The 102,459-nt window shown below is 68.0% G+C and carries 116 protein-coding genes and 2 pseudogenes (1 of these 118 only partly in view); 51 read left to right on the top strand and 67 right to left on the bottom strand.

The window, feature by feature from the left end; translation table 11 throughout:
* The 12 genes from ACQEV1_RS52385 to ACQEV1_RS52330 form a co-directional block, all read left to right on the top strand.
* Window positions 1-531, top strand: a 531-nt coding sequence (locus ACQEV1_RS52385) for a hypothetical protein (protein WP_433405819.1), incomplete at its 5' end; no start/stop codon positions are given.
* A 13-nt stretch (window positions 532-544) separates the two neighbouring features.
* Window positions 545-1,489 (top strand): hypothetical protein, encoded by a 945-nt coding sequence (locus tag ACQEV1_RS52380; protein WP_433405817.1) that lies wholly within the window; start codon window positions 545-547, stop codon window positions 1,487-1,489.
* 8 nt (window positions 1,490-1,497) lie between these two features.
* Window positions 1,498-2,418, top strand: a complete 921-nt coding sequence (locus ACQEV1_RS52375) for a hypothetical protein (RefSeq protein WP_433405815.1) — start codon at window positions 1,498-1,500, stop codon at window positions 2,416-2,418.
* Window positions 2,418-3,611 carry a hypothetical protein gene (locus tag ACQEV1_RS52370; RefSeq protein ID WP_433405813.1) on the top strand — a complete coding sequence of 398 codons (1,194 nt, stop codon included), beginning with the start codon at window positions 2,418-2,420 and terminating at the stop codon, window positions 3,609-3,611. The genes ACQEV1_RS52375 and ACQEV1_RS52370 overlap by 1 nt, the downstream gene beginning before the upstream one ends.
* Window positions 3,608-4,231, top strand: coding sequence for a hypothetical protein (locus tag ACQEV1_RS52365; RefSeq protein ID WP_433405811.1), 624 nt, complete (start codon window positions 3,608-3,610; stop codon window positions 4,229-4,231). Before ACQEV1_RS52370 ends, ACQEV1_RS52365 begins: the two co-directional genes overlap by 4 nt.
* Window positions 4,232-4,244: 13 nt before the next feature.
* Entirely contained in the window at window positions 4,245-6,572 is a 2,328-nt protein-coding gene (locus tag ACQEV1_RS52360) for a glycosyl hydrolase family 28-related protein (RefSeq protein ID WP_433405809.1), read from the top strand.
* Window positions 6,573-6,609: 37 nt separating this feature from the next.
* Window positions 6,610-6,915, top strand: coding sequence for a hypothetical protein (locus ACQEV1_RS52355; RefSeq protein ID WP_433405807.1), 306 nt, complete (start codon window positions 6,610-6,612; stop codon window positions 6,913-6,915).
* A complete protein-coding gene (locus ACQEV1_RS52350; RefSeq protein WP_433405805.1) occupies window positions 6,915-7,376 on the top strand; it encodes a hypothetical protein in 462 nt (153 codons plus the stop codon). The genes ACQEV1_RS52355 and ACQEV1_RS52350 overlap by 1 nt, the downstream gene beginning before the upstream one ends.
* Window positions 7,373-8,047, top strand: a complete 675-nt coding sequence (locus ACQEV1_RS52345) for a CHAP domain-containing protein (RefSeq protein WP_433405803.1) — start codon at window positions 7,373-7,375, stop codon at window positions 8,045-8,047. The genes ACQEV1_RS52350 and ACQEV1_RS52345 overlap by 4 nt, the downstream gene beginning before the upstream one ends.
* Window positions 8,037-9,092, top strand: coding sequence for a DUF1906 domain-containing protein (locus tag ACQEV1_RS52340; RefSeq protein ID WP_433405801.1), 1,056 nt, complete (start codon window positions 8,037-8,039; stop codon window positions 9,090-9,092). The genes ACQEV1_RS52345 and ACQEV1_RS52340 overlap by 11 nt, the downstream gene beginning before the upstream one ends.
* 107 nt (window positions 9,093-9,199) lie before the next feature.
* Window positions 9,200-9,979 (top strand): hypothetical protein, encoded by a 780-nt coding sequence (locus ACQEV1_RS52335; RefSeq protein ID WP_433405799.1) that lies wholly within the window; start codon window positions 9,200-9,202, stop codon window positions 9,977-9,979.
* 56 nt (window positions 9,980-10,035) lie between these two features.
* The gene (locus tag ACQEV1_RS52330) at window positions 10,036-10,347 is read left to right on the top strand and encodes a hypothetical protein (protein WP_433405797.1); all 312 of its coding nucleotides are present in this window, start codon (window positions 10,036-10,038) and stop codon (window positions 10,345-10,347) included.
* A 201-nt stretch (window positions 10,348-10,548) separates the two neighbouring features.
* Here the strand turns inward: ACQEV1_RS52330 and ACQEV1_RS52325 are convergent, their stop codons facing one another.
* From ACQEV1_RS52325 to ACQEV1_RS52315, 3 genes are all read right to left on the bottom strand, one after another.
* Entirely contained in the window at window positions 10,549-10,956 is a 408-nt protein-coding gene (locus ACQEV1_RS52325) for a hypothetical protein (protein ID WP_433405795.1), read from the bottom strand.
* 136 nt (window positions 10,957-11,092) lie between these two features.
* Window positions 11,093-11,443 carry a hypothetical protein gene (locus ACQEV1_RS52320; protein WP_433406171.1) on the bottom strand — a complete coding sequence of 117 codons (351 nt, stop codon included), beginning with the start codon at window positions 11,441-11,443 and terminating at the stop codon, window positions 11,093-11,095.
* 86 nt (window positions 11,444-11,529) lie between these two features.
* Window positions 11,530-12,198 carry a DUF433 domain-containing protein gene (locus ACQEV1_RS52315; protein WP_433405793.1) on the bottom strand — a complete coding sequence of 223 codons (669 nt, stop codon included), beginning with the start codon at window positions 12,196-12,198 and terminating at the stop codon, window positions 11,530-11,532.
* Window positions 12,199-12,412: 214 nt separating this feature from the next.
* On the opposite strand from ACQEV1_RS52315, the gene ACQEV1_RS52310 reads away from it, so the two are divergent.
* The 3 genes from ACQEV1_RS52310 (at window position 12,413) to ACQEV1_RS52300 (ending at window position 14,193) form a co-directional block, all read left to right on the top strand.
* Window positions 12,413-12,757: a hypothetical protein gene (locus ACQEV1_RS52310; RefSeq protein WP_433405791.1), complete on the top strand. Its 345-nt coding sequence runs from the start codon at window positions 12,413-12,415 to the stop codon at window positions 12,755-12,757.
* A 539-nt stretch (window positions 12,758-13,296) separates the two neighbouring features.
* Window positions 13,297-13,560, top strand: a complete 264-nt coding sequence (locus ACQEV1_RS52305; RefSeq protein WP_433405789.1) for a hypothetical protein — start codon at window positions 13,297-13,299, stop codon at window positions 13,558-13,560.
* A gap of 369 nt (window positions 13,561-13,929) precedes the next feature.
* The gene (locus ACQEV1_RS52300) at window positions 13,930-14,193 is read left to right on the top strand and encodes a hypothetical protein (protein ID WP_433405787.1); all 264 of its coding nucleotides are present in this window, start codon (window positions 13,930-13,932) and stop codon (window positions 14,191-14,193) included.
* Window positions 14,194-14,284: 91 nt separating this feature from the next.
* Here the strand turns inward: ACQEV1_RS52300 and ACQEV1_RS52295 are convergent, their stop codons facing one another.
* On the bottom strand, window positions 14,285-14,992 hold the full coding sequence (locus tag ACQEV1_RS52295) for a TauD/TfdA family dioxygenase (RefSeq protein WP_433405785.1): 708 nt from the start codon (window positions 14,990-14,992) through the stop codon (window positions 14,285-14,287).
* 77 nt (window positions 14,993-15,069) lie between these two features.
* Between ACQEV1_RS52295 and ACQEV1_RS52290 the strand changes: the two genes are divergently transcribed.
* Entirely contained in the window at window positions 15,070-15,510 is a 441-nt protein-coding gene (locus ACQEV1_RS52290) for an NUDIX hydrolase (RefSeq protein ID WP_433405783.1), read from the top strand.
* 14 nt (window positions 15,511-15,524) lie between these two features.
* Here the strand turns inward: ACQEV1_RS52290 and ACQEV1_RS52285 are convergent, their stop codons facing one another.
* The 7 genes from ACQEV1_RS52285 to ACQEV1_RS52255 all read right to left on the bottom strand — a co-directional run bounded on the left by ACQEV1_RS52285 (window position 15,525) and on the right by ACQEV1_RS52255 (window position 22,834).
* Complete coding sequence (locus ACQEV1_RS52285; protein ID WP_433405781.1) at window positions 15,525-17,414, bottom strand: AMP-binding protein; 1,890 nt, start codon at window positions 17,412-17,414, stop codon at window positions 15,525-15,527.
* 298 nt (window positions 17,415-17,712) lie between these two features.
* A complete protein-coding gene (locus ACQEV1_RS52280; protein ID WP_433405779.1) occupies window positions 17,713-18,399 on the bottom strand; it encodes an SDR family NAD(P)-dependent oxidoreductase in 687 nt (228 codons plus the stop codon).
* Window positions 18,392-20,245, bottom strand: coding sequence for a hypothetical protein (locus ACQEV1_RS52275; protein ID WP_433405777.1), 1,854 nt, complete (start codon window positions 20,243-20,245; stop codon window positions 18,392-18,394). Before ACQEV1_RS52275 ends, ACQEV1_RS52280 begins: the two co-directional genes overlap by 8 nt.
* Window positions 20,242-20,730 (bottom strand): helix-turn-helix domain-containing protein, encoded by a 489-nt coding sequence (locus ACQEV1_RS52270; protein WP_433405775.1) that lies wholly within the window; start codon window positions 20,728-20,730, stop codon window positions 20,242-20,244. The genes ACQEV1_RS52275 and ACQEV1_RS52270 overlap by 4 nt, the downstream gene beginning before the upstream one ends.
* A gap of 404 nt (window positions 20,731-21,134) precedes the next feature.
* The gene (locus ACQEV1_RS52265) at window positions 21,135-21,506 is read right to left on the bottom strand and encodes a helix-turn-helix domain-containing protein (protein WP_433405773.1); all 372 of its coding nucleotides are present in this window, start codon (window positions 21,504-21,506) and stop codon (window positions 21,135-21,137) included.
* Window positions 21,507-21,968: 462 nt separating this feature from the next.
* Complete coding sequence (locus ACQEV1_RS52260; protein ID WP_433405771.1) at window positions 21,969-22,394, bottom strand: ATP-binding protein; 426 nt, start codon at window positions 22,392-22,394, stop codon at window positions 21,969-21,971.
* A gap of 125 nt (window positions 22,395-22,519) precedes the next feature.
* A complete protein-coding gene (locus tag ACQEV1_RS52255) occupies window positions 22,520-22,834 on the bottom strand; it encodes a hypothetical protein (RefSeq protein ID WP_433405769.1) in 315 nt (104 codons plus the stop codon).
* A gap of 229 nt (window positions 22,835-23,063) precedes the next feature.
* Here ACQEV1_RS52255 and ACQEV1_RS52250 point away from each other — a divergent pair, with 229 nt between their 5' ends.
* Window positions 23,064-24,452, top strand: coding sequence for a hypothetical protein (locus ACQEV1_RS52250; protein ID WP_433405767.1), 1,389 nt, complete (start codon window positions 23,064-23,066; stop codon window positions 24,450-24,452).
* On the opposite strand, the gene ACQEV1_RS52245 is transcribed toward ACQEV1_RS52250, so the two are convergent.
* A complete protein-coding gene (locus ACQEV1_RS52245; RefSeq protein ID WP_433405765.1) occupies window positions 24,394-24,969 on the bottom strand; it encodes an NUDIX domain-containing protein in 576 nt (191 codons plus the stop codon). The genes ACQEV1_RS52250 and ACQEV1_RS52245 overlap by 59 nt on opposite strands.
* A gap of 108 nt (window positions 24,970-25,077) precedes the next feature.
* On the bottom strand, window positions 25,078-25,581 hold the full coding sequence (locus ACQEV1_RS52240; RefSeq protein WP_433405763.1) for an ATP-binding protein: 504 nt from the start codon (window positions 25,579-25,581) through the stop codon (window positions 25,078-25,080).
* Window positions 25,582-25,799: 218 nt separating this feature from the next.
* Here ACQEV1_RS52240 and ACQEV1_RS52235 point away from each other — a divergent pair, with 218 nt between their 5' ends.
* The 3 genes from ACQEV1_RS52235 to ACQEV1_RS52225 all read left to right on the top strand — a co-directional run bounded on the left by ACQEV1_RS52235 (window position 25,800) and on the right by ACQEV1_RS52225 (window position 27,347).
* A complete protein-coding gene (locus ACQEV1_RS52235) occupies window positions 25,800-26,078 on the top strand; it encodes a GntR family transcriptional regulator (protein WP_433405761.1) in 279 nt (92 codons plus the stop codon).
* A 269-nt stretch (window positions 26,079-26,347) separates the two neighbouring features.
* Window positions 26,348-27,217 carry a helix-turn-helix domain-containing protein gene (locus tag ACQEV1_RS52230; protein ID WP_433405759.1) on the top strand — a complete coding sequence of 290 codons (870 nt, stop codon included), beginning with the start codon at window positions 26,348-26,350 and terminating at the stop codon, window positions 27,215-27,217.
* 28 nt (window positions 27,218-27,245) lie between these two features.
* Window positions 27,246-27,347 (top strand): DUF397 domain-containing protein, encoded by a 102-nt coding sequence (locus ACQEV1_RS52225; protein WP_433405757.1) that lies wholly within the window; start codon window positions 27,246-27,248, stop codon window positions 27,345-27,347.
* A gap of 175 nt (window positions 27,348-27,522) precedes the next feature.
* Here ACQEV1_RS52225 and ACQEV1_RS52220 read toward each other — a convergent pair whose 3' ends face one another.
* The 16 genes from ACQEV1_RS52220 to ACQEV1_RS52145 form a co-directional block, all read right to left on the bottom strand.
* Window positions 27,523-27,744: a hypothetical protein gene (locus tag ACQEV1_RS52220; protein ID WP_433405755.1), complete on the bottom strand. Its 222-nt coding sequence runs from the start codon at window positions 27,742-27,744 to the stop codon at window positions 27,523-27,525.
* A 66-nt stretch (window positions 27,745-27,810) separates the two neighbouring features.
* On the bottom strand, window positions 27,811-28,179 hold the full coding sequence (locus ACQEV1_RS52215) for a hypothetical protein (protein WP_433405753.1): 369 nt from the start codon (window positions 28,177-28,179) through the stop codon (window positions 27,811-27,813).
* A gap of 11 nt (window positions 28,180-28,190) precedes the next feature.
* Window positions 28,191-30,587 (bottom strand): DNA translocase FtsK, encoded by a 2,397-nt coding sequence (locus tag ACQEV1_RS52210; protein ID WP_433405751.1) that lies wholly within the window; start codon window positions 30,585-30,587, stop codon window positions 28,191-28,193.
* A complete protein-coding gene (locus tag ACQEV1_RS52205) occupies window positions 30,574-30,837 on the bottom strand; it encodes a hypothetical protein (protein ID WP_433405749.1) in 264 nt (87 codons plus the stop codon). Before ACQEV1_RS52205 ends, ACQEV1_RS52210 begins: the two co-directional genes overlap by 14 nt.
* 124 nt (window positions 30,838-30,961) lie before the next feature.
* Window positions 30,962-31,339, bottom strand: a complete 378-nt coding sequence (locus ACQEV1_RS52200; protein ID WP_433405747.1) for a hypothetical protein — start codon at window positions 31,337-31,339, stop codon at window positions 30,962-30,964.
* A gap of 222 nt (window positions 31,340-31,561) precedes the next feature.
* Window positions 31,562-32,713: a DUF2637 domain-containing protein gene (locus tag ACQEV1_RS52195; RefSeq protein WP_433405745.1), complete on the bottom strand. Its 1,152-nt coding sequence runs from the start codon at window positions 32,711-32,713 to the stop codon at window positions 31,562-31,564.
* Window positions 32,714-32,783: 70 nt separating this feature from the next.
* Complete coding sequence (locus tag ACQEV1_RS52190; protein WP_433405743.1) at window positions 32,784-33,071, bottom strand: HU family DNA-binding protein; 288 nt, start codon at window positions 33,069-33,071, stop codon at window positions 32,784-32,786.
* A gap of 221 nt (window positions 33,072-33,292) precedes the next feature.
* Window positions 33,293-33,517, bottom strand: coding sequence for a hypothetical protein (locus ACQEV1_RS52185; RefSeq protein WP_433405741.1), 225 nt, complete (start codon window positions 33,515-33,517; stop codon window positions 33,293-33,295).
* Between the two features lie 370 nt (window positions 33,518-33,887).
* Window positions 33,888-35,132 carry a tyrosine-type recombinase/integrase gene (locus ACQEV1_RS52180; protein WP_433405739.1) on the bottom strand — a complete coding sequence of 415 codons (1,245 nt, stop codon included), beginning with the start codon at window positions 35,130-35,132 and terminating at the stop codon, window positions 33,888-33,890.
* A complete protein-coding gene (locus ACQEV1_RS52175) occupies window positions 35,132-35,311 on the bottom strand; it encodes a helix-turn-helix domain-containing protein (protein ID WP_433405738.1) in 180 nt (59 codons plus the stop codon). The genes ACQEV1_RS52180 and ACQEV1_RS52175 overlap by 1 nt, the downstream gene beginning before the upstream one ends.
* Window positions 35,308-36,696 carry a replication initiator gene (locus ACQEV1_RS52170; RefSeq protein WP_433405736.1) on the bottom strand — a complete coding sequence of 463 codons (1,389 nt, stop codon included), beginning with the start codon at window positions 36,694-36,696 and terminating at the stop codon, window positions 35,308-35,310. The genes ACQEV1_RS52175 and ACQEV1_RS52170 overlap by 4 nt, the downstream gene beginning before the upstream one ends.
* Before the next feature lie 196 nt (window positions 36,697-36,892).
* Window positions 36,893-37,225 (bottom strand): hypothetical protein, encoded by a 333-nt coding sequence (locus tag ACQEV1_RS52165; RefSeq protein WP_433405734.1) that lies wholly within the window; start codon window positions 37,223-37,225, stop codon window positions 36,893-36,895.
* A gap of 13 nt (window positions 37,226-37,238) precedes the next feature.
* Entirely contained in the window at window positions 37,239-37,931 is a 693-nt protein-coding gene (locus ACQEV1_RS52160; RefSeq protein ID WP_433405732.1) for a DUF2637 domain-containing protein, read from the bottom strand.
* A complete protein-coding gene (locus tag ACQEV1_RS52155; RefSeq protein ID WP_433405730.1) occupies window positions 37,928-38,173 on the bottom strand; it encodes a hypothetical protein in 246 nt (81 codons plus the stop codon). The genes ACQEV1_RS52160 and ACQEV1_RS52155 overlap by 4 nt, the downstream gene beginning before the upstream one ends.
* A 73-nt stretch (window positions 38,174-38,246) precedes the next feature.
* Entirely contained in the window at window positions 38,247-39,566 is a 1,320-nt protein-coding gene (locus ACQEV1_RS52150) for an FtsK/SpoIIIE domain-containing protein (RefSeq protein ID WP_433406170.1), read from the bottom strand.
* Window positions 39,567-39,590: 24 nt separating this feature from the next.
* Window positions 39,591-39,935 (bottom strand): hypothetical protein, encoded by a 345-nt coding sequence (locus tag ACQEV1_RS52145; protein WP_433405728.1) that lies wholly within the window; start codon window positions 39,933-39,935, stop codon window positions 39,591-39,593.
* Between the two features lie 127 nt (window positions 39,936-40,062).
* On the opposite strand from ACQEV1_RS52145, the gene ACQEV1_RS52140 reads away from it, so the two are divergent.
* The 3 genes from ACQEV1_RS52140 to ACQEV1_RS52130 all read left to right on the top strand — a co-directional run bounded on the left by ACQEV1_RS52140 (window position 40,063) and on the right by ACQEV1_RS52130 (window position 42,777).
* Window positions 40,063-40,443, top strand: a complete 381-nt coding sequence (locus tag ACQEV1_RS52140) for a GntR family transcriptional regulator (protein ID WP_433405726.1) — start codon at window positions 40,063-40,065, stop codon at window positions 40,441-40,443.
* Between the two features lie 110 nt (window positions 40,444-40,553).
* On the top strand, window positions 40,554-41,462 hold the full coding sequence (locus ACQEV1_RS52135; protein ID WP_433405724.1) for a phosphotransferase enzyme family protein: 909 nt from the start codon (window positions 40,554-40,556) through the stop codon (window positions 41,460-41,462).
* Window positions 41,437-42,777, top strand: coding sequence for a hypothetical protein (locus ACQEV1_RS52130; RefSeq protein ID WP_433405722.1), 1,341 nt, complete (start codon window positions 41,437-41,439; stop codon window positions 42,775-42,777). Before ACQEV1_RS52135 ends, ACQEV1_RS52130 begins: the two co-directional genes overlap by 26 nt.
* A 15-nt stretch (window positions 42,778-42,792) precedes the next feature.
* Here the strand turns inward: ACQEV1_RS52130 and ACQEV1_RS52125 are convergent, their stop codons facing one another.
* The 4 genes from ACQEV1_RS52125 to ACQEV1_RS52110 all read right to left on the bottom strand — a co-directional run bounded on the left by ACQEV1_RS52125 (window position 42,793) and on the right by ACQEV1_RS52110 (window position 44,220).
* The gene (locus ACQEV1_RS52125; protein WP_433405721.1) at window positions 42,793-43,170 is read right to left on the bottom strand and encodes a helix-turn-helix domain-containing protein; all 378 of its coding nucleotides are present in this window, start codon (window positions 43,168-43,170) and stop codon (window positions 42,793-42,795) included.
* Between the two features lie 107 nt (window positions 43,171-43,277).
* Window positions 43,278-43,658, bottom strand: coding sequence for an ATP-binding protein (locus tag ACQEV1_RS52120; protein WP_433405719.1), 381 nt, complete (start codon window positions 43,656-43,658; stop codon window positions 43,278-43,280).
* Between the two features lie 101 nt (window positions 43,659-43,759).
* Window positions 43,760-43,906, bottom strand: a complete 147-nt coding sequence (locus ACQEV1_RS52115; RefSeq protein ID WP_433405717.1) for a hypothetical protein — start codon at window positions 43,904-43,906, stop codon at window positions 43,760-43,762.
* A gap of 47 nt (window positions 43,907-43,953) precedes the next feature.
* Window positions 43,954-44,220 (bottom strand): hypothetical protein, encoded by a 267-nt coding sequence (locus ACQEV1_RS52110; RefSeq protein ID WP_433405715.1) that lies wholly within the window; start codon window positions 44,218-44,220, stop codon window positions 43,954-43,956.
* 243 nt (window positions 44,221-44,463) lie between these two features.
* On the opposite strand from ACQEV1_RS52110, the gene ACQEV1_RS52105 reads away from it, so the two are divergent.
* Genes ACQEV1_RS52105 through ACQEV1_RS52095 form a run of 3 tightly spaced genes read left to right on the top strand, consistent with a single transcriptional unit; the run spans window position 44,464 to window position 47,013 of the window.
* On the top strand, window positions 44,464-45,429 hold the full coding sequence (locus tag ACQEV1_RS52105) for a hypothetical protein (RefSeq protein WP_433405713.1): 966 nt from the start codon (window positions 44,464-44,466) through the stop codon (window positions 45,427-45,429).
* Window positions 45,426-46,157, top strand: a complete 732-nt coding sequence (locus ACQEV1_RS52100; RefSeq protein ID WP_433405711.1) for an HAD family hydrolase — start codon at window positions 45,426-45,428, stop codon at window positions 46,155-46,157. Before ACQEV1_RS52105 ends, ACQEV1_RS52100 begins: the two co-directional genes overlap by 4 nt.
* Window positions 46,158-46,194: 37 nt before the next feature.
* Window positions 46,195-47,013 carry a phosphotransferase gene (locus tag ACQEV1_RS52095; protein ID WP_433405709.1) on the top strand — a complete coding sequence of 273 codons (819 nt, stop codon included), beginning with the start codon at window positions 46,195-46,197 and terminating at the stop codon, window positions 47,011-47,013.
* A gap of 334 nt (window positions 47,014-47,347) precedes the next feature.
* Here the strand turns inward: ACQEV1_RS52095 and ACQEV1_RS52090 are convergent, their stop codons facing one another.
* Window positions 47,348-48,352, bottom strand: a complete 1,005-nt coding sequence (locus tag ACQEV1_RS52090) for an aldo/keto reductase (RefSeq protein ID WP_433405707.1) — start codon at window positions 48,350-48,352, stop codon at window positions 47,348-47,350.
* A 101-nt stretch (window positions 48,353-48,453) separates the two neighbouring features.
* Between ACQEV1_RS52090 and ACQEV1_RS52085 the strand changes: the two genes are divergently transcribed.
* The 3 genes and pseudogenes from ACQEV1_RS52085 to ACQEV1_RS52075 form a co-directional block, all read left to right on the top strand.
* Window positions 48,454-49,338, top strand: coding sequence for a helix-turn-helix transcriptional regulator (locus ACQEV1_RS52085; protein WP_433405705.1), 885 nt, complete (start codon window positions 48,454-48,456; stop codon window positions 49,336-49,338).
* 333 nt (window positions 49,339-49,671) lie between these two features.
* Window positions 49,672-50,097 carry a helix-turn-helix domain-containing protein gene (locus ACQEV1_RS52080; protein WP_433405703.1) on the top strand — a complete coding sequence of 142 codons (426 nt, stop codon included), beginning with the start codon at window positions 49,672-49,674 and terminating at the stop codon, window positions 50,095-50,097.
* A 15-nt stretch (window positions 50,098-50,112) separates the two neighbouring features.
* Window positions 50,113-51,111: pseudogene (locus tag ACQEV1_RS52075) on the top strand (integrase core domain-containing protein); the annotation flags it as partial.
* A 229-nt stretch (window positions 51,112-51,340) separates the two neighbouring features.
* Here ACQEV1_RS52075 and ACQEV1_RS52070 read toward each other — a convergent pair.
* From ACQEV1_RS52070 to ACQEV1_RS52055, 4 genes are all read right to left on the bottom strand, one after another.
* The gene (locus ACQEV1_RS52070; RefSeq protein WP_433405702.1) at window positions 51,341-52,387 is read right to left on the bottom strand and encodes a HEPN domain-containing protein; all 1,047 of its coding nucleotides are present in this window, start codon (window positions 52,385-52,387) and stop codon (window positions 51,341-51,343) included.
* Between the two features lie 15 nt (window positions 52,388-52,402).
* Window positions 52,403-53,692, bottom strand: a complete 1,290-nt coding sequence (locus ACQEV1_RS52065) for a DUF262 domain-containing protein (protein WP_433405700.1) — start codon at window positions 53,690-53,692, stop codon at window positions 52,403-52,405.
* Window positions 53,693-53,762: 70 nt separating this feature from the next.
* The gene (locus ACQEV1_RS52060) at window positions 53,763-54,884 is read right to left on the bottom strand and encodes a DNA methyltransferase (protein ID WP_433406167.1); all 1,122 of its coding nucleotides are present in this window, start codon (window positions 54,882-54,884) and stop codon (window positions 53,763-53,765) included.
* A 541-nt stretch (window positions 54,885-55,425) separates the two neighbouring features.
* On the bottom strand, window positions 55,426-55,587 hold the full coding sequence (locus ACQEV1_RS52055; RefSeq protein WP_433405698.1) for a hypothetical protein: 162 nt from the start codon (window positions 55,585-55,587) through the stop codon (window positions 55,426-55,428).
* Between the two features lie 184 nt (window positions 55,588-55,771).
* On the opposite strand from ACQEV1_RS52055, the gene ACQEV1_RS52050 reads away from it, so the two are divergent.
* Window positions 55,772-56,503, top strand: a complete 732-nt coding sequence (locus ACQEV1_RS52050; RefSeq protein ID WP_433405696.1) for an endonuclease VII domain-containing protein — start codon at window positions 55,772-55,774, stop codon at window positions 56,501-56,503.
* Window positions 56,504-57,617: 1,114 nt separating this feature from the next.
* Here the strand turns inward: ACQEV1_RS52050 and ACQEV1_RS52045 are convergent.
* Complete coding sequence (locus ACQEV1_RS52045; protein ID WP_433405694.1) at window positions 57,618-58,742, bottom strand: hypothetical protein; 1,125 nt, start codon at window positions 58,740-58,742, stop codon at window positions 57,618-57,620.
* Between the two features lie 387 nt (window positions 58,743-59,129).
* On the opposite strand from ACQEV1_RS52045, the gene ACQEV1_RS52040 reads away from it, so the two are divergent.
* From ACQEV1_RS52040 to ACQEV1_RS52030, 3 genes are all read left to right on the top strand, one after another.
* The gene (locus ACQEV1_RS52040; protein WP_433405692.1) at window positions 59,130-59,363 is read left to right on the top strand and encodes a hypothetical protein; all 234 of its coding nucleotides are present in this window, start codon (window positions 59,130-59,132) and stop codon (window positions 59,361-59,363) included.
* A gap of 2,681 nt (window positions 59,364-62,044) precedes the next feature.
* Complete coding sequence (locus tag ACQEV1_RS52035; RefSeq protein WP_285629375.1) at window positions 62,045-62,620, top strand: hypothetical protein; 576 nt, start codon at window positions 62,045-62,047, stop codon at window positions 62,618-62,620.
* 101 nt (window positions 62,621-62,721) lie between these two features.
* Window positions 62,722-62,931 (top strand): recombinase family protein, encoded by a 210-nt coding sequence (locus tag ACQEV1_RS52030; RefSeq protein ID WP_285629376.1) that lies wholly within the window; start codon window positions 62,722-62,724, stop codon window positions 62,929-62,931.
* A 314-nt stretch (window positions 62,932-63,245) separates the two neighbouring features.
* Here the strand turns inward: ACQEV1_RS52030 and ACQEV1_RS52025 are convergent, their stop codons facing one another.
* Window positions 63,246-63,695 (bottom strand): hypothetical protein, encoded by a 450-nt coding sequence (locus tag ACQEV1_RS52025; RefSeq protein ID WP_433405689.1) that lies wholly within the window; start codon window positions 63,693-63,695, stop codon window positions 63,246-63,248.
* 408 nt (window positions 63,696-64,103) lie between these two features.
* On the opposite strand from ACQEV1_RS52025, the pseudogene ACQEV1_RS52020 reads away from it, so the two are divergent.
* Window positions 64,104-64,363: pseudogene (locus ACQEV1_RS52020) on the top strand (transposase); the annotation flags it as partial.
* A gap of 204 nt (window positions 64,364-64,567) precedes the next feature.
* Here ACQEV1_RS52020 and ACQEV1_RS52015 read toward each other — a convergent pair.
* Window positions 64,568-64,831 (bottom strand): hypothetical protein, encoded by a 264-nt coding sequence (locus tag ACQEV1_RS52015; protein WP_285629378.1) that lies wholly within the window; start codon window positions 64,829-64,831, stop codon window positions 64,568-64,570.
* Between the two features lie 57 nt (window positions 64,832-64,888).
* Between ACQEV1_RS52015 and ACQEV1_RS52010 the strand changes: the two genes are divergently transcribed.
* Both ACQEV1_RS52010 and ACQEV1_RS52005 read left to right on the top strand, forming a co-directional pair.
* Window positions 64,889-65,716, top strand: coding sequence for an MFS transporter (locus ACQEV1_RS52010; RefSeq protein WP_433405687.1), 828 nt, complete (start codon window positions 64,889-64,891; stop codon window positions 65,714-65,716).
* Between the two features lie 185 nt (window positions 65,717-65,901).
* Window positions 65,902-66,675: a C39 family peptidase gene (locus tag ACQEV1_RS52005; RefSeq protein ID WP_433405685.1), complete on the top strand. Its 774-nt coding sequence runs from the start codon at window positions 65,902-65,904 to the stop codon at window positions 66,673-66,675.
* A gap of 96 nt (window positions 66,676-66,771) precedes the next feature.
* On the opposite strand, the gene ACQEV1_RS52000 is transcribed toward ACQEV1_RS52005, so the two are convergent.
* From ACQEV1_RS52000 to ACQEV1_RS51990, 3 genes are all read right to left on the bottom strand, one after another.
* A complete protein-coding gene (locus ACQEV1_RS52000; RefSeq protein ID WP_433405684.1) occupies window positions 66,772-67,011 on the bottom strand; it encodes a hypothetical protein in 240 nt (79 codons plus the stop codon).
* Window positions 67,012-67,418: 407 nt separating this feature from the next.
* On the bottom strand, window positions 67,419-67,829 hold the full coding sequence (locus ACQEV1_RS51995; protein ID WP_433405682.1) for a hypothetical protein: 411 nt from the start codon (window positions 67,827-67,829) through the stop codon (window positions 67,419-67,421).
* Between the two features lie 227 nt (window positions 67,830-68,056).
* Window positions 68,057-68,683 carry a TetR/AcrR family transcriptional regulator gene (locus ACQEV1_RS51990; protein ID WP_433405680.1) on the bottom strand — a complete coding sequence of 209 codons (627 nt, stop codon included), beginning with the start codon at window positions 68,681-68,683 and terminating at the stop codon, window positions 68,057-68,059.
* 76 nt (window positions 68,684-68,759) lie between these two features.
* Here ACQEV1_RS51990 and ACQEV1_RS51985 point away from each other — a divergent pair, with 76 nt between their 5' ends.
* From ACQEV1_RS51985 to ACQEV1_RS51960, 6 genes are all read left to right on the top strand, one after another.
* Complete coding sequence (locus tag ACQEV1_RS51985; RefSeq protein WP_433405678.1) at window positions 68,760-69,191, top strand: nuclear transport factor 2 family protein; 432 nt, start codon at window positions 68,760-68,762, stop codon at window positions 69,189-69,191.
* Between the two features lie 198 nt (window positions 69,192-69,389).
* The gene (locus ACQEV1_RS51980) at window positions 69,390-70,355 is read left to right on the top strand and encodes an MFS transporter (protein WP_433405676.1); all 966 of its coding nucleotides are present in this window, start codon (window positions 69,390-69,392) and stop codon (window positions 70,353-70,355) included.
* Complete coding sequence (locus tag ACQEV1_RS51975; RefSeq protein WP_433405674.1) at window positions 70,336-70,707, top strand: hypothetical protein; 372 nt, start codon at window positions 70,336-70,338, stop codon at window positions 70,705-70,707. The genes ACQEV1_RS51980 and ACQEV1_RS51975 overlap by 20 nt, the downstream gene beginning before the upstream one ends.
* 248 nt (window positions 70,708-70,955) lie before the next feature.
* Complete coding sequence (locus ACQEV1_RS51970; RefSeq protein WP_433405672.1) at window positions 70,956-71,219, top strand: hypothetical protein; 264 nt, start codon at window positions 70,956-70,958, stop codon at window positions 71,217-71,219.
* Window positions 71,216-71,974 (top strand): ABC transporter ATP-binding protein, encoded by a 759-nt coding sequence (locus ACQEV1_RS51965; protein ID WP_433405670.1) that lies wholly within the window; start codon window positions 71,216-71,218, stop codon window positions 71,972-71,974. The genes ACQEV1_RS51970 and ACQEV1_RS51965 overlap by 4 nt, the downstream gene beginning before the upstream one ends.
* Window positions 71,971-74,511, top strand: coding sequence for an FtsX-like permease family protein (locus ACQEV1_RS51960; protein WP_433405668.1), 2,541 nt, complete (start codon window positions 71,971-71,973; stop codon window positions 74,509-74,511). The genes ACQEV1_RS51965 and ACQEV1_RS51960 overlap by 4 nt, the downstream gene beginning before the upstream one ends.
* 235 nt (window positions 74,512-74,746) lie before the next feature.
* On the opposite strand, the gene ACQEV1_RS51955 is transcribed toward ACQEV1_RS51960, so the two are convergent.
* From ACQEV1_RS51955 to ACQEV1_RS51930, 6 genes are all read right to left on the bottom strand, one after another.
* Complete coding sequence (locus tag ACQEV1_RS51955; protein WP_433405666.1) at window positions 74,747-75,901, bottom strand: hypothetical protein; 1,155 nt, start codon at window positions 75,899-75,901, stop codon at window positions 74,747-74,749.
* A 122-nt stretch (window positions 75,902-76,023) separates the two neighbouring features.
* Window positions 76,024-77,109 carry a serine hydrolase domain-containing protein gene (locus ACQEV1_RS51950; protein WP_285629393.1) on the bottom strand — a complete coding sequence of 362 codons (1,086 nt, stop codon included), beginning with the start codon at window positions 77,107-77,109 and terminating at the stop codon, window positions 76,024-76,026.
* A 415-nt stretch (window positions 77,110-77,524) separates the two neighbouring features.
* On the bottom strand, window positions 77,525-78,766 hold the full coding sequence (locus tag ACQEV1_RS51945; protein WP_433405664.1) for a GNAT family N-acetyltransferase: 1,242 nt from the start codon (window positions 78,764-78,766) through the stop codon (window positions 77,525-77,527).
* A complete protein-coding gene (locus ACQEV1_RS51940; RefSeq protein ID WP_433405662.1) occupies window positions 78,763-79,113 on the bottom strand; it encodes an ArsR/SmtB family transcription factor in 351 nt (116 codons plus the stop codon). The genes ACQEV1_RS51945 and ACQEV1_RS51940 overlap by 4 nt, the downstream gene beginning before the upstream one ends.
* Before the next feature lie 20 nt (window positions 79,114-79,133).
* Window positions 79,134-79,556: an arsenate reductase ArsC gene (locus tag ACQEV1_RS51935; protein ID WP_433405660.1), complete on the bottom strand. Its 423-nt coding sequence runs from the start codon at window positions 79,554-79,556 to the stop codon at window positions 79,134-79,136.
* Between the two features lie 17 nt (window positions 79,557-79,573).
* A complete protein-coding gene (locus ACQEV1_RS51930) occupies window positions 79,574-79,951 on the bottom strand; it encodes an ArsR/SmtB family transcription factor (RefSeq protein ID WP_433405658.1) in 378 nt (125 codons plus the stop codon).
* Between the two features lie 158 nt (window positions 79,952-80,109).
* Here ACQEV1_RS51930 and ACQEV1_RS51925 point away from each other — a divergent pair, with 158 nt between their 5' ends.
* The 4 genes from ACQEV1_RS51925 (at window position 80,110) to ACQEV1_RS51910 (ending at window position 82,447) form a co-directional block, all read left to right on the top strand.
* On the top strand, window positions 80,110-80,532 hold the full coding sequence (locus ACQEV1_RS51925; RefSeq protein ID WP_285629398.1) for an ArsI/CadI family heavy metal resistance metalloenzyme: 423 nt from the start codon (window positions 80,110-80,112) through the stop codon (window positions 80,530-80,532).
* 95 nt (window positions 80,533-80,627) lie between these two features.
* Window positions 80,628-80,870 carry a hypothetical protein gene (locus ACQEV1_RS51920; RefSeq protein ID WP_285581995.1) on the top strand — a complete coding sequence of 81 codons (243 nt, stop codon included), beginning with the start codon at window positions 80,628-80,630 and terminating at the stop codon, window positions 80,868-80,870.
* Between the two features lie 120 nt (window positions 80,871-80,990).
* Window positions 80,991-82,139: a serine hydrolase domain-containing protein gene (locus tag ACQEV1_RS51915; protein WP_433405655.1), complete on the top strand. Its 1,149-nt coding sequence runs from the start codon at window positions 80,991-80,993 to the stop codon at window positions 82,137-82,139.
* 134 nt (window positions 82,140-82,273) lie between these two features.
* A complete protein-coding gene (locus ACQEV1_RS51910; protein ID WP_285581998.1) occupies window positions 82,274-82,447 on the top strand; it encodes a hypothetical protein in 174 nt (57 codons plus the stop codon).
* 28 nt (window positions 82,448-82,475) lie between these two features.
* Here the strand turns inward: ACQEV1_RS51910 and ACQEV1_RS51905 are convergent, their stop codons facing one another.
* Window positions 82,476-82,874 (bottom strand): hypothetical protein, encoded by a 399-nt coding sequence (locus ACQEV1_RS51905; protein ID WP_433405653.1) that lies wholly within the window; start codon window positions 82,872-82,874, stop codon window positions 82,476-82,478.
* 379 nt (window positions 82,875-83,253) lie between these two features.
* Here ACQEV1_RS51905 and ACQEV1_RS51900 point away from each other — a divergent pair, with 379 nt between their 5' ends.
* Both ACQEV1_RS51900 and ACQEV1_RS51895 read left to right on the top strand, forming a co-directional pair.
* On the top strand, window positions 83,254-83,523 hold the full coding sequence (locus ACQEV1_RS51900) for a hypothetical protein (RefSeq protein WP_433405651.1): 270 nt from the start codon (window positions 83,254-83,256) through the stop codon (window positions 83,521-83,523).
* Window positions 83,524-83,596: 73 nt separating this feature from the next.
* On the top strand, window positions 83,597-84,607 hold the full coding sequence (locus ACQEV1_RS51895) for an alcohol dehydrogenase catalytic domain-containing protein (protein WP_433405649.1): 1,011 nt from the start codon (window positions 83,597-83,599) through the stop codon (window positions 84,605-84,607).
* A gap of 14 nt (window positions 84,608-84,621) precedes the next feature.
* Here the strand turns inward: ACQEV1_RS51895 and ACQEV1_RS51890 are convergent, their stop codons facing one another.
* The gene (locus tag ACQEV1_RS51890; RefSeq protein WP_433405647.1) at window positions 84,622-85,110 is read right to left on the bottom strand and encodes an SUKH-4 family immunity protein; all 489 of its coding nucleotides are present in this window, start codon (window positions 85,108-85,110) and stop codon (window positions 84,622-84,624) included.
* 62 nt (window positions 85,111-85,172) lie between these two features.
* Here ACQEV1_RS51890 and ACQEV1_RS51885 point away from each other — a divergent pair, with 62 nt between their 5' ends.
* The gene (locus ACQEV1_RS51885) at window positions 85,173-86,789 is read left to right on the top strand and encodes a protein kinase domain-containing protein (RefSeq protein ID WP_433405645.1); all 1,617 of its coding nucleotides are present in this window, start codon (window positions 85,173-85,175) and stop codon (window positions 86,787-86,789) included.
* On the opposite strand, the gene ACQEV1_RS51880 is transcribed toward ACQEV1_RS51885, so the two are convergent.
* The 8 genes from ACQEV1_RS51880 to ACQEV1_RS51845 all read right to left on the bottom strand — a co-directional run bounded on the left by ACQEV1_RS51880 (window position 86,761) and on the right by ACQEV1_RS51845 (window position 94,737).
* The gene (locus ACQEV1_RS51880) at window positions 86,761-88,134 is read right to left on the bottom strand and encodes an FAD-dependent oxidoreductase (RefSeq protein WP_433405643.1); all 1,374 of its coding nucleotides are present in this window, start codon (window positions 88,132-88,134) and stop codon (window positions 86,761-86,763) included. The genes ACQEV1_RS51885 and ACQEV1_RS51880 overlap by 29 nt on opposite strands.
* Window positions 88,127-88,789 (bottom strand): VC0807 family protein, encoded by a 663-nt coding sequence (locus tag ACQEV1_RS51875; protein ID WP_433405641.1) that lies wholly within the window; start codon window positions 88,787-88,789, stop codon window positions 88,127-88,129. Before ACQEV1_RS51875 ends, ACQEV1_RS51880 begins: the two co-directional genes overlap by 8 nt.
* Entirely contained in the window at window positions 88,786-89,388 is a 603-nt protein-coding gene (locus ACQEV1_RS51870) for a TetR/AcrR family transcriptional regulator (RefSeq protein ID WP_285582011.1), read from the bottom strand. Before ACQEV1_RS51870 ends, ACQEV1_RS51875 begins: the two co-directional genes overlap by 4 nt.
* A 100-nt stretch (window positions 89,389-89,488) precedes the next feature.
* The gene (locus ACQEV1_RS51865) at window positions 89,489-90,373 is read right to left on the bottom strand and encodes a sulfotransferase family protein (RefSeq protein ID WP_433405639.1); all 885 of its coding nucleotides are present in this window, start codon (window positions 90,371-90,373) and stop codon (window positions 89,489-89,491) included.
* Window positions 90,370-90,786 carry a hypothetical protein gene (locus ACQEV1_RS51860; RefSeq protein ID WP_433405637.1) on the bottom strand — a complete coding sequence of 139 codons (417 nt, stop codon included), beginning with the start codon at window positions 90,784-90,786 and terminating at the stop codon, window positions 90,370-90,372. Before ACQEV1_RS51860 ends, ACQEV1_RS51865 begins: the two co-directional genes overlap by 4 nt.
* 33 nt (window positions 90,787-90,819) lie before the next feature.
* Entirely contained in the window at window positions 90,820-91,458 is a 639-nt protein-coding gene (locus ACQEV1_RS51855) for a response regulator (protein WP_433405635.1), read from the bottom strand.
* Window position 91,459: 1 nt separating this feature from the next.
* Window positions 91,460-92,599, bottom strand: coding sequence for a sensor histidine kinase (locus ACQEV1_RS51850; protein WP_433405634.1), 1,140 nt, complete (start codon window positions 92,597-92,599; stop codon window positions 91,460-91,462).
* Window positions 92,600-92,604: 5 nt separating this feature from the next.
* Window positions 92,605-94,737: an MMPL family transporter gene (locus tag ACQEV1_RS51845; RefSeq protein ID WP_433405632.1), complete on the bottom strand. Its 2,133-nt coding sequence runs from the start codon at window positions 94,735-94,737 to the stop codon at window positions 92,605-92,607.
* A 151-nt stretch (window positions 94,738-94,888) separates the two neighbouring features.
* Between ACQEV1_RS51845 and ACQEV1_RS51840 the strand changes: the two genes are divergently transcribed.
* Entirely contained in the window at window positions 94,889-96,022 is a 1,134-nt protein-coding gene (locus ACQEV1_RS51840) for a hypothetical protein (RefSeq protein WP_285629414.1), read from the top strand.
* A 12-nt stretch (window positions 96,023-96,034) separates the two neighbouring features.
* On the opposite strand, the gene ACQEV1_RS51835 is transcribed toward ACQEV1_RS51840, so the two are convergent.
* Together ACQEV1_RS51835 and ACQEV1_RS51830 are read right to left on the bottom strand one after the other, a co-directional pair.
* The gene (locus tag ACQEV1_RS51835) at window positions 96,035-96,790 is read right to left on the bottom strand and encodes a hypothetical protein (protein WP_433405630.1); all 756 of its coding nucleotides are present in this window, start codon (window positions 96,788-96,790) and stop codon (window positions 96,035-96,037) included.
* Window positions 96,791-96,909: 119 nt separating this feature from the next.
* A complete protein-coding gene (locus ACQEV1_RS51830) occupies window positions 96,910-97,614 on the bottom strand; it encodes a GAF and ANTAR domain-containing protein (protein ID WP_433405628.1) in 705 nt (234 codons plus the stop codon).
* Between the two features lie 125 nt (window positions 97,615-97,739).
* Between ACQEV1_RS51830 and ACQEV1_RS51825 the strand changes: the two genes are divergently transcribed.
* On the top strand, window positions 97,740-98,372 hold the full coding sequence (locus tag ACQEV1_RS51825; RefSeq protein WP_285629417.1) for a LysE family translocator: 633 nt from the start codon (window positions 97,740-97,742) through the stop codon (window positions 98,370-98,372).
* Here ACQEV1_RS51825 and ACQEV1_RS51820 read toward each other — a convergent pair.
* The 5 genes from ACQEV1_RS51820 to ACQEV1_RS51800 all read right to left on the bottom strand — a co-directional run.
* A complete protein-coding gene (locus ACQEV1_RS51820) occupies window positions 98,344-99,318 on the bottom strand; it encodes a zinc-binding dehydrogenase (RefSeq protein WP_285629418.1) in 975 nt (324 codons plus the stop codon). The genes ACQEV1_RS51825 and ACQEV1_RS51820 overlap by 29 nt on opposite strands.
* A 48-nt stretch (window positions 99,319-99,366) precedes the next feature.
* On the bottom strand, window positions 99,367-100,242 hold the full coding sequence (locus tag ACQEV1_RS51815) for a MerR family transcriptional regulator (protein ID WP_433405626.1): 876 nt from the start codon (window positions 100,240-100,242) through the stop codon (window positions 99,367-99,369).
* 581 nt (window positions 100,243-100,823) lie between these two features.
* Window positions 100,824-101,168 carry an STAS domain-containing protein gene (locus ACQEV1_RS51810; protein WP_285582029.1) on the bottom strand — a complete coding sequence of 115 codons (345 nt, stop codon included), beginning with the start codon at window positions 101,166-101,168 and terminating at the stop codon, window positions 100,824-100,826.
* A gap of 38 nt (window positions 101,169-101,206) precedes the next feature.
* Window positions 101,207-101,668 (bottom strand): ATP-binding protein, encoded by a 462-nt coding sequence (locus tag ACQEV1_RS51805; RefSeq protein ID WP_433405623.1) that lies wholly within the window; start codon window positions 101,666-101,668, stop codon window positions 101,207-101,209.
* Between the two features lie 370 nt (window positions 101,669-102,038).
* Window positions 102,039-102,459 carry the 3' end of an FHA domain-containing protein gene (locus ACQEV1_RS51800; RefSeq protein WP_433405622.1) on the bottom strand. It continues 671 nt past the right edge of the window, so the window shows 421 of its 1,092 coding nt (coding positions 672-1,092); its start codon lies beyond the right edge, outside the window — the gene reads right to left on this strand; its stop codon occupies window positions 102,039-102,041.

Genomic DNA, 102,459 nt, shown 5'->3' with positions numbered 1-102,459 from the left:
GGCCAGGCTCAGCAGCAGGCTCAGCAGCTCGCGAACCTGCCGTCGATCCTGACCGCCCGCGCCGCGATCAAGGCCGGGCAGGGCTCGTCGTGGGTGGGGCTGCTCACCGCGACCGGCCTGACTCCGGATGTGCTCGCGCTCGCCGTCAACTCGATGCTCACCGACCTCGGCAAGACCGCGGCCGGGCGGGCGCTGGTGGCCGACATGCACGCGCACGGGTACGCCCGCGGCGGCGAGATCACCGGCCGGCCCGGCGTCGACGCGAACCTCATCCGCGCCACCCGCGGGGAGTTCATGGTCCGCGACGGCCCGGCCCGGCGGTACCGGCCCTTCCTGAACGCCATGAACGACGGCACGTTCGACCAGTTCATCCGCCACCTGGTCTCCGGCGCGTCCGGCGGCCGCGCAGCGCCGGCCCCGGCGCCGGTCGTGGCCGGGCCGACGATCCACAACACGTTCCCGACGCAGGAGATGGACAAGGCCGAGCTCGCCCACACCGTCAACCGCGAAATCGCCTGGCAGCTCGGCTGAAAGGAGGTGCCCGGTGTCGATCCCCGCTGTAGAGCCTCCGGTCGCACCGGGCACTCCCACCAGCCTGCGGCCGGGCACGAAAACCTCGAGGCTCACCGGCGTCATCGACGACACGGGGCCGGGTGGGTCGGGGATCGTCATCCCCCTCAACGCCGTCGACGACGCGTATGTGGACTGGAGGATGCAGGATCTCGACGGCTGGGACTCGGCCGACCTGCAGGAGCAGGCCGAGGCCAAGGTCGGCGAAGACGGCTCCTGGGACGCGCAGAACTTCTACGCGGGCCGGATCGTCACGATCGAGGGCTTGCTCACCGCCCCGACCTATGAGCTGCGGGAGGCGGCCGAGTACCAGCTCCGCCAGGCCGTTCCTCCCCGCCGGCTCATACGGCTCCGGATTGACGAGGTCGTCCCGAAGTACGTGATGGGCCGGCGCAGTGGCCGGCTCATGGTCAAGCCGCTGGACGAGGTGCACTCCAAGTTCTCCGTGGCGATCCTCGCGCCCGACTTCCGTAAGTACGGGCTGAATGCCGTGGCCGAGGACCTGGCCGTCGTCCAGCCCGCGCTCGGCCTCGCCCCGCCGTGGACGCCGCCGATCACACTGCCGCCCCGGTCCGGCGGCACCGACACCGTCACCGTCACCAACGTCGGCCAGATCGCCACGCAGCCGCTCGTGCGCCTCAACGGGCCCGGCGCCGGCCTCGCCATCACCAATGCGGCCACGGGCCTCACGCTGGCCTATGACCTCACACTCGGCGCGACTGACTATCTCCTCGTCGACTGCCATGCCGGCGTCGCCCTCCTCAACGGCGTCGCGCCCAGGTCGCCTGCGGTCGGCAGCGCGGTGACGAGCCGCTGGGTGATCGCTCCCGGCGACAACACCCTTCACCTGCGCGGTACAGCCACCGATCCGGCCATGCTCGCGACCGCATCAGTCCAATTCAGCCCCGCCTGGGAGTAGGAGACACGATGGCAAACTCTGTCGCGGCGCTCGCCCCGGCGTGGATGGACGGCGTCCAGGTCAACGCGGCGCAGATGCGCCGGGAGATCCTCGGCGGCCTGTACGACCGCGCGGGCATCGTCCGCGGGCTCACCGTCTCCGCGCTGCCCACGCCGGCGATGAAGCTCCGCCTGCCGGCCGGCCTCTGCGTCGTCGACGACGGGCAGAGCGGCTACTACCCGCTCGCGAACTCCACGCAGGTCGACCTCGACATCGCCCCATCGAGCGCGACGCAGCCGCGTATTGACAGCCTGATCGCGCAGGTCCTCGACAACGGCGACGCCACCTCGACCTACCTGTACCGGATCCTCACCGGCACGCCGGCCAGCGTGCCGTCGCCGCCCGCGCTGCCGCCGGCCGACGCGCCGGGCGCGTACACGCTGCGGGTCGCGAACGCGTACGTGCAGGCCGCCGCCGAGACCAACGGCTTCATCCGGGCGCAGGACGTCACGATCGTCGCCCCGTCGGCTATGCAGTCCCTGCGGCCCAGGAAGTCTGACTTCGTCTCTCCGCCCGGGTGGGGCAGCACGAGCACGTGGGTGGACTTCACCAGCGCGCAGTGGCCCCCCATCACCATGGCGGTTCCCGCCTCCGGCGCCATCAAGTTCACGATCAGCGGCGGGAACATGTCCAACACCAACACCGACGTCTCCAGCATCCGGATCTCCTACCGGGTGTCCGGCGCGAACACGATCAGCGTCGACCCGCTCGACTCCAAGGCAGTGCTCGCATGCGGTAACGCCTCCCACTCCGGCTCGCGGACGACCTACATCGACGGCCTCACCCCGGGCGGCGCGATCACCATCACGCCGATGTGGCGGATCTCCTCCGGCAGCTCAAGCACGGTCACGTTCTCCGCCGGGCAGCTCCTCGCCGAGCCGGTCGCCTGATGGCGGTCCTGGACGCCGCCCCGGTCTCCGAGCCAGGCGAGTGGCGGTACGCCCTGCACGACCTGGCCACCGGCGAGCAGATCGCCGAGCACGTACCTTTCGACGTTCAGCCGTTCGACCGCTCGCTACCCGAGGCAGGAACGCTGACGGCCACGCTGCCGGTCGACGACCCGCTCGTGCAGAAGATGGACCCTTGGGGGCGGGCGCAGCCGCGTCGTACGACGCTCGTGCCCTGCCGCGACGACCAGGCGATGGGCGAGTACCTCATCTGGAACCGACCCGACTACAAGGCCAGCGCCAAGGTCATGACCGTCTCCTGCATGGAGGTCCGGAGCTACTTCGACAAGCACCGGGTGCTCCGCCCGACGGACGGGTACGGCTCCCGCAAGACCCTCGAGTTCACGCAGACCGACGCGTTCGACGTCTTCAGGGCCTTGTTGAGCGACGCCCAAGCCGTGATGTTCGAGGACATGCCGGTCGGCGACATCGGCGTGATCGCCGACCCCACCGTCATGTCCGGGCAGCTCATCGACCGCCGCGACACCGAAGACGACGCCGGCGCGTACCACGGGTACACCTTCGACTACTACGGCAAGCTCTTCGACGACCTTGCCAGCTCGGTGGGGTTCGAGTGGCGCGTCGACTCGTTCTTCGACCAGGACAACCGGCTGCGGCGCCGCCTGGTCCTCGGCTACCCCCACGTCGGCCGGCCGTTCGACGCTGACTCCCTGACGCTGGAGTACCCCGGCACGATCGCCGACTACGTCTACCCCGAGGACGGCGAGAACAGCCCGAACTATCTCGCGGCGCTCGGCGCCGGCGAGGAAGAAGCGATGGTCTGGGCGGAGGCCGTCAACGCGGCCGAACTCCGGGGCGGCTACCCGCTCTTGGAGACCACCGCGAGCTACAAGAACGACTCAGTGCAGAGCATCGCCGCGCAGCACGCCGCCGCTGAGCTGGCGCGCACCCAAGGCGACATCACCGTCCCGAGCTTCAACCTGATCGGCGTGCCGAACGTCGCGCCGGGCGACTACGTCCGCGCCCGGATCAGCGACGAGGCGCGATTCCCCGGCTCGACGGTGACGCCGAAGGAAATCTCCGCGCGCGTCATCTCTCTCAGAATCACGCCCGGTCCGAAGGAACGAACGACGTTGGTGATCGAGGACCCCCGGGACACGGGAGCGGCCGCATGACGCAGAACATGCCCCGCGACGAACGCACGCTGGCTCGCGAACTCGCCGACATCAAACGGCGGCTCCGCGCTCTGGAGACCGCACCGCGCGCCGCCAAGACCAGCTTCTCCAGCGGGCAACTGGTCGTCGGCGATCCCGCGTCGCCGTCGCGGATCGAGATCAGCGCCGGCGAGTCGCACATCAGGTTCAACAACGCGGAAGGCCCACCCACGACCCTCGCCGCGCACGGGACGGGCGGTGCAATCCTCGACAGCACCAGCGACGCCGGCACCATCTTCCCGTTCGGGACGCGCGCGCTGATCTGGGACGGCCCATATTTCACGAACCTCCAGGTCAGCCGAGTCGACGGCGATAGCGCCACCGTTCAGGCCGAGGTCTACGCCGATGTCCAAGACTCCGGCGGCGGAAACTCCCGTGCCACCGTCAGCCTGTCCGCGCGGGGCGTCGGCGACTCCAACGGCAGCATCGTCGACATCTCTGCCGACGGCGGGCTGCTCCTCTACACCAACTCGCGCACGACCGACCCGCCCGCCCCGCCGGCTGATTGCGTCGTGCTCTACGTCAAGGGCAACCGGCTCTACTACCGCGACGCCACCGGCACCGTACACGGTCCGCTCTGAGGAGGAGGAACAGGTGACCACGACCGTCCGGCAGGGCGCCACCGCCACGCTGCTCAACCAGATCTTCGAGTACCCAGGCGGCCCGCCGGCGGACCTCGACGACGTCACCATCGCGATCGCCTCGGCCGACGGCACCACGACGGTGCTGGGCGCGACGTCCAGCGGGATCGTCCACCCCGACACCGGCGTGTGGACCTACGACTGGGATGTCCCCGTCGACCAGACGCCGGGCGGCTACCTCGTCACCTGGTCCGGCACCTCCGGCGGCACGCCGGTCGTCACCACCGAACTCGTCATCGTGGCCGCGATCCCGAACTACGACGCCCAGCTCGCCTCCGCGCGCCGCTACGACCGTGTCCCGTACCAGGCCGCCGATGCCCAGGGACGTCCGATCCCGGGCGCGCACGGCACCCTGTGGGACGGCGTACTCGGCGGGAACGGAGCCAACCAGGTCATCAACATCACCACCCTGGACGGCACACCGATCCCCGGAGGCGTCCTCGTCGCCGACGCCCGCGGCTACTACCCGGGCTTCCTCGACCTGAACAAGACGCCGAACCTGTACATCATCGGCAGCGACACCGGAGTGATCGAGGGCGTCGACCCGGTACTGATCGAGCCCAGCGACACCGACGACCGGGTCATCGCCATCGAGGGCTACATCACTGGACCGGGTGGGATGTCCGACCGCCTGGACGTCATCGAGTCCAGCCGCGGTCAGGCACTCGGCCTCGCCACCCTCGGCTCCGACGGCCGAGTCCTGCCCTCCCAACTGCCCGCGCAGATCGCGGGCGCGAACGGCTACGCCGTCACCGACTACGGTGCCCTCGGCGACGGCGTCAACGACGACAGCAACGCCATCCAGGCCGTCCTCGACCTGGTCGCCTCCACCGCGCCGGGCGGCCGCGTCATCGTCCCGCCCGGCACGTACCTTCTCGAGGAGGAGCTGGAGATCAAGTCGTCGGTCCACCTCGACCTGATGCCCGGCGCGACGCTCAAGCGCGGGGCGGCGTCGATGCAGTACATGATCAAGAACTTCGCCAGCGACTACGCGCCCACGGCGTACGGCGGCCGCAGCGGCATCCGGATCTCCGGCGGGGTCTGGGACGCGGCCGGCGACGTGCTCACAGGCAGCGTGACGGCGATCATCTTTGCGCACGCGAAGGGCATCCGGGTCGATGGCGTTACGGTCCGGAACGTGCGCGATTGGCACGGCGTGGAGATCAACTCCAGCCAGGACGCGATCGTCCGGGACTGCGTGTTCGAGGGGTTCAACCCCGTCGCCAGCAACCGGCAGATCTCCGAGGCCGTCCAGATCGACCTGGCACTCAACTCCGGTGTGCTGCCGGGGATCGGCTCCGGCGCCTACGACAGCACCCCGTGCGACGGGGTGCTGGTCACCGGCTGCACCGCGCGGGCGTATGGGTCGCTCGGCTCGTACGGTCGGCTCGTCGGCAGCCACTCCTACGCCGACACGGTCTTCCACAAGAAGATCCGCGTCATCGGCAACCACGGCCAAGCTCTCAACGACTACCTGGTCAGGGCTTACAACTGGCTCGACGTCGTCGTCCAGGGCAACACGTGCGTCGACAGCAACGGCGGCGTCCGCTTCGAGGTCCCGTCCGGCGCGACGGTCGGCGGCGAGTCCATCAACGTAGTCGGCAACACCTTCCGCAACATGGGCGTGCAGAACAACGGCGCGGCCATCGTGTCTGGCGTGATCAGCGTCCTCGGCCTCACCACCCCCTCCAGTGTCCCGGCCCGCGAGGCGACGATCGCGGCGAACATCATCAAGACCTGGGCCACGGCCGCCGCCGTCGAGGTCGTGAACACCGCCGACGCCGTCATCGACGGCAACACGGTCAAGACCGGATCCGCGACGGGATGCAAGGCCATCGACCTCGTCTCCAGCGCCAACGCGGTCGTGTCCGACAACAAGCTCGACACCGCGGCGTACGGGATCCACGTCCGCGAGGCCAACTCCGTCAGCGGGGCCGGCGGCGTCGTGCAGGGCAACAACCTGGTGAGCTGCTCGACCACCGGTGCGCAGATCGACTCCGCGGCGACGTCTCTGGTCGCTAACCGCTTCCGGAACTGCGGGAACGTATCCAAAGCATCCGCAGAGATCAACGCCAGCCAGTGCCTGTTCAACAGCAACTACGTCTGGAAAGGCAATGGCGGCACCGGCCTGATCGCCCTGGTCATCACGGCAAGCAGCACGGATGCGTTCGCCGCAGCGAACTACTTCCGCGGCTGGGGGACAACGCAGGTTGCGAACGTCACCGACAACGGCACCACGTCGACGGTCAGTAGCACTGAGAAGTTCATCGCTACCGCCTGACTCCGCCCGCCTGACCGACAACAACCAGGGGGTCTGAGTGAGCGATGAGCCCAGCAACGGCGAACTCAAGCGGCTCCTCGAACGCGACCACGCCGAGACCTCATCCGCGATCGCGAAGCTGGAGACCCAGCTCGGCGTAGCACTCCAGCAACTGTCCATGCAGTTCAAGGACTACGTGCTGAAAGAGGTCTGGCAGACCGAGCGTGATGCCCTCCGGGAGCAACTCGGCGAGGTCAAAGAGGAGGTCACGACCGCGCGCCGGCGCGCGGCGAACGCGGTCTGGGCGGCGGCCGGCACGCTCGTGACCAGCCTCATTCTCATCGCCTTCAAAGGAGGCCATTGATGCAGGCCAAACACGCCGCCGAGCGTGTGAGCTACGCGGCGGGCGCGGCCGGTGTCGTGCTGCTCGCGAGCTTCCTCAGCTCGACAGCGGCCGGATGGCGGCAGGGCCGCGAGGCGGCCCAGGCACGACCGACCGCAACAGCCACCGTGACCGCCCGGCCGCCGGCCGCCGACCGCCGGTCTCCGAGCCCGCGCCCATCGGACGCCGAACCGAGCGCTGGCCGCACGCTCCTCGCGGCGAGCGAGCGGGCAGGGCACTCCGGAGCGGCGGGCGCGAAGAGCGGCTCGGGCGGGAGCTCCGGCGCCAGCTCGAGCGGTGGCGGCCAGACAGCTCGCCCGTCACCGACAGCTGAGCCCACGTCCGGCGGCTCGCCCGCGGGCGGCCTGAACCTGTCCGCGCGGCTGCCGCTGGGGGTCCTGCCGGACGTCGGCGTGGACGTGACCGTAGGAGGTCGGAAGTGACCAACTGGACCGAGCAGGAGATCGAGGCGCACGCCAACGAGCTGCCGTCCTACGTGCCGCCGCTCCCGGGCATCTCGGAGATCTCCCAAGATCCGCGCCTGTTCGACGAGCAGCCTGCCGCTGGCCGGTACGGCGCGAAGGCGAAGGCGGCGATCGTGTCGGGCACCGCCGCGGCGATGGTCGCCGCGATGGTGGCGTTCTTGGGGATGGGCGAGCGTCCGGCCAACCACAACGCAGTCACCGTCGAGTACAACGCCAAGATCGCGCGTATCGGCGACGGGCCGTGGTGCGACATGGGCGTCAGCGTCGCGGCGATCCACTCCGGCAACATCGACGCCGTCTGCGGCGGCCTCGGCCGCGGGTTCGCCTTCACCCCGGCACACGCCGCCGACTTCAAGCACCGCGGCCTGTGGGACTACGGCGCCGACGACCTTCAGCCGGGCGACGTCGTCTTCTTCTCCTGGTCGCGCGGCAAGAGCATCGACGACATTGAACACGTCGGCATCGTTGAGCACGTCTACGCGGACGGCAGCTTCACCACGATCGAGTGCAACATCGGCGACAAGTGCCGCCGTGAGCACCGCGACGCGACGTACGTCGTGGGCCGCGGCCGCCCGCCGTACGCGGGCGCCGACGACGTGGCCATGGTGGTGAGCCTCGGTGTCGGCTGAGGGGATCGACTACGCCTGGGGCCGCCCCTCGCTCGCCGCACTCCTCGCGGCCGGCAAGACGTTCGTCTGCCGGTACCTGTCCCACAGCCCGTCCAAGAACCTCACGGCGGCCGAGGCCCGCGGGCTGTCCGAGGCCGGCGTCTGGATCGTTGCGGTCTGGGAGACCACCGCCAAGCGCGCACTGGACGGCAAGGCGGCCGGTACCACGGACGCCCGAGACGCGCTGTCCCAGGCACAAGTGTGCGGGATGCCCGACGGCCGCCCGATCTACTTCGCGGTCGACTGGGACGCCACGGTGAGCCAGCAGTCCGCGATCAACGCCTACCTCGACGGTGCCGCGTCCGTGCTCGGCCGGGACCGGGTCGGGATCTACGGCGGGTACGGGCCCGTCTCCCGGGCGCTCGCCGTCGGCAAGGCCCGCTGGGCGTGGCAGACCTACGCCTGGTCCGGCGGCCGTTGGGCGGCCGGGGTGCACCTGCAGCAGTACAGCAACGGCCACACGCTCGGCGGCGTCGGCTGTGACTACAACCGAGCAATGACCAGCGATTACGGACAGTGGCGCGTCGGCGTCAGCCCAGAAGGAGAGGACGACATGGCACAGGTGAGCTCCCTCGGCGTCGACGGCGCCCAGGTCATCAAGGCTGGCAAGACCGCCGACGCGAAGTGGACGGAGGAGTACACCGACAAGCACGGCCTGCACGGCGACGGCGGCACCTCCGTGGCCATCGCCAAGGAGAGCCTGTGGGCGGTCCTGGACGCCGAGTTCACGTTCGCGGGCCTCGCCCAGGGCGACGCGGTCGAGGTCGCGTGGGTGCGGGTCAAGGACGACGGGACGTTCATCGACAACGGATGGGGCCCCTTCACCTACATCGCCGACGCCCAGGGCGTCGTGCACGGGGAGATCGGCGGCCAGTTCGGCCTGAACGACTCGAACCGGCTGCGGCTGCGGATCCACAACACCAGCGAGAAGGACCTCACGGTCGTCGCCGCCGGAGCCGACGGCAAGCCGGTCACGATGGCCAAGGCCAGCCTCTTCCGGTACTGAGCTACGCGAAGGCCGCTGGGTCCCCGCCTGACCTTCACCTCTTCGCCCAACCTCTTCAACTCTCGGCCCCGCCATCGTGCGGGGCTTCGTCATGCCAGGAGGCATGAGTGGTCCACGTCCAGCGATTCCCTTACCACCCGCTGCTCGGCCGGCACATGCTCCTCGACGACCGGTCGCTGCCGTACGCGATCGAGCGGCAGGAGACCCCGCCGACCATCAAGCCGGTCGACCACCCGATCTCGATCCCGATCCTCGACCAGTCCAACCTGCTCGCCCAGGGCATCCACGTCTCCCAGCTCGTGCCCGGCGCGACCGACGTCGATGGGCTCGGCTCGTGCACCTGCAACGCGGGCACCTACTCCCTCTCGACCTCCCCGGCGCTGTCCGAGCGCGTACGTGCGGCAGGCGAGGTCCTGGACGAGCGGTTCGCGATCCGGTTGTACCCCAAGGTCACGCGCGCGGACGAGTACCCCGACGTGGCGTTTCCACCGACCGACTGCGGCAGCAGCGGCCTCGGTGTCTGCAAGGTTCTCAAGGCCCGCGGCCTGATCGGCTCCTACACCTGGGCGACCACGCTGGAAGGCGTCGCGGCGCTCCTCCAACGCGGCAGCATCATGTTCGGCGCGCCCTGGTACGAAGCGTGGTTCGAGCCGGGCCCGGACGGATTCGTCGACGAAGGCGGTTGGGAGTCCTCCGAGGTCGCCGGCGGCCACGAGTTCTGTGTGGTCGCGCTGGAGACCTGGGACGAGCGGGCGCCGGAGAACTCGGTGATTCGCTTCCCGAACTCGTGGAACCGCTCGTGGGGCGACAACGGCTACGGCCGGATGCGCCTGGCCACGTACGCGCGGCTCCGTGCGCAGATCGATGTGAAGCAGATCCGCGTCTGACCTGCGCGATTGCGTGGGGACTTGTAGTTTTCCGACCTCGCCTGAGGAGGCTACCCATGCTCGACTCGATCACCCGTACCGTCGTGCCGCTCATCGTCGGGCACCTGCTCGCCTGGGCTGCGATGATCGGCCTCAACCTGCCCGGCGGTGCGGTCACCGAGATCGTCGCCGTCATTCTCACGACCGCTTACTACGCCCTCGCCCGCTGGGTCGAACAGCGCTGGCCGGGCCTCGGCCGGGTGCTGCTGTCCGCCGGCCTGGCGCGTCGGCAAGCGCCGCTCTACCTGCCGCCCGGTGCGACGATCGTCATCCAGGGCCGCGTCGAGGAGACGACCGGGGAGCACTGGCCGAGGCCCGGCGAGCGGTAGGCTGGCCGCAGACTTTGATCACCCGGATCGAGAGCGCCTTCGGCGCTGGAGCCTTCGGGCTCCTGGGAGCACTCACCAGAGAGCCGCCGTCCTCCTCGGGAGGGCGGCGGCTTTCGGCATGCGGAGACCCTGGGCTTCTGAGGGCACCCGGCGATGTTCGAGGTTCGGCCCGGAGCCGCGACAGCGTTCCGGCTCGCGCCGTCACTCCGTCCCTGTAGCTTGTAGCGCTGTCACGTTGTCTGAGGATGTCGATACCCGGCGTACTTCCTCGGGCATGAGCCAGTGCGTGCTGGCCAGGAGAAGCCACTCACGCGGCGTCCCGGAGACCTTGGATGTAGCGCATCCGCCGACAGTCGTCAGGAAGTATGCCGCTTCTGTCTTTTGCTCAGCTGATAGCTTCTCCCACTCTTCGGACCACCTATCCGGGTCGGTCGTTTTACTGCCATTGTCGACGACCGTGTTGATCATGCGGAGTGCTGTCTTCACGCCGACGAACTCGTCCCAGGCGTCGGCTTCCTCACCAGTGAGTGTCAGTGTCCGCTCGGGTGCGTCGGCCTCGTCTGCCTCGGCGGCGGCTTCGCAGCACGACGCCTCGTTTTTCTTCGCCATGTCGCGTGACCGTAGGACGGCTGACGCTGGTGCGGCGTCGAGACGCGCTGGGGCTTGGCGCAAGGATGGGTCACCGCGACCAGTCCTTGGCGCTCGGATTCGCGCGTACTCGCCGGGCGAGTAGCCGTGCTGCGCTTCAGCCGAGCGGCACGGGTCGGAAGCTCGTTCGGTTCGCCGCGTAGATGAACGGCCCGTCCTCGTCCAGACGTGCTTCGATGTTCCGCCACTGGCACATGAGGATCTCCAGCTGGGCGAAGGTGCTGATCGCATCCACCCCACCAAACGCGATCATCCGGGCCCCGTGCTCGCGAACGGCCTGGATCTCCCGTCTTCGGATCTGGATCTTGCTGTCGCGGGTGATGATCAACCACCCACGATGGGTCACCTCGGGGATCCACACCTCGTCGGGGGTCTTCGGTGTCGTAATCGGACACGCAGGGCGTTTTCGTTTGTGTACAGGCCCACCCGGGTCTCCGGGGTAGGTCACATCAGGGCGCAGCCGGACCAGGACATGAGCGAGACCCAATACGTCAGCGTCGACGTAGAACCTGATCCTGGCCGCTTTGACGCGGCTCACGCCGCCCGCACGGAGTTCTCATACGACAACGCCCAGCGCACCTGGGGCACGGTGAGGTCGTATGTGTCCGCGACTGTGGAGACGTTCTCGCCGGCTTCGATCTGTTCCCAGATCGCTTCAGTGCTGATCCCCTCGATGTTCGGCCGGCCGAACCGTATATCGGGATTGACGCGGACGGGGGATCTGGGGTTGTCGTCGGGTCGCCACTGCGCGGCCACGTTGTCGACCCACTCCACACGGTCGACGAATGTCTCCGCGGGCGGGGTGAGCATGAGCTGGTCGTCGATGAAGGAGACGAGGCAGTACTCCGGGTTCAACCCGGCCGACACCTGCGCTTGATAGACGAGGCGGCGGCCGGAGACGAAGGGGCGGCGGTCCGCGAGGGGATAAGGAACACCGAAGGTGTCCCGAAGCTCGTCGACGAACTTCCGCAACTCCAGCATGGGCACCTTGCGGTTCCTGTATTCGCGCAGGAAGCCCGCCTCTACGAACTCAGCCCACGTCACTGTCCTGACCCCTCTCGGGGCCTCGCGGATGATGGGCCGGTAGGTCTTGCCCCTGCTCTGGCCGCCTTCGAGCCAGTAGTGCAGCGTGGATTGGTGGACGCCGAGAAGGCGAGCGGCCTCTGCCTCGGAGTACATCTCGCGGTCCAGCACGCTCGTCACGGTTTCCCCCTTCCGCTTGCTGTCACTCTTCAGCCTCCTTCCCCAGGATGGCAGGCGATGCCCGTAGAGTCACCGCCACCTTGCCCGGTGTTTCACCAGACCATCGACCAGATCGCCTGACCGTTTCCACCGATGGCCGTACACGGCCACCCGAGCGAGTGATCGACGGGACGCCCACTGGCGATCAGTCGAACGTCTGTTCTAGCCTGCGGTCATGGGGGAACACGAGCAGGACCAGCGGGTCATCAGCACCCTGCTCACCATCGCCACCCGCACCTGGACGGCGCCGACCGGCCAACACCGTGCGGGCGTGCTGGCGCGCCTCCGCGAAATCGCCGGCGACCGTACGGACCTCTTGGCGCAGGCGGCCGGGATCATGCTGGGCCTGCGCCCAGCCGACGAGGCCGACCCGAACTACACCCGATACGACGGCGGCGCCGAGCTCCTTCTCGAAGTCGCCGACGTGGACCGCGACGACAAGCGCGTGCAGGAGTGGGTGCCGGTCGGCGTCGAGCGGCGGAACCGATGGCGCCGGCCGGAGGCTCCCCGGGGCTGGTAGCCCGTCTCTCGCCATCTCGCGAGACTCCGCGCGGTACGGTGTGCTCAGGTTGATCGGGGCAACGTCGACATGTCCCCGATCGTCCGACGTGCCGAATTACGAAGGCCCTCGCGCCGTCCGGGCATTGGTCAACGCGAGGGCCAGTAACTGGCCCTGGTCTCCGCTCCCTTCAGGAGCGGCGGCCGGGGCCGTTCCCGTATCTCATGACCAGCGACTCCACGAGCAGCCTCACCAGCTGAAGTCGGAGCCGCCAGGCACCGTACGGTCTTGATCGCCGGTGCTTCCCGGCCATCAGCACCACCTTCCGCAGCCGCCCGTACGGGGCGGCCGGTCAGGACGGACCGACCCATGTAGGGCCAGCCGGCCGACCATCCACTCCGGTCGGCCGGATCCGTGCCGACCGAGGGAATGAAGCGGTGATGCGGGGACGACCGTACCGAAGAACCAGGCGAAACCACCGGTCGCCAACACTTCTTCGCAAACGAAGTGTTGGCGACCCGGACAAATCACCCACGAGGCCGCCGCGCATACTGGTGGCCGTGAGCTTCACCTTCTCGCTCGAACTCGTCCAGCTCCAGGTCGACTGGTTCGTCGCTGACCAGGCCCGCACGGCGGCCGCCAAGAGCGGCGACGACGCGGCGTTCAAGGCCGCCGGCCAGCGGTTGCAAGACCTGACCCACAAGCTCGTCAAGGAAACACGGAAGCACGAGACGCCCTACCAAGCGCGGATGGCGCTTCGTGAAGCCGCCCGAAAAGCCATGGCTGGCGCGCAGGCGTTGGAAGCCGACAGCTCGGGCGGATAACCGGGGTAGCTCGATGACCTCGACGAGGGACTCGACATCGACATGGCGGAGCGCGGCGGACACCGTCCTGTAGTAACCGGGGCCGATGCCGGCGTACGCGGCGCCGGGGCCGAGGAGGATGCCTCTCCACGAGACGCGGATCCAGGTCTGCGGGCCATGGCCACGGTTCAGGACGATCACCTCGAGGCGTCGTCCGTACCCGTCGACCATGAGCATGGGGACAGGCTATCTACCTGCGGCGATGTGGATGACTCCGAACCGGGCGGGTTGGTTCACATGCGGTCCGTGTCTGGTCATCCGCCGCCGCTACCGGTTGGTCACCGGTAGAACCGCAGGATCACCCCGCGTCGTTCTCATCGAGGAGTTCGAGTGCTGAAGAGGTTCGCGGTGACGGCCGCGGTCACGCTGGCTCTCGCCGGCGGTGCCGTGGCGGTGACCGGGTCGGTAGGCGCGGCGGCTGAGGCACGCTGCCACGCCCATCGGGTGTCGGGTACCAGCCACTGGACATGCATCACGCCGGGGAGCTACTGCCCGGCTGCGGCGCACAAGCACTACGGGTACGCGTACAAGACCGGGAAGCGGTACCGGTGCACGCGGTACAGCAACGGCCGGTGGCGGTGGAAGCGCGCCTGATCCGATAGCGCGACGCCCCGCCGTCCCTCCACATGAGGGCGCGGGGCGTTCGTGGCGCGTGGGCGATCGGCTGGCTGGCGACTGCTGTGGATCAGGGCATGAACCCCAGAGGCAGCCTCGCGTCGGGCAGCGGGTCGCCGAGCACCCTCAACATCACGCGTGTGCCGGTGAACTGAGCCCGCCCGTGCGCCCAGCGGGAGTTGTCGATGATGTAACCCTCGCCCGGACGGAGGCGGACCGTCTCGGTGTGCTTGGCGATGACCGCCTTGAAGATCGCCAGGATGCTGGCGACCGCCGGGTCGTATTGCACGAGCTCGTCGAAGCGGCAGCGGACGACTACCCGGCCGTCGTTGAGCTGTGCGAAGACGGAGGAGCGAAGGCCGTTGAACACCGCGCTGTTCGGCCGGCAGAGCTCCTTCAGCTCGGAGGGATATTCCGCCGCGAGCGTGCGGTAGACGGCCTGGCCGTCGATCGCCAGGGATTCGCCGCCGGCGCCGGCCTGTTCCTGGCAGGCCAAGATGATGAGGTGAGCAGGGTTGGGCATGGCCGTGCCGTCGGTATGGGGCGGGAGCGCGGCGGTGCTGTAGGCGGTGTATCCGCTGCGCTGGTCGGCGCGGTCGGCGATGACGCTGACGCCGTCGGCGCCGGCGCTGCGGTGGGGGCGGATCGTCACCAGGCGGCGGGCCACGCGCAGAAGGTGGTTGCGATCGCGCAGGCCGGTGAACATGACGAGCCCGCAGGTGGCCAGGAGCTCGATTGCTGTGTCGCGCCAGGTGTCGGCGCGAAGGTCAACGGTCATCAAGGATTCCTTCGGTTGTTGATCGGTGATCGCCGGCGGCTGTGGTGCGCGCCAATGGGGCGTGTTGGGGTGCGGCTATGGGTGAGATCACGGCGGCGGTGGTGACCGCCACCGACAACGCGGCGCACCGCTTCCCGGTCAGCGTGAAAGGCGTGGTCCTCGATCACGACGGCCGGGTGCTGCTGCTACGGAACGAACGCGATGAGTGGGAGCTGCCCGGCGGCAAACTCGAGTTGGGCGAGGACCCGGCCGTGTGCGTGGCGAGAGAGATCGCCGAAGAGGCGTCCTGGCCGGTGACAGTCCAGGCGATCCTGGACAGCTGGGTGTACCACATCACCGAGGGCGTGGACGTCCTGATCGTCACCTACGGGTGCCGGCTGGATACGGACCGGCCGCCCGTGCTCAGCCACGAGCACAAGGAGATCGGCCTGTTCACCGAGGCTGAGGTGCCGGGGCTCCGGATGCCGGAGGGCTACAAGAACAGCATCGCGTCCTGGTACACCGGATGGCACGGGTGACATGCCATCCGGTGCTACACCCAGCCCGTTCGGTACGCCACCCAGGCGGTCGCAGCACGCGCGGCTCGGGCTTGATGCCCGCGTAGGTGCGGAACGCCAGGGGGTGCGGGCTGGCGCGAGACGCGCGCCCAGTAGCCGGCGAACGCCGCCGCATAACTGGTGATGACCTTGGCGTCGGTGCCGTGCCAGGCCGGCACGTCGGCGATCGCCGCCTCGGCCCCCGCAGGCGTGTGGCCGGCGAGGATCAGATGCGGGATGAGGTCGGCGACGTCGAGCCAGGCGGCACCGCGCGCGGGCTGAGCCCAGTCGATCAGGTACACGCCTGCATCGTTGACGAGGAGGTTCGAGGCGTTGACGTCGCCGTGAACGAGTGTGTCGCCGGCGGCCGCCGCGAGCCACCAGGTTTCCAGGTCCGCCAGCGCAGCGAGATGGCGGCGCGGCCACTCCGGCAGATCAGCCGGCGGCGCCTCGGCGAGCTCGCGCCACCCGTGCACGAGCCCGGCAAGGTCAACCTCGGCGGCCGGCGCGTCAGCGGAAGGGCAGGGCGTCAGCACGTCGGCCAGGCCGGCGATCGTCGGGACGACACGCGGAACATCGGCTGAGCCGACGGACAGATCAGCGTGCCGGGCGTCAACGTCGTCCAAGACGAGCACCACCCAGCCGCCGATGTCACCGTCCCAGCGGAGCCGTGGCGCCGGTGCCGTGGGCGGCAGCAGCCGGGTCGTCGCGGCTTCATCGCGGTACTTCCCGGCGAGTGGATGCTCGGCGGGGATGCCCTTGGCGAACACGCGCTGCCCGTCGGCCAGCTGCAGGCGCGCGGCCAGGCCCGGGGTGAAGCCACCGCCTTGGACGTCGGCGGAAGCGATTTCACCGAGCCGGTCGGCGAGGCCTGCGCGGAGCGCAACGGGCAGCTGCTTCCAGGTCGGGCGGATGGCGGTGTTCCCCGGTTCGACGGTTCGCGGCGTCGTCACGCGGCGATCGTAACGGGACAACTTCACCGAGTGCAGCAGGCGACGCTGGTGCTGGGATGTGACGGTGACGTTCTCCAGCGGGACGTCGAGGGCGTCGGCCGCCCGATGCCGGATCGCCGCAGCATATTCGTCGCTGGCCACCTCCAAGAGCTTGATGATGACCTGGCCGTCGGTGTGGCGGACGAGGGCGCAGCGGCGATGCAGCAGCGGCCCGAGGACGTCGAGGGTGTCGCGGGGCCACAGACCACCGATCGGTTCGTCGTCGAGACGGCCCAGCAGCCGCAGGCGGCCCTCGGCGTCGATCGCGCCGACGTCGGTACTGCGCAGCAGACCAGTGGGTTCGGGCTCGTACGGATCGAGCGGGACCCCGATGGCAGGGCTGGCCAAGACGATGCGCGGTTTGTCGGCCACCGGCTCCAGCGTCGTTCGTACGCCGGGCATGCCATGGCCGACGGTCCCCGCTGCGAACATGCCGCCTACCGCGTCGAAGTGGGTCAGCGACGCCGTCTCCGTCAGGCCGTAGCCTTCGCGCAGGTCGATCCCCCGGTCGCGGTACTCCATCACCGCCGTCGTCGACAGCGGCGCGCCGCCGGAATCGACCAGCACGTTGCGCGGCAGCGGTCCCGTCACGTCAGCCTGCTCCAGCACGACGGGGTTGGCGAGTATCACCACGCGGTCCGCCAGGACGGCCAGCTCACGAGCGTCGTGGAGGACCTGGTGCAAAGCGCGGCTCAGGTGCAGGCGGGCACCGAGGCGGGCGGCCAGCAACACACCGGCGACGAAGGTGAAGTTGTAGGCCGCCGGCAGCGCAGTGACGATGATGCTGTCCGGAGTGACCTGGTAGATCTGCTCATACCAGCCGGTGACCACCTCCAGCTGAGCGGTCGTGAAGCCGTAACCGCGGGGTGTTCCGGTGCTGCCGGAGCTGAACATGGCGACGTCCCACCCGGAGCGGGCCCCACGGCCGGCGTACGGGCCGGTGTGAACGCGCTTGTGGTCGATGTGCACGCCGGTCCCGTCGGGCAAGGAGCCCCTCGGTTCGCCCGGCAGCAGGACAACGCGGTGACCGGCGTGCAGTGCGGCTTCGGCGCAGGCGGCGATGCGGGGCTGGTCCGAGCCGGACAGCAGGTAGGTGGCCGGGTGCTCGGCCGAGCAGCTCAGCGGCAGACGAGTTTCCTCGGCGACGTGCCGGGCCGGGTACGGGTCTGCTCCGCTGGTGGAGATCATCCACTCAGGCATGCCACATCTCCTCGATGCCGGTGGCGTGGTCGGCGGTGATGAACTTCGTGATGGCTTGCGCGGCGGCCCGCAGCTGCGCGCTGGGCCGGTCTTCGCTGGTCCGTGGCGGAGGTGGCGGTCCGGGAGCGGCGGCCCGCATCGGCACGCCGATGTCGGGCAGCCGTACGGTCAGCAGGGCGATGCCCGGGGCCGGGACGTCGACCGCGGCGTGCCGGAACGCCTCCTCGGCCGCGGCCTTCGCTGCGGCGTAGATGAGCGTGCCGAATTGCGGCGCGCCGACGACGTCACTGGAGACGAGCACGACCGGCAGGGGGCGGGTCACCGCCGGCTGGGCCCGCACGGACGCGCGCAGGAGCTCGAGGTGGGCGACGCAGTTGACCTGCACGCTGACGGCGAAGGCGGCCACGGTCATCTGGTCGAGGCTGGCCCGGCAGTCCACCCCGGCGATGCAGATGAGCCCGGCGATGGGCGCTTGCGCTGCGAGGCGGCTGGCCGCCTCGACCGTGGCGGCCGGGTCCGCCAGGTCGCAGGCGAGGAAGTCGGCGGCGGGCAGCTGCGGCGGGCGGGCCCGGCCGATTGCGCACAGCCGGCCGGGCCAGGCCGGGACCAGGTGGTCGAGAACGCAGGTGCCGACCGTCCCGGACGCCCCGGTGACGACCAGGACACCGGGGTCAGTCATCGCGGAGGACCACGCGGCCGGTGGCGGCGTTGAAGTGCACGGTGACCAGCCGCAGCGGCAGGTCGAGCAGGCTCAGCAGGCTCCGGACGCGACGCTGCTGGACCTCGTAGTAGTCCTCCAAGATGTTGAGGTGCGCGGTGACCGGGCGGGCGTCGTCGAGGACCTCCTCGACGAGCGCTGTGACATGCCGGTCCGGGTGGCGAGGGTCGGTGACGTCGGCGAACGTGGCGTAGTAGTCCTGCAGCGCGGCGACCTTCGCATCGTGCGGCTCATCGGTGGAAAGCAACTCCGCCGCGTGGGTGTGTACGTCGACGGTCAGGCCGTACCGGTCGCAGAAGTAGCGGTCGAAGCGGGCAGGGGCGGTCCGGTAGGTCAGCAGCGCGGTCTCGAAGAACACGCACCCGGTGATCGGCACGTCACTGTCGACGCCCTCGAACAGCTCGCAGCTGGTGCCGTCGCCGAGCGGTAGGAACAGATTCCCGCCACGCCGCGCGAAGCGGTTCGCGAGCCGGGAGTTGGCCATCCGCTGGTACAGCGCGACGACGATGGAGCGGATGACGGGCGAGGACTCACAGATCAGGTGCATCGGCGCGTCACCGAAGTTCGACCGCAGGAACCGCCGGTAGGTCGCCGGAGTGAGCCGGACCAGCACGTGGTCGTCGTCCATCATCGGCGTGAGCACAGGCCGTCGTGTCTGCCGTTCGTCGAGCAGCCCTAAGACCGCTTCGCCGATCGCCGCGCCGGTCTCCTGGTCGATGTCCAGGTCACGGTCGAGGTGGATATGCCCCGCCTCCATGCTGACCAGCTCCGGGCCGCTGTAGCCGGCGAGCAGCGCGCGGGCCTGCTCCGCGAGAACGCCTGGGCCCGCGGTCTCCTCCAGGGGAGCGGTGAGTTCCGCGGCGACGCCGTCGCTGGACTGATCGGCCACCAGCGCGGAGGCGAACGCCCCGGCCGTGACCCGGTAACCGGACTCGCCGAGCCGGATGAGGTGGGATTCGCCCGCCCGCACCCGAGTGATGGACGGGAGCTGCTCCGCGACATGCCCGATCACCTGATCCGGCGGGCAGCTGGTGGGCTGGTAGGTCCAGGCCGTGGTCGTGATGCCGCCGGCGGCGTCGGCCTGGACGAGGGCGAGCTCAACCCGGATCGGCAACTGCTGCTCGTGGGCGTGGACCCACAGCGCCAGGGCCGCCTCGACCGGTGTCAGGTACTCCAGGAGCGCCGACAGCTCGTAACGGAACTGGCGGCGGAGGCGGCGCCGGTCGCACCGAATCGCCATCCAGTAGTCCGGCGTGGTCGGTGGGATGGCCACGGTGACGTCGCCGACGTCGGTCTCGGCTGCGGCGAGCGGCCGTAGCCAGGGGATCGGCAACAGCTGGCCGCGCTGAGCGAGCCGGGCGCGGGTAACGATGATGAGTTCGGACAAGACCTTGAGGGAGTCGGGCAGGCGGTCGGATCCGCGGAGCCGGCGCAGAGCGTGCTCGGTAGCGCCGGCGTCGAGACCGAGTTGCCCGATGTCGACGATCCGGGAGAAGTGGACGAGCTCCTGCTGAATCTCGCTCGCTTCGCCGGACGCCTCGCCGGTTCCGCGTTCGAGGTAGGCGGCGGTCAGGTCGACGACGTCGACGCCGGGGCCGGCGGCGGCGAGCGCGGCGAGGAACTGCCCGGGGACGTCGGGACCGTGGAGCGAGGCCAGGACGGCTAGGCGCCGTAGAAGCCGGTCGAACGCGGCCGCCAGCGCATCGGCGGCGAGGTTCGCTGTGGTGGCGTGGTCGAGCGAGGAGAACGCCGCGAGCAGGTCACGGCTGGCCGTGGTGTGGTCGCGGTAGGTGCTGGTGAGGATCATCGTCCCTCCTTCGGGGATCTTCCGCCCGCCCGATAGCGGCCGGTAATGACATCGCTGGCGATCTGGTACAGCTGTCGTTTCTGCTCTTCGATGAGGTCACGGTCGGGGTCTTCCACCTGCAGTTCGCCTTGAGGCATCTGCACTGCCAAGAACGGTGGGGCGTTCTCGGGCTCGACGTAGGTGAAGGAGAACCCCCAGACGGCGCTGCCCTTCGGGATGGCCTGCGCTCCCGCGCGTGCCGCCGCTTCATTCAAGGTGAGAAGCTCATCGAGCTTCGTCTGGTCAGCTCCCGCCGCACGCGCCCAGCGGGTGATGACCGAGTTGGTCAGGGTTGCCGTGCCGTTGAGGGCGCGGGACGCCATCGACTGGCTGATGCGGACGCGCTTCGCCATCTCCCGCTGGCTGATTTTGCTGACCGTCAGCAGCGCCTGAAGCTCACGCGCCAGCGCCCGACGGGCCTGCAACTGCCCAGCAGGCACAGGCACGGCCCTGCTCACCCGTCGCTTACGCCAGAAGCCGCCGCCACCGTAGGCCGTCTCAGGAGCGTCACGGCCGCTTCGTGGGCCTGCGCCGCGTCGTAGGCCGCCGCGAACGGCTCGGTACCGGCCCAGTACCACCAGTGCTGGGCGTCGGCCGCGTTGGGTCTGCACGTGACCCCATTCGGCACCCCGGGAACAACCAGCACGGCGTGCCTGGGGCCGAGTGTTTCGATCCGTGTGGTGACGCCCTCGTCTGCCAGGGCACGTTTCAGGTCCTGGAGGTGACGGATCCGCCGGCGGAATGGCGCCGGGTCAGCTACCTGCACGATCGTTGATCCTTTCCGATGCTTGAGTCGCGTCTCGACCTGTGTCCGACAGAGAGACGGGGGGAGGAACGAGGGGGCTGCTGACTAGTCGAAGAGACCTATCTGGCCGGCGGGGACGCCCCCCGGTCTCCGCAGAACTGTCCGAGTCCGAAGGAGGCGGCGCGCGATGGGGTAGGTCGTGTCGAACTTGGCGGCCACCTGCCGGATGCTCCAGCCCTGCTCGTACAGGCGCGCCATGTCGTCGGCCCGTACGTCCTCCTCGGTGACGCCGGCCCGCCCGGCCTGGAAGCATCGGAGGTTCTCGAGGCTGTAGCGGCGGTGCCCGCCGGGCGTTTTGAACGCCGAGTCGATCCGTCCCTCGCGGGCGAATCGGGCGAGAGTGGTCGTGGTGATGCCTAACACGTCGGCCGCCTCTTTGGGCTTGAGCAGGTGCAGGTGGTATCTCAGGGACGTCACGGCGGTGGGGGAGTTCCTAGCGGGAGGGGCGCCGTGGCCCCGGCTGTCGTACGGTCCGAGGCCACGGCGCTGGGTATCCGACGACGGTGTGGCGCGACTACAGGAGTCGTGGTCGGGTCACCGCCAGTACTGGTCCATGCCTTCCTCCTCTCCTGGTCTCTCGTTGTGGCCGCGTCCCCGGCATCCGTCCATGGCTGCGGAGCACCGGGGCCACGGGGCTTCGCGGCCGCCGGGCGGGGGCGTGTCGACGGGGGTTGAGGCGCACCCGCCCGGCGGCCAGGACTGCTCGCGGTCAGCGCCTACCGCGGGCAGCCCCTCCCCCCTCATCCCGCCCGGCACGGGGGTCGCCGGTGCGGGACACCTTCCCCGGGGGGCGGGTCTCGGTCGTGGATGCTCTCGTCAGGATCGCCATCGCCTCCCGGTACTGCTCGGCGGTGGCCGCGCCGCAGGAGCCGCTGTTGGTCACAAGATCACCCGGCGCCTGAGCATGTCGGCCTCTTCGGGCTTCAGCGGCGTCTGCTCGCGGGTGACCACGACGTGGCACGCTTTGCCGTGATCGCCTGGCATCCACCAGTGCAGCGCGGCGACGGAGTCGACGATGGACAGGCCGCGGCCGTTCTCCTCGAGGAGGTCCGCCGGTGCGGGGTCCGGCACGACCGGGTCGGGGTCGACAACGATGAGGTGCACCCACGCGGGGCGGTAGATCACCCGCAGCGCCACCGGCCGCTCGTACCACGCCCATCCCACGCCCCGGTTCACGGCGAACCGCTGCGCGGCCCGCATCGCGTTCGTCACGAGCTCGCTGACGATGAGCTGCACGTCCTCGGCGATGTCATCGACGGAGTGCTCTGCGAGGACTTCAAGCACGTGGTTGCGGGCCGTACGCACGAGTTCGGGATATGGCCCCAGCCGAAGCCACGGTGAATCGCCCAACGGCGTCCATGCGCGATCCGGAGCCATCACCGGATACCCCGACGACGGGGTGATGGTGGAAGGCTTCACGGCCACGGCGATCACGATTCCGCCGCCGCGGCTAGCTTTTCGGCGAGCGCCTGGGCGATACGTGCGGCAGCCTGGTCGATGTCCTCACCCGGACATAGCGGCTCCAGTTCTGGCGTGCGCCCTGGCGGCGTTGACCGCACCAAGTACCAGCGCAGTCCCTCGTCAGTGGCTCGAAGAAGCACGCTCTGCGTTAGGTCTCGGCGGTCCTTTGGATTGTTGGCCTCGACGGGGACAGGATCCGACACCGTCATGACCGTCGACCGGGTCACGACCTTGAGTCCTTGCGCGAGCAGCAGAGCCGCGAGATCGCGCAGTCGCTCGCTCATCAGAGCGACTCTGGCCGCCTCCCTCGCAGCATCGCGCAGCTGGGCTACCACGCTGCCAGCACCTGCAAGCTCCGTACTCATGCAGTGCAGCGAACACGATGCGACGGTCCAACATCAGGCGTGTGAAGCAGGGCGGGTGCGTGAACGGGGGGGCGTGCAGTGCCACGAACCCATAGAACCGGTTGTGTTGGCCATGCCACACTGCGTGTACCGGCAAGGGGCAGGGACCATGGGACGACGGCCCAAGCAACCGAACGACTCCCTCGACGCGCTCATGCGCGAAGCAGGTATGTCGCGCAAGGGGCTGGCCGCGCGCGTCGTCAAGCTCGGTGAACGCCGAGGTCTCGAGCTTCGTTACAACCACTCCTCAGTCGCACGATGGGTACGTGGTGAAACGCCACGTCAGCCAACGCCTGATCTGATCGCCGAGGTACTGAGCAACTCGCTCGCCCGGTCGATCACCGCCGCCGACATCGGCATGAAGGAGAGGAAGAAGAGCGACTCCGGCGCCGCGCTGCGGTTAACGCTCCACCCCGCCGAGAGCGCTCATCGACTCGCCGCTCTCGCCCACGACGACCTGGAACATCGCCGCGCGCTCGTTGAGGCCGGCTTCGATTTGGCCGCGTACTCGTCCGCTGCATTGCGGTGGCTACTGGCGCCCCGCACGGCGCTGCTCGACGCCCAGGGCTCACGGGCGATTGGCATGGCCGACGTCGAAGACATCCGAGAGGCCACACGCGCGTTCCGGGTTCTGGACAACCAGATGGGCGGTGGGCGGATCCAGTCAACGGTGGTGGACTACCTGCGGGGGAACCTCATCCCCCTGCTGCACGACGCCCGCTGCAAGGAAGACGTCCGGCGGGAACTGTTCTCAGCAGCGGCGGAGGTCGCGCAGCTCGCCGGCTGGCAGGCCTACGACCTGGAGCAGCAGGGCGTTGCCCAGCGGTACCTCGTACAGGCGCTGTCCATGGCGCGTCACGCCGGCGACGACGGCCTGGGCGGTGAGATCCTCGCCGCGATGAGCCACCAGGCGATATGGGTGTCCCAGCCAACCCACGCGATCGATCTGGCGCACGCCGCCCAAGAGGCCGCGAACCGCGCTGATCTGCCGGTCCTGAAGACCGAGGGACTGGTGATGGAAGCGCATGCTCACGCCCTCCTCGGCGACGCTGGCGCCTGTTCGCGGGCACTGAGGCGGGCGAGTGTCGCTTTCGAGAAGAACAGCGCGGAGACACCGGCGTGGCTGGGGTACTTCGACGAGGCCTATCTCTCGGCACGCATCGCGCACACGTTCCGCGCGCTCGGCCAGGGCCACACGGCCGTTCAGTACGCCAAGCAATCCCTGATCATGGACAAGCGGTACGTCCGCGGACGGGCGTTCAACGTCGCACTCCTGGCGGCCAGCTACGCGATCCAGGGCGACGTCGAGCAGGCATGCGTGACAGGACGGGAGGCCATCGACCGAGCCGCCCCCCTCATGTCGGCGCGCGTGGTGACCTACATCAGGAACCTGCTCGTCGATCTGTCGGACTACGACGACGTCGCGGAATGCCGAGATCTCAGGGAGTACGCGAAGACCCGTCTGCCCGCTCTGCGACCGCATGCATCACTCCGATGATCGTCGCGGCACCGAGGATTTCGCCACGCGCAATCATCGCCTGCGCCTCCGCGATCGGCACCCACCGTACGATCTCGGCCTCATCAATCTCAGGTTCACCGACGTGCTCGGCGCCGTGGCTGATGTAGATGTCCTGCGGGGCGTCGGCTGATCCCACCATCGGCTGATAGGAGAGCAGGAACTTCGGTTCTCGGGGGCGCCAGCCGGTCTCCTCTTCGGCTTCCCTGGCGGCGGCCGCCGCCGCATCCTCCCCCGGGTCGACGTACCCGCCTGGAACCTCCCAGTCCCACTGATCGACGATGAAGCGGTGCCGCCAGATCAGCAGAATGTTCTCCCCGGCGTCATCGAGCACGACGGCCATGACGCAGCGGCGCATCCGGAAGACGTACTGCTCGAAGGTCACACCGTTCGGGAGCTCGACACTGGCCATCGAGACTCGGACATGCGGGCTGTCATCAAGCAGGCGTTCGCCGTGGATGGTCCAGCGGGAGCGCTCGGGCAAGGCGTCATCGGTCACGTGGCGACGGTACCCGCGCGGTTCTGAAAGTGGGGGTGGGTGGGGGAATGCGGCGTCTCGACGAGGTTATGGACGTCGAGCTGTTTCACTCCGTGGTCGCTGGGCGCCTCAGACCGAAGATGCCCCGCCGGCCGAGGACTGGCGAGGCGCCCGAGCGATGACAGCGTGCGCGACCTTGCCGGACCGGCGCACTTCGAAACGGAACAGTGCGCACAGCGGGATGACGATCTCTGCGAGGCCCCGGCCTGACTCGCTCAGCTGATCGGGGTCAGGGGGCGGTGCGGGCACGGTGGAATCAGGGTCCTCAACGAGCACGTGCGTCCACCGATCATGCACAGCGACGCCCAGGCGAAGGGTCTTCCCGCCGGCTGCGTGACGCACCGCGTTGGTGACCAGTTCTGAGACGACGAGGATCACGTCGTCGACGTGCTGCGCATCGGTAGCCGCGACGTCGACGAGGAGCGCCGCTGCGACCTTCCGGGCCGCGCTGACCGACGTAGAGGCAATCGGCAGCCGATGCCAGGTGGGACTTCGGTGCCGGCCGACGAGATGGCCGCGTCGTATCGCCTTGGCCTCCAGGGAACGGGACAGGCGAACGCGCGGCGCGACCATGGTTATCTCCTCGGTCCGAGGGCCGCGGCGGTGACCAGCCGCCGCGGCCGCTCGGCGTGGACGGCGACGCAGGCTGGACCCCGGAGACCCGGTTCGGGACCCACGCCGCCGCCGTCTGTGGGCAGCGCGCATGTGCGCTGATGGAGGAAGGAGCTCATAGGAGCACCCCAGAGCACATGGGAGCACCTAAGTGATCTTGAGAGTTCTACGGTGTGCGGGTGCCAGAGGAAGAGGAGTGGCAGGGGCATCCCGCGATCAACTACCAGGGGCGCCGACCGCTGTACCTTCAGGTCGCCGACCTGATCGACGAGCGCGTGCGGCGAGGTGAGCTGGCCGTCGATAGCAAACTGCCGTCGGAGCGGGATCTGCGAGACCTGTACCGCGTGGCGTACTCGACGATCCGACGTGCGATGGAAGAGCTTCGGGAACGCGGCACGGTCGAGACCGTGCACGGACGGGGGACCTACGTGGTGAAGACTCCGCCGCCTAAGGAGTAACCGCCTCGGCTCGACCGCGGCGAGAGCGGTACGGACGCACGTGTCGGCGAACAGCAGACTGGCGTACGTCTCGGGCTCTAAGCCAGCGGTCACTGCGGCGAGTGCCATACTCATCACTCCCAGGTGGGGACTTAAGCCACCATGCATCTTCGGGAACCGAATTTCAATACCTGAACTTTCGGATGCCATATTCCTCCTTGAATGTCCGGTATGCGAGAAAGCCGGTTGCTCTACGATCGCCCCCAGCGACGACGAGGAGGAGGAAATCAGTGGCTGCTTCGCGCGATCCCAGTCCCACGCTGAGACGGCGGCGCCTGACCAGCCGCCTCCGCGACCTGCGCGCCGCGAGCGGCATGTCCGCAGCCGAAGTCGCCAGCCGCCTCGGCTGGGACAAGAACAAGCCGCTCTACCTGGAGTCCGGCCAAGCCAAGCGCCCGGACCCGCACGACATGGAACGCCTCGCCGAGCTGTACGGCGTGAGCGACGAACAACGTCAAGAACTGGTCGAGCTGGCGAAGGCCGCGCGGCAGAAGGGCTGGTGGCATCCGTACAGCACGATGCTGTCCAGGACCTTCACCACACTGATCGGCCTGGAGGCAGAGGCCGATGAGGTCTGCGGGTTCGAGCCGTCCGCCGTTCCCGGCCTGCTCCAGACCGAGGCGTACGCCGGCGCGCTGATCGCCGCCGGCGGCCCATCGAACATGCCGGCCGAAGACGTCGCCGCCAGGGTCGAAGTTCGCCGTGAGCGTCAGCGCATCCTTCACCGCCCGGACGCCCCGGCGCGGCTGTCGGTCATCGTCGACGAGGCCGCCGTCCACCGGATCGTCGGCGGCCCGGAGGTGATGCGCGCGCAGATGGAGCACCTCATCGAGCTCATGGAGCTGCCGAATATCACCATCGGTGTCCTGCCGTTTCGCGCGGGCGCGCACCCGGGCGTCGCTGGCTCCTTCATGATCTTGCAGTTCGCGGACGCTGCCGACGCGCCGGCCGTCTACGTCGAGACCATCGCGGGTGAGTTGTTCATCGAGGATGAAACCGACGTCGCCGTCTACTCCAACGCGTTTGAGACCCTCAGGGGCAAAGCATTGAACAGGCTGGATACGATCGCCGTAATCACCGCAGCAGCGGCAACTATGTGATCCGTCCCAAGATTAAGGTCTGTTCTCAATGGCCAAAATTGACAAGCCTCTGACCTGGAGAAAGAGTAGCAGGACCAATCAGCAGGGCAACTGTGTAGAGGTCGCACTGGTCCCGCCAACTGGCAAGTGACTGCAGAGAAGATAGGGGCACCGAAGGTGCTCGGTGCCCCTATCTGTTCCCGAGAGGGAATTTCATACCAGTTTAATGAGAAATGCCGTTCACTGTTGGACAATCGACACTTTTCGTCGCATGTTGCACGCTCGCCCACAGCCACCGCTTGTCACGCGTATGCACGCGCAGGACGCTAGATCCGTGGATCGTCGACCAGCTTGAAGTCCCGGTAGGACTGGCCGTCCCGTATCGCCGTGAAGCGGCGTCCTGGCAACTCGTTCTCGGGGAGACCCGCCTCTTGCGCGATCGTGGCCATCGGAATCCGCAGCGGGTTCTCGGCCGTGTGCTCGGGTGTGATGAGCTCGGCCTGGTCGCCGACCGTCAGCAGCACCTGCAGCTCGACTCTCGTTGTCATCCTCGATCCTTCCGTTGATAGTTCTACAGTCGTTCGACCGACCAGCCTGTGTGGCTGGCGCGGGATTCAGCTCGTGTGCGGGTTCCGGGCCAGGACCCCCACGATGGCCGCGAGGGCATCGCCGGTGGTGTTGAGGCCATCGTGTACCGGGTCGACCAGGTCCGCGTCCGGAAGTCGGCCGTCCAGATCGACGCCGCGCAGGACCTCCGCCAGCCGGGCGCGCGTGTCCTGGGCCACGGCGAGTAGCGCCGTCAGGTGTGACCGGCGCATGTCGATCGTCTCGGCGAGAAGGTCCTCGCAGCGTTCCTCGGTTTCGGCCAGGAACGTCGTCATCGCGGTGATGAGCGCCGCCGCGTTCGGCGCCTCGTCGGCGAGGCGTTCGGCGATGTCGGCCAGGTCGTCGGGCTCGAGGTTGATGTCGGACAACGCGCCCATGCGGGTCTCCTTCAGTCAGTCGGCTTGTCGTTGGGGAGCTGCCAGCCGCCGCCGGCGACGGGCTGGACACGGCCGGCCTTGACCAGTTCGGCCATGCGCCGGTACAGCGTGGGTCGGCTGACGCCCACGGCCTCGGCGAGCGGCCGCCACTCCAGCGGGCCGCCGTCGGCCGCTTCAAGGGCGGTGACGAGCTGGTCGAGGATGGGCGGTTCCTCTGGCTCCTCCGGGGCGGCCGGGGTGACTCCGGGCGCCACGGTGCTCGGGGCGCCGTCAGCGACGGTCACGGCGTCCTCGTGGCCCTCGGCGTTCTGCTTGCGTAGGGAGGCCAGCAGCTCGGGGAGGGCGTCGGGACTCACCAGGACGTCGCGGGCCTTCGATCCCTCGCTCGGCCCCACGATGGTCCGGCTCTCCAGCAGGTCCATCAGGCGGCACGCCTGCGCGTACCCGACGCGCAACTTCCGCTGCAGCATCGACGTCGACCCGAACTGCATCGAGACCACCAGATCAGCCGCACGGAGAAGGAGCTCGAGGTCTTCCCCGACGTCCTCGGCGGTGGGTTTGGCTTCGGCCGGTGCCGAAGACTCTTCGTCGAGGGGAGGGGACGCCTGGCGCTTGCAGTGCCGGACGATGGCCTCGATCTCCTTGTCGGAGACGTAGGCGTTCTGCAGGCGCAGTGTGCTGCTCGCGCCGATCGGCCAGTACAGGGCGTCGCCCTGGCCCAGGAGCTTTTCGGCGCCGCCCTGGTCGAGGATCACGCGGCTGTCCGCCAGGGATGACGTGGCGAACGCCAGCCGGGACGGCACGTTCGCCTTGATCAGGCCGGTGACGACGTCCACGCTGGGGCGCTGTGTGGCGAGCACCAGGTGGATGCCGGCGGCGCGGGCCAGCTGCGTGATGCGGACGATGGAGGTCTCCACCTGGTCTTTGGCGGTGAGCATCAGGTCGGCGAGCTCGTCGACGATGGTGAGCAGATAGGGCATCGGCGCGAGCGGCTGCCCGTCGACCACGACCTTGCCCGCGGCCGCGGCGGCGTTGAACTCGTCGATGTTGCGGAAGCCGGCCGCGGCGAGCACGTCGTACCGGCGGTCCATCTCCCCGGTGACCCACTCCAGCGTCTCGGCGGCCTTCCGCGGGTTCGTGATGGTGGGGAACAGCAGGTGCGGGATGCCGGCGTACGCCGTGAGCTCGACGCGCTTGGGGTCGATGAGGATCAGCCGGACCTGCTCGGGTGTGGCCCGCATGAGGATGGAGCAGATCAGCCCGTTGATGCAGGTGGACTTCCCGGCGCCGGTCGCGCCGCCGACGAGGAGGTGCGGCATTTTCGCCAGGTTCGCGACCACGATGTGGCCTTCGACGTCCTTGCCTAGGCCGGCCAGGAGCGGGTGCGTCTGGCTGGTCGCTGCTGTCGAGCGCAGTACGTCACCGAGCCGTACGAGGTCCTTGGCGTCGTTGGGGATCTCGACGCCGATCACGGCCTTGCCGGGCACCGGGGCGAGGATCCGTACGTCGCGCGCTTTGACGGCGAGGGTGAAGTTCCGCGCGAGGCCGGTGATCTTCTCGACCTTCACGCCGGGCCCGGGCCGGATCTCGTAGCGGGTCACGGTGGGCCCGCGGGTATGCCCGATGACCTTGGCGTTGATCTTGAACTCGGCGAGCACCCGGGTGATCGCCGCGGTGATCCGCTCGGCCTCGCGGCTACCGCCGGCCGCCGGCCGCGCGGCTTCCAGCAGGCCGTCGGGCGGCATGGTGTAGGCCGGCCGGACAGGCTCGGGCTCCGGCGGGCCTGGAAGGTCGGTAGGGGCACTGTCCGGCGGCGTCTCGGAGGCTGGCGTCGTCTCGGCCGGCTCGTCAACGGCCGCCTCATCGCCCTCAGAAGCCTCACCAACATGCCAGGCGTACAGCAGCAACCCAAGGCACGCGAGGACGAGAGCGAGGGGCTGAGCGCGCACGAACATCAGCCCGAACCAGACGGCCACCGCAACGGCGAGACGCCTGCCCCACCGCATCCGGCCGCGGGTCTCGGCGATCTGCGCCTCGCTCGGCGCGGCCGGGGCGGCGCGGGAGCTCTCGCCCGTCTGCTCCTCGTGCAGAGCCTCGGCGATGCGCTTCATGATCTCCGCGTCGCTGACCGACCGCGTGCTCACCCAGTCCCCGAGCCGGCCGCGGAGCATCAGCAGGCCGGCGCGGACCCGCGCGCGCTGAGCGGCCGCCCACGCGGGCGCCTGGTCGGACAGCGTCGCTGGCGCTTCGGCGGGCTCGGTGGTCGCGGCTTCCAGGTCCTCGGCCGCGGCCTCCGCCGAGTCGTCAGACCCACGCAGCCGCGCGTACACGGCCCTGGCGTGGTCGCGGACCTTGTCGAGCCGTGTGGCCTGATACCGGGACGGCAGCTCGTCCTCATCGGCGGTCATGCCGGTCTCCTTCGTCGGAATCCAAGATCTGGGTGAGCCGTGCGATGTGGGTGTCGAGCGTGCGGGCGAGTGCGTCTGCCCACGGCGCGACCTGGTCGGCCGGGAGCTCCCGGAGCAGGGCGCGCCACTGGTCCCAGGCGACGCGTGCGCGGTCGCTGGGGGTGGTCGCTTGGGCCCTCTTCTGGGCGAAGAAACTGGCCTGGTTCGCGATGCGCCGGCGGGCCATCGCGCCGAGGGACAGGCGTGGCACTCGGGTCTCCGTGGTGGGTGTCTCACAGGGCTCGCGCGCGCGCATACGCGCGCGCCTTGGGGCCTGTCAACTGGGTGAGAGAGGGGTGAGACGGGGGCGGTGAGACACCGCCCCCGCCCGTGGGCTACTTGTGGCCGCCACCGCTGGTGGTGACCGTGCTGAACATCGTCGCGACGCCGCTGCCGATCGAGTCGGCGGTCTGCTTGGCCATCACGCCGACCATCGACCCCGACAGCAGCGCGCCCATCGTGAAGGCCAAGGCCAGGTGCATCGGCTTGGCCTTCTTCTTGTCGAGGGCCCGCCAGAGCACGAAGCCGATCAACAGCACGATGATCAGGCCGGTGCTGCCGGCGGCCACCGTCGTGGCCGTGCTCGCGGGCAGCTGCTCGGGCGTCGCCGCGGCGGCGACCGCCGGGGACCCGGCCGAGCTGGTCGGGTCGAGCGCCAGGACGATCCCCGGCTGGGGTGGAGCGTTGCCGGTCTCGGCAATGCTCGTGTCCATCGTGATCTCCATCTCGTTCGCGTGTGTGTCGTGAGGCGGCCAGTCCAGGTCGTCCGGTCGGGCCTGGGCGGTTCCTGGGCTGGTCGTCGATGGCTTGTCGGCATCACCTCCTCTCGCCGTGGTGGGGCGGTGGTCGTACGGCCCGGTACCGCGCAGGGGACCGAGGGGACCGGTGCCGCCGAGGGCCGGTCGGTGCCGGTCCTCGGCCGGGCTGGGGCCGGGTCACGGCTGGGCCCCAGCGGGAATCTGGGCGTCCGCCCGTCGACCGTTCGGACCGGCTGGGGGGGGACTGGTCCGGACGGGGTTCTTCTCGGTCCCGCTGGGTGCGCCTGAGGAGTCCTGGGTTCCGACCGCCTGGTCGACGCCGGACTCGTGGGCGGTCCGGAGCACGGCGGCGATCGCGTTGGCGCGACCCTTCGCGCCGCCGATCCGAGCGACGAGGCGGCTGCCGCTGATGTACCCGCCGACCTGCTCGAAGTGGTCGCGGGCGATGCCGATTGACTGAGCGAGAACGGTGCTGTCAACCCCGTGCGGGACCAGCTCGGTCCGCCGGTCCCAGATCTGGTCCCACGGGGACCGCTCCGGCTCGTCGCCGGACCGGTTCGGGTCCGCCTCGGTCCGGTCCGGCTTGAGCAGGTCGCCGTGGCGGCGCGGGTCGAGCTCGTCGAGGGTCTCGCGGACCCACCCACGGACCTCAGTGCCCCAGTCCGGACTGAAGAACAACTCCGAGGGCAACTGCCCGGTGTCGAGGAAGTGCGCGAGGATGATCGGCACGTGCCGGCGGGTCCGGCGCCAGACCCGCTGGCCGTACTCGGCGACCAGCACGGCGCGGGCGAGCAGGATGGCGGACTCCAGGCGGAGCGCCTCGCTGTAGGAAACGACCTCCCAGCGGATCATCCGGACCCGGAGCCGCACCGTCCGGATCGGGGAGACCAGGTACCGGATCAGCCGGACGCGGTCCATCGTCTTGGCCGTCTCGGGCCGGTTGAGGCGCCGTACGGCCTCGTACCAGGTGATCGCGAGCGCGGGCATGACGCCGTGTAGACCGCGCGAGACCCAGGAGTGGTCCGGCGTGACCGCGGCGTTCGCGATGACAGTGCCGGCCGACAGCGCCCAGGCCACGGCGCGGAGGAAGCGGCTCGGGCGCAGGGAGTCCAGGAGCAGCAAGGCGGGGATCCCCGCGTCCAGGCCGACCGGGAGACCCCACCCAGGGCTGAAGTCGTGCCGCTCGCCGAACTCTCTCAGGTTGCGGAAGCTCATGTAGTCGCCCACGCCCGCGACCGTGAGGCCGCCGGCGAACGCGAAGAAGTAGCGGATCCCGTACTGGATCCGCTGCCAGTTGATACGGCGCTTGGCGGGCTGGGGCGTGGTCACGAGCGAGGGCTCCTTGGTCGGGAAGGAGACCCGCCCCTCAACCGTGGTGAGGGGCGGGCCGGAGATCGAGCTACGAGCTGAACCGGCGGGCGTCGACGCAGCCCTTGAAGACGGCCCCGGCCTTGAACGTCGGAACCGACCTGGCGGGGATCTGGATGGTGTCGCCGGTGGCCGGGTTACGGCCCGCGCGGGCGGGGCGGTTGGCCCTCTCGAACGTGCCGAAGCCGGTGAGGGTGACCTTCTCGCCCTGGGCGACGGTCTCCTGGATGGTGTCGAGGATCGCCTCAACGGCGTCGCCGGCGACCGCCTTGCTGGGCAGCCGGTCGGCGATGGCCTCGACGAGTTCGCGCTTGTTCATGGGTTTCCTGTTCTTGTGTGGGTGGGCGGGCCGCCCTCAGCCATGGGGAGTGGCGGCCCGGGGTTAGTGGGGTGCGGAGCGCCCGGCGGGCTCCGGCCTCGGGGCCTGCTCACGATTTCTCTGCTGCTAGCGGAGGGCCAGCACGATCCCGATGATCAAAGCGATCGGGCAGCCGATGATGCCGATCATGCAGAGGAAGTCGTTCCAGGGATCGCGCCGCATCAGTGCCCCCGCGGCGGCCGTACGCGGCGCCAGGCGACGGCCAGCGCGAGCAGGACGACGGCGGAGAAGCCGACCACGATGAGGGCCGTCTCGAAGGCCTTGGCGGCGGGGTGGATCAGCCACGGCGCGGCGATGCACACACCGACGTCGATGAGGACGATGAGGATGGCGGCGCGCGCGAGGGGTGCTCCGGGGCTCGGCTGACGCCTACGATCGTGGGCCATGGGCCCACCTACCTTTCGCGAGGTGTTCCAAGTGGGTTCCTAGGCCCTCGCCTGGTGCGCCAACACCGGGCGGGGGCCGCCGCTTTTCGCGGGTCTCAGGGGGCTCGGCGACACCTCCCTACCTGCGGCAACGAGGGGGCTGGGTACACCAGCGCGTACACCAGCGCGGCTCGTGTCATTACGTGTCGTTGGGTGTCATTAGGTGTCACTCGGAGGGCCGCGACACCTGGTGACACGCAATGACACGTGTGCCCAGAGCTACGGATCAGAAGGTTGGGGGTTCGAATCCCTCCGGCTGCGCCCAGGTCAAAGGCCCCTCGCGATCACGCGAGGGGCCTTTTTGCTAACGGGTTTGCTAACAGGAGCCGTCCTACGCTGCCTTGATCTGCTTGGCGAAGATGTCGGCCGCCTCCACGAGCTGTTCGTTGATCACGTGTGCGTAGACCCGGAGGGTGATGGACGGGTCGGCGTGGCCGAGGCGGGCGGCGACGACGTGGACGGGGACGCCGGCTAGGAGGAGCGTCGTCGCGTGGATGTGGCGGAGATCGTGGAGGCGGGCGAGCGGGAGTGCCTTGGCCGGGTTCGCCTTGTTGTGTCGGGCGGTCAGGGATGCCATGAGGGACGACACGGTGTCCGGGTGGATCGGATCGCCCCAGGCGGTGGTGAAGACGTGACCGTTCTCCTTGTTCTCTGCGCCCTTCCACCCGTCCCCCGCCGCCAGGCGGTCGGCGTTCTGTCGCTGCCGGTGGCTCTTGATCGTCTGGACAGTGTCGGCGTCGATGCTCACCACTCGGGATCGGCCGCTCTTCGTCGTTCCCTCGATGCGCTCCCCCGCCACGAAGGCCGCCGAGCCCGCGATGGTGATCTGCTTACCGTCCAGGTCGATGTCTCGCCATCGGAGGTTGAGCAGCTCACCCCGCCGAGCCCCTGTGTAGGCGGCCAGGTGGAAGAACGCGGACAGCCGGTGCGCCTTGGCGGCATCGAGGAAGGTCTTGAGCTGTGCGCCGTCCCAGACCTTGCCGGGTTCGCTGCGTTGCATCCGGGGACGCTTGGCGCGCTCGACGGGGTTGGACGGTAGGAGCTGGTCAACGCGGACGGCATCGCCGAAGGCTTTGCGCAGGACCGCGTGGACGTAGGCCACCGTACGGCTTGAGAGCCCTTTTCCATCCCGGCCGCCCGAGGTCACGAGGTCTCGGTAGAGCTTCGTGATCCGTGCCGGTCGTACGGCTTGGAGGCGAAGACCGCCGATATGCGGCTTCACGTGCCTTTCTATGAGGTGCCGGTAGTCGGCCAGCGTCTTGGGTTTGATCTCGACGGCGTGCGCCTCGATCCATTCGTCGAGGTACTCACCCACGGTAATGCTGTTTCGATCGATGTACTCGCCGCGACGTGCTTTGACACGCGCTTCATCGCGCGCCGCTTTGGCGTCCTCTTCGCTCTCGAATCCGCCGACCCAACGCGGCTTGCTCACGCCGGTCTCGGGATCTTTGACCCGGATGACGTAGGACCAGGTGTTACCGCGCTTCATCACCCCATCTCGAAGCTTGGGTTTGTTCTTATTGGCACGCTTGCGTCGGTTCGGCTCATCGGGGGTGGCGATGGCGGTCTTGGTCATCAGGCGGCCTCTTTCATGAGCTGGTCGATGTAGGAGGTGAGTGCGCGGTGCGGGACGCGGCGGGAGCCGTCGATGCGGAGTGAGGCGATGGCGCCGGCCTTGATGAGCTCGTAGAGCTTGCTGCGGGAGATGCCGAGCGCTGCGGCGGCTTCGGGAACAGTGAGCAAAAGCTTTGTCATGCGGCGAGCCCTTCTGGCGGTGCGGTCACGGGTAGTCGGGTGGCGGTGATGGCTGCGGCGAGGAGTGCTTCACCCGTGGTCAGTCCCTGGCCGACGTAGGCCCAGTGGGAGGTGACCAGGACGGTGTCGTCGTCGAAGGGCAGGCGTCCGGTGGTGACCGGGTGTTCAGCGCGTTGGTACTCGGCGCGAGCCGCGCGGAGGGTGGCGAGCGTGGTGGAGTAGGCGCGGCTCTTGGTCGAGAAGTGGCCGCGGAACCCGAGCATGTGAGCCCATGCCGTGAGCCGCAGGTCTTCCAGTTCGGGCAGTGCGCCAAGCCTCAGGCATTCGGCGATGAGTCGCCGGGCGTGGGGCCGGATGTCGAGTTGATCGAGGTCGTCGGTTGGTCTGACACGGCGGTCGAGGGTGCCGACGCATTCGGCGGCTTTGGTGGCGTACTTGGCGACGTAGCCGGCCACCGCCTGTTCGGTGAGGTCGCCGTTTGCAGTGATGGGCCGGATGTCGAGTTCGCGACCCCAGGCGAGCGTGACCGATGGCAGTTCAGCCGCCTCGGGTGTAGCCACCGTGACATGTCTTGCCGCCTCGGTGATGGCCTCGGCGAGTCCATCGAGGGTCGCCCAGCCAGGCGGTTGTGTGGTGGGTCCGTTCGGTCCGTCGAGGCGGACGATGGCATGGAAGTGGACGACACCGCGTCGCTGGTATTCGGCGACTTTGGCGAAGGAGACCTTCAGCACCTGGCCGAGTTCCTTGACGCTCAGGCCGCAGTTGCGGGCCAGGACGCGGCGGAGCCGGATGGTGAATCGCCGCCACAGCTCGGGCGCGAGGGCGTTGAACAGTACCGAGCCGGTGTGGTCGTAGCAGTCGGGGCAGATTGGCTTGCCCAGCCGTGGATCATCGGCGCTGTGGCGTTCGTTGCAGGCCACCGGTCGACCGTGTGGGCATGTCCCGCTCTTCCGCCGAGGGCGGCAGCGCAGAACCTGGCCGTTTTTCATGCACAGGCTGTGGACAGCCCCGAACGATGGTGCGGTCAGGGTGAGGAAGACGGCCGGGTGTTCGGCGACTTCTGCGGGGACGCCTTTGCCGCCGACTAGGCCCGCGCGGATGAGCTGGTAGGTGTCGGCCCGGTAGGTCTCGGCGCACGATGGGCAGCGCGACGCGCGGCGGGTCTTGCAGGCGACGCGCACGACGCCGCCGGGTTCGTTGGTGGTGGTGTAGCGGTGGAGGAGGGTTCCGTTGAGCGGGTCGCGGTATTCGACCTTGCCGCGCAGGTGCACGGGCTGTGCGCATCCTCCGGTGCGGCGGATCTGGGCGGCCCAGCGGTCATAGTGCGGGTCGTTATAGCGGGCGACCATCCCGTTGATGGCGTGTCGGGTCAGCGGGTTCGGCAAGATGGGCGAGTCCTCTCGCAGTGGTGATGCGTATGGGATGGCCCCCGACGTGGCGGACGGCTTGGCGGTTATGCGGCCACGCCGGGGGCACTTAGCGGTCAGCAGAACCCGAGGCCGTAGCAGTGGCCGCAGGTGTCGCCGTAGCTGTCGAGACCGGTGCCGCCGCAGGTGCAGCACTGGTAGTGCTCGGGCTCCATCAGGCCGCCTCGTCGTCGGGGATGACGGAGTTGGCGTAGGACATGCCGGCGTTGAAGGCCGCCCGGACAGCACTGGGGACGGCGACGCAGCGGTATTCGACCGGGCCGAAGGCGCGGGTGGCGGTGTAGTGCCCGCCGGTGTCGGTTCGGTCGACCGTCGAGACGCCAAGCAGCGCGGCGAGCCGGTCGACTTCGGCGCGCTGCTCGTCGTCGGTGCCGCGGATGTGGATGAGGACTTCGGTCTGGAAGGGCGGGACCGGCATGACGGGGTTGGTGTCGAGGTAGTCGGCGAGGGCGTGAAGGCCGTTGATGAACTCGGTGCGGTGGGTCATGGACGGTTCCCTGTCAGGCGGTGCGGATCTGGCGAAGAAGGTCTGAGGCGAGCTGGTTGGACACGCCCAGCCGGGCACGCAGCGCATCCCGGGTGATGGGGCGGCCATGCCGGGTCTCGTGTTCGTCGGCGACCCGGCGGGCGTAGGCGACCAGCGAGTCAGCAGGAGCTACGGAGGACGACGGCTCGTCGGGCACGGGGACGAGTTCGCCCGGACGCGGCGTCTCCGGCTCGGGTTCGTCCTGTCGTTCGTCCTGGGGTTTGCCGAAGGACGGCGGTATCGGGGACGACAGGACGACCGGGGACGGCGTGGGACGGCGGCCGGTCGAGCGGCGTTCGAGCATCGAGACGGCGACCAGGAACGCCCCGGCCGGTGTTGCGGCTGTCAGCCAGCCCCATACGGTGGGTTCGGCTTGGGCGAGGTTGGCTGCCAGCGACAGCAGCACCCCGCCGGTCAGGACGAGCGCGGGCCAGGACACCTGCCGGGTGGTGCGGTGGGTGCGTTTGTCGCGTTGGCGTTCGCGTGCTGCCATGACGCAGGTCAGGTCGATGCATACGGCGATGGCCCAGGCCATGGGGCCGTGTTGGCCGTGTTCGTTGGCGGTGTCGCGGATGTGGGTGAACGAGCCTGCTCCGGCGATGCCGGCCAGGACGGCGACCGGCCCGGAGTCGACCGCCACCGCGGCGGCTTTGCGGCGGGTGCTCATGCGGCCACCTGGTCCAGGACGACCGCGAGGAGTGCGGCCAGTTCGGGGTCGCAGTGGTGCGTCTCGGCCCAGGTGTCCGCGTCGGCGAGGTGGTGCAGGGTCGCGGATTCGCAGCAGCGCGCGCACGCGGTGACGTACAGGCCGCGTCCTTCGTCCCACTCGACGGAGACGGGGACGAGGTTAGGACGGACGGCAGGACGGCGGGGACGGCGGACGGGACGGAGCGGAATCACGTTGGTCATGGCGATCACCTCGGTTTCAGGCATGGCTCGGCTAAGGACTTGGCGCGGGGCGCCGGTGGAACGGGTGAAGGGGTTATGCGGCCTTGAGCGGCGCGGTGTCGACGGCGACCAGGTCCGCCCACGCGCGGGTGAGGTTCGCGTGCTGGCGTGCGGCGGCTTCGGCTTCTTCTTCGCTCACGTACACCGAGCGGGCGCGGTGCCAGGTACCGTCTTGTCCGGCGATGATGGCGACGCCGGGTGTCTCGGCGGCGATGGCGCGGGCCGCGTCGAGAGCGTCGGGGTCCATGTCGCCGAGCGTCATGTTGGCGGTCTCGGGATCGTTGACGCGGTGACAGATCCTCCCCGACAACTGCGACCGCAGCGCGGTGACACCGGGACCGAGGTCGGAGCCGATGCGCTGGCCGCAGACGATCAGGTAGACGGCGAAGGCCCGGCCGAGTTGCGCCACGCGCAGGAGCGCGGTGGCGGTCTTAGCGATCTCTTCCTTCTCGCTCTTGTCCGCCATCAGGAACAGCTCGGCGACCTCATCCACCAGGACGACAATCGGCACCGGTCGTACCTGCTCGGGCAGCTTCCAGACGTTGCGTGCGCCCGCCTCGCGGCAGATCCGCATCCGGTCGGTCAGGACGTCCACCAGGTCATCGAGCAGCCTCACGCACTCGGTGCGGGTGGTGGCCAGCGCGGACAGGCGCGGGGCGTACGGGGTGAACTCCACTCCCCCTTTGAGGTCGAAGCCGACGATGGCGACGGGTTGGGGCGCCAGACCCTTGATGATGGCGTTGGCCAGATTCGACTTGCCGGACTGTGTCGCGCCCGCGTTCAGCCAGTGCGGCACCGTACGGAAGTCGATGACCCAGTCGCGCCCGTTCTCCAGCCGGCCCGGCCGTACAGTCAGCAACTCGCCGGTCTCAGGTGAGACGTCGATGCCGACGAGCGGGTCAGTCCGGGTCGCCAGGAGCGTGACCGATCCGGGCGCGGAGTCGACCACGCGGACCGCGTAAACGCGCCAGGCGTGGGCGAGCCGGTCGCAGACCTTCACGTAGTCGTCGGGGATCTGCCCATCGTGCAGACGGATCCGGACGCGCCAGCCGAGGACGGTTGGTCGCAACAGCCCGAGCCGGGGCGCGCGGTCGATGTCGACCCGCCGGACGCGCCGCCGCTCGTGGATGACGGCCGAGGCCGTACGCAGGCCGGGGACGGCTTCCAGCGACAGCCGCCAAGCGCGGCGCTTGCGAGTGAGCGTGCAGCCGTAGGCGACGTGCCGCCAGGTCAGATAGACCCGGATGGCCTTGAGTGGGAAGCCGACCGCGTACCAGAAGGAGCGCGGGAGCCAGTGGCGCCAGGCCCAGGCCCCGGCCGCCGAAGCGACCGAGAACCCGAGCGTGGCGTACATCGCGTTGGTCACCGTCACCCCGGCTCAGGCAGCCGCCGGGACGGCGACGGAGGCGAAGGAAGCGGCCCGGTAGGAGATGCCCCACCGTGTCTCACCGCCGCGGGTCTGCTGCCAGGCGAAGCCGACCAGCCCGGACGGTTCGACGACCTGGCCCACGGACAGTCCGGGGTCGCCGGAGACGTTGACGTTGATCAGCTCGACCCTCCCGGAGTCGTTCTCGGAGACGGACAGGCCGACCTGGAAGACGGTCTGACCTTGCTTGTCGACCTTGACCTCGCCGGTGTCCTTGTCGAGCAGGCGGGGGCGGGGCGCGGAGACGCAGACGAAGGTGAGCTTGGTGGTGTCGATCGGGATCGGGATGTTGCGCACTTGCTGTCCTCCAGTGGATTAGCCGTTCTAGTTACCTAGGATAGCTAGAGAGGCGAGACAGTCAAGCGGTTGGCCGAATCTTTCCTATGCACCTAGGGACCTAGTTGGACGGCGTACTATGGCTGACATGGGAAATCCCCGGCCCGTAGACCGCCGCAAGCAGTACGTCCGCATCGCCGACGACATCCGTCGCGACATCGCGTCCGGACGGTACGCGGTGGGAGAGCCGCTGCCCTCCGTGGCCGAGCTGGCGACGCGGTTCGGCGTCGCGAAGATGACCATCAGCAACGCCATCGCCGCCCTGCGGGACGAAGGACTCATCCAGACCCGCCAGGGGAGCCCGAGCATCGTCCTTGCCACCCCGGATGAGACCGGCGACGAGGCTGAGCAACACAGCGAAGAGTTCGAGATCATCTCCGCGCAGCTCCAACAGTTGAAAGCCGTCGTCAAGAGGATCGCTGCGCGTCTGGACGAGCTGGACGAGCGCACCAAGGACCTCGACCGATAGGTATGTCCCGGTAACGATGCGCCGCATTCTGGCAACGTGATCTGGCAGCCAGTGGTGGGCTCGGCCTCACGCCTTGACCGAGCTGCTGTCGCATCGAGATCCTGGAGCACGTGCCTCAAACAAACGCCTTCGACTCCGATTCGCTTCAGCAGATCGTGGAGGCGGCGTCACGGGCGGCAGCGCTCTCCGCGGACGGCGCGCGGTTGCTCCGGATCGGGGAGAACGCCATCTACCGCTTGGCGCATGACCCGGTGGTCGTGCGAATAGCGCGGTCAGCGGCTCGTATGGATACGGCGCGGCGTGAGCTGTGCGTGGCTCGGTGGCTGGATCGAAACGCCGTTCCCACCATCAAGGTTCACGAGGTAGCAGACCAACCGCTGCTGATAGAGGGGCACCCGGTCACCTTCTGGCGTGCCGTCAGCGGCCCTCAGGACGGGGACAGGAGTCCGGATCGCACTGATCTGGCACGCCTGCTTCTCGCCTTCCACGGTGCGAAGGATTGCCCATGTGAGTTGCCGGCCATGGATCCCTCGTCGTGGGCGAAGGTGGAGGAGCGAATTTCAGCGGCGACCGGCATCGATGCGGACGCCCGAGAGTTCCTCAGCGCTCGTAACGCCGAACTGGCCGAGAAGGTTAAAAATCTCGACTACGCGCTACCGCGTGGCCCGATCCACGCCGACGCATACACCGGGAATCTCCTTATCGACGACGGCGTGATCGTCCTGTCGGACTATGAAGGGGTATCGATCGGTCCCCGTGAGTGGGATCTCCTGCCCACGGCTGTTGCTGTGGACCGGTACGGCCTGCCCGAGGAGGAGTACCGGGAGTTCGTGGACATCTATGGCTTTGACGTCCGGGAATGGTCTGGCTACCGCACTCTCCGGCAGGTTCGCGAGCTGGGTATGACGACCTGGCTTATGCAGAACGTTAATACAGATCCGGCGATCGCTGAAGAATTTACAGTTCGTCTGTCGTCCCTTCGGGAGTCTGAATTTGAGCGACGGTGGCGTCTCTTCTAAGCCAACCCCCCTCGTGCACCCGTCTTCTGCGGCCGGCGCCGACCCGCCGGTCAAGCGCACCACCGTACGTATCACGAACGTCTACGCGACGTCCTGGCGGGTTGATCCGACACTCTCGGCGGGTGCGTTGGGGGATCACCTCCGGCTCTGGCGCTTGGAGCGCAATTATCGACTTGCGGAAGAGCAGCTCCCACGTGTGCTCCTCCACGAAGACCTTGACCCACAGGCGATCCGCGTCAAACGGTGGCCGCACATCTCTACCCTGACGGGTGCCACAGCCTGGCTTTTTAACCTTCCGTCCGGCAGAGTCGTCGCGGCCCTGAGCCTCGACGTGAACTGCGAGATCGGCGACGTCACCGACTTGCTTGAGGACTGCTACTTCTGCGACGTTCATGTCGAGGACGTGCTGATCAACCAGCAGATCCAACGCATGATGGCCTCGCTTGACGGCGACGCGGTGTATGAGGAAGACCTTCTTCCTGAGCGGCATCAGCTGGTCTTCGGCGATCCGCCGGCCTCTGACGAGTGCGAGGAAGTCATGCAGCACTTGGTCTACCGTGCCGACTTGCCGTACAACAAGGAGCACAGCGTCATCTGCTACCCGGACGAACTGAATCGTCGGCCCGGTTGGCTAGCCGCGGTAGGCCCGTATGTCAGCGTCGTGTGCGGCCACGCCGATTTCATCCAGAACACCATCTTCCTCTCGGCTGTCCAGGGAGTTGCGGCAGCCGCTGAGCTACGAGAAATCCGGCACGCGGCCTATCGGGACGTCAGCCTTTTCAGGTCGCCCATCCGGGACGGCAGGTCGGTACAGAGCCGCCGTAAGGCGCTCGAACGCATTGCGGATAACCTCAAGGGTCTTGAGATCGAACTGTCTTATAGTGTCGAGGCGCCCGCTGACCTCGGGCTCCTTGTTCCGTCCTTGCGAGTCGAAAGCTTCCACAAGGCGCTCTTCGAATCGATGGAATTACTGGCGAAGGCGGAAACGGTGAGCCGCATGCTGGAACGTCTGGGAAGGGCCATCAGCGCTGAGCTCACCTCCATTGAGAGCGCCGAGCGCCGCGCTGACGAGGAACGACGTCTCAGATGGGGTGTGGCTATCGGCTTCCTTTCGGCTGTCGCCGTCCCAGCCGGTATCATCCTCGCTTACTTTGGGATCAACGCAAACCAGGTGAACCCGGATCGTTCGATATTTGACCACCACTACCTGCCGGTCTACATAACGGTTCTCACGGTGATGATGATCGGCGCGATGCTCGCCTTTTCTCTTTACTTGCAACAGGTGATACGAAATCGAAAGCAGCAACGAGACTGACGTGAGGTCCGGCCACTAGGTTCTGTCTTCGGGATAGATGTCGGCGTAGATGCCGCCCCGGTTGCGTAAGGTCACGTGCTTACCCAGCAGACGACGCATCGCGCCGTAGCTGTAGTCGAACTTGCCGGCGACCTGGCGGATGCTCCAGCCCTGGTTGTACAGCCGGACCGCGTCTTCGGCGAGCTGCCGTTCGGCCTCGTGTGGGGTCGCCTCCTCGGCCAGGATCCGCCGGATGTCGGCCCGGCTATAGCGCCGATGCCCGCCGGGCGTTCGCAGGGGCGAGAGCTTCCCCTCACGAGCCCACCGGGCAATCGTCGTCGTACGGACGCCGAACAACTCGGCCACCTCGCGTGGCTTGAGCAGGTCATCAGGTACGGGGGAGACGTCGCGCATGAAAAACCTTGATCTTCGATGTGAATTTTGCAGGGGTTGACCGGCCCTGAGCCAAGGAACCTGGTCGGGAGACACTGGTGGCGATCGTCGTACTCAGGGCCGGGAGTTCATGAGGGGCCAGCCGCCGTCACATCCGCAGGGGACCGTGGCTCGGCCAGAGCGGAGCAGGGGCCGACTTCGCCGATTGCGAGGTAGGCCCAGACCGTCTTGCCGCCGGTCGCCTCCAGCCGCCAGCCCCAGTCCTTCGAACACGCCTCCACCAGCAGCAGGCCGCGGCCGTCGACGCGGTCGAAGGAGCACCGCTGGCGTTCGGGTGCGGCTTCGCTGCTGTCGGACACCTCGACCAGGACCCCGCCGGCCTGGCGGGACAGGGTGAGGTGGAAGACCTCTCCGATCTTCACGGCGTTCGCCACAAGCTCCACCGTGACGAGCAAGACGTCGTCGGCGATGCCGTCCATGCCCCAGCCCGCCAGCGCCAGCCGCGTCATGATGCGCGCTTGCTCTGCGGCGATGGGATGCGGAGGGAGCGGAAACCGACACCAGTGCCCGCCCGTGACCCCCGGCGACCCTGCCGTCCGACTGGCGCCAGTCATGCCGGACGCGCCAGACGAAGGGAGGAACGACGGGCGACCCGCTCGATGACCTCGCCGGCCCGCTGCTGCAACGCATCGAGTTCGGCTGCGATCTCGGCGAGTTCGGCGAGCAGGATCTGACGCTCATGCTCGGTGAGTGCCATGGGCTTCTTTCTCATCGGGGAATCGCCGGTCAAGTTGCCGCCGGGGTTCACAGGCATCCCTCCGCACGCAGGTACGCCTTGATCTGCTCGGCCGCCCCAGGTACGTCGCTGATCGGATGGTGGTGGGGCTCGCTGTCCCACACGTAGCGCTCCCCGTCGGGGCTGATGAGGACGTAGACGTACGCACCGGGGGTAGAGGTCCGTACGGCCAGGCCGGGATAGCTGTCGCGCATCTCCGAGCCGACCCCGATCGCTTGCAACTCCTTGCAGAGGGCGACCAGAGCGCGTAGCTCCGGCCCGATATCCCACGCCAACGTCTGCCTCCCGGTGCTGGGTGGCAGGACCGATGACACGGGGACACGGATCGCCGGCTCCCCCGGGGGGAAGTCGGGAGCCTCAGCGGTGACTCGCTCGTGTCGTGTCATCGGCCCTGCAGGTTCTTACGGGAACGACACTGCCGACGTGTGGTGTCACGTCTCGATACCGCCGGAGTCCCCACCGAGGCTTCTTGTGCTCGCCTTGTCTCGTCTAGTGCTCGTCTGTGTTACCGTCGCGAAATGCCACAGGGTCAGGCCAGCGAAAACACCGCCACGGAGCCGGTACGCCTCAAGGCCGTACTCCGGCAGAAGCACCTACAGACCCACAGCACCTTCTGCCGCGAGTACGACCGAGTCGCCCGCAAGATCGACCCCGAGCTGGTCGGCACCTGGCCCAGCCGCGCCCAGTTCCACCGCTGGCTGTCCGGCGAACTCAAAGGCCTGCCGTACCCTCACCACTGCCGCGTGCTGGAGAAGATGTGCCCAGGCTGGACCGCCGACCAGCTCTTCGAGCCCGGCACTGCGGAGGCCGACCCACCCGCCGGCGAGGCCGGCGCGCTCGTGCCCGCTGCCATGGCTCCGCCGGAGACGGTGATCGCGTCGTCGCCGATCAGCATCCGGCCGTACGTTGAGAAGGCATTCGACCGCGAACACGTCGTGATCGACTTCTTCGGCTTCTCCGGAGAGACCCTCCACGGCGTCATCCAAGAACCGCTGGACAAGATCCGTGCCGGTCAGCTCAAGCCGCGCAGCCTGACCGTGCGGATGCTGGTCCCGGACACCTCCGCGCCGATGGCCGTCCCGTGCAGCAGTGAAGATCTCTCCGATGACCCGGAGTTCCGCAAGCGCGCCGGCCGGATCATGCTCCGTCACGGCCAAGCCATCCTGGACTCAGTCGAGGAGCTGTCCGACCTGGGCATGGTCGAGAACGCCCGCGCGGAGATCCGGGTTCACGGTGTCCCGCCGTTGTTCAAGCTGTACGTCCTCAACAACGAGGAAGCCTTCTTCGGCTTCTACCCGATCCGGCACCATGAGGTGAAGATCAAAGGCACGGCCCATCCCGTGTACGACCTGATGGGGAAGGAAGCCAGCTTGTTCCGCTACACCGTCCACGACGGCTCACCGGTCGGCGCACAGTACGTCACCCAGGCCCGCCAATGGTTCACCACCGTGTGGGAGACCATCAGCCGGGAGTTCACCGGATGACCCACGGCACCGCCCTTGCCGACGTCCTGAGCCGCAGCCGCTACCTGCTGTTCGACTTCGACGGCCCCATTTGCAGCATCTTCGCCGGCCTCCCCGCGCCCACGGTCGCCGCTCACCTACGCGAGCTGGTGATCGACTGCGGTATCGAACTGTCCGCTGGAGCCGCAACCTCACGCGACCCGTTCGATGTCTTGCGCTTCGCCGCCACCATCAGCCCGGAACTCACCCGCGACGTCAACGACGAGCTACGCGCCATGGAGCTACGCGCCGCCGAGGTAGCCGAGGCCACACCGCACGTCCGCCATGTGATCCAGACGGCGCACGAGGACGGCCGCGGCATCGCCGCCGTCAGCAACAACTCTTGCCAGGCCGTGACCCACTACCTCACCGCCAACGGCCTCGCTCCGTACTTCACCGCCATCGTCGGGCGCACTGACCCCGACCCGCGGCTACTCAAGCCCCACCCGGAGCTGGTCAACCGTGCTGTCAGGGGACTGGCCGCTGACCCCGCCGAATGCGTACTGATCGGCGATTCCCTCAGCGACATCGAGGGAGCCCGCAACGCCGGGACGCTCAGCATCGGCTACGCCAACAAGCCCGGCAAGCACGACCGCTTCACCACGGCAGGCGCCGACGCCATCATCACCGACATGGCCGAACTCCTCCCGCACCTGAGCGAGCACCAGGCGGCGGATTCGAACGCCGCTGACGGACGACGGCGCAGGTAGTCCAACCGGGCCACCACACGGGCACACCGGACGATAGATGAACATGCGCTTGCGAATACCGGCCGATGTGGTCCGCGCCGTCGCCGCCCGTTGGCCGGACAACGCGGCGGAATGGGGCACCAGCGCCGAACGCGAGTTGTCCACCATCTGCACCCGCTACCGCGCAACACCTCGGACCGTCATGCCCGCCAGGTACGGATTCGTGGTCGCGTCAGACACCCCAACCGGACCCCTGATCATGCGCGCGAGTCCTGATCCCGCCGGCCCACAGCAGGCGATGGTCTCCCAGGCGCTCGCATCACTCGGGATAGCGCCCAAGGTCCACGAAGTCGTCTCCACGACCAGAGGAACGTGGGTGATCATGGACCGCGTTCGCCCTGGCTATCGCCTTACCGATTGCCGCCCCGGCCCGGATGTTTCCGCTGCTGTGGCGGCCATGCTCCGGCCGATGGTCGGTCAACCGGCTCCGTGCCCGATGCCCTCACTAGCCGACTGGCTACAAGCCCGGCTCGAAGACGACGAACTGGCCGACCTGGCGCCGAACAGGAGCATCGCACCGCTCCACCAACGCCGGAACGCGTCGGCCGTCCTCAAAGACCTGCGGGCCGGTGGGAACGATGGCCTCTGCCACGGCGACGCCTCCTCAGGCAACATCCTCGTCGGTGGCAACGGACTGATACTCATCGACCCTCGCGGCATGAGCGGAGAAGTCGAATATGACGCCGCCGTAGCCGCCTTGAAGATCGCCAGACAGGCCCGACCGACGGACATCGCCGAGCGTCTGTCCCGGCAGATCGGCATCGACACCGAGCGGACCAAGGCATGGGTAGCAGTAGCCGACGCCGCGCGAGTCTAGGACCCGACGGCCCCGAGACTAGGACGCGACACGGGAAGGAATCGCCTGTCTAGTGCTCTGCCCATGAACGTTGGCCGGGCCTGATCACGCGGCTTTGGGGCGTCGCGGGTCTCCCCAGCGTTGCCTGCGTTCGCTGCGGATACGGGCGCGTTCGCGTCGTTGGGCGGCGAGGATGTCGGGGGGTCCAAACTGGCCACGCCCATCTCGTTGAACCGGTGGATCACTTCCCGGACCGCGTCCTCATCATGAACGTTGACCGGCGTGTCGACCAACCCGGCCAGTTCATGGACAGAGCACCAGCCACACCGCCGCCGGGGCGAGAGGCGAACCGGGCTCAGCGCGGCACAGCCCCGGGGCCAGCCACGGCGATCTGGATGCCGCTGGGCATACGCGGCGTGTAGGGCGCCTCGAGCCGCTGCGCCTCCTCGTCGGTGAGCCGGAGGCTGAGCGCGGCGGCCGCGTCGGCGAGGTGCCCGGTCCTGGTGGGCCCGACGATCGGCGCGCAGACCACCGGGTTGCGCAGCACCCAGGCGAGGGCGACCTGCGCCATCGGGACGCCGCGCCCGGCGGCGATCGCCTGCACCGCGTCGGCGATCGGCTTGTCGTCGTGTGGCATCAACTGACGGGCGACGGCGTCGGTCTCGCTGCGGGCGGTCTGCTCGCCCCACGGCCTGGCCAGGCGCCCCTTGGCGAGTGGGCTCCACGGGATGGAGCCAACGCCCTGGTCGGTGAGCAGGCCGAACATCTCCCGCTCCTCCTCGCGCTGCATCAAGTTGTACTGGTTCTGCATCGAGGTGAACTCCGTCCAGCCGTGCAGCCGCGCGGTGTACTGCATCTTGGAGAACTGCCACGCCCACATGCTCGACGCGCCGATGTAGCGGGCCTTGCCCGCCTTGACCACGTCGTGCAGCGCCTCCATCGTCTCCTCGACGGGGGTCTCCGGGTCGAGGCGGTGGATCTGGTACAGGTCGATGTAGTCCGTGCCGAGGCGGGCCAGGGACGCGTCGACCTGCTCCATGATCGCCCGGCGGGAGAGCCCGGCGCCGCCGGGGCCGTCGCTCACCTTGAAGAACACCTTGGTCGCCAGCACGACATCCTCGCGCCGTGTGTACTTGCGGATGGCCCGGCCCACGGTCTCCTCGGACGCCCCCTGGCCGTAGGCGTTGGCAGTGTCCCAGAACGTGATCCCGAGCTCGACGGCCTCCCGGAAGATGGGCTCGGCCTGCTCGTCGTCGAGCGTCCACGGGTTGTTGCCGCGCGAGGGGTCGCCGAAGCTCATGCAGCCGAGTGTGATCCGGCTGACCTTCAGTCCTGACGTGCCGAGACGTGTGTATTCCATGCCGTCCATGAAGCCCGTATTCGTGTGCGGGTGGGAGTTCCTGCTCTTCCGGGTAACGGCAGTACCTCCCGGCACACCGCCGCACGACCTACGGTGGTGATGTGACCGACAGCGAGAGGCGTGAGCGGGCCGGCGAGGTGCGGGAGTTCCTCAGTACTCGTCGCGCCCGCATCACGCCGCAGCAGGCAGGGCTGCCCGTCTTTGGTGGCAATCGACGTGTGACCGGGTTGCGCCGGGAGGAGGCGGCACTGCTGGCCGGGATGAGCATCGACTACTACATCCGCCTCGAGCGCGGGAACTTGAGCGGCGCCTCGGACTCGGTGCTGGACTCCTTGTCCCACGCACTTCGGCTCGACGATGCCGAGCGGGCCTACCTCTACGACCTGGCCCGCGCGGCCACGGCGTCCGAGCGCCGACCACCCGCTGCGTCTGGGCGGATCCGACCGGTGATTCTGCGGATGCTCGACGCGATGACCGGCCTGCCGGCCTACATCCGCAACGAACGGTTCGACATCCTCGCCGCCAACTCTCTCGGCCGGGCTCTGTATGCCCCGGTCTACGATTCCCCGTTGTTCGCGCAGCGTGGTCCGGTCAACACCGCGCGGTTCCTGTTCCTCGATCCTGGTTCCGCCGATTTCTGGTCCGAGTGGGAGAAGGCCGCCAGCGACTCGGTCGCCTTCCTGCGCACCGAGACCGGCCGCTCGCCGCGAGACAAGGGCCTGACGGACCTGATCGGCGAGCTCTCCACAAGAAGCGACGAGTTCGCCCAGCGTTGGGCCAGGCACGACGTGAAGTTCCCCCGCTCCGGCGTGAAGCGACTCCACCACCCGCTCGTCGGGGACCTGGCCCTGCCCTACGAAGCCCTCGATCTGCCCGCTGACCCCGGGCTCTTTATCACCATCTACTCGCCCGCGCCCGACTCACCCGAACGCCAGGCACTCGATCTTCTGGCCAGCTGGACCGGCTCGACCGCACTCGAGCGCTGATAATCGTCACCCCGCTCGTGCTCTGTCCATGAACGTTGGCCGGGTCTGATCACGGCCATACCCATCTCCTTGAACCGGTGGATCACTCCTCGGACCGCGTCCTTATCGCCTTGGACCACCCACGCGATCGCCGGGACGTGTTCCCGCCAGCCGAGGCCGGCACGACCCTCGCCCGGCGTAGTCGCACTTGCCGAACCGGTTCCTCTTCGCACGATCTGCTGCGGGCGCTGACCCTCATGATCGGTCAGACGGCGCACCCGAAGTGGATCTGCCATCTCTAAAACTGACGATCATCGTTGACACCTGTGTCTCCGACCAGTACGGAGATCATCTGTGTCCAACCCCAACCCCCCGCTCGACCGTGAGGCCAAACGGCGCCTGGCGGTCATCCGCCACGTCGAAGAGGCCACCGGCAACGTCGCGATGAGCTGCCGGTACTTCGGGATCAGCCGGCAGGCCTACTACATCTGGTACCGCCGCTACCAGGCCGAGGGCATCGAGGGCCTGCGCACCCGGTCCAAGCGGCCCAAGCACAGCCCGAACGCCACCCACGTCGAGGTCGTCGGAAAGATCATCTACCTGCGGCAGAACTACCACTTCGGGCCCGAGAAGATCGCGATGTACCTCAAGCGGTACCACGACGTCACCATCAGCAAGTCCGGCGTCTGGCGCATCCTCAAACGCCTGGACATGGGCCGCCTGCCCGCCTCGCAGCGCTACAAGCGTCACGACCGCCGCTGGAAACGGTACGAAAAGTAGCTCCCGGGCCACCGAGCCCAGATCGACGTGAAGTTCATCGAGCCCATCGCCGGCGTCACCGGCCGCCGTGGCGGGCGGAACAAGTACTACCAGTTCACCGCCATCGACGACTGCACCCGCCTGCGTGTACTGCGGATCTATCCACAGCTCAACCAGAAGACCGCCATCCAGTTCCTGGACTACGTGCTATCGCGGCTGCCGTTCCAGGTCGAGGTCATTCAGACCGACAACGGCTCAGAGTTCCAGTCGGCGTTCCACTGGCACGTTCTGGACAAGGGCATCGCCCACACCTACATCAAGCCACGGACACCGCGGCTGAACGGCAAGGTCGAACGCTCCCACCGCATCGACGCCGAGGAGTTCTACAGCATGCTCGACGGCGTCCTCATCGACGACGCCGAGGTCTTCAACGACAAGCTCCGCGAATGGGAGGACTACTACAACTACGATCGCCCCCACGGCGGCCTCGGCGGCCAACCCCCTACGAACGCCTCAAACAGAAGACCCAGACCCAGGCGTAAACGATCTTCGTCGGTCGCACAAGGACACGACACCCTATCGGTGAGAACTTTCTCTACGTCTTCAAGGGCGCCCCGCTACGCGGGCCGCCGGGCGGCCCGGCCGGCGGGCGCACCGGGCATGCGGCCTGTCCCGTCCGGTCCCGCCGCGCCCGCCGACCACGCCGCCGCTCCTGACGCATTGAACATCAGCGATGTCTCGGACCGAACACCGGGGGCCGCTATCCCTACAGAGGACGAACACCGGATGCCAACCCTTCGCTTCTGTGAACGACACTTCTATCTCGGCAAACGTGTCGATGCAGCAGAGACCGACGTTCCCGTTGAGGTTGACGGAATATCGAAACTCGACCTATGCGCCACCTGTGCAGATGCGTTTGAGGCTTGGCAAGCCGTTGTCCGAAAAGCCACGTCCCCCGAGGGAATCAGTGAGTCGCTGCCCAGCAATCGGCCTCAAGGTCCGCTGAAATTCCTTAACCTTCAATCAAGCGCGTGAATGCCGAGGCCGTGACGATCGCTGTTCGTGGTGCGTTTTGTCGAGCATTGGGGCGATCGGCTGCCGTGCGGCTTCCGGTCCTCGGCGCGGTGGGCGCGCCTGCGGTCGGGGTCCGCTTGCCCTCGAAGTAGCCGTTTCGCGAGGGTGCGGCATCCGAAGTTTAGTAACAGTCCGCCTGCCACCCAGAGCTACAAGGTACGGCCCATCTTCCTAATTACCCGACTAGCCATCATTCAGTTGTCGCATTGTTCAGCGGCCCGCGGTTGCCGAAAAGTTTATCGGGAGGAAAGGCGAGATCTGAGTTTGGAGTTCGCCAGAGCTGAAGATTCGCTTGTTTCCGAACCGCGAAATCTAGGTGGAGTCCAACTTCCATTCCATCATGTGCCTGCCTTACCCGATTTCCGTCCAATTGGATCTCAAGTACCCGTCCCCAGCGCGTCGTTTTCGCACCAGGCATCACTATGCAGTCACCTTCTGAAACCGATGACTCCAGAGACGGAATTACAACAACTCTGTTACTTCTGAAGTATTCAGTCGGGACGCCCAGAGAAACCGTTTCGCCGTTCTTGATCGATATATCCAAAAGCGGTCCGGCAAGACTAGCTACGAGACCCAACGAAATAGCATCTATGAAATCAACCTTAGCTAGCAGCCGTTCGTACGACTGAATCTCGTCAGGGATTGCCCGGTGCGCGACCTCGTTCCGGCGTTCTACTAGATCGTCCAATTCGGCCTTAAGAACCCCCATGAGCGTACTCTCGGTAACATTGTTAGTACGAGAGCTCCAGCTCGCAACCGCATCGGAGTTTCGAATCTTGTTCTGAAGATCCGGAACCGCCCATTGGAAGAGTTCCGGGAGCGAGTCCCAACGAAGGTTCGAATTGTGAAGCGCTATTAGCTCAAGCCTCAGGTCGAAGGTTGGGGTTGCCTCGTCGAGGCATGATGCGAGACTCTTGGCTACGTCGAACTCGGTAATCTCCCGATACCTTCCGACACCCAGACTCTGACTTAATAGAGCCGAGGCATTGCGGACATACCGGCGACGCAGGCTAGACATCTGCTCGGTAGACAAGTTGCTGGGGTCGGCTAGCAACATCTCACTGAATCGAAACGCCAGTCGTTCAGCGAAGTTTTCGAAGGACGAGTAGAGGGCAGAGATGCATGCGATGTAGGCAAATCTTCGCTGGTCAGGAGTTTGGTGTTCTTCCGAGCCGCTCTTGAGGAACCGGCGAATCCGATCAAGATCGGCCGCCAGTGTACTGTATTGCAGCATCATATGAGGTCGACCGATCTAACTAGCGATAGCGGCAAGCGCGGTACTCAATGCGTCGATTGCGTACCTGTTGCGCCGATGCGCATCCGCCGTATTGGTCTTACGTCCACCGAAGGCCGCAGCGTCGTTGTCATACATTTGACTGATTGCGGACCGGACAACCTCTGCATTACGCAACAGTGACGCCCTTTGCTCTCGACTCAATGCCGAGCTTGCGTACATTAGGGCGTCGTAGGCGATCTTGCTGAAATGGCGCTTGCTTCCCTGGACCTGAAATGCCGTTGCACCACCGATTGCGTACCAGAATTGAATGTTTTCTTGGAATAGCCGTCGATAACCATCCAAGGTCGTCGAATCAAAACTGTTTCCTCTCACCAGGAACTCATCCAAGAAATCTGATATGCGATTTAGTCCCTGTGAGAATTTAGCAAGGTGTCGATAGGCGTAGAATCGGAGGACGATCTCAACGTCTTCCATCGATTCAAACATCTTACGCCCCATATTTGTAACCACGACGCCCTCTGGATCTTGCTCAGATGCCGACGCCTCTGCATCATCCGGGTCTTCATCATTACCCGGGCTAGCAGGTGCTTCAACAACGTCGAGCGGAGTACCTAGCATTGCGCGCAGTTCTCTAGTGCGCGACAACTCCAGGCAGAGATCATTTAGCGGGCCGTTGTAGACCGCATTGCGGGTTTCCTGACCGGTAAGGCGTACGCCGCCAGAATTCAGCCTCTCGAACACCAATTTCTTGAGAAATGCGGCCTGCTCCTCAGTCGCAGCCGTCTCATTCAAAAGAATGATCGACGAAAGATACCTTCGATCGATTCCGTCGCGAATTGAGCTCGGTAGCGTATCATGAGTTCGACCGTTAAGCTCCGGCCAGTATTGGAGATCCGTCAGCACAAGAGAGTTGCTGTAGAAATCCATCAATGCCGTCAGGCGTTGACGGCCGTCCATTACCTCAAAGCGAGCCAGTTCGTATTCATAGAGAAAAACTGGAGGAACCGGGACATTCATCAGGAATGATTCGATTAGCCTAGACTTCCGGCCATCGTCCCATCGATGACGGCGCTGGTATTCAGGATCCCTTTTGTACTTGGCTTCTTTTTCGCCTGAAGCTGTCATAAAGGTATCTGTGAACATGGCATGGATTTGGTTCAAAGGGTAGCGCGCCTGCTCAACAACGATACGAACACCCTCCTGGACGTATCGATTGTTCAGCTCTGCATCGCTAAGGCGCGGCGATTCCTTCTGCCCTAGCTCGTCGATAGTCTCGCCCGGTAGCAGGGAGACCTCTAGCTTCATCTGGCTATCCCTAGAACCCGCCATCGTTCCTGTCCATCAGTATCGATACGTTAGCGCTGCTATCACGTGATCAAGATGGTGACCCGATTAGCTCCGCAATCACATCGATTTCATCTATTGCGGAGCCAGCTTTGCCGAACTGCTCTGCCTGCCGTGCGCGTTTGGGTGAAGTGCCGGCTGGCCGAACTTCCTTGACGGTCCATCCGGCGCCTGCTTGCCGTATGGAGTTTAGAACCAAGCGCTCCGGGTCCGTACGAGCCGAGGGCAGAGCGCCGAAGCGAATTGCTAGTCGAGCGCCTTGGTAACAACGCCGGGCCGTAGCATCCCACACATCGGCTAGCGCCTGAATGAACGCTTCTTGGTTCGGCTGGCGAGCGATTTGTCCAGAGCTGCTATAGGGAACCTCTGGGGGGCCACCCAGGAACCACGAACGCAGCCACTGATCAGCTACGTATGTGCGCATGCCGTAGTAGGGCGGAGATGTGACTACCAGGTCGAATTTTCGGCCAAGTCCCCGAAGGGTTTCGACGGAGTCGCCGAGGTACACTCGGCCGCCTTGAGCAAGCGGCGCCGATTTCAATAGACGGTCGACGCGCCGCGCAATGACGTCCAACGCAGGGATGCGTACTGGCTCCATGCCCCGCGCTTTCCAAAACTTCACTGCATATGCAGGTTTTGATGCATAAGTTCGCGGCATTTGGTTTGAGAGGTAAGAGGGAAGTCGCTTATTGCGTGGACCATGCAGAACGCCTAGCAGAACGGCACGTAGCATCGCGGCCGTCGGAGTATTTAGGGCTAGAAGCTTCTCGCGCAATGTCACGATTTCGCGCAACGTTTCGCCCTCGTAACACCATTGCCAAAACTCACCCTCAGGCACCTCGCCCTGAAAACCGCTACTGAGGATCTGTCGTGCCAGCCGAACTACTGCAGCGGGAGTGACTTGAGTTAGCTTTGCTTGTGCGATCGCAACCGCAACCGGGTTAATGTCGATCCCCACAGAAGGCAAACCCGCGAGGCGTGCAGCATAAAGCGTAGTACCCCTTCCGCAGAACGGGTCTAGAATGCGAGTGGCATCTGGCTTAGCTGAGAGCTGCTGGAGCGGGAAATCCAGCGGAAACATCGTGTAGTAGGGGCAAATAGCATTCAGTCGGAGCGCATCCTCCGGCCAGGTCTGGGTAGCAGCTACCGCCATCGCCTTCACGGGCGTGATCATACAGGGATGCCTCGTGATCGCGCTGATTCGCTGGTCTTTAGATCGCCTCTGGCCGGGTGCTCCCGCTCCGGAATGATCGTCTTGGTCACATCCGCCGGCTCGGTACATAGAGGCTAAGGTGTCACCCCCAGGAAGATGCTGGGATGGCGGTGGATCCAGATCCCGGCCATCACCTCCTCAAACATGGCGTGGTGGTAGCTGTTGCCGCTATGTAGCACGACCGAAAGCGGACACCTGCGCCCGTCACAGGCCAGACGGAGCTTGCTCGTAAGCCCGCGCCGGCACCCGGCCCGATGAAGTGATCATCTACATTGGCGTGCCGACGCACGAACCGGCTCCCATGTGATCGCGAGCCGACGGCGAGGCCCAGCGGCGTGCTGGTAAGCGCGCATGACGGAGGAGCCCACCGACACCTGCTGGTCCCACTCGTCGGTCGCCTCGGCGCCTCCCGCACCAGCATCGCCAGTCTTCCGTTGCGGGACCCCCGCCAGAGGCGCTTGGTAGCCGACCTCCACTGCCCCTACCGCTTGGACAGATGCCGCCGGGCCACCCCGGCGGTTGCCTTGGACGACATCTCGTTGGCCATGCAGCGGGCATGCACCCGCGGGCGCCCGTTCGCACGCAAGACCGACAGCAACCGCTCGGTGACCCCCTGCTCATAGGTCAGTTCCTGCCTGCTCACCGCGAAAAACGATCAAGCCAGATAGCCAACGCCGTTGAGGAGAGGCCTTTTAGAACCCCACGGTCCGCGGCGACGAAGAAGCTCGGCCATTAACAGTCGTTTTGTCCGTATTGGCGGCGGCGAGGCCCGGATGTCGGTGGCCTAGCGTACGATTCGGTCCAGCCTCGGCGAAAGGAGTGTCCTCATGGACATCTGCTACTTCAACGGCTGCAATCGTCAGGTTTCTGCTCGTGAACTTTGTAGCGGACACTACCAGCAGTGGAGCGCCGGAAAGAGATTAGTGCCACTTAGAAGATCCAAATCACATGCGAGGCGTTGTGGATTTCCAGACTGCGAAAGGGACCACTACGGAAATGGATACTGCCAGTTTCACTACCGGCAGGACTATGAAGGGCGAATGCTAACTCCGGCACCCACCAGGAGAGTGCGACCGATTCAGCCAGATCAGCGATACGGGGATACCGGCTTGCGCCTGTGTTCTAGGTGTAATGTTTTTCTTTCGATCGATTCGTTTGGGATAAATAGGGCAACCCCCGACGGTCGCCATTACGCCTGCAGAGAATGTCAAACGCTTCTAAGATTCAACATTAATCGACTGCAATACGAGACGATGTGGAGAAAACAGGGAGGCAAATGCAAGATTTGCGGCAACGTTTGTCCAGCGCACGGGGACCGGCTGGCGGTTGATCACGATCATGCCTGTTGTCAAGAAGATCGATCATGTGGAAGATGTATCAGAGGTCTTCTTTGCATGCCATGCAACACCGCAATCGGCATGCTGAAAGACGACCCGTTTCAGATACTAAGAGCAGCAGAGTATCTACTGGAGTCCAAAACAATCCCGGCCGGAAAGGTAAGGCGCAAGATGAAGGCTCCCCTCGTGATGAAACTCCTGAGAGACGCCAGCGGTGCATAAGATGCTTAATTTTGATCGTGCACTCTGTCAAGTGGGATATCATTCCGCTCGATGTTGAGGTTATGTCTCGACCAGCACCGGGTTTCCCTGACCAGTCTGCTGTCTTGTCCCCTCACGGACTTGCGCGTTGATGGCAGGCGGGCAGGTGTACTCCCAGAGGGTGGGCACGATGGCGCAGAGGACGACGTCTACGAAGCTATTGGCCGACGCGGCGAGCTCCGGAACGTCGGCGCGGCCTGTACGAGCGCGCGCCGGGCTGACAGCAACAGCAGGCACCACCCGCACACGTCGGCACACGTCGGCCACCGTCTGACCTCGGCATGAGCGCCGCGAGCAGGGGTGATGTCACTCCTGAAAAGCGGACGGTCATCGGTTGAGGTTCAAGGCGGTCGCCGTGGATCGCTGGGCTCTGCCCGGGCAGAGGGCTCCCGCTGCCGCGCGGCTTCCGGTGCTCGGGCCGTAGCCGGCCCTGCGCTCCGGGTCCGCTTGCCACCGGATGCCGGGCTTCTCGCCGCGCGGCGACTGCTAACGCGTCTGCTAACAACGACTCTGGATGACCGTGGACGGACCTGGGCAGTGCGGGCGTCCGGCAGCAGGTCAGCGGACGTTTGTGGACGGTCATGGACGTCTTCGATCTTGCTACGGATCAGAAGGTTGGGGGTTCGAATCCCTCCGGCTGCGCAGGTCAAGGGCCTACTCCGGTTATGGAGTAGGCCCTTTTTGACGACAACGGACCCGCTGATGACGACCGCAGTGTCGTCCGACGGCTTGTGGGTGCCTCTTCGCGGGGGGCAGTGAGTGTGCATGCGGTCCCAGGCCAGAGAGGCCTTGGGCGGTTCTGCTGTGGATCGCGCTCGCGACCATGGCGAGTGAGTGGTTGCCGTAGCGGCACCGTGAAGAGGTCCGGCGGAGCGGGCGTCCGCGTCATGCTCCGAACGGCCGTGGGCGAACCGAGTGGACCGCTCCGGCGAAGTTGCAGACCAGGGCCTCCACCCGACCTGGGGCGATCCAGAGACTGCTCGCCGACCCGCACACGGTGACGATCACTTACACCACCACGCGGGACGTCACCGAGGGCACGGACGACACGGCATAGAGAGGACGGTCTGGCGGCTCAGGTCACCAGCTGATCCTCGTCATTCTTGAGCATGCGGCGACGTTCCTGTTCGCGCTTGGAATAGGCGGCTGCCCGGATCGCCTCGTCGCTCTCCAAGCCTGATCCCAGCGCGCCGCCCACTGTGGCGACCGAAGCGACGAACCAGGCCAGCGTCCAGTATTCCGTGGCGTGGAGCGGGGCTCGTGTCATGCGGGCGAACACTTGGCCGTTGAGGATGAAGAGCGCCCACACCAAGTTGATGACCATCAGACCCGCGTAGCAGACGAGCACCCCGATGCCCACCGTCAGGACCGTTGACGCGTTGTAAAGGGCTGCCCGCTTCCTCGCCTCCGGCGAGTCCTCCGAGGCTCGATGCCACAGATGCGCGTCCACGATCAGCCAGCCGATCAAGAGGGCGATAGACCCGATCGTGGCGATCACGAGGCGTGGCGTGGCCAGGGACGCGGCCAGACTCCATAGAGTGGAGTTCACTGTGGCGATTGCTCCGGTGGCGAGTGCGGCCGCCAGCGCCTTCGAGAGTCCTGGGACCAACCGCCACGGCCGGTTGGCGCGGACCATACCGCCGAGCACCCTCAGGTAACCGCGTGGCCCGCTGACGACGTATCGCAGATCAGAGGTCTCTTCCTTGCCGATCGGGGCCGGATGAACAGGCGCAAGGCGACCGGTGAAGCGTCCCAGCGACCGACGGTGAGGAGGTTGCTCGGCCTCAGCTCGCGCACCCGCCAGGCTGAGTACAGCCTCTTCAACCGCCCGGCGGGCCCTCCTCTGAAAGCGCAGGCCACCCAGTGAGGGAAGGGACAGCAGCGCCAGGCCGTGCTCATGGCTCAGATCCACGACGAGCTTGCGTCCCTGTGAGTGCAACGGAAGGTCGGTGAGCGCCACGACGATGTCCCAATTCTCCGCGCGCCCGCGGTCCATGATCCGGCGCGTCAGCGTGGGCAGATCCTCGGTCCCTGCGGTGAAGGGCTCACTGACCACCTCGAAGTCGAACCGTCGCTGCTGGCCGGCCTTGTCCGCGAGCCGAGCAGGCAGTACCCGGGCCATGCGCTGCGCGATCTCTGTAGGCGCGTCCGGATCCGCTAGGAGAGCCACAACCGTAACGCTTTGCGACGACTCACCCATGACGGCCCTTCTCGTCGGCGACCCCGGCGTTCAGCACTGCCCAGAATGTCCCCGATATAACGTGGCTCCCGGGCACCACCGTGGGAGCCACCCGGGGCGAACGATCTTGCTCCGGAGCGGACCAGCCTGAACAGTCGGTTCGGCGTTCGCCCAGCGTACGGACGGATCCGAACGGCCTCGGAGATCATTTGGGTGCCGTGTCGTTCCCGGCGGTTCTGGGTGGATTGCCGCCAGAGTCCGGTTGCGCGTCACTCATCGCGACGCGCCGGACCTCTACCTCACGGCCGCCGATCTGAGGACCAGAGCGACGAGACCCTGACCACCGCGTCTAGGATCTTCCTCGCGCTCATGAAGCACGATGCGAGCGCTCGGGCACTGCTCCTCGCGATGCCCGACGTCTTCCCGTGGGTGCGCCACCTGAACACCGAAGAGGTTCGTGCCTTCACCGTGGAACTTGTCGACGCGTTGTCCGACGCCGCCGAACTCGAGCTCGATACCAACGCGCACGAGGTCATCGTCCGATGGCGCGCCATGGCACGGATCAAGGCAGATCAGGAGCGGTACGAGGAAGCGCTGAGACCGACCGACGGCGACTTCGGCCCGGTCGAGGTCACGCCGTGAGTCCCAAACGGGGCGACAGGGTCACTGTCCCGCCGGTTGACGGCGGTCGACGTTGGCGCAGCACCGGGAAATACTCGCACTGTCCGGTTGGCTTTTTGTTGTGCAAGTTCCCGTGCAACCAGTAAGTATGTATCTTCCTTAACGGGTCTTACCCGCTACTCCCCGTCGTCCCGCAACAGTGACATATCCCGTCTGCGCAGTAACATGGCGACATCAGTGGCGGACGTTCGTAGTTCTTGCAGGGTACGTGGTTGTCAGGCCGCAGCTTGCTCGCGACAACCAAATTTTTTGGACCAGCGCCACCAATATAACTGTCTCCGCACGTAATTTTGCTTACTGCGTCGACTCCTGTCGTAGAAATAATCGTCAGACACGCCAACGAGATGGCAGCCCGCGACCACAGGATTGGAGCGTTCGGCATGGCGCTAATCAACACACACACATCCCTCCGGCGCAGTAGCAGGGCGACGCAAATGGAAGATCATGCAGCGGAACGGTATTCCGCCGTTCATCAGTGTCGGGCCACGAGTCGCTGCCGTCACTCGGCTGAGCGCTCGCCGTACTAACGGCGGCAAGATGACCGTACGTATACGTCGTCTGAGTTGTGGAGGCCGCTCTTACGGTGCCGCAAAGAGTCAGAGATGCCAACGGCACCGCAACCAGCCACCTGAAGGCGTGCACTTTTTTCATGGCACTCACTATTCTCCACCCCGGTCCGAGCGATCACCGTTGAACCGGAGAATTTGCCGCTTTTGAAGGCGGCGACGTGAGCCCTCCTAATTGCAGAACGAGCGGGGCGCCGACATGCATCGCGTTATAGTTTCAGGTAAATAAGCTTTAGCTCGACGCCGGCTAAGGCTGAACGGCTAATGGCATCCAAGACTGCTCACTCGTCGTTTAATACTACGCTGGTGGGCGTCTTGGCTGTATGTCAAGTCCGAGGCGAAAGTTTTACTTGTACCACCGTGGGCAGTAGTCCGGCTCACGGACGGCTGCCAGGCCCGCCCCCTGGAAGTCCGCCGCGACGGCGGGACACAGGTCCTGGATCAGCGGCCGTGATGTCGTCCCAAGGTGACATGGCAAAAGTCAACTGTCGGGCGACAACGTTTACCCGGCGGTTAGTTAAGTTAAGGCTGTTACCGGAGGGGCCGCCGGGCCCTGGTGGGATGTTGAGTCTTGTCGGCTCGGCCAACGCTAACTGTAGGTCGTTGTCTACGGGACCAGGGCTGATAGACAACTAAAGACGTTGTACAACTAGCTGAGCTAATCGAGTGCAGATAGCGCTCACACGATCTTCTCTCAGGATGAACTAGGTCGCAGCTCGGTGCCGGCTGGCACGCCCCTACATCGCAGCGGCTCGCCGCCCTGGTGCGCGGCGAGTGGTCGATCGAGAACCGCGACCATTATGTGAGGGACGTGTCCGCTCACCATCCTCGCGTCTCACGCAGTGAGAATGCGGTCAGCCCTGGGGTAGGACGCCGATTCTCGGACCATCGAGGGTAATGGCGCATTCACGTTTCGGCAAATTTCCGGTTTGCAGGGTTTCGGGTTTCGTGCGAGTGGAGACGTCCTACTGGCGAAGTCCTGCGGTGCGATACGGGACGCCGCTCGGCATGTTCACGCTTCAGAAAAATTTGTGCCTGAACCTCACATATGGCCAAGAGGTCTACCAGCGCACGATACGTCAACGACGAGTGGACGTGGATGGCCAACTGGCCTCCGTACAATGATGGTGTTCCCATGGCAGCCGGCCTGCCGCCATCGAACGTGACCGCCCGTCGTCAGGGTTCATGTTGCGGCCAACGGCCACCGCACGAGTTTCGGCTCAGACAACAGCCGGGTGATCACGCGGTGGGCGTCCTTGTTCTCCGGCGCCACCAGCAAGATTAACATTATGGCTGGCGTAGATAGGCGCTAGTTCCCGGGGCAGCACCTTTCGACAGGCAAAATCTGGAGCCTGGTCTTGACAAATCCGTACGCCGCTGAGAAGCGTGATAAGGAGAGTCAAATCACGGCGCTGAAGGGGGCGGGCATCGCGAGCCGAAAACTTCAAGTGATTTGGACTACCTTCGGCTAGCCGACCCTTGCCGCGACCGCCCGCAAGTAATCGAGTCGTTGCCGCTGCAGGCTCAACCAAGATCTACGGCTCGATCACGAGAGAGGAAAATGCTATGTCCAAGAAAAACGCACGGCTGGCTGGGCTGGCTGCCGCCTCTATCGTCGCGGTGGCTGGTCCGGCGATATCCGGTGGGAACGCGTTCGCGAGTGTCAGCATCCAGCCCTCGTCTCACCAGTTCATGCCCGGCTTGTACGCCCAGGGCGAAGGCGAGGCCGCAGAGGCCCCGCAGGCAGTAGAGGCGCCTCCGGCACAAGAGGAGCCCCCGGCACAAGAGGCTCCGGCGCAAGAGGCTCCTGCGCAAGAGGCTCCTGCGCAAGAGGCGCCTCCGGCACAAGAGGCTCCTGCGCAAGAGGCTCCTGCGCAAGAGGCGCCTCCGGCACAAGAGGCTCCTGCGCAAGAGGCGCCCCCGGCGCAAGAGGCTCCTGCGCAAGAGGCACCTCCGGCACAAGAGGCTCCTGCGCAAGAGGCGCCCCCGGCACAAGAGGCTCCTGCACAAGAGGCACCTCCGGCACAAGAGGCACCTCCGGCACAAGAGGCGCCCCCGGCAGCAGAGCGCCCGGCGATGGCGGAGCGCCCGGAGGCAAGAGAGGCCGCTGAGGCCGCAGAACGCCGAGGGATGACAGAGCGCCGCGAGCGCAGAGAGGCCGCTGAGGCGGCGGAGCGCCTAGGGGTGGCACAGCGCCGCGAGCGCAGAGAGGCCGCTGAGGCGGCAGAGCGCCTAGGGGTGGCACAGCGCCGCGAGGCTAGAGAGGCCGCAGAAGCCACAGAGCGCAGAGGCGTGGTAGAGCGTAGAGAGGCCAGAGAGCGGCTGGAGGCGACAGAGCGCAGAGCGGCCGCAGAGCGCAGGGCCACCAGAGAGGTGCCGGAGCGCAGGATCGTCCGAGAGGTACCGGAGCGCACGATCGTCCGAGAGGTACCGCGCACGCGCAGGATCGTGAGAGAGACCGTGGAGCGTAGAACCTTCCGAGAGGTACCGCGCACGCGCAGGATCGTCAGAGAGACGGTGGAGCGTAGAACCTTCCGAGAGGTACCGCGCACGCGCAGGACGGTCAGAGAGACAAGAGTGTTCAGAGGAGCACCGCGTACCATCACGCAGCGGACGCGGGTTACGAGGATCTTTTACGTGGGTCGTTCGTGACCAGTGAGAAACGACAGGAACGGGTCAGTCTCAGTATCTGGGTCCGGCCCGTTCTCTCTATGTCCACACAGGTCATCGGCCAGTGCAGGTGACCACGTACGTTGACGGCCGCGACGACCGAGATCGCCGACGCCCACCACGCCGTCATCGTCTACACACGCTCCCGCATGCACCGCAACACCATCGACGCGGCCATCACCGAACGCGACCTCCGCGCCGACGACGCGGTGCTCATATCGGTCACCGACTACACCGAAGACACCCCGATCGGCGACCTCGTCGGCACTGTCCTCGACGCGGTGAACGAGTAACAATCACGCGCTTCCGGCGCGGACATCGCCTTCAAGATGGGCCAGAAGGTCATCAACGGTGGCTCCATAGGCTCGAGCCAACCGGATACCTCAACGTCCGGGAGAAGCCCGGCGAGCGCGTGGGCTCGCTCTCCCGTACGTTCCGGTGCAACCAGGTTTGCCCCAGTCTGCCCCGTGGAGATCCCTCCACCAGGGAGCCCTGATACGCCCCCGCCCGATTCGGCTATTTCCCTTGAGCATCCCTGGTCGATACGCGGCGAGGCACTGCGGCAGCCGCAGATCCAACCGGAGTAGTGCAGCCGCGCAAGGCCGGGCTATCCGGCTTTGCGCTTGTCGAACTCGGCCGCGACTGCGTGGATGGAGCCCCGGCCCTCGAGCTCGACGCTCTTTCCGTCGGCCATGCTGATCGTGACCGGCTGCCAGCTCTTGCCGCCCTCGACCTTGATGGATGCGATGAGCTCCAGCGGAATCCGGCCGAGGTGCTCGCCGACCCGATTGAGCATCGGGTCGGCAGCCCACACGTGCAGGGCACTGTCGCTGACACCGAAGACGACGGCGGCATCGAGCGGAATGTCGGTCTGTTCGGTCATCTTCTTCGCCGCCGCGCGAGCGGCGGGCCTGGCGATCAGGTAGTTACCGAGCGGCGAAAGCATCCGCGCGGGGCTGAGCGCGGTGTCGACTCTGGCGTACGCGGCAGCGACGATCTTTTCGTCGCTGAGCTGCTCGGTCAAAGCGGCGGCCAGTTCAGCGTCTTTTGCGTGCATCAATACTGCCCTTCAGTCCGAGTTCGGGGTACAGGCCATCCCGCCGGGTGATTGGTGTGCGTCCAAGTGAGCGCGCGAACGCCCCCGCAGCAGTCCGCGCGCACAGGTCATTGCTGGTGGTCGCCGGGGTGGTGGTACGGCACCGGGCCTCCGCCGTCGCGGTACTACAGCGCGCCGTGCAGAGCACGCATCCCAGAGCTCCCTCGTGATCGCCCATACCGCCAGCTTCGCGGCAGCGGGCACCTCACACGATCGGTGATCCGGTCATTCCCATGTCCACCGAACGGCGGACAAGCCGCCAACCGAGCCCGCGCCCGTCGCTGCCACCGTCGATCGTCACCGAAATCGTGTGGTCGGCGCGTCGCCCGGGCACATGCCACTGATCAGCTGGACTGGTCCAAGGCGGTGGTCGACAGCTCACACGTGCGGGCGCTGAAGGCTGCCCAAAACCGGTCCGAGGCCGGTCGACCGCGCCGAACCAGGCTCGAAAACACCTTGATCTGCGACGGGAACGGTATCCCGCTCGCGGTGACGTTGACTGCGGGCACCGCAATGACGTCATCCAGCCCATGCCCTTGGTCGATGCGCGCGGCAAGGTCGGGGGTCCACGACGGCGCCCGGACCGCCTGTATGCCGACCGGGGCTATGACCACGACGAATACCGGCGCCCGGTCTGGGGCATCCGTCGTATCTCCAGACAGCTTCGCGTGTCACCAAGGACCTCTCACGGGCACGCAAGGGACGTCTCGTCCTGGCGCCGGCCAAGCCCTGCACGGCTTGGAGACTCATGGTGAGCGAGATCTTGGAACGCGGGCCGTGCTTCCATGGGTTTGTGGAGGGTGCCCGAGGCGGCCGAGCCGTCGAGGTCGGGCTCAGCCTATGGAGCCGATATAGCGGGTGACGCTGACCCGGAAGTGCCCGGTGGCCCCCAACCGCCATGGCGCGTCATAGACGATCAGCCAGGAGTCCTCACCCAGTTGGTACACGTCCCTGCGCCCCACCTTGCGCCCGGCGGTCTCGGGCTGGTGCTGGAAGGCGATGTTCTGGCCGGTGGCCCTCGCCTCGGCCAGGTCGCCGCCAACCGGTTGTATCAGCGAGATGTGCCACGCCCCGTTGTGGCGCTTCTTTTCCTCCACGATCACGGCATACGGCGGAGCGGATTGGTGCGGGCCAGCATTCTGGGGCGTTCCGGGATGCATCTGACCATGGTGCCCGGCCTTGGCGTGGTGGGTCGTTATTCGCACGCTTCGTTCCTCCGGCTGCGCGGGTTGTCGGGGACGGACGTCGCCGTCGCGCCTCCCAATCGCGGTGCCAGGCCGTGGTCTCTTCGTCTAGGAACCGCGGTCTCGTCCAATGTCCTGGTCGTCGACGTGCTGCGGGGCGTCCAGGGCCTGGCCGCCGGTGCCACGGTCTCCGCCGGCTCGGCTGTGCTGGCGCACGCCACCTCGGGCGCGCGGCGAGTTCGCGTGTTCGGGTTGCTCGGCGCCAGTTTCGGTGGCGGCACCGCCGCCGGTCCTCTTGTCGCCGGCGCGCTCGCTCCACTGGGATGGCGGTCGATCTTCGTGGTGATCGCACTCGGAGCCGCCATAGCCTTCGTCGCTTCCCGGTACGCGCAGGAGTCGAGCGACCCGTCCACGCCTCGCCCAGACCTGCCCGGCATGGCCTGCTTCGGCGGCGCGCTGCTACTGCTGTCCCTGGGCTTCGTCAACAGCGGAACCGCCGGCTGGCTGGACCCATGGACCGTCGCGGCATTCGCCGGCACGATCGTGCTGCTCGGCGCTTTCGTCGCGGTCGAGCTCCGCAGCAGCCATCCGATGTTCGACGTCCGCGTGTTCCGTTGTCCCGCGTTCACCGCGCTGCTGTGCATGCCGTTCTCGGGGACGTTCGGCTTGGCCGCGTTGAACGTCTTCCTTCCCGTGTTCCTGCAGAGCGGCGGCGCCGGCCCGTGGCGCGCCGCAGTCGAGCTGACACCATTCGAGATCCCGGTACCGCTGGCTCGCTGGTCGCAGGTCCGGGCCTGATCGCCGCGGGAAGTTCCGGGCTCGTCGTGATGGATCGCGGCACCTCGACGTGGGTGTGCGCACTGCCGCTCCTGCTCTTCGGCGTTGGCGTGACCCTAAGTGCGCGCGGGAAAACGGTAACCCGCCCATCACCGAGCGCACCCTCGGACTTCCCGGCGCACGGGTGGATAAAATGAAGTTGATCAATGGGGAGAAAGCGTTTCAGGAACGGCACGTCGCTGAGCGGCATTTACTCCCCGGTGATGCCAGGGAGAAAAGTGAAAATGGTTTCCATTCGCACGCTCGTCGGCGTGGCCCTCGCCGTCGCGCTCGTGGCTGGGGGCGCCGCGGTCGCGGCTACGCAACGGGGTCGAGCGCCGCGCAACTCGCATGCCGCGACGATCTCTTCACCCCCACCTGGCGCGGGCGGTTCCTCGTCCGTGGCGACGTCACCTTCACCGACGCCGGTTGACGCCTACCGGCTGAAGCTCAAGGGGCAATACCAGCAGACGAGTTACTACTGCGAACCGGCGTCCGCCGCGATGAGCCTCGCGACGTTCGGGGTCAAAGTCGACCAGAACACGCTCGCCAGAAAGATGAAAACGAGATCGACGGGTACGAAGATCTCAGACGTGGAGACGGTCATGGACAGCTATCTCTACAAGCGTCATTACAATGACACTGTGGTCGGCGATGTGTTCGACGCCCCTGAGATCCTGATGACAAAAGTCTCCTATGACGTCGGCATCCTGCGGCGCGCGCCGATCCTCCAGGTCTGGTCGAAGCGGCTGCCCTGGGACCGGAGGGCCGGCAAGGGCGAGGAGCATGCGATCGTCGCATACGGTTATCAGATCTCCAAGGGCACCATCACCGTATTCGATCCGTGGGGGCCGACCGGCGGCACCCACACGATTTCGGCCAAGGCCCTTGCGACGTCCTTTGCAGACCGCGCCGCAATGCACTACTTCGAGCGACTTTGATCCTCGACGCGTACCGAGTAAGCGTCGAAGCGGCTGTTCTCGGTGCGTGCCCGCGCCTGACGACAACCGTGCGCCGCCGTCCCTGCTGAACGCGTCTTAGGTCGCGTCGGGTGCCTTCTGGACTGGGTGGACCGATATGTCCCGGGCTTCCGGCAGCCAATCGGTGGCTTCCCTTCCAAGCTGGACCGCGGCGGCCAGCACCTTCTCTCCGTCGAGATGGCGCATACCGTCGGCATCGGTTTCATCCTGCAAGAGCGCGCCCGTGACGGGAACGGAGACGTAGCACTCTTCCGTAGTGGTGCGCTGCAAACGGACCGAGATGGAGTAGGTGTTCATAATCCTCGCTTCTAAAAATACGTCCGGCTCTGCGGACGGATGCATGATCTGCGGTAGCTCGTGCCAGGCAAGGACATTCTGGCTGATCGGGCGCGCGGTAGTTCGCGAGTCCGGATGGCGTGGTGCTCCCGCGCTCTCCGAGATACCGGTGGCTGACCGGGTCGAAGATCAGCGAAGCTTCAGGTCTCGCGGCGCACATGTACTCCAGCTCGTTCATCCATCTCCGTGCTGGTGAGCCCAGCAGCACGTCGCGCTGCCCTTCAAGACGGGGGCATATCGCTCGTTATTGGCCTTATGTCGCCGATCGCTTTCCGCACCGAAGAACTTCGGCTCTGGATCAGCCTCTGTGGACCACTGGCCGGCGGGTCTCCGTCCGGACCCGTCCCGCGAGCCGGCGGCATCGCCGGTCACGCCGGCTGATCGCCCTCGAAGCGCACGCCGTCCTCGTCATACCGCCAGCAGCCGGAGTGCACCTCCGACCGCCAGGTCTCCGGTGCTCGGTGGGCCCGCATCACCCACTCCCGAAGCTCCTGCAGACCTTGGGAACGCAGCGACGAACGCACGGCCACCCGATCGACGGAACGGACCGGGCGGACGTGGACATGGACGCCGACCGCGCTCGGGTGGTAGCCCTCAGCACCGAGGTTGAAGGACCGGGAGGGAACCCACCGCACTGCCAGCACCACATCCGAACCTGGCCCCTCGTCGAAGCGGGGCGGCTTCACCAAAGCGTGTGCCTCTCCCAACCCCTCGATCAGGTCGGTGAGAGTGACCGGCCACGACTGACCAGGACGCAGACGGCGGTTACGCGACGACATGCCGCCCATCATCCCTTCCGTGCCAACCGCCGACAGCGACGAAAACGGTGCCAGTCTCGGTGAGGAACGCGGTGAGCACTCGGAGGACGCGCCACCCTTTCGTCATGCCGAACCGGGCCGAGAACCGTACGACGGCGAGGACCTCATCGATCGTGGCGCCGGAGTGAGGGTCGAGGCCCCAGATGGCCTCGGCTGTCCGGTGACCTCAGGGGCGGTCAGGTCCGCCGTCAGAAGGCCGTGGACGGGACGGCGACGAGCTTGATGAGGAAACGGTCGAGCTGTTCCTCCAGCGGTGGCCATGGCAGGTCCGGCTGGTTGACGCGCATTGATACGGCGCCGTGGACGGCGGCCCTCAGGTCGAGTGCCACCATCGCGGCGTCGCCGGCCGGGGCGAGCCCGGCGTCCATGCATTGCTGAACCGCGGCGGTGGTGCGCTCGGTCAGTTCCTGTTTGAAGTCCATGGCACGCCGCTGGTTGAGGGTGCTCTCGTGGAGCACTTTGTACAGGCCCGGGTGGCGCCGTACCCAGACGCCGAGCAGGTGGATCCGGGCGCGCAGCTTGGCGACGGGGTCGGTGGATGTGGACTCGGCCCGGTCGACGGCCTGGACGAGGTCTTGGTGAAAGCGCTGCAGGGCGGCGAGGACGAGCGCGTCCCGGTCCTCGAAGTGGATGTAGACGGACGTCGCGGCGATACCGACCTCGCGCGCGACGGCGCGCAGTGACAGCGCCTGGTCGTCGCCGAGCTCGTCGAGCATCCGGAGCGCCGCGGAAATGATGTCCTCGCGCAGCCGTTCGCCCTGGCCGCGGGGGTTGCGGCCGCGGGCGCCGCGTCGAGCGGGAGTGGTCGAGTCCATGGAGACGTATTGTATCCAAACAGCAGTATCGCTACAGTCGTAGCGCAACAGCTGTCAACTAAAGAAGGAGCCGGCCATGGACACCACCTCTGCCGTCCGTCCGAGCGGATCGGGTCGTCCTGCGGATACGCAGCTTGAACGCAACAAGCGGAACGTCCTGGCCTTCTATGAGGCCGCCATCAACGGCAAGGACTTCGCCGCGGCTTCCAGGCTCATCGGCGACCGCTACGTACAACACAACCCCTCGATCGCTGATGGCTCCGAGGGCCTCGAACGCCGCATCGAATTCATGAAGAAGGAATTCCCTGAGCTGCGGGCCGAGATCAAGAACATCTTCGCGGAAGGCGACTTCGTCATCGGGCACGTCCACGGGGTTCGTGTGCCCGGAGAACGCGGCACGGCCATCGTCGACATCTTCCGGCTCGATGGGAACGGAATGCTCATCGAGCACTGGGACGTGATGCAGGACATCCCGGAGGAAGCCGCGAACGAGAACGGCATGCTCTAGCGCGAGAAAGCAGCAGTCACTTCCCCGCATGAGGTATGCGATGTCGATAGGTCGGCAGTGGGTGATCACCATCTACGCGCTCGGCTACGGCGGCCTGTTGCTCGTGGGCGGCCGGCTGTCGGACCTGGTCGGCCGCAGGCGGAGCCTGATGTCGGGCTGACCGGGTTCGCCCTGGCGTCCGCGCTCGGCGGAGCCGCCTTGGACCCCGCGATGCTGTTCACCGCACGGGCTTTTCAGGGTGTCTTCGGCGCGCTGCTGACCCCCTCCGTCCTGGCGACGCTCGCCGCCACCTTTCCCATGCCCGCCGAGCGCGGCAAGGCGTTCGGGATCTACGGCACCGTCATGGGCAGTTCCTCCGGCCTGGGAGTCGTGCTCGGGGGAGTGCTCACCGACTACCTGGACTGGCGCTGGTGCATGTACGTGAGCCTGCCGATCGCCGCGGTGGCTGCGGCAGGAACGTTCTACGCGGTCCGTCCCGTGTCGCGCGCGGCGGGGGTGCGCGTCGACATCGCCGGAGCGCTGCTGGCCACCACCGGCCTGATGGCACTGGTCCTCGGTTTCGCCCGGGCCGAGACGGACGGCTGGAGCGCGGCGATCACCATCGGGTCACTGGCCGCGGGCGTACTGGTGCTGGCCGTTTTCGTCGTCGTGCAGAAGCGGATCGCCTGGCCGTTGCTGCCCTTGCGAGTGGTCCTCGACCGCCGTCGCGGCGGGTCCTATCTAGCGGTGCTCAGCCTGGCCGTCGGGATGTTCGCCACGCTGTTCTTCCTCACCTTCTACCTGCAGAACGTGCTCGGCTATTCGCCGGTCAGGGCGGGAATCGCCTTCTTGCCCCTCACCGCCGGGCTGATGGTGGGGGTCCGGATCGTCAGCCCGCTCCTGATGCGAGCACAAGTGCGGTCGCTGCTGTGTCCGGGGCTGCTGACCATCGCGGCGGGTCTGGCACTGCTCGGCCTCGTACCCGTCCACGGCGGCTACTGGCCGCACGTCTTCCCCGTCTTTCTCCTGGTCGGCCTCGGCACCGGATGGGTTCTGGTCACCGCCAACAGCACCGCGACCATCGGCGCCGGCGTCGACACCGCCGTGGCCAACCCAGGTGCTGTACTGACAGATCGGGAATGCCGGTCTGGTACATTCCGCTGCGATGCGATGGCGGGACGGTAATGGCGGCAAATGGCGGCTCCGGCAGCGTCGCCTGGCCTGGTCGGCGAAGGTGCCCCTCGAGGCGGCCTCCGACATGATTCCCGGTGGCCTCGGTGATGATCCGATCTCTTTCATCATCGGCCTGCCGGGTTTGGCCATCTTCCTCATCGTGCTGGCCTTGTGGCTGGTGGAGTTCGTTCTGCGCCTGCTCCTCACTCCGGTGGCCATGGTGTTGCGGCTGCTCGGCGCGATCCCCTACCGGCTGGAGCTGCTCCACAACGGACGTCATGTCGAGACCTACCGGGCGACCGGCCTTTCCGCGCTGTGGAGGGAACGCAAGCGGCTGGCCGCCGGCGGGGCCTACCGGGGGTAGCACGCGGGTGTAGCCGGTCAACGTCGCCGACGCGCTTGTAGGCCCCTCGCGATCACGCGGGGGGCCTTTCGACGTTCGGGGGGTCGCTTGGTGGAACGTCGTCTCGTCGGTTCCTCTACCTAGCACCACCATCGACCGGGGTCTGGACCTCCTGTGCCGATCGCCGGCAGGCCGCAAGCTGATCACAGGTCGCCGCTCATGCCGAGGCCTGATCAACCCCCAGCCCTCCCCGATTGGTCGTTGAACTAATGAATGACGATTTCCTCACCCGTCCGTTGACCGCCAGCAGGAAGCCCCGGCAGCGCGCCGTCCTGCGCATCGCCGCCGCCGTGTTGCTCGCCATCACCGGAATCCAGGCCGTGATCTGGCTGCTCATCGCCGTGCTCGGCGGGCACCTGGTCGAGCCCTGGTGGCTCTGGACGACGGGCGCGGGAGCCGCCCTCGTCGGTGCCTTGTCGCTGGTGACCGGCGGCCGTGACGGGTCCCTGCCGAGCAACGGGGAGACGCGATGAATCCGCCGGTCCAGCTCAGGGATGTCGCCAAGCGGTACAGCGGAGCCGGCGGGGTGACCGCGCTCGCCGGGGTCACGGTCGACTTTCCGGAAGGCAGCTTCACTGCGGTCATGGGCCCGTCGGGCTCGGGCAAGAGCACGCTCCTGCACTGCGCCGCCGGGCTGGACGAGCCCAGCTCAGGGACGGTCACGCTCGTCGGCGTCCCGCTCGCGGGCAAGGACGAGACCGCACTGACCCGGCTCCGGCGCGAGCACGTCGCATTCGTGTTCCAGTCCTACAACCTGATGCCGGCGCTGACCGTCTGGCAGAACGTCACCCTGCCCGCGCGGCTCGCCGGGCACCGTCCGGACAGGAATTGGACACGGCAGGTGATCGAGCGGGTCGGCCTGGGCGACCGGGTGCGGCACCGGCCCGGCCAACTGTCCGGTGGCCAGCAGCAGCGGGTCGCCATCGCCCGCGCGCTGGCGACCCGGGCGGCCGTCACGTTCGCGGACGAGCCGACCGGCGCGTTGGACACCGCCACCGCGCGGGAGGTCCTGCTCCTCCTGCAGCAACTCGCCCACGCGGGCCAGACGGTCGTCATGGTGACGCACGACCCGGTGGCCGCCTCGTACGCCGACAACGCGTTGTTCCTCGTGGACGGGCAGATCGTCGAGCTGCTGCCGAATCCGGCCGCGGACGTCGTGGCCGATCGGCTCGCCGGGCTCGCCCAGCGGACGCCGTCCCGGGCCGCGGATTCGGAGGTACGGCGATGATCCGGCTCGCACTCACGACGCTCCGGTTCCGCGCGGGCGCGTCGGCGGCGATGTTGGTCGCGGTGCTCATCGGCACCGCGTTGCTGGTCGCGTCCGGCGGGCTGTTCGAGACGGCGATCCGGCTCAACGCCGACGCACAGCGGCTGGGCGGCGCGCCGATCGTCGTCACCGGCCCGGCCGGGTTCAAGCTGCCCGGACAGGGCGGGCAGCGCGCCGCCTACGCCGAGCGGAGCCGCGTCGATCCCGCGGTCGCCGCGCGGCTGGCCGGGACGCCCGGCGTCGCCGCCGCCGTCCCGGACGTCTCATTCGCGGCGGTCCCCGTGGTGGACGGACGCCCTGCCGGGGACGCCGTCCTCGCCGGGCACGACTGGGCCTCCGCCTCGCTCACCCCGTACGCGCTGCGCGGCGGCGCCGAGCCGAGCGGACCGGGCCAGGTCGTCGTGGACGCCGCGACGGCCCGGCGCCTGTCGGTACGCCTCGGTGGCCGGATACGGATCGCGGTGGCCGGTGTCCCGGAGACGTTCACCGTGACCGGCGTGGCCGTGCCCGCCCGGCACGTCGACGCCCCGGCGTACTTCTTCTCCGGCGCGGACGTCCGGCGCTTCCTTCCGCAGGGCGCGCAGGCCGACGCGATCGGGATCCGGCTCCGGCCCGGCGTACGGGTCGACGACGTGGCCGCGGCGGTGTCCGCGAGGCTGCCGTCCGAGCTGAAGGTCCGCACCGGGAGCGACCGGGGAGCGGCCGAGTTCACCGGCATCGACGGGGCCCGGCTGCCGCTGATCCTGCTGGCGGCCATCTTCGGCGGCATGGTGCTGGTGGTCATGGCGCTGGTGGTGTCCGCGACGATCAGCCTGTCGGTCCGGCAGCGGCGCCGGGAGCTGGCGCTGCTGCGTGCGAGCGGCGCGACGCCGCGCCAGGTGCACCGGATGGTGGTGGCCGAAACGATGATCGTCGCGGTCCTCGCCGTCGTGGCCGGGCTCGCGCTCGGCCGTCAGGCGGGCGACTGGATCTTCGCCGCGACGACCGGCCAGGGCGCCATCCCGGCGGCTCTGGACTTCCAGTCGGGGATCCTCCCGCCGGCCGCCGCCGCGCTCGCCGCGCTGCTGTCCGCCGGGATCGCCGCCGGGTTCGCCGCCCGTCCGGCCGCCCGCACCCGGCCGATCCAGGCGATCGCGGAGGCGGCCCTGCCGCCGGTCGCGGTGACCCCGATCCGCCGTCTGCTCGCCGCCGTCTTCGCGGCCGGGACCGTCGCGCTCGCCGTGACCACCATTTTCATGGGCCCGGAGACGGCGTCGGCGGTCGGCGGGCCCGCGGTTCTCACCGGCTCCATCGCGGTCGCCCTCTTCGGCCCGGAGCTGCTGCACCTGCTGGCCGGTCGGACGGCCGACCTCGTCGAACGCGTGGGTGGGTACCTCGGCGCCCTGGCCGCCATCAACCTGCGGGCCCGCGCGGGCCAGTTCGCGGCCGTGCTCACGCCGGTCACCCTGGGCGTGGCGATCGCCCTCGGCAACGTGTACTCCGCGACCACGACCCAGCACGCCGCCGAGGACGGGTACCTCCACCAGTTCAAGGCCGACGTCGTGGTCACGTCCTCGGTGGGCGGCGTCGCCCCCGCGCTGGTCGACCGGATCAGCCGGACGGACGGCGTCGCCGCCGCGTCCGCGTTGGTCACCAGCCACGGCTGGATCGAGCAGCCCTACGACGGCAAAGGCACCGACCCGTCGACGCTGTTCGGCGTCGGCAGCCAGGACACGGAGCCCGTCCTCACCGCGCCCGTCGCGTCGGGGACGATGCGGAACTTCACCGGCGACGTGGCGGCACTGCCCGAGCCCACCGCACGGCGGCTCCACATCAGCGTGGGCCGGCAGATCGTCATGCGGCTCGGGGACGGCGCCCGGACGCCGGTCAGGGTCGTGGCCCTGCTGCGCGACTCGTCCGACTACGCGGGTGTCGTACTGCCCGTCGGCCTGCTGGCCGCTCACACCACCGCGGCGCTGCCGACCCACGTCCTGGTCCGCGCGGAACCGGGGCACGACGCTTCAAGCGTGCGGAAGGCCGTCCAGGCCCAGGTCGGCGCGTGGCCCGGCGTCACCGTGGGCGACGACGGCGTGCTCGCCTCCACGGTCGAGCAGGGGCTCGACATCCAGTCCTGGATCAACTACCTGATCGCCTTCCTGGCCATCGCCTACGCGGCCATCGCCGCGATCAACACGCTGGCCGTGGCCGTTCTGTCCCGGCGCCGGGAACTCGCGGCGCAGCGCCTCGCGGGCGCCACCCGCCGCCAGGTGCGCGGGATGCTCCTCATCGAGAGCACGGTGCTGGCCGGGATCAGCCTCGTCCTCGGCACGGTGATCGCGGGATTCACCGTGCTGCCGATGGCGATCGCGTCCGGGTCGCTCCTGCCGTCCGGCCCGGTCGGCGTCTTCCTGGGCGTGACCGCCGCCGTGTTCCTGATCGTCGTCCCGGTGACGGCGCTGGCCGCGCGTACCGTGCTGCGCCCGAGGGCCGTCGACGTCATCGCGTCAGGGGCGGCCTGAGCCGTACGATCACCGGCTCAACCCGACCCCGGCCGCACGACGAGGCCGGGGTCGTCGGGTGCGGCGGCGATGAGGCCGGCGTACGGCGCCGGTGCCGCCGTGGCCACGGTCTCACTATCCGCGGGCACCGCTCTCGCCGCTCGGCGGTGAAGGACGATCCCTTTAGTCGCGCCCAGGCCAAAGGCCCCTCGCGATCTCGCGGGGGGCCTTTGTAGGTGGCGGCACATGCCGAAGATCACGCCGGGACGATGTAGAGGTGGCTCATCGCCGACCGGTGGGTCGAGGAGGAACCGCGTCGGTCGGGCAGGCCGACGGCCGTGCCCTGCACCGCGCCGGTCTCGCCGCGTAGCCAGTCCACCCGTACGTAGGCGTTGAAGACCGGGGCGCAGCCCGGTGCCTTCGACACCGCGAAGTGCGGGGTGTTCAACGGCACCACGGCGTGGTGCACCCAGTACGGGATCGTCTTGGTGACGCTCGTCGAGGAGCTCGTGTGGCAGAGCTTCGTGCCCGCCGCGTTCCACTGGTTGACGATCAACGTGAACCGGGCGGTGGAGGAACCGGACTTGTTGCACGCGCCGGTGCGGTGGCACACCTGGTAGTCCACGTCGCCGAAGGCGCTGAGTTCGTGCAGGCCGGCCGGCGCAGTGGTGATCGGCAGCGAGGGCTGCCGTACGGTCCGGTGGCTCGAGTCCACCGGCAGGTCGCCGTAGGGCATCTCATAGTCGAGCGGCTTGCCCTTCGCCGCGTTGGTGACCGACGTGTCGGCGAACCGCAGTGAACCGCCCGCGAGCTGCACCGATGACGTCTGCTTGTAAAGCGAGGCGACCCTCGCGTACGTCGTGCAGGTGGCCGTCGTGGCCACGCCGGGGTGCAGTAGGAACCTGGTGACGATCCAGTTGTCTTCCCACTGCGGGTTCTTACCCGTGCCCGCGTAGACGTTCTGGCCCATCACCATGTTCTTACTGCCGCCGGGCCACGTACAACGCAGTTCGTTGTCCACCAGCGTTCGCACGGTGGCCGCGTTCGCGTGCAGCGACGAGACCACGTACGCGGTCTGCTTCGCGGTCATCGCCAGCCGTACGGTGCCGAGCGCCACGACGTTATGGTCGATCCCCGATTTCGGCGGCGGCGGGGCGGTGACCCGCTTCGCTTTGAACGTGACCGACGAGGAGGCGGCGGAAGCCGAGACCGGAGGGCAGTGGTCGGTGCACTTCTCACTGGCCTTCACCGGCGTGTCCACCGGAGTCTTCGAACTTTCCGGAGCCGGAGCCGGAGTCGCGGTGCCGGTGGGAGACGAAGCGGCGTTCACCGCGCCTTCTTTGCAACCGGTCAGGAAGATGCCCAGTGTCACCAGTGCGACCGCACCGAAGGTGGCTGTCTTCGTCGACAAAAGACTCTCCTCAATCCGTTGTCCATGCTCCTGTGATCGTCCCACTCGTGGGACGCGGCGGGAGCCGGAAAAGTTCACGGATCGAAGACGGGCGCCTACCAATTGTGGCGTACGGACGCGCGCTAAGAGTTGAGGGCCAGCGTGGCGAGGTGGCGGGCTATGCCGTTGGTGTCGGTGTCCTGCACGTTGCTGAGCACGACCACCTCGATGTCGTCGTCGAGAAGGTACATGTTGCTCGCGGAATAACCCTGGAGAAGACCCGGGTGGTATCTGAGCCGGTGCCCTTCCAGCCGGTCGACGAGCCAGCCGAAGGCGTACGCGCTCGACGGCAGGTTGAGGCAGCCGCCGGACGGGCACGGCGCCTGGGGCGTGAACGCCTCCTTGACGATGGCGGGTGGCGCGACCAGGTACGCGCCGAACGACCGGTCCCAGTTGACGAGGTCATCGGTGTTGGAGAAGACGCCGGTCGCGGAGAACGCCTCGGAGCCGTTGGTGGGCGGGGCGGGCGACCCGAGCGTGAAGTAGCCCTTCGCGTACCCGGGCGGCGGATTCCCCCGGCTGTAGCCGGTGTTCGGAAGGTCCAGCGGGCCGGCGATCAGGTCGTGCAGGACCGCGCCGTACGGCTTGTGCGTCACCGACTCGATGATCGCGCCGGCCAGGATGAAGCCGGAGTTGGTGTACTTCCAGCCGGTGCCGGGCGGGAAGTCCAGTGGCAGGTTGATGAACCGCTGGATGATCTCCTGGGTGGTGGTCGGTTGCGAGAGCATGGCGTAGAAGCCGGGCAGGTTCTGGATATCGGGGATGCCCGAGGTGTGCGTGACGGTCTCGCGGACCGTCATGGTCCGCCACGCCTCAGGGCAGGCCTTGATGAACCTCGGAATGAGATACGGGCAGACCGGGTCGTCCAGGTGAATCCTGCAGCCGAGCAGCCTCAGTATGAGCGTCGCGGTGAACTGCTTGGTGACCGAGGCGAGCCGGAAGATCGTGTCCGGCCGGAGCGGAATGTGGGCCGCCTCGTCGGCCTCGCCGGAGGCGAAACGCGCCAGCACCTGTCCGCGCCGAACCACCTGTACCGATCCGGTGAATCCGTGCGCGGCCAGATTCTGCAAATACGCCTGCATCGCCGCGGCGGTCGGATCACCCGGCGGCGCCGGTGAGGTGGGCGGCGGTGGGGAGGCGACGAAGAGGTCGTCTTTGCAGCGATGCACTTCACTGACGCTTGTATTGAAGTTCCGGTTCCGGATTCTGGCGTGATGACGGTTCTGATCGATGTTGCGGCTGTTCGAACGACCGCTGTCGGGTCCACAGCAACCACCGTCGGAAACGCCTTCTCCCGCTGTGGCCACTGCCGCAACGGTCCGAACAGCGGGGCATGCGGCGAGAACGACACTTGCGACGAGAGCCGAGCCGGACACGGCGATCGCCATGCTGTTCGGAAATCTCATGGGGCAACCGCCTCGGCCGAGATAGTCAAAGAGAAGGCGTGATCCGCTAGCGTCGTCCCCTTGGTCAACTCCCGCGAAACCGCGAGATGTGAGGCTTGGCGGCGAGCCGACGCTCTCGACGCAGGCTTTTTAAGCAAGCGTAAATTACAAGCATCTGCGCACTTGGACGCGGAAAGTCCTATTGCGATGATGTTCCAACGGTCGGGCTGCGGCGTTCCATGAAAACGACGTCGCGCCATCGGCCGTGATGTCGTCCGATGTGGTGGCGGGTACCGATCGTGCGGAATCCGGCTTTGGCGTGCAGGTGGAGGCTGGCGGTGTTCTCGGGGAAGATCCCGGATTGGATGGTCCAGACACCGGCCGTCTCAGTGGAGCCGATCAGCGCGTCGAGCAGGGCGGCGGCGATGCCCCGGCCGCGTGTGTCGGGGTGGACGTAGATGGAGTGTTCGACGACCCCGGCGTAGACGCACCGGCTGGAGACCGCGGTGGCGGCCACCCAGCCGAGGAGCCGGCCGCCGGCGATCTCGACGGCGACGTGCCGGTGGAGCGGGAGTTTCGCGGCGTCGAACGCGTCCCAGGCGGGAGCGGTGGTTTCGAAGCTGGCGTGGCCGGTGTCCAGGCCGGCCTGGTAGATCGCCAGGACCTGGTCGGCGTCGCCGGCGCGCATGGGGCGGATCGTGACGCCCGCCGGGGCGGCGGGCTTGGTGGCCTGGATGATCGCGGAGGTCAGTCCGGCCGCGACTCGGTGCGTGCGCGTCACCGTCGCGGTGGTGAAGCCGGCCGCCAGGAGCTGGTCGCGGTACTGGTCGCCGGTCACGGTGCCGGAGACGCATCCGACCTCGCGTTCAGCCGCCGCCCGTTCCGAGGCGTCCAGCCCTTCGTCGCTGATGATGTCGGTCACGCCGAGACGTCCGCCTGGTCTGAGGACGCGGAAGGCTTCGGCCAGGACGCGGGGTTTGTCGGCGGACAGGTTGATGACGCAGTTGGAGATGACCACGTCGACCGATCCGTCCGGCAGGGGGATGTCCTCGATGTGGCCGGCCAGGAATTCGGCGTTGTCGATGCCGGCTTGAGCGGTGTTGGCGCGGGCGAGGACGAGCATGTCGGAGCTGGCGTCCAGGCCGTAGACCTTGCCGGTCGGGCCGGTGCGCCGGGCGGAGAGGATGACGTCCAGGCCGCCGCCCGAGCCGAGGTCGAGGACGGTTTCTCCAGGGATGATGTCCGCGACGGCGAGCGGGTTGCCGCATCCCAGGCTCGCGCGGGCCGCGCCGGGCGGGACCGGTTCGTCGGCGGCGTACGAGGCCGCGCCGAGGCAGTCGCCTTGCTCGTCGCCGCGCATGGCTTGGCGGGCGAGGCCGGAGTAGCGGTCGACGACCTCGGCGCGTTGCCGGTCGATGTCGTCACGGGTCGCGTCGGTCATCGCGATTCACCTGTCTCGCACGTCGAGGCGTCGGGTTGTACGGGGACCGGGCTTCCCATGACGACGTCCGCGGCCGTCGGGAAGCAGCTCACGCAGTTCTGGTTGATCCGGTAGTAGCGGGCGGTCCCGCGCTGGTCGACCAGGACGAACCGGACCTCGGCCAGGACCTTGAGATGGGCGGAGACGGTGGACTGTCCCACGTCGACCGCGTCCACGATCTGTCCCACGGTCATCGGCTCACCCCGGCGCGCGAGGAGCGAGACGATCTGGATCCGCGTGGCATCGGCCAGCGCTTTGAACCACGTCGCGTACTCCGCTGCGGTCGCCCGATTCAGTGCCTCATCCATCGTTAATCGACGATAAGCGATTAAGTCTCGCCTGTACAGCGCACGGGGACGAGTTCGGTGAGGAGGGCCTTTACGCGGGCGTCGATCTCGTCGCGGATGAGGCGTACCTCATTGACGGTCTTGCCGGCGGGGTCGTCGAGTTGCCAGTCGAGGTAGCGCTTGCCGGGGAGAACGGGGCAGGCGTCGCCGCAGCCCATGGTGATGACGACGTCGGCGGCCTGGACCGCTTCGGCGGTCAGTGGCTTGGGGAACTCCTTGGTGAGGTCGAGGCCGAGTTCGTCCATGACGGCGATGACGGCGGGGTTGATGGTGTCGGCGGGAGCGGAGCCCGCGGAGCGTACGAGGACGCGCCCGGCGGCGTGGTGGTCCATTAGCGCGGCGGCCATCTGGGAGCGGCCGGCGTTGTGGACGCAGACGAACAGCACCTCGGGAAGGTCGGGCACCAGGACTCCTTCAGTGGTCACGCCGGAACCAGCCCGGTGGCCTGCCGGGGCCCGAGAATCGCCGACAGCCGCTGCAGCGCCTGCGGGTTGATCCAGTAGTAGACCCAGGTGCCCCGGCGTTCGGAGTCGATCAGTCCGGCCTGTTTGAGGACCTTCAGGTGATGGCTGATCGTCGGAGCGGTCAGTTCGAAAGCACTGGTCAGATCGCACACACATGCCTCGCCGCCCTCGTGGCAAGCGATGAGAGACAGCAGCCGCAGACGTACCGGGTCGCCGATCGCCTTGAACAGCGGGGCCAGCTCGTCCGCCTCCGCGGCGTTCAACGGCTCGCGCGCCAGCGGCGCGCAGCACGCGCCCTCGGACACGTCCACGACCGGCAGCTCCTGTTTAGACATGCCTCTAATTTGACATATATCTAAGCAGCGGCGCAAACTGACGCCGCTCCACTGATTCGAAGTTCGTCTAAGCAGGAGGTCGACGGTGGCTCGTTCGACCGTCCTGGCCCACCGCCCCTGAGGGAATCACCGCCGCCGTACACCGAAAGGAACGCCCCATGTCACGTGTTCAGCTCGCTCTGCGGGTCGCCGACCTGGAAGGATCCGTCACCTTCTACTCCAAGCTGTTCGGCGTCGAGCCCGCCAAGCGCCGTCCGGGCTACGCGAACTTCGCCATCGCCGAGCCGCCGCTGAAGCTCGTTCTGATCGAAGGCGAGGCCGGAGAGGCGACGCGGATGGATCATCTGGGCGTCGAGGTCGAGGACGCCGAGCTGGTGACCGCCGCCACCCAGCGTCTGAAGGACGCCGGCCTGGCCACCTTCGAGGAGAACGACACCTCCTGCTGCTATGCCCTCCAGGACAAGGTCTGGGTCCACGGCCCCGGCCGGGAGCCCTGGGAGGTCTACACGGTCAAGGGCGACGCCGACACCTTGGAGAAGGCGGCGGTGCCCGTCGACGCCGCATCCGGCGGCTGCTGCTGACAGGCGAAGGGGGCGTGAGTGTGGCGACCTGTGGCGACTCGCGCCCTCCAGCCCGGCGCCGGTCGGCCGGAGAGATCCGCTAGTATGTTCGAATTGTGCGTGATGTGGGATGGTTCGCGCCGGTCGTCCGCATCAAGGGCCGCGGCCGGTACGCCTTCCTCCTGGCCTGGAGACTCGACAAGCACGGCAAGTGGCACGGACATGTCGCATGGCTCGTTCGTGAGCAGGTCCTGTGGAAGGGCGTCGACGTCTGGATGCGAGCAGAAGACCTCGAACAGGTCCAGGGGCAGGACTACCGCCGGGTCCCCCGCAGGTTCGACGATGACGTCCCCTTCTGAGACCAAGCCGCGACCAGTTCACCGCGAAGTGTCAGACATTCGACGGGTGGGGCTGGCTCTACCTCACGTAGAGGGCTGACTCCAGTGTGCCTGTGGTGACGCGTCACTAGCTTCGCCAGCATGAGGATTTCCAAGCCCGCGGCCGCCATCGTCGTCGGATCCGCACTGGTGTGCCTGGCGCTGCCCATCGCACCGGCCGCCGCGGTGCCCGTCGCATCATCGGTCCCGCCGCCGTCTCGGTCGACGTTGGTGCAACAGGCGGGCAGGGTCGTCGCGGCCGGTGTGCCGGGCGTCAACATCGAGACGCGCGATGAGCGTGGCGTCCAGTCCGTCGTGGCCGGTGTGGGGAATCTCCGCACCAGCGAACCGCCGCGGCCCTCCGGCCCGTTCCGTATCGGCAGCGTCACCAAGTCGTTCACGGCGACCCTCGTGCTCGGTCTCGTAGCGGAGGGCCGGATCGACCTCGATGCCCCGATCGACCGCTACCTCCCGGGGGTGCTGCCGTACTCCGAGCCGATCACCGTCCGTCAGTTGCTGCAGCACCGAAGCGGTCTGTTCGACTACGGGAGCGTCCTGTGGGCGAATCCGGAGCTCGTCGCCCGGTCGCGATACCGGGACTACGCCCCGGCCGATCTCGTGCGCATCGCCACGCGGAAGCCGCTGCAGTTCACCCCCGGCAGTCGGTTCCTGTACTCCAATACCGACTACGTCATGCTCGGCATGCTCGTGGAGAAGGTCACCGGCGACGGTTACGCACACGAGCTGTCCCGGCGCGTGCTGGCCCCGGCCGGGTTGCGGCACACCTACCTCGCCGGACACGATCTGCGTCTGCGGCAGCCGTCCGCACGCGGGTACGAGGCTGTGCGTTCTTCGACCCGGTTGACGGATCTGACCGCCTACAACATGTCCGTCGCGTGGGCGAGCGGCGACATCGTGTCCACCACCCACGACCTGAACCTCTTCTACTCGGCCCTGCTCGGCGGGCGACTGGTGCCGCCCACCCTGCTGCGCCAGATGCAGCGGTCCGAACCCGCCTTCCCCGGCTTCGAGTACGGTCTGGGCCTCGGGCACACCGAGATGTGCGGCCGGCAGGTCTGGGGCCACGTCGGAGGCGTGCCCGGGTACGGCACCTACAGCTTCACCAGCCCGCAGAGCGCACGCCAGATCACCATCTCGGTCAACCGCAGCCTCACGCTGAGCCCGGCCGCCGAAGACGAGATCAACGCGCTCATCGCCGATGAGTTCTGCGGCGACCCGGCCGAGCGATGAGGCCTCCGCCGGGCCGCCGGCGCGAGACTCGCTCAAGGCGCTCGACTGGACAGTCACACAAGTGTCGGAATACATCACTGAATACGGGGGATCCCTCGGTCGCACCGGCACAGCGCAGCCAAGGAGTGAGTGTGATGGGGTTGTTCGCCCGTTCGAAGCGAAGAGGCCGCACGAATCACAAGCCGACCTGGCGGGAGCGCCGTGCCGCCGAGCGGACCGCCCGGGCCGAGGCCCGGCTGCGGGAGACCGAGACGAAGATCCACGAGATGGCGGACGAGGTCCGATCCGACCTCCACCGATCCGCCTGAACGACCGCCGTACGATCCCAGCCGACGGCTACGGCGTCGGCTGGGTCTTCGTCGCGTTGAGGACGGCGTCGGTCTGGGCCTGGACGCAGCCGGTGGCGAACTCCAGCGCGCTCTCGTCTTCTTCGTAGCGGCGTTTCGCCTCTTCTTCGCAGTCGGTCACCGCGGGGTCCGCGTGGGCCGTGCCGTACCGGTAGCCGCTCCTCTCCGGGTCCTGGCCGGGGCCGGCGTGCGACAACAGACTCCGCCCCGCTATCAAGACGACGACGGCACCGAACAGCACGGCGACGACGATGGTCAGGTTGCGCCACAGCGGGCTCTCCGGCGATCGGGGCGCCGGCGGCACGCCGGGCGCCTCGGCGACGCGGCTGGGGACCTGTTCCCGCGACCGTACGATCGCCCTGCGGCGGAGGCGCCTACTTCCGGGCAATGGAACGGCTCCGTACTGCGGGAAAGTCACCTGTAACGAAACGCCGGGTGCCGACACGGTAGGGGTGACCGCGGCGCCGGCCGGCGACCCGCTCGACGCGTCGATCATCGTCAGGGCGCTCCTCGACCAAGGAGAGCCACTGACATGAAGACCCATCCGACCGACGACACGGTCCGCGGGGTCGCCCGCGTCCACGACGATGAACTGCGGTGGCTCGCCCGCAGGCCAGCCGCCCGCGCCCTGCTCGACGACATCACCGCGCTGCCGTCCGGCCCACCGGCACGGCCGGGCCGAGCGCGTGGGCACGCGAGCCGCCGGCCGCTGATCGTGAGCGCCGTGGCGTACGTCGTCGAAGGACGCCGCGCACGGCCTGGCGGGCATGACGGTGGCCCGGGCGGAGGCCGCGCTCGCCCGGAAGGGTCTGCGCGTGGGGAGGTACAACGTGTACTGGCCGCAGTGGGGCACCTCCCTGCCGCGCACGCGCATCCCTTCGCGCTGGAAGGTGAGCGGCGACGGCGCCGACCCGTACTCTCCCGGCACCGTGCTGCTGCCGATCGATGCCCAGGGCCCGATGCCGCCCGACGTGGTGGCCGAGATGAGACACGAGGCCACGGCGAGCCCGACCGTCACCCCGACCTCCTCGCCCTGACGACCTGGTGCGGTCGCCGGCCGGGATCGGCGTCTACGCTCAGCACGACAGGCGACAGAATCGGGGGTCACTCATGCTTACGGCCGTCGCCACCGGCGTCGATGAGCCGCTCACTCTTACCGAGCGCGAGGTGCCCGAACCCGGGCAGGGCGAGGTGCTGGTCAAGATCACCGCGTGCGGAATCTGCTACACGGACCTGGACCTGCTCCAGGGCGAGTGGCCCATCGCCCGGTTTCCGGTCGTTCCCGGGCACGAGATCACCGGCGTGGTGGCCGCCACCGGTCCCGGCGTGTCGTGGCCGGAGGTCGGTGTCTCCGTCGGTGCGCAGTTCCTCGGCGACTCCTGCCGCCACTGCGACTACTGCGTACGCGGGGAGCAGATCCTCTGTCCCCAGAAGCGCATCACCGGCATCGTCATGGACGGCGGTTACGCCGAATACGCCGTCCTCAAGGCCGACTTCGTGACCCCGCTGCCGGCGGGGCTCGACCCTGTCGCCGCGGCGCCGCTGATGTGCGCGGGCCTGACCGCCTTCAACAGCCTGCGGCAGGCCGGGGCCACCGCCACCTCGCGCGTCGCGGTCATCGGCGCCGGTGGGGTGGGCGCGCTGGCGGTCCGCTACGCCGTCGCCATGGGGGCTCGCGTGGCGGTCATCGGCCGGTCGCGCCGGGGCGAGGCGGCGGCCAGGGAGATGGGCGCCGAGCAGTTCATCGCCACCCAGGACGCCGACCCGGCCGAGGCCCTCAGGGCCTGGGATGGCGGCGCGAACGTGATCCTCAACGCCTCCCCGTCCACCTCGGCCGCCGCGGCGACGCTCACCGGCCTGGCGCCCGACGGCACGCTCGTGCTGTGCGGATACGGTCCCGAGCCGCTGACCCTGCCCACCCAGCCGATGGTCCTCAACCGGCTGCACGCCATGATCAACCCGTCCGGCTCCCCGCACGACGCGCGCGACACCCTCGCGTTCTCGGCGGCGCACGGCATCCTGCCCGAGTCCACCCCGATCGGGCTGCGCGACGCCAACGGGGTGCTCGACGCCATGGCCAAGGGCCAGTCCGGCAAGCGGTCGGTCATCACCTTCGGCTGACCGCCGCCGGCGGCTCAGTGGTAGAGCTGGTACTCGTCCAGGTAACGCGACCAGAGGCCGTCCGCCTCCGAGAAGGGCGCCGGATCCCAGCGCTGCGTGTCCGCACGTACGACGTTCTCGGCCTGCTCCCAGTCGTCCGGCGACGGCAGTTCCGCACGCCGCGTCGGCGCCTCCGCCATCACCTTGTACAGCACATAGGCAAGCGAGGACAGATCGCTGTTGATGAGCTCATAGCCGGCGTCCCGGTCGGGATCGCTATGCCAGATCGTGCCGTCGTCCAGGCTGACGAAGGCGCGCCCGGTCCTCATCCAGCCGAGCTGCTGCAGCCGCGCCTTCGGGGTGTCGACCGGCTGCGGCACGTCGTCCCGTTCGGTGACGCAGTCGTCGGGGATCTCCGGGTCAGGGTCGATCAGGGAGGCGAACGGCCGGAACAGCCCATCGGCGTGGCAGACCCCCACACTCCGTGGCGAACCGCAGGTCCACGGAATCGTGCCTACAGACATCCATGTGTATTAATCGACGAGATGTCCTCGTCTGTGCTCACCCGCCACGTTAGGTTCGGCCTGTGGGCGAATTGGACGGGCGGCTGCTGGCGGGCCGGTACCAGCTCGTGGAGCACATCGGGCAGGGCGGGATGGGGGTCGTCTGGCGGGCGTTCGACACCGGCCTGGACCGCGAGGTCGCGGTCAAGGAACTGCGGCTCCCCGAGTGGATCGACGAAGGGGAGCGCGCCCGCTGGTACGCCCGGATGGGCCGGGAGGCGCGCGCCGCCGCCCGGTTGAAGCACCCGGGGATCGTGACCGTCTATGACCGGGTGGTCGGTGAGGACGGCCGCCCGTGGATCGTGATGGAGCTCATCCACGGCATGTCCCTGGCCGATGAGCTGAAGCGGCGCGGCCGGTTGCCGGAGCCGCGTGTGGCCGACATCGGTCTGCGGCTGCTGGAGGCGGTGTCGGTCGCCCACGCCAACGGGATCGTCCACCGTGACATCAAGCCCGCCAACGTGCTGTTCGAAGGGGATCGGGTCGTGCTGACCGATTTCGGTATCGCCGCGCTCGACGGCGACACCACCCTCACCCACACCGGCGCGGTCCTGGGCACGCCCGCCTACATGTCACCCGAGCAGGTGGACGGCAGCCCCGTCCCCCAGTCCGACCTGTGGTCGTTGGGTGCGACGCTGTACGACGCCGTCGAGGGGCACCCGCCGTTCACCGGCTCCACGCACGGCGCGGTCTTCGCGGCCATCGCCACCCGGGACCCCATTCCGCCCGTCCACGCCGGTCGCCTCGCGCCCGTACTGACCGCCCTTCTTCGCAAGAACCCGTCCGAACGGCTCAGCGCGGAACAGACGCGCGACCTCCTTGCCCCGCTCGCACGCTCGGAGTCACCGGAAAGGTCCGAGCGAACCCAGAGTCCGGCCAGCGGGGGCGCCGGAACCGGTACCCGAGCGTATTCGGAAGTCAACTCCGCCAATGGCGAGAAAGACGAGGAGGTCCCCCTCGTTGTCCGCATCTCCCCGGACGCTCGCAAGGTCGCGGCCGAATTCGAGGTGAATCTGGCTGCCATCCGGGGTACCGGCGCCGGTGGAGCGATCCGCAAGCAGGACGTCATCGCCGCCATCAAGAAGAATCACGGCGCCTACGCCACCAAAGCGGCGCGCGAACTCGCGGCCGAACGCGGTCTCGACCTCGCCAAGGTCCCCGGCACCGGCAGAGACGGACTCATCCTCGTACAGGACGTCAGGGGCACCGCTCCGGGCCGGGCGAACGCTGCGCGGACCTCGCCTACGAACTACTCGGGGATATGGGCCCTGGCCGGGGTCGCGGTGCTCGCTGTCATCCTGGGGCTCGTCTACCACCAGAAGTACGGCCACGCGGCGTGGGACGGCGTGGTGACCGCCAACACGTGCGTGTACCAGGCCACCAAGAACTACGGCATCGTCGGCATCAAGAAAGAGGGCTGGTACCGCGAGCCGTGCTCCCGGCCGTGGGGACCGGGCACCGCGTACACCGTCCACGGAATAGTCAGCGGGGAAGCCGATGACGCGGTCGAGCTCTGCGACACGCTCACGAAGAACTTCCCCAGCCACACCTTCGCCCTCTTCCCCGGGAAGGGCAGCGGTGCCCAGACCGGCAACGTGAGGACGTCGACACTCATCCTGTGCCTCGTGCCGCTGCACTGACCGTGTCTTTCGCCGCACTCGGAGGGCCGAACCAGCGGCGCAGCGCCGCCTCCAGATCGGATTCGCCGGTCCAGACCACATAGCCGTCGGGGCGGACGAGCTGCGGCTTCGTTCCCTCGCGGGTCTCGACGCGGCCGGCCCAGCCCGCGGGCAGTGACGCGCCGACGAGCACGGGGCGGCCGTCGGGCGCGGCCGGGACGTCGGTGGCGCGGCCGGTGGTGCCCGGGTAGGCGATGCCGATGCCCGACAGTTCCAACGCGACGGCGCGGTGGGCCTCGGGGACGGCGAGCAGCTCGGTGACGACCGCCCGCACGGCCGCGGCGTCGGGGTCGGGCACGCCGAGCACCCCCTGTGCCCGGGTGCTGACCAGCACGCGGGCCGCGATCGGATGACGCTCGTCGTGGTAGCCGTCGAGCAACCCCTCGGGGGCGTGCCCGCGGATGTGCGCGGCCAGTTTCCAGCCGAGGTTCACCGCGTCCTGGAGGCCCAGGTTGAGTCCCTGGCCGCCGATCGGCAGGTGGATGTGCGCGGCGTCGCCGGCGAACAGCACCCGGCCGTGGCGGTACCGCTCCAGCTGCCGCGCCGCGTCGCCGAACCGCGAGGCCCACAGCACCTCGCCCACCTTGATCTCCGGCCCGTGCGCGTCGGTCAGTGCCCGCTGCAGCTCGTCGGCCGTGACGGGAGCGTCGCGGCCGAGCCGCTGCTGCTCCTCGCCGCCGACGATCGCGCGGTGGCGCCCGCCGGACAGCGGCAGCAGGAACCCCGACCCGGTCGACGGGAGCTGCCAGTCGTCGGCGAGCCCGGCGGGCTTCCCGGCGAGCGTGAGGTCGGCGACGACCAGCGAGATCCGCGCCGGCATGCCGGGGAACGCCGCCCCCAGCAGCGTCCGTACCGTGCTGTGCCCGCCGTCGGCCGCGACGAGCCACCCCGCCCGGTGGCGGCGCCCGCCCGCGGTGACGGTGACGCCCTCGGCGTCCTGCTCCACGGCGGTGACGGCCGCGCCGCGCAGCACCGGCCTGCGCAGGCGTGCCTCGATCGCCGCGGCCACGTGCGCCTGCTCGACGCCGAGCTGGTACGGGAAGGGTGTCGGCAGGTCGGTGTAGTCGATCGGGATGCCCGAGAAGTGCCCCGCGGGCAGCCGCGCCTCGACGTACGGCTCGATCGCCGCGAGCAGGCCGCGATCGGCCAGCACCTCGACCGACCGGGGCTGCAGGGCGAGCGCCTTCGACTGCGTGGTCGGCCGGACGTCGCGTTCGAGGATCAGCACGTCGAGCCCGGCGCGCTCCAGCTCGTACGCGGCCAGCAGGCCGGTCGGGCCGGCGCCCGCCACCAGGACGTCAGGCATCGAGGTCCTCCTTGCGGATGTACCAGACGTGCCAGGCGATCAGGCACGCCAGCGAGGCGAACCACACCGCGGTGGTCACCCCGGAGATGAGGTCGATCGGCAGCGTGTAGACGAGCACCAGGTGCACCACCGCGCTGGCCACCAGCGCGGCGCCCCAGACGGCCGTGTTGACGCGCAGCCCGCGCCGGAACCGGGCGTCGGTGTCCCAGCGGGCCGCCCACGCGGCCGCGCCCTCCGCGCCGCGCTTGACCTCGGCGATCGTACGGCCCAGCGTCAGCTGGGCGGGCCGGCCGACGACGACCGAGACCAGCATCCACGCGCCGAACAGGCCGCCCAGCGCCGCGGTCCACCCCTCCCGGATCGCGAGGGTGCGCGGGTTGTCCGACAGCAGGCCGAGCACCACGGAGAGCACCAGGACGCTCAACGTGACGAAGGCGATGAGGTCGAGCCGGCGGTCACGTACGACGGTCCACACCACGTACGGAGCGGCCACCAGGACGCCGGCCATCAGCGCCCACCACTGGCTCACGCCCGCGGCGCGCAGGCCGTAGAACAGCACCATCGGCACGACCACCTCGAACAGGACGGTCATCACGTTGGCGCGGATCACCCGGCGCAGACCCATGTCGGGTGCGGGCCTTTCGTCGATCATCATGCGGATCCCTCCTGGGAATCGGCTGCGGTCGCCCGCACGTAGAGTTCGGCGAGCTCGCGGCCGAGGCGGGCGAGCTCAGTGGGTTCGGGCGCGGTGGCGGCCGCGGTGCTGACGACGGCGTCGAGGCCGCTGGTGAGGGCGATCGCCACCGTCCGCGTGTCGAAGGGGCGGAAGACGCCCGCCGCCTGCCCGGTGCGGAAGTGCTCCTCGAACAGCGCGAGACGTCCGTTGACGGAGGCGCTCTGCGCGGCGCCGTTCTTCACGATGTCGATCAGTGCCCGGACGTCGGCGGGGTGCTCGCCGACCAGTGCGACGTTCGCCTCGACGTAGGCACGCAGCTGTGCGACGTGGCCTTCGGCGGCGTCGACGCGCGGCCCCATGAACGCCTCGGTGACCTTCTCGATCTGGGCGACGCACGCGGTGAGCAGGTCGTCCTTGCCGGCGAAGTGGTAGCTGATCATGCCGGTGCTCGACAGGCCGGCGTGCTTGGCGATCCGGCTGAAGGACGCCTTGGCGAAGCCGACCTCGGCGATCACCTCGATCGCCGCGGTCACGATCTGGGCGCGTCTGCCCGACTCGGTGAACGTTCTTGCTCGCATGAGCAAAACTTAGCTCACTCAAGCAAGATCGGCAAGCCGTACCGCCCGGACTGCGCTCTATCTGCCCGGCGTACCGTTCGCGTCGGCCGGCGGCTCGTCCTCAGTAGCCGAGTGAGCGTGCGAGGTCCGTCATTCGGTCGCACATCTCGTCGTGCAGGCCCCACGAGGGGTCGAAGACGACCGGTCCGGGCGCCGGGATCGGACGCAGGGCCGGGGAGCGGAGAAACTTCGGGTCACCGCCGAGGAGATCGTCCGAACGCCCGGTCCCGGCGAACCGCCAGTTCTCCGTGAGCAGCATCCGATCGACGATGTGCGGATCGCCGTCCAGCCTCAGCCAGGCCAGGATCCGCGGCAGCCAGACCCTGGGTTCGGTGAGCAGGTCCTCGGCCCGGACCCGCATCCACTGCTCGGAGGGCAAGGACGCCAGCGCCGCCATGATCCGCTGATGCGACAGGTACCAGAAGGCGGCGGCCTCGGCGATGAGCGCCTTCTCCGAGCGGAACCGCCCGGCCGGGCGCCAGTGCTCATGCAGGGACCGCTGGGTCGTCACCGGATGTCGTACGAGATGGAGGAAGCGCGCACGCGGATAGGCCGCCATGCACCGGGCGAGGATCGCGTCGTCGCTGGAGGTGTCCGGCGACTTCTCCAGGCTGACGCGGGGCCGCGCGAGATCGATGAGGTGGTCCATCAGACGCGTGGTCGGCCAATCGGCGCGGTCGGCGAGCCATTCCCGTGCGCGTGCGACCGCGTCGCCGTCCTGACTGCCCTCGTGCAGGGCGGCGACGGCGCGCCAGAGCCCGCTCTGCCGCAGCGGGAAACGCGCCCACCCCGTGCCCTCGCGGAGCAGTTCACCGACGGTCGCGGCGTTGAAGACCAGCGTCTCCGGAAAGCCGTAGACGTCGGGATGACCCGACAGCAGGGCCACGGCGACGGTCGAGTAGCTGCGCGCCGGAGCGAGGAGGAAGACCGGCTCGGCTCCCGTCATGGGGTTTCTCCATCGCCGACGACGTTCACGGGGAGCGCGAAGGGGTCTTCCGGCAGGAAACAGCCATAATCCTGCAACGGTCGCGGATCGTCGAGCACGATGTGCTCCAGCTCGCCCGCCGGGGACAGGCCGTCCAGACGGTCGAGCACGCGTTCGCCCGGACGCGGCCCGCCGTACCCCACCATCGTGGGGGCCGCGTCCGGCACGAGCCGGCCGAAGCGGTCCAGCAGAGCGTGCACGGCGTCGAAGACATCGGAGATCTCTTCGACGGCGGAATCCTCGGGCAGCCCGTTCAGTTCGCGGAACGCTTCGCGGGCCGAAGCCAGGAAGCGCTCGGGATCGACGATCACAACGTCTCGCCGCGTTCGGATACTGATCGTCATGCCCGCCGCCGGCACCCTCTGCTCATCCACTCCCTGAACGTACTCACGGCCGGGCACACCGGGTCAAGGGCGCGTCAGCAGGCCCTGTTCGAGGGCGATGACGACCGCGCGGGTGCGGTCGGCGACGTCGAGCTTGGCGAAGATGCGGAGCAGGTGGGTCTTCACCGTCGCCTCCGCGATGACCAGTCGCCTACCGATGTCGGCGTTGGACAGGCCGTCGGCCACCGCGTTCAGCACGTCCACCTCTCGCGGGGTGAGCGTCGTCGGCGCGGGGCGCCGCATCCGCGCGACGAGATGCTGGGCGACCCGTGGGGAGAGGACGGTCTCGCCGCGGGCGGCGGAGCGGACGGCGTCGATGAGCTGCTCGCGCGTGGTGTCCTTCAGGAGGTAGCCGACCGCGCCCGCCTCGACCGCCCGTTCGATGTCGGCGTCGGTGTCATAGGTGGTGAGGATCAGCACACGGGACGTGGTGGGACCCTCGACGATCCGGGAGGTCGCGGCGACGCCGTCGAGGACGGGCATCCGCAGGTCGAGCAGGACCACGTCGGGGGCATGGCGCTCGACGAGTTCCACCGCCTCACGGCCGTCCGCGGCCTCACCGACGACGTCGATGGTCGGTTCGGCGGCGAGCAGGGCGGTGACACCCGCCCGCATCGCCGGATGATCATCGGCCACGACGACCCGGAGCACGTCCTTGGGCATGTCACTCCTCAACGGGAAGCACGGCGAGAACACGGGTGCCCTCGCCGGGCGCGCTGGTGACGGTGAGCTCGCCGCCGAGCTCGGTGAGTCGCCGGCGCATCCCGGCGAGGCCGAACCCGTGGGCGTCCGCGACCGAGAAGCCATGGCCGTCATCGGTGATCTCCAGCTCGACGCCGTACGGCCGTGCCGCGAGGACGACGCCGACCGTGGAGGCGGCGGCGTGCTTGCGGACATTGGCCAGCGACTCCTGGGTGCAGCGCAGGAGCGCGATCCGGGTGGCCGGGTCGCAGTCGACGTCGGCCAGGTCGGCGTCGACGGTGATGCCGGTGTCCTCGGCGAAGCGATCGACGGTGCGTCGCAGTGTCCGGGAGACAGAGTCGGCCGCGATCGTCTCCCGAGGGGACGAACCGACCAGCACTCGCGCCTCAGCGAGGTTCTCGCGTGCGGTGCGCTCGATCGACGACAGTCGCCGGGCGGCTCCGTTCGGATCGTCGACCAGGTCGGACCGGACCGCCTCGGCGAGCACGACGATGGACGCGAATCCCTGGGCGAGAGTGTCGTGGATCTCGCGAGCGAGCCGTTCGCGTTCCTCGGCGGCCCCCTGTCGCCGGTGCGCCTCGGCCAGGTCGGCGCGGGCCGTCACCAGCTCGCCGTCGAGGCGGCGGGCGCGAGCCTCGGCCCGGTCCGCGACGCGCCGGACGGCCAGGGCGAGCGTGGTGCCCGCGGCGTACGCGACCAGAGTCACGACCGAGTTGCCGCTGGCGAGGCCGCCGTCTCCCAGCGCTCCGCCGCCGACCGCCGCCGCCGCACCGGCCCCGCTGAGCAGCACCGGCCACCGCGTGCTCCGGGCGGGTAGCCAGAAGTACGGGAGCGACATGAGGTAGAGGGACGCGGCCCCGCCTCGCAGGAACGACACCACCCCCAGCCCGGCGACCAGCGCGTAGGGGAACCAGGGGTGGCGTCCGGGACGGCGACCCGACACCGCGCAGGCGAGACCGAGGGCGATCGGCACCGCCAGCGACCAGCTCCGCGTGCCCGGCGGATCGTCCAGCCCGGCCACGAACTCGGGGACCGGGCCGAACAGGACCCACAGAGGCGCGTACCAGCGGAGAATCGAGGTCTGGTCGTCGGAGGCCGGCACGGCGATCAGCCTACGTTCTCCAGCACGTCCGAAGCGGAGGCGGGCACGGGCCTCCGCCGGGACGGCCACCATGCCGTCCGTCCGAGAAGCAACAGGAGCGCGGGGAGGATCACCAGCCGGATCACGAAGGCGTCCAGCAGCACCGCCACCGCCAGGCTGAATCCGATCTGCTTCATCTCGATCAGGTGCAGCGGGACGAAGGAGGCGAACACCGTCACCATGACGATCGCGGCGCTGGTCACCACTCCGGCCGAGCCGCGGATGCCCTCCAGCGCGGCGGTCCGGGCGGGCACGCCACGCCGTACCGCCTCCTGGACCCGGCTGAGCGTGAACACCTGGTAGTCCATGGACAGCCCGAACAGGATCACGAACAGGAAGAGCGGCACCCGGGACCCGATGGAGCCCATCGAAGTGAAGCCGAGCAGCCCCTCGGCCCAACGATGCTGGAAGACCGCCGTCAGCACGCCGAGCGAGGCCGCGGCCGACAGAAGGTTGAGCCCGACACCGGCCAGGCCCAGCACGATCGAACGGAACGCCCACGCGGTGATGACGAAGGTGACCAGCAGCAGCGCGCCCAGGATGATCGGCAGGCGGTGTTTCTGGTGCTCGGGATAGTCGGCGTAGCGGGCGACGTCGCCGGTCACCGCGACCTCGGCTCCCTGCAGGCCGCCGACCGTGGCCGGAATGTGGTCGGTGCGCAGCCGATCGAGTGAGGCCTGCGCCCGCTTCTCGCTCGGGTACGCCGGGACCGGTACCTCCAGCATGGTGATCCGGCCGTCGGCCGAGGTGCGCGTTCTCGTCCGCCCGGAGTACAGCGGGTCGGCCGTCACCCGGTGAGCCAGCGCGTCGAGCGCGGTGACCACCTGTGCCCGGCGCTCGGGGGTGGCCTTGACGACGACCTGGTTCACCGACTTCAGCTCGGGGAACGCCGCGTTGACACGGTCGAAGGCCTGCATGGCGGGCAGGTCGCGGGAGTAGGTCTCCCGGCCGACGTCGGTCAGCCTCATGCCCAGGAGCGGCCCCGCCAGGGCGAGCATGGCGGCCACCGCGACGCCCAGCGCGAGCGCCGGGCGCTCGGCGACCGGACGCAGCACGGCCGAGGTGAGTCTGCCGCCCCCGGACCGCGCCGCCCGCCGCGGCGTACGGCGGCCGAGCTTGGCCAGCAGCGCGGGCAGTACGGTGAGGGAACTGACCACGGCCGCGACGGTGACCACGATGGCCCCGGTCGCCAGCGAGGCGAAGATGACGTCGCCGGCCAGGTACAGGGTGGCGCTGGAGGCGGCGACGGCCAGCCCGGAGACGACGACCGCGCGTCCCGAGGTGGCCGCGGCGATCTCCACGGCGGCGGCTCGTGAGAGCCTTCCGCCTGAGCGTGCTCGCTCCTCACGGTCCCGCTTGAGATAGAAGAGCGTGTAGTCGACGCCGACGGCCATCCCGATCAGCAGGATGACGTTCGTGCCGACGCCCGCGTCGGGGAAGACGTGCGAGGCCACCATCGACAGCCCGATGCCGGCCATGATCGAGGAGACCGACAGCAGCAGCGGCACCACGGCCATCACCACGGAGCGGAAGACCAGCAACAGGACGATCAGCGTCACCGGCAGTGCGATGAGCTCGGTCCGGGACAGGTCGTCGCCCCGCTGGCCCTGCACGTCCTTGCTGATGGAAGGGCTGCCGGACTCTTCCACCCGGAGCCCCGGATGGGCCCGCTGAACCTCGGCGGTCTGCGCGAGCAGTGGCGCGACGTGCTTCCTGCCCTCCAGTTCGGGTCCCCGCATCGTCACATCGACCCGTACGGCCCGCCCGTCCGACGATCGGACCGGCGCGGCCACCGACTCGACCTCCGCGAGCCCCGACATCCGGCGGCGCACCTCCGACGCGACCGCGTCGTCCAGCCGCCCGACGCCTTTCACCGAGATGAGGACACGTTCCACGGGTTTCTGCTGGAGCCCGCCCTGCGCCGCCAGCGCTTCGGCCCGCCCGGCCTCACCGACCCGGTAGTCCTGCGAGGTGGCGGCGTGGCCGCCGATCGCCAGGCCGCCTCCGAGGCAGATGACGACGAAAACGATCCATCCGGCGATCGCGCGCCAGGGGTGGTGGGCGCTCCACCGTGCCACACGTACTGAGGGGTTCTTCATGCCGTCAAGGCTGGTCGCCGGGCGGTGTCCCGCGACAGCATCGACCGGTCCAACCTGCCGTCCACCGATCGGTGGACAAGCGACGTCCCGGCGCGAAGCCGGTCTGCGAAAAATGCGCCTTATGCGAGGTTTTATCCATTACTCTCCCGCCATGGGGAGCATGATCGCGCTGCTGGTGCGCTCACCGTACGAGGTGGCCCGGCTGCGCAGTTCACAGCACTGGCCAGGGGACTTCACCGAAGAGACCGACTGCGGAGACGGCTGGCGGGCGGCCTTCTCCGACGACGGGCCGCAGGACATGAACGGAGCCGTCCAGGCCTACACGCGGGAGACCGGCTGTCCGGCCCTGCTCTTTTTCATCATCGACAAGCGATGCGCTCTGGTTCACGCCGCGGTGCCGGGTGGCCCGACCCGTCACGCGATCCTCGGGCTGCGGACCGCGATGGGCGCCGGCATCGACACCACCGGCTACCAGATCGCGGAGACCCGGCAGGAGCTGCTGGCCTGGGCCCACGCGGCGGGTACGGCGCCACGTCCGGACATGCTCGACACCGTCCTGTTCCACGACGGCGGCGATGACCTCGGGATCAAGCTGACGGCCGGGCTGTTCGCCGGCCTGGGCATCCCCGACTTCCGTGACACCAACCCGTTCGAGCCGTCGGTGGGGCAGGAGGACAAGGTCGTCACCGGGCCGAAGCAGGAGGTGGACGCCGAAGCGGTGCTGCTCGCCCGCTCGCCCGTGGAGATTCCGAGACTCCGCGCCGCGTACGGCTGGCCGGGCGGCTGGAACCACGAACAGAAGTTCAAGAAGAACTGGCGTGCGGCCAGTTCGGGCGAGTGGCCCGACGACACCCATGGGGTGCTCAACGCCTTCGCCACCGAGACCGGCGGTCCCGTTCTGCTCTCCTACGTCACGGACGCCGGATTCGTGATCGTCAAGGGCACCTCCCGGCCGGGGCAGTACTGGGAGACCGTCCTCGGGCTCGACGCCGCGCACGCCGTCGGACACGGCGCCAACTACGACGAGTCCGATATCTACCCCTTCTACAAGAACTCCCGCCTCTGGTCGGCGGACGCCGGACTGACGAGCGACGACCAGACCCTGCGGATCGCGTACGAGCGCTCCGGCGCCCTGGGCGAGGAGGTGCCCCTGCTGTTCGTGCTCTACGCCGGATTGGGCATCCCCGGCTGCGAGCACATCCCGCCGTACTGGGACGGATCCGCGCTGGAGCCGGACGCCAGCGGATGGGTGATCGTGCCGAGTTTCCAGATCACGTTCGGCTGACCGGCGACGGGGTCAGTGGATCTTGGCCGCGATGAGCTGTACGAGGCCGCTCCCGATCTGCTGGAGTGCGAGCGTGTCCGGGTCCTTGGCCAGGTCCACGGTACGCGGCGGCCGGCCGGCGACCTTGAGCGTGACGTCGCTGGTCGGCCGCTCCCAGGACGGCAGCCCCTTGTAGGAGAAGCCGACCTTGAAGACGATGTGCTTCTCCCGGCAGGTCCACCCCCCGTCCTGGAAGCACTCGGGCGCTCCCAGGTCGTGCCGGACGACGGGCTTGGCCGTGGCCAAGGTCGTGCGCTCGGAGTCGAAGTCCTTCCGCATCTGCTCGGCGGAGCCGACACGGTAGACGTCGACGCTGATGATCGTCCCGTAGTTCATCGTGACGCCGGCGTCGTCCACGTAGTCGCCCTGGAAGGCGAAACCGATCGAGCAGCGCGCCCGGGGGACGGCGCCGATCTCCGCGCCGCTCGGCCCCTCCGTGTAGTGGATCTCCTGCGGCGAGAACGAGAACTTCACGGCCTGCGGGAACATCGCCTTGAGCTCCGCCTGACTCAGGAGGGAGCAGGCGTCGGGCCACTCGGCCAGGTCCGCGTACCCGAGCCGACACTCCTCTTTCGCGCACCGGGTCGACGACGGAATCGCCACCTGCCGGGTGTCGGGCCGGGGAGCCAGCACCTCGACGGTCGTCGGCAGCATGGACTTCGGCCGGTGCGGCGTACAGGAGGCGAGCACGAGTACGGCCGGCACCAGCGCGGCGAGAATCTTTCGCAAGAGCGGCACACCGTTCAAAGTGATCAAAGGCGGCATCGCGCAGACTAGCGGCGCGCACCGGAGGGGACTCGCCATCGCGTGCACCGGCTCTCGCCACTGCGCGCACCGGTGGCCGTGGGTCAGGCGCTGTCCGGTGACTCGCCGGTCTCGACGACTCTGCGGGCGATCTCGCGCAGCTTGACGTTGCGCTCCTGCGACGCGCGTGACAGCAGCGCGAACGCCTGGTCGGTGGACAGCTTGTGGCGTTCCATGAGGATGCCGACGGCCATGCCGATGTCCTGGCGGCTGGAGATCGCGATGTGCAGGTCGGCTTCGGCGCGGGCGTTGGCGAACGCCACGGCGGCGTGTGAGGCCAGCAGCCAGCCGACCTGCTCGGAGTAGTCGTTGAGCGCCCCGGGCCGGGAGGAGTACAGGTCGAGCGCGCCGAGGTTCTCCTCCTCGGTGAACAGCTTGAACCCGATCATGCTGCCGATGCCCAGCTCACGCGCGTGCGGCGCGTAGCGCGGCCAGCGCTCGGCCTCGTCGCGCATGTCCTTCACCAGATAGGACTCCGCCTTGGTGCGGACCGCGTCGAAGCAGGGCCCCTGGCCGACCTCGCCCTGGATCCGGTCGGAGGTGAGGACGAGGTCGTCGGTGGCGGCGAGCGTGTGCACCTGGCGGTTCTGGAGCACCATGATGCCCGCGGCCTCGCAGCCCTGGACCAGGTTGACCGCGTGCCGCGCGATCCGGTCGAGCGTCTCCTGCAGGGAGTCCTGGGCCAGAAGATCACGTGCCATCTGGGCCAGCGCGGTGGCCAGCTCGGCCGGCACCTCGTCATTCGCCATGCGGCACTCCTGTTCGTCACGGCCATTCAACCCCATACCGCGCGCCCCCGGCCCATAACCCGGCAGAGGACACGGACGTCGTCTCTCCTCGCGGCGGGTGAGGTGCGGCGGGTTACCGTGGCGTCATGCCGTGGTCCTCATATGGGTCTTTTCTCCTCTTCGCCGTCGTCCTCGTCCTGATCCCCGGTCCCGACTTCGCGGTGGTGACCAAGAACACGCTCGCGGTCGGCCGCTGGCGCGGCGCCTGGTGCGCGGGCGGCGTCGCGGGGAGCAACGCGGTGCAGGGCGCCGCGGCGGCCACCGGTCTGGGCGCGCTGATCGTACGGGCCCAGCCCCTCTTCGCGGCGATCAAGTGGGCCGGCGTCGCGTACCTGGCGTTCCTCGGGGTGCAGGCGGTCCGGTCGGCGATCCGCGGCGACTATGCGCCGCTCGGTGACGGCACCGGCGGACGGGGCGCGGCCGGCGCGGCGTTCGGTGGCTGGCGGCAGGGGTTCCTGTCCAACATCACCAACCCGAAGGTGCTGGTCTTCTACCTCGCCGTGCTGCCGCAGTTCCTCGGCGCCGGCGAGGGACTGCCGGTGCTGCTCGTCTTCGCGCTCAGCCACGCGCTGCTCTCGCTGTCGTACCTGCTGGTGCTGACGGCCTTCCTCGACCGGCTGCGCGGGGTGCTCACGCGCCGCCGGGTACGGCGCGGGCTCGACGCGGTCACCGGCACGGCGCTGCTCGGCTTCAGCGCGCGGCTGGCGGCGGAACGCTGACCTCGAGCAGCGTCTTGCCCACGGTGGCCCGCGCCTCGATCGCCGCGTGCGCGTCCGCCGCGCGCTCCAGCGGGAACCGCTGCCCGATCACCGGGCGGAGCCGGCCGGCGGCGGCCTCGGCCAGCGCGCTCGCGGTGAGCGACCGCGCCTCTTCCGGCCTCATCCGGGGCCGTACGAGCGTGACTGCGCGCGTCGCCGCCAGTTCGTCCGGGATGTCCGCCCATGTGCCGCTCGCGAGGCCGTACGTCAGCATCCGGCCGCCGCGGTCGAGCAGGTCGAACGCCGAACGGGCCACCGAACCGCCGACACCGTCGAAGACCACGTCCACCCCGCCGACCGCCTCGCGTACGCGCTCCTCCCAGCCGGGCTCGCGGTAGTCCACGCTCACGTCGGCGCCCAGGTCGCGGGCCAGCGCGGTCTTGCGCGCGCCCCCGGCGACCGCGACCACCACGGCCCCCGCCGCGTGCGCGAGCTGGACCAGCAGCGTGCCCACGCCCCCTGCGGCCGCCTCGACCAGCACGCGGTCGCCGGAGGCCGGCCCGGCGGCGCGTACGAGGAACGTCGCGGTCCGCCCGTCGGCCAGCAGCGCCACCGCGGAGTCGAGGGCGAGGCCGGACGGCACCTCGACGAGGGCGTCGGCGGCCACGACGGCGCGCTCGGCGTACCCGCCCGAACCGCCCAGCCCACCGACCACCCGGCGCCCGGTCAGGTCCGGCGAGACGCCGTCGCCGACGGCGGAGACGACGCCACCGACACCGTTCCCCAGCACGGTCGGCGGCCGTACCGGGAACGGCCCGCCGCCTCTCCGTACCTGCGTCTCGACGAACGTGATGTTGGCGTAGGCGACGTCCACCAGCACCTGCCCGGGCCCGGCCTCCGGGTCGGGCGCGTCTCCGGCGACGAGCACCTCCGGACCGCCGAACTCCCGCAACCACACCGCGCGCATGAGACCCCCTCCGATCGGTACCGGGGAGTCTGCTTCCTCAACCGAGGTTCAGGTCAAGTCGCCGGCGCGGGAGAGGCGTTCGGCCTCGGTGACCGGGTCGCCGGTCAGCCGCCGGGCGCCGGCCGCCCGGGCCGTCGCGGCGTCCGCGCCTCGGCCCCCGAGCACGAGCGGCGCGACGTCGGCCAGCCGCAGCAGGTCGGCCTCCAGCCCGGCGAAGCGCGCGGGGTCCACGGCCGACAGGGCGATCAGCTGGGGCGGCTCCGCCGTGGCGGTGCGCAGCAGGTCGGGCATTGGCGTGGCGGCGCCCAGGTAGCTGACGCGCCAGCCGTTCCGGTACAGGATGACGCCGAAGGCGAGCAGCGGCAGGTCGTGCAGCTCGCCGGGCGCGCAGGCGAGGAGCGCGCGCGGGCCACGACCCTGGCCCCAGCCGCGGCCGAGCGCGGCGATGCGGGCGCGCAGGACGTTGCTGGCGAAGTGCTCCTGCGCGACGGTGACCTCCCCACGCTCCCAGCGCTCGCCCAGCTCGTGGAGGTAGGGCAGCAGGACGTCGCGCAGGACGGTCTCGGCCGTGAAGCCCGCCAGGAGCCGGTCGAGGATCGTTTGTGCCGAGGGTTCGTCGAACCTTTCGAGCGCCGCGCCGAGCATTCCGTCCATGGCCGGAGCGATGGGAACCGGCGGAGGGCCGGTGGCCGGCTCTGTGAGGGCGGCCCGCGCCGCCTCCGCCGCGGACAGACCATGAGCCAGATGCGCCTGCATGGCGCGGACGCGGTGCTCATCGGCCTCTGAGTAGAGGCGGTAGCCGCCGGTCGACCGCTCGGGTCGGAGCAGGCCGTACCGGCGCTCCCAAGCGCGCAGGACGTCGGTGCTCACCCCGAGCCGACGACTGAGTTCGCCGATGCGGAGCATCGCCGGCCCAGGTTCCATGCTTCCAATGTACAGTCCTTGGACGAACATTTGACAAACCTGGGACGCGCGTTTAGCGTCACGAATGAGGCCTGAACAGGGGGTTCGCCGACGCTGATCGTCGCGGCGAGCATCCGGTCGCCGGGGGGCACACCGGGGCCGCGACTCACAGGCACGGCCCACTTGCTGAGGCCTCGCCGGGGGGAACCGGGGGGGAGGCGGGCGGTGAGAGACCGCCCGCCTTCCAGCCACCGAGACCACGCCCTGACCGCGTCCACAACAGCGCCCCGGAGCGGTCAGGGTGTCCCCGACAATCTTCACAGCGATGCACGCACGGATTCACGCCGGCGACTCCGTGCGGCGCCCGGCATGTCGCCTCCTGCAAGGCGCGACCTCGGCCGAGGGCAGCCCATTCCCGGACCCAGGGCCGCCTACCTCGCCGGCCGGGGCCGCGTCCAAAGCGGCGGGAGACTGGCCGCGACAGCCGGGCATTGTGACCAGGCGGGGGCTCCCCCTACCGCGCGGACGGGCGCGGTGCCCCCGGCCCCGCCTGGCCACCAAACAAAGAACGACCGGTGTCGGCGGTCCCGACCAGAGCCGAATCAGGTCGCGGCCAGCGCCGCGTCCACGTCGTCGTACATCGGAAGGCGCTGCGCCAGGCCGGTGATCCACAGGACGCGCGCGGTGGTGTACTGGGCGCCGGCCAGCGCGAGCATGCCGTCCTCGGTGGACGAGAGGCGCTTCCAGTACGACACGACGGTGCTGAGGGCACTCGTGTCGATGAAGCTCAGGCCCGACAGATCAAGGATGATCTTGCGACCGTGCTCTCGGATGACACGGTCCAGATGGGCGGTGAACTGGGTACGGCTGATGATGTCCAGCTCGCCCTTCACCGCGACGACCGTACGGTCGCCATGGCGAGTGGAGCTGAGTTCGAGCGCTGCCACGGTGACCTCCACGGAAACTCAGGACGCCACCGTATCGGTCATGCGTAACGCGGTGGGAGGGGCATCTCAAGTCGAACGGTCGTGCCGCGCTCACCTGCGATGATGTGAACGGCCGAGCAGATCTGGCGGGTCACCCACAGACCCATGCCGCCTTCCGCGTCCGAGGACGGGGGCGCATCGCCCGCGTCCGAGGGCACCCAGTGACCCTGGTCGCGCACCTCCGCGTACACGCGCCCGTTCGACGCCCACATGCGCAGCTCGGCCTTGGGGGATCCGTGCCGGACGCCGTTCGTGGCGATCTCGTTCACGGCGATCACCAGGTCGCCGACCGACTCTTCGTCGAGTCCGCACTTACGGGCGTGCGCGGCGACGAACCGCCGCACCCCGGGTAGATGGTCCACGGTGAAATGCATCTCGTCTACCTGATCCCCCGTCTCTTCCGGCATGGGCTGGCGGTGCCGCATGGCGGTGTACGGGAGTTCCATGCGAAGAGTGACCACCTTGTCCCACCTTGCTCATCAGTCGCACGATCAGGCTGCCGTCCTGCTTGTCGTCGTCCGTCGCAGTGCTACGTGGGGTGTCGTACCCATTTGCCGGGCTTTGTTGCATCTTTGTGAGCAAGCCGACGGACTCGATACGTGTTCGGTATGTCAGGGCGGGGTGGATCGCGGACGCTCGCCCGTGCGGGGGGTCGGATTCACCGTACGACGGAAGGCCTCGCGCCGCAGCGGAAGCGACAGTCTGATCTTGACTTTGCCCAGGTCGCCGAGGCGTTCTGGTGAGGCCGAGAAGGCGGACCGGGCGGCCGTGATTCGTTCGCCCGGTGGCCCTGGCGACCCGGCCGGGGTCGCCAGGGAACCTTCGCGAAGGTCAGCGTCCGACGCGTACCTGGCCGCGCGCGTCGGCCGCGAGGCGCAGCGAGTCGCCGTCGCGCAGCGACGTCTGCTCGCCCGGCTGCAGCCGGCGGTCGTTGACGAACGTGCCGTTCGTGGACCTTTCGTCGCGCACCCACGGCTGGCCGCTGTTGTCGATGCCGAGCGTCGCGTGCCGGCGTGAGACGTTGTCGAAGCGGGAGAACGTGCTGGCCACCGGCGAATGCACCGGGTCGCGGCCGAGCACCAGCTCCTGCCCCGGCTGGACCTGCAGGTCGCCCGACGAGAACGTCACCGTGACGTTCACCTGCTGGGGACCGCCGGCGCCTCCGCCGCCCTGGTCGTGCAGCGGGCGCAGGCACTGGACGCAGACCGGGTTGCCCACGTCGGGGATCTCGGCGCCGCAGTGCGGGCAGAAC

The organism is Actinoallomurus sp. CA-142502 (genome assembly GCF_050936355.1).
Classification (GTDB): domain Bacteria; phylum Actinomycetota; class Actinomycetes; order Streptosporangiales; family Streptosporangiaceae; genus Actinoallomurus; species Actinoallomurus iriomotensis.
The sequence above is the reverse complement of the archived record's forward strand: the minus strand, read 5'-3'. Positions and strand labels throughout refer to the sequence as shown.

What these genes read in the sequence shown, in the direction of transcription:
- ACQEV1_RS52375 (WP_433405815.1), top strand. Translation starts at nt 1,498, where the DNA reads ATGGCAAACTCTGTCGCGGCGCTCGCCCCGGCGTGGATGGACGGCGTC.
- ACQEV1_RS52370 (WP_433405813.1), top strand. Translation starts at nt 2,418, where the DNA reads ATGGCGGTCCTGGACGCCGCCCCGGTCTCCGAGCCAGGCGAGTGGCGG.
- ACQEV1_RS52365 (WP_433405811.1), top strand. Translation starts at nt 3,608, where the DNA reads ATGACGCAGAACATGCCCCGCGACGAACGCACGCTGGCTCGCGAACTC.
- ACQEV1_RS52350 (WP_433405805.1), top strand. Translation starts at nt 6,915, where the DNA reads ATGCAGGCCAAACACGCCGCCGAGCGTGTGAGCTACGCGGCGGGCGCG.
- ACQEV1_RS52330 (WP_433405797.1), top strand. Translation starts at nt 10,036, where the DNA reads ATGCTCGACTCGATCACCCGTACCGTCGTGCCGCTCATCGTCGGGCAC.
- ACQEV1_RS52325 (WP_433405795.1), bottom strand. Translation starts at nt 10,956, where the DNA reads ATGGCGAAGAAAAACGAGGCGTCGTGCTGCGAAGCCGCCGCCGAGGCA.
- ACQEV1_RS52310 (WP_433405791.1), top strand. Translation starts at nt 12,413, where the DNA reads ATGGGGGAACACGAGCAGGACCAGCGGGTCATCAGCACCCTGCTCACC.
- ACQEV1_RS52295 (WP_433405785.1), bottom strand. Translation starts at nt 14,992, where the DNA reads ATGACCGTTGACCTTCGCGCCGACACCTGGCGCGACACAGCAATCGAG.
- ACQEV1_RS52290 (WP_433405783.1), top strand. Translation starts at nt 15,070, where the DNA reads ATGGGTGAGATCACGGCGGCGGTGGTGACCGCCACCGACAACGCGGCG.
- ACQEV1_RS52285 (WP_433405781.1), bottom strand. Translation starts at nt 17,414, where the DNA reads ATGTTCAGCTCCGGCAGCACCGGAACACCCCGCGGTTACGGCTTCACG.
- ACQEV1_RS52280 (WP_433405779.1), bottom strand. Translation starts at nt 18,399, where the DNA reads ATGACTGACCCCGGTGTCCTGGTCGTCACCGGGGCGTCCGGGACGGTC.
- ACQEV1_RS52275 (WP_433405777.1), bottom strand. Translation starts at nt 20,245, where the DNA reads ATGATCCTCACCAGCACCTACCGCGACCACACCACGGCCAGCCGTGAC.
- ACQEV1_RS52255 (WP_433405769.1), bottom strand. Translation starts at nt 22,834, where the DNA reads ATGAGCGAGCGACTGCGCGATCTCGCGGCTCTGCTGCTCGCGCAAGGA.
- ACQEV1_RS52250 (WP_433405767.1), top strand. Translation starts at nt 23,064, where the DNA reads ATGGGACGACGGCCCAAGCAACCGAACGACTCCCTCGACGCGCTCATG.
- ACQEV1_RS52240 (WP_433405763.1), bottom strand. Translation starts at nt 25,581, where the DNA reads ATGGTCGCGCCGCGCGTTCGCCTGTCCCGTTCCCTGGAGGCCAAGGCG.
- ACQEV1_RS52225 (WP_433405757.1), top strand. Translation starts at nt 27,246, where the DNA reads ATGGCCAAAATTGACAAGCCTCTGACCTGGAGAAAGAGTAGCAGGACC.
- ACQEV1_RS52220 (WP_433405755.1), bottom strand. Translation starts at nt 27,744, where the DNA reads ATGACAACGAGAGTCGAGCTGCAGGTGCTGCTGACGGTCGGCGACCAG.
- ACQEV1_RS52215 (WP_433405753.1), bottom strand. Translation starts at nt 28,179, where the DNA reads ATGGGCGCGTTGTCCGACATCAACCTCGAGCCCGACGACCTGGCCGAC.
- ACQEV1_RS52210 (WP_433405751.1), bottom strand. Translation starts at nt 30,587, where the DNA reads ATGACCGCCGATGAGGACGAGCTGCCGTCCCGGTATCAGGCCACACGG.
- ACQEV1_RS52200 (WP_433405747.1), bottom strand. Translation starts at nt 31,339, where the DNA reads ATGGACACGAGCATTGCCGAGACCGGCAACGCTCCACCCCAGCCGGGG.
- ACQEV1_RS52190 (WP_433405743.1), bottom strand. Translation starts at nt 33,071, where the DNA reads ATGAACAAGCGCGAACTCGTCGAGGCCATCGCCGACCGGCTGCCCAGC.
- ACQEV1_RS52185 (WP_433405741.1), bottom strand. Translation starts at nt 33,517, where the DNA reads ATGGCCCACGATCGTAGGCGTCAGCCGAGCCCCGGAGCACCCCTCGCG.
- ACQEV1_RS52180 (WP_433405739.1), bottom strand. Translation starts at nt 35,132, where the DNA reads ATGACCAAGACCGCCATCGCCACCCCCGATGAGCCGAACCGACGCAAG.
- ACQEV1_RS52175 (WP_433405738.1), bottom strand. Translation starts at nt 35,311, where the DNA reads ATGACAAAGCTTTTGCTCACTGTTCCCGAAGCCGCCGCAGCGCTCGGC.
- ACQEV1_RS52165 (WP_433405734.1), bottom strand. Translation starts at nt 37,225, where the DNA reads ATGACCCACCGCACCGAGTTCATCAACGGCCTTCACGCCCTCGCCGAC.
- ACQEV1_RS52160 (WP_433405732.1), bottom strand. Translation starts at nt 37,931, where the DNA reads ATGAGCACCCGCCGCAAAGCCGCCGCGGTGGCGGTCGACTCCGGGCCG.
- ACQEV1_RS52155 (WP_433405730.1), bottom strand. Translation starts at nt 38,173, where the DNA reads ATGACCAACGTGATTCCGCTCCGTCCCGTCCGCCGTCCCCGCCGTCCT.
- ACQEV1_RS52150 (WP_433406170.1), bottom strand. Translation starts at nt 39,566, where the DNA reads ATGTACGCCACGCTCGGGTTCTCGGTCGCTTCGGCGGCCGGGGCCTGG.
- ACQEV1_RS52140 (WP_433405726.1), top strand. Translation starts at nt 40,063, where the DNA reads ATGGGAAATCCCCGGCCCGTAGACCGCCGCAAGCAGTACGTCCGCATC.
- ACQEV1_RS52125 (WP_433405721.1), bottom strand. Translation starts at nt 43,170, where the DNA reads ATGCGCGACGTCTCCCCCGTACCTGATGACCTGCTCAAGCCACGCGAG.
- ACQEV1_RS52120 (WP_433405719.1), bottom strand. Translation starts at nt 43,658, where the DNA reads ATGACGCGGCTGGCGCTGGCGGGCTGGGGCATGGACGGCATCGCCGAC.
- ACQEV1_RS52115 (WP_433405717.1), bottom strand. Translation starts at nt 43,906, where the DNA reads ATGGCACTCACCGAGCATGAGCGTCAGATCCTGCTCGCCGAACTCGCC.
- ACQEV1_RS52105 (WP_433405713.1), top strand. Translation starts at nt 44,464, where the DNA reads ATGCCACAGGGTCAGGCCAGCGAAAACACCGCCACGGAGCCGGTACGC.
- ACQEV1_RS52100 (WP_433405711.1), top strand. Translation starts at nt 45,426, where the DNA reads ATGACCCACGGCACCGCCCTTGCCGACGTCCTGAGCCGCAGCCGCTAC.
- ACQEV1_RS52095 (WP_433405709.1), top strand. Translation starts at nt 46,195, where the DNA reads ATGAACATGCGCTTGCGAATACCGGCCGATGTGGTCCGCGCCGTCGCC.
- ACQEV1_RS52090 (WP_433405707.1), bottom strand. Translation starts at nt 48,352, where the DNA reads ATGGAATACACACGTCTCGGCACGTCAGGACTGAAGGTCAGCCGGATC.
- ACQEV1_RS52070 (WP_433405702.1), bottom strand. Translation starts at nt 52,387, where the DNA reads ATGATGCTGCAATACAGTACACTGGCGGCCGATCTTGATCGGATTCGC.
- ACQEV1_RS52065 (WP_433405700.1), bottom strand. Translation starts at nt 53,692, where the DNA reads ATGAAGCTAGAGGTCTCCCTGCTACCGGGCGAGACTATCGACGAGCTA.
- ACQEV1_RS52060 (WP_433406167.1), bottom strand. Translation starts at nt 54,884, where the DNA reads ATGGCGGTAGCTGCTACCCAGACCTGGCCGGAGGATGCGCTCCGACTG.
- ACQEV1_RS52050 (WP_433405696.1), top strand. Translation starts at nt 55,772, where the DNA reads ATGGACATCTGCTACTTCAACGGCTGCAATCGTCAGGTTTCTGCTCGT.
- ACQEV1_RS52045 (WP_433405694.1), bottom strand. Translation starts at nt 58,742, where the DNA reads ATGGGTGAGTCGTCGCAAAGCGTTACGGTTGTGGCTCTCCTAGCGGAT.
- ACQEV1_RS52040 (WP_433405692.1), top strand. Translation starts at nt 59,130, where the DNA reads ATGCCCGACGTCTTCCCGTGGGTGCGCCACCTGAACACCGAAGAGGTT.
- ACQEV1_RS52035 (WP_285629375.1), top strand. Translation starts at nt 62,045, where the DNA reads ATGGCGGAGCGCCCGGAGGCAAGAGAGGCCGCTGAGGCCGCAGAACGC.
- ACQEV1_RS52025 (WP_433405689.1), bottom strand. Translation starts at nt 63,695, where the DNA reads ATGCACGCAAAAGACGCTGAACTGGCCGCCGCTTTGACCGAGCAGCTC.
- ACQEV1_RS52010 (WP_433405687.1), top strand. Translation starts at nt 64,889, where the DNA reads ATGCATCTGACCATGGTGCCCGGCCTTGGCGTGGTGGGTCGTTATTCG.
- ACQEV1_RS52005 (WP_433405685.1), top strand. Translation starts at nt 65,902, where the DNA reads ATGGGGAGAAAGCGTTTCAGGAACGGCACGTCGCTGAGCGGCATTTAC.
- ACQEV1_RS52000 (WP_433405684.1), bottom strand. Translation starts at nt 67,011, where the DNA reads ATGAACACCTACTCCATCTCGGTCCGTTTGCAGCGCACCACTACGGAA.
- ACQEV1_RS51995 (WP_433405682.1), bottom strand. Translation starts at nt 67,829, where the DNA reads ATGTCGTCGCGTAACCGCCGTCTGCGTCCTGGTCAGTCGTGGCCGGTC.
- ACQEV1_RS51990 (WP_433405680.1), bottom strand. Translation starts at nt 68,683, where the DNA reads ATGGACTCGACCACTCCCGCTCGACGCGGCGCCCGCGGCCGCAACCCC.
- ACQEV1_RS51985 (WP_433405678.1), top strand. Translation starts at nt 68,760, where the DNA reads ATGGACACCACCTCTGCCGTCCGTCCGAGCGGATCGGGTCGTCCTGCG.
- ACQEV1_RS51975 (WP_433405674.1), top strand. Translation starts at nt 70,336, where the DNA reads ATGCGATGGCGGGACGGTAATGGCGGCAAATGGCGGCTCCGGCAGCGT.
- ACQEV1_RS51970 (WP_433405672.1), top strand. Translation starts at nt 70,956, where the DNA reads ATGAATGACGATTTCCTCACCCGTCCGTTGACCGCCAGCAGGAAGCCC.
- ACQEV1_RS51965 (WP_433405670.1), top strand. Translation starts at nt 71,216, where the DNA reads ATGAATCCGCCGGTCCAGCTCAGGGATGTCGCCAAGCGGTACAGCGGA.
- ACQEV1_RS51960 (WP_433405668.1), top strand. Translation starts at nt 71,971, where the DNA reads ATGATCCGGCTCGCACTCACGACGCTCCGGTTCCGCGCGGGCGCGTCG.
- ACQEV1_RS51945 (WP_433405664.1), bottom strand. Translation starts at nt 78,766, where the DNA reads ATGACCGACGCGACCCGTGACGACATCGACCGGCAACGCGCCGAGGTC.
- ACQEV1_RS51940 (WP_433405662.1), bottom strand. Translation starts at nt 79,113, where the DNA reads ATGGATGAGGCACTGAATCGGGCGACCGCAGCGGAGTACGCGACGTGG.
- ACQEV1_RS51930 (WP_433405658.1), bottom strand. Translation starts at nt 79,951, where the DNA reads ATGTCTAAACAGGAGCTGCCGGTCGTGGACGTGTCCGAGGGCGCGTGC.
- ACQEV1_RS51925 (WP_285629398.1), top strand. Translation starts at nt 80,110, where the DNA reads ATGTCACGTGTTCAGCTCGCTCTGCGGGTCGCCGACCTGGAAGGATCC.
- ACQEV1_RS51915 (WP_433405655.1), top strand. Translation starts at nt 80,991, where the DNA reads ATGAGGATTTCCAAGCCCGCGGCCGCCATCGTCGTCGGATCCGCACTG.
- ACQEV1_RS51910 (WP_285581998.1), top strand. Translation starts at nt 82,274, where the DNA reads ATGGGGTTGTTCGCCCGTTCGAAGCGAAGAGGCCGCACGAATCACAAG.
- ACQEV1_RS51900 (WP_433405651.1), top strand. Translation starts at nt 83,254, where the DNA reads ATGACGGTGGCCCGGGCGGAGGCCGCGCTCGCCCGGAAGGGTCTGCGC.
- ACQEV1_RS51895 (WP_433405649.1), top strand. Translation starts at nt 83,597, where the DNA reads ATGCTTACGGCCGTCGCCACCGGCGTCGATGAGCCGCTCACTCTTACC.
- ACQEV1_RS51890 (WP_433405647.1), bottom strand. Translation starts at nt 85,110, where the DNA reads ATGTCTGTAGGCACGATTCCGTGGACCTGCGGTTCGCCACGGAGTGTG.
- ACQEV1_RS51880 (WP_433405643.1), bottom strand. Translation starts at nt 88,134, where the DNA reads ATGCCTGACGTCCTGGTGGCGGGCGCCGGCCCGACCGGCCTGCTGGCC.
- ACQEV1_RS51875 (WP_433405641.1), bottom strand. Translation starts at nt 88,789, where the DNA reads ATGATGATCGACGAAAGGCCCGCACCCGACATGGGTCTGCGCCGGGTG.
- ACQEV1_RS51870 (WP_285582011.1), bottom strand. Translation starts at nt 89,388, where the DNA reads ATGCGAGCAAGAACGTTCACCGAGTCGGGCAGACGCGCCCAGATCGTG.
- ACQEV1_RS51865 (WP_433405639.1), bottom strand. Translation starts at nt 90,373, where the DNA reads ATGACGGGAGCCGAGCCGGTCTTCCTCCTCGCTCCGGCGCGCAGCTAC.
- ACQEV1_RS51855 (WP_433405635.1), bottom strand. Translation starts at nt 91,458, where the DNA reads ATGCCCAAGGACGTGCTCCGGGTCGTCGTGGCCGATGATCATCCGGCG.
- ACQEV1_RS51845 (WP_433405632.1), bottom strand. Translation starts at nt 94,737, where the DNA reads ATGAAGAACCCCTCAGTACGTGTGGCACGGTGGAGCGCCCACCACCCC.
- ACQEV1_RS51840 (WP_285629414.1), top strand. Translation starts at nt 94,889, where the DNA reads ATGGGGAGCATGATCGCGCTGCTGGTGCGCTCACCGTACGAGGTGGCC.
- ACQEV1_RS51830 (WP_433405628.1), bottom strand. Translation starts at nt 97,614, where the DNA reads ATGGCGAATGACGAGGTGCCGGCCGAGCTGGCCACCGCGCTGGCCCAG.
- ACQEV1_RS51825 (WP_285629417.1), top strand. Translation starts at nt 97,740, where the DNA reads ATGCCGTGGTCCTCATATGGGTCTTTTCTCCTCTTCGCCGTCGTCCTC.
- ACQEV1_RS51820 (WP_285629418.1), bottom strand. Translation starts at nt 99,318, where the DNA reads ATGCGCGCGGTGTGGTTGCGGGAGTTCGGCGGTCCGGAGGTGCTCGTC.
- ACQEV1_RS51815 (WP_433405626.1), bottom strand. Translation starts at nt 100,242, where the DNA reads ATGGAACCTGGGCCGGCGATGCTCCGCATCGGCGAACTCAGTCGTCGG.